General features: G+C 64.3%; 106 protein-coding genes, 3 tRNA genes and 1 other RNA gene (1 of these 110 running past the window's edge). 62 read left to right on the top strand and 48 right to left on the bottom strand.

Annotated features, from left to right (window positions below; translation table 11 throughout):
* From VB672_RS16055 to VB672_RS16035, 5 genes are all read right to left on the bottom strand, one after another.
* A protein-coding gene (locus VB672_RS16055; RefSeq protein WP_329785209.1) for a DUF1013 domain-containing protein crosses the window boundary here: on the bottom strand, positions 1-87 show its 5' portion. The gene continues 630 nt to the left of window position 1, outside the view; 87 of the gene's 717 nt are visible here — the first part of the coding sequence; the start codon lies at positions 85-87; the stop codon falls past the left edge of the window.
* A gap of 186 nt (positions 88-273) precedes the next feature.
* Entirely contained in the window at positions 274-882 is a 609-nt protein-coding gene (locus VB672_RS16050) for a hypothetical protein (protein ID WP_329785208.1), read from the bottom strand.
* Positions 879-2021 (bottom strand): SEL1-like repeat protein, encoded by a 1143-nt coding sequence (locus VB672_RS16045; protein WP_329785207.1) that lies wholly within the window; start codon positions 2019-2021, stop codon positions 879-881. The genes VB672_RS16050 and VB672_RS16045 overlap by 4 nt, the downstream gene beginning before the upstream one ends.
* Positions 2022-2191: 170 nt before the next feature.
* Positions 2192-3226, bottom strand: coding sequence for an AAA family ATPase (locus tag VB672_RS16040; RefSeq protein WP_329785206.1), 1035 nt, complete (start codon positions 3224-3226; stop codon positions 2192-2194).
* 219 nt (positions 3227-3445) lie between these two features.
* Entirely contained in the window at positions 3446-4453 is a 1008-nt protein-coding gene (locus VB672_RS16035) for an NAD(P)H-quinone oxidoreductase (protein WP_329785205.1), read from the bottom strand.
* A gap of 101 nt (positions 4454-4554) precedes the next feature.
* Here VB672_RS16035 and VB672_RS16030 point away from each other — a divergent pair, with 101 nt between their 5' ends.
* Together VB672_RS16030 and rcdA are read left to right on the top strand one after the other, a co-directional pair.
* On the top strand, positions 4555-4761 hold the full coding sequence (locus VB672_RS16030; protein WP_329785204.1) for a DUF1192 domain-containing protein: 207 nt from the start codon (positions 4555-4557) through the stop codon (positions 4759-4761).
* A 286-nt stretch (positions 4762-5047) separates the two neighbouring features.
* Entirely contained in the window at positions 5048-5578 is a 531-nt protein-coding gene (gene rcdA, locus VB672_RS16025; protein ID WP_329785203.1) for a protease adaptor protein RcdA, read from the top strand.
* Between the two features lie 71 nt (positions 5579-5649).
* Here the strand turns inward: rcdA and rpmE are convergent, their stop codons facing one another.
* A complete protein-coding gene (gene rpmE / locus VB672_RS16020) occupies positions 5650-5889 on the bottom strand; it encodes a 50S ribosomal protein L31 (RefSeq protein WP_009763414.1) in 240 nt (79 codons plus the stop codon).
* Positions 5890-6052: 163 nt separating this feature from the next.
* On the opposite strand from rpmE, the gene VB672_RS16015 reads away from it, so the two are divergent.
* From VB672_RS16015 to pip, 3 genes are all read left to right on the top strand, one after another.
* Positions 6053-7852 (top strand): ABC transporter transmembrane domain-containing protein, encoded by a 1800-nt coding sequence (locus tag VB672_RS16015; RefSeq protein ID WP_329785202.1) that lies wholly within the window; start codon positions 6053-6055, stop codon positions 7850-7852.
* A gap of 118 nt (positions 7853-7970) precedes the next feature.
* Positions 7971-8144, top strand: coding sequence for a DUF3606 domain-containing protein (locus VB672_RS16010; RefSeq protein WP_329785201.1), 174 nt, complete (start codon positions 7971-7973; stop codon positions 8142-8144).
* A 68-nt stretch (positions 8145-8212) separates the two neighbouring features.
* Positions 8213-9166, top strand: coding sequence for a prolyl aminopeptidase (pip, locus tag VB672_RS16005; protein WP_329785200.1), 954 nt, complete (start codon positions 8213-8215; stop codon positions 9164-9166).
* Between the two features lies 1 nt (position 9167).
* Here the strand turns inward: pip and VB672_RS16000 are convergent, their stop codons facing one another.
* From VB672_RS16000 to tkt, 9 genes are all read right to left on the bottom strand, one after another.
* Positions 9168-10196 (bottom strand): peptidoglycan -binding protein, encoded by a 1029-nt coding sequence (locus VB672_RS16000; RefSeq protein WP_329785199.1) that lies wholly within the window; start codon positions 10194-10196, stop codon positions 9168-9170.
* Positions 10196-11161: a flagellar motor protein MotA gene (locus tag VB672_RS15995; RefSeq protein WP_329785198.1), complete on the bottom strand. Its 966-nt coding sequence runs from the start codon at positions 11159-11161 to the stop codon at positions 10196-10198. Before VB672_RS15995 ends, VB672_RS16000 begins: the two co-directional genes overlap by 1 nt.
* Positions 11162-11394: 233 nt before the next feature.
* Positions 11395-12189, bottom strand: a complete 795-nt coding sequence (locus tag VB672_RS15990; protein ID WP_329785197.1) for an inositol monophosphatase family protein — start codon at positions 12187-12189, stop codon at positions 11395-11397.
* A 129-nt stretch (positions 12190-12318) separates the two neighbouring features.
* The gene (locus tag VB672_RS15985) at positions 12319-13218 is read right to left on the bottom strand and encodes a tetratricopeptide repeat protein (protein ID WP_329785196.1); all 900 of its coding nucleotides are present in this window, start codon (positions 13216-13218) and stop codon (positions 12319-12321) included.
* On the bottom strand, positions 13218-13868 hold the full coding sequence (locus VB672_RS15980) for a thiamine phosphate synthase (protein WP_329785195.1): 651 nt from the start codon (positions 13866-13868) through the stop codon (positions 13218-13220). Before VB672_RS15980 ends, VB672_RS15985 begins: the two co-directional genes overlap by 1 nt.
* A gap of 106 nt (positions 13869-13974) precedes the next feature.
* Positions 13975-15063 (bottom strand): class II fructose-bisphosphate aldolase, encoded by a 1089-nt coding sequence (gene fba / locus VB672_RS15975; RefSeq protein WP_329785194.1) that lies wholly within the window; start codon positions 15061-15063, stop codon positions 13975-13977.
* A gap of 115 nt (positions 15064-15178) precedes the next feature.
* Positions 15179-16369, bottom strand: a complete 1191-nt coding sequence (locus VB672_RS15970) for a phosphoglycerate kinase (protein WP_329785193.1) — start codon at positions 16367-16369, stop codon at positions 15179-15181.
* 13 nt (positions 16370-16382) lie between these two features.
* Entirely contained in the window at positions 16383-17390 is a 1008-nt protein-coding gene (gene gap / locus VB672_RS15965) for a type I glyceraldehyde-3-phosphate dehydrogenase (RefSeq protein WP_329785192.1), read from the bottom strand.
* 45 nt (positions 17391-17435) lie between these two features.
* Entirely contained in the window at positions 17436-19439 is a 2004-nt protein-coding gene (gene tkt / locus VB672_RS15960) for a transketolase (protein WP_329785191.1), read from the bottom strand.
* A gap of 358 nt (positions 19440-19797) precedes the next feature.
* On the opposite strand from tkt, the gene VB672_RS15955 reads away from it, so the two are divergent.
* From VB672_RS15955 to VB672_RS15945, 3 genes are read left to right on the top strand one after another with little or no spacing between them, the layout of a single operon-like run.
* Complete coding sequence (locus VB672_RS15955) at positions 19798-20091, top strand: DUF4164 domain-containing protein (protein ID WP_329785190.1); 294 nt, start codon at positions 19798-19800, stop codon at positions 20089-20091.
* 3 nt (positions 20092-20094) lie between these two features.
* Positions 20095-20463 (top strand): cell division protein ZapA, encoded by a 369-nt coding sequence (gene zapA, locus VB672_RS15950; protein WP_329785189.1) that lies wholly within the window; start codon positions 20095-20097, stop codon positions 20461-20463.
* A 13-nt stretch (positions 20464-20476) separates the two neighbouring features.
* Positions 20477-21250 carry a GNAT family N-acetyltransferase gene (locus tag VB672_RS15945; protein ID WP_329785188.1) on the top strand — a complete coding sequence of 258 codons (774 nt, stop codon included), beginning with the start codon at positions 20477-20479 and terminating at the stop codon, positions 21248-21250.
* Positions 21251-21261: 11 nt separating this feature from the next.
* Here VB672_RS15945 and VB672_RS15940 read toward each other — a convergent pair whose 3' ends face one another.
* A complete protein-coding gene (locus tag VB672_RS15940) occupies positions 21262-21546 on the bottom strand; it encodes a hypothetical protein (RefSeq protein WP_329785187.1) in 285 nt (94 codons plus the stop codon).
* 173 nt (positions 21547-21719) lie between these two features.
* On the opposite strand from VB672_RS15940, the gene ssrS reads away from it, so the two are divergent.
* From ssrS to tolB, 13 genes are all read left to right on the top strand, one after another.
* A non-coding RNA gene (gene ssrS / locus VB672_RS15935) (6S RNA) lies at positions 21720-21877 on the top strand.
* 4 nt (positions 21878-21881) lie between these two features.
* Positions 21882-22463, top strand: coding sequence for a 5-formyltetrahydrofolate cyclo-ligase (locus VB672_RS15930; protein WP_329785186.1), 582 nt, complete (start codon positions 21882-21884; stop codon positions 22461-22463).
* A 13-nt stretch (positions 22464-22476) separates the two neighbouring features.
* Complete coding sequence (locus VB672_RS15925; protein ID WP_329785185.1) at positions 22477-23298, top strand: TIGR00282 family metallophosphoesterase; 822 nt, start codon at positions 22477-22479, stop codon at positions 23296-23298.
* Between the two features lie 196 nt (positions 23299-23494).
* Complete coding sequence (locus VB672_RS15920) at positions 23495-24190, top strand: exopolysaccharide biosynthesis protein (RefSeq protein ID WP_329785184.1); 696 nt, start codon at positions 23495-23497, stop codon at positions 24188-24190.
* A 112-nt stretch (positions 24191-24302) separates the two neighbouring features.
* Positions 24303-25049, top strand: coding sequence for a YebC/PmpR family DNA-binding transcriptional regulator (locus VB672_RS15915; protein WP_329785183.1), 747 nt, complete (start codon positions 24303-24305; stop codon positions 25047-25049).
* Between the two features lie 109 nt (positions 25050-25158).
* Positions 25159-25662, top strand: a complete 504-nt coding sequence (gene ruvC / locus VB672_RS15910) for a crossover junction endodeoxyribonuclease RuvC (protein WP_329785182.1) — start codon at positions 25159-25161, stop codon at positions 25660-25662.
* Between the two features lie 239 nt (positions 25663-25901).
* On the top strand, positions 25902-26519 hold the full coding sequence (gene ruvA / locus VB672_RS15905; protein ID WP_329785181.1) for a Holliday junction branch migration protein RuvA: 618 nt from the start codon (positions 25902-25904) through the stop codon (positions 26517-26519).
* 94 nt (positions 26520-26613) lie between these two features.
* Complete coding sequence (gene ruvB, locus VB672_RS15900; RefSeq protein ID WP_329785180.1) at positions 26614-27660, top strand: Holliday junction branch migration DNA helicase RuvB; 1047 nt, start codon at positions 26614-26616, stop codon at positions 27658-27660.
* Complete coding sequence (ybgC, locus tag VB672_RS15895; RefSeq protein ID WP_329785179.1) at positions 27653-28099, top strand: tol-pal system-associated acyl-CoA thioesterase; 447 nt, start codon at positions 27653-27655, stop codon at positions 28097-28099. Before ruvB ends, ybgC begins: the two co-directional genes overlap by 8 nt.
* A 302-nt stretch (positions 28100-28401) precedes the next feature.
* The gene (gene tolQ / locus VB672_RS15890) at positions 28402-29142 is read left to right on the top strand and encodes a protein TolQ (protein ID WP_329785178.1); all 741 of its coding nucleotides are present in this window, start codon (positions 28402-28404) and stop codon (positions 29140-29142) included.
* A 12-nt stretch (positions 29143-29154) separates the two neighbouring features.
* Entirely contained in the window at positions 29155-29601 is a 447-nt protein-coding gene (locus VB672_RS15885) for an ExbD/TolR family protein (RefSeq protein ID WP_329785177.1), read from the top strand.
* A 34-nt stretch (positions 29602-29635) separates the two neighbouring features.
* A complete protein-coding gene (gene tolA / locus VB672_RS15880; protein WP_442932083.1) occupies positions 29636-30754 on the top strand; it encodes a cell envelope integrity protein TolA in 1119 nt (372 codons plus the stop codon).
* A gap of 26 nt (positions 30755-30780) precedes the next feature.
* A complete protein-coding gene (gene tolB, locus VB672_RS15875; protein ID WP_329785175.1) occupies positions 30781-32115 on the top strand; it encodes a Tol-Pal system beta propeller repeat protein TolB in 1335 nt (444 codons plus the stop codon).
* A 41-nt stretch (positions 32116-32156) separates the two neighbouring features.
* Here tolB and VB672_RS15870 read toward each other — a convergent pair whose 3' ends face one another.
* Together VB672_RS15870 and VB672_RS15865 are read right to left on the bottom strand one after the other, a co-directional pair.
* Positions 32157-32771, bottom strand: a complete 615-nt coding sequence (locus VB672_RS15870) for an HdeD family acid-resistance protein (RefSeq protein ID WP_329785174.1) — start codon at positions 32769-32771, stop codon at positions 32157-32159.
* Positions 32772-32979: 208 nt separating this feature from the next.
* Positions 32980-34491, bottom strand: a complete 1512-nt coding sequence (locus tag VB672_RS15865; RefSeq protein ID WP_329785173.1) for a phospholipase D-like domain-containing protein — start codon at positions 34489-34491, stop codon at positions 32980-32982.
* Positions 34492-34752: 261 nt separating this feature from the next.
* Here VB672_RS15865 and pal point away from each other — a divergent pair, with 261 nt between their 5' ends.
* The 5 genes from pal (at position 34753) to glmM (ending at position 41045) form a co-directional block, all read left to right on the top strand.
* The gene (pal, locus tag VB672_RS15860) at positions 34753-35253 is read left to right on the top strand and encodes a peptidoglycan-associated lipoprotein Pal (RefSeq protein ID WP_329785172.1); all 501 of its coding nucleotides are present in this window, start codon (positions 34753-34755) and stop codon (positions 35251-35253) included.
* 112 nt (positions 35254-35365) lie between these two features.
* Positions 35366-36352: a tol-pal system protein YbgF gene (gene ybgF, locus VB672_RS15855; RefSeq protein WP_329785171.1), complete on the top strand. Its 987-nt coding sequence runs from the start codon at positions 35366-35368 to the stop codon at positions 36350-36352.
* Between the two features lie 29 nt (positions 36353-36381).
* The gene (gene tilS, locus VB672_RS15850; protein WP_329785170.1) at positions 36382-37401 is read left to right on the top strand and encodes a tRNA lysidine(34) synthetase TilS; all 1020 of its coding nucleotides are present in this window, start codon (positions 36382-36384) and stop codon (positions 37399-37401) included.
* Between the two features lie 145 nt (positions 37402-37546).
* A complete protein-coding gene (gene ftsH, locus VB672_RS15845) occupies positions 37547-39466 on the top strand; it encodes an ATP-dependent zinc metalloprotease FtsH (RefSeq protein ID WP_329785169.1) in 1920 nt (639 codons plus the stop codon).
* 223 nt (positions 39467-39689) lie between these two features.
* On the top strand, positions 39690-41045 hold the full coding sequence (gene glmM / locus VB672_RS15840; protein ID WP_329785168.1) for a phosphoglucosamine mutase: 1356 nt from the start codon (positions 39690-39692) through the stop codon (positions 41043-41045).
* Positions 41046-41188: 143 nt separating this feature from the next.
* Here glmM and VB672_RS15835 read toward each other — a convergent pair whose 3' ends face one another.
* Positions 41189-44350, bottom strand: a complete 3162-nt coding sequence (locus VB672_RS15835; RefSeq protein WP_329785167.1) for an efflux RND transporter permease subunit — start codon at positions 44348-44350, stop codon at positions 41189-41191.
* A 153-nt stretch (positions 44351-44503) separates the two neighbouring features.
* On the bottom strand, positions 44504-45772 hold the full coding sequence (locus tag VB672_RS15830) for an efflux RND transporter periplasmic adaptor subunit (protein WP_329785166.1): 1269 nt from the start codon (positions 45770-45772) through the stop codon (positions 44504-44506).
* 247 nt (positions 45773-46019) lie between these two features.
* On the opposite strand from VB672_RS15830, the gene VB672_RS15825 reads away from it, so the two are divergent.
* From VB672_RS15825 to purU, 3 genes are all read left to right on the top strand, one after another.
* On the top strand, positions 46020-47192 hold the full coding sequence (locus VB672_RS15825; protein ID WP_329785165.1) for a phosphoserine transaminase: 1173 nt from the start codon (positions 46020-46022) through the stop codon (positions 47190-47192).
* Positions 47193-47372: 180 nt separating this feature from the next.
* Positions 47373-48965, top strand: a complete 1593-nt coding sequence (gene serA / locus VB672_RS15820) for a phosphoglycerate dehydrogenase (protein ID WP_329785164.1) — start codon at positions 47373-47375, stop codon at positions 48963-48965.
* Between the two features lie 74 nt (positions 48966-49039).
* A complete protein-coding gene (gene purU, locus VB672_RS15815; protein WP_329785163.1) occupies positions 49040-49912 on the top strand; it encodes a formyltetrahydrofolate deformylase in 873 nt (290 codons plus the stop codon).
* A gap of 225 nt (positions 49913-50137) precedes the next feature.
* Here purU and VB672_RS15810 read toward each other — a convergent pair whose 3' ends face one another.
* Positions 50138-51043 (bottom strand): DMT family transporter, encoded by a 906-nt coding sequence (locus VB672_RS15810; RefSeq protein ID WP_329785162.1) that lies wholly within the window; start codon positions 51041-51043, stop codon positions 50138-50140.
* Between the two features lie 75 nt (positions 51044-51118).
* Between VB672_RS15810 and VB672_RS15805 the strand changes: the two genes are divergently transcribed.
* The gene (locus VB672_RS15805) at positions 51119-51982 is read left to right on the top strand and encodes a type 1 glutamine amidotransferase (protein ID WP_329785161.1); all 864 of its coding nucleotides are present in this window, start codon (positions 51119-51121) and stop codon (positions 51980-51982) included.
* A gap of 112 nt (positions 51983-52094) precedes the next feature.
* Here the strand turns inward: VB672_RS15805 and rnk are convergent, their stop codons facing one another.
* The gene (gene rnk / locus VB672_RS15800) at positions 52095-52523 is read right to left on the bottom strand and encodes a nucleoside diphosphate kinase regulator (RefSeq protein ID WP_329785160.1); all 429 of its coding nucleotides are present in this window, start codon (positions 52521-52523) and stop codon (positions 52095-52097) included.
* 1194 nt (positions 52524-53717) lie between these two features.
* On the opposite strand from rnk, the gene VB672_RS15795 reads away from it, so the two are divergent.
* Positions 53718-55010: an adenylosuccinate synthase gene (locus VB672_RS15795; protein WP_329785159.1), complete on the top strand. Its 1293-nt coding sequence runs from the start codon at positions 53718-53720 to the stop codon at positions 55008-55010.
* Positions 55011-55044: 34 nt separating this feature from the next.
* Positions 55045-56229 (top strand): histidine kinase, encoded by a 1185-nt coding sequence (locus VB672_RS15790; RefSeq protein WP_329785158.1) that lies wholly within the window; start codon positions 55045-55047, stop codon positions 56227-56229.
* A 71-nt stretch (positions 56230-56300) separates the two neighbouring features.
* Here the strand turns inward: VB672_RS15790 and rpoH are convergent, their stop codons facing one another.
* Together rpoH and VB672_RS15780 are read right to left on the bottom strand one after the other, a co-directional pair.
* On the bottom strand, positions 56301-57191 hold the full coding sequence (gene rpoH / locus VB672_RS15785) for an RNA polymerase sigma factor RpoH (protein WP_329785157.1): 891 nt from the start codon (positions 57189-57191) through the stop codon (positions 56301-56303).
* Positions 57192-57377: 186 nt separating this feature from the next.
* On the bottom strand, positions 57378-58376 hold the full coding sequence (locus VB672_RS15780; protein ID WP_329785156.1) for an RluA family pseudouridine synthase: 999 nt from the start codon (positions 58374-58376) through the stop codon (positions 57378-57380).
* Positions 58377-58471: 95 nt separating this feature from the next.
* Here VB672_RS15780 and VB672_RS15775 point away from each other — a divergent pair.
* The 3 genes from VB672_RS15775 (at position 58472) to VB672_RS15765 (ending at position 61366) form a co-directional block, all read left to right on the top strand.
* Positions 58472-58547, top strand: a tRNA-Glu gene (locus VB672_RS15775).
* A 99-nt stretch (positions 58548-58646) separates the two neighbouring features.
* The gene (locus VB672_RS15770) at positions 58647-59888 is read left to right on the top strand and encodes a DUF6538 domain-containing protein (protein ID WP_329785155.1); all 1242 of its coding nucleotides are present in this window, start codon (positions 58647-58649) and stop codon (positions 59886-59888) included.
* Between the two features lie 677 nt (positions 59889-60565).
* On the top strand, positions 60566-61366 hold the full coding sequence (locus VB672_RS15765; protein ID WP_329785154.1) for an HNH endonuclease: 801 nt from the start codon (positions 60566-60568) through the stop codon (positions 61364-61366).
* Between the two features lie 926 nt (positions 61367-62292).
* On the opposite strand, the gene VB672_RS15760 is transcribed toward VB672_RS15765, so the two are convergent.
* Positions 62293-62958: a recombinase family protein gene (locus tag VB672_RS15760; RefSeq protein ID WP_329785153.1), complete on the bottom strand. Its 666-nt coding sequence runs from the start codon at positions 62956-62958 to the stop codon at positions 62293-62295.
* Positions 62959-63089: 131 nt separating this feature from the next.
* On the opposite strand from VB672_RS15760, the gene VB672_RS15755 reads away from it, so the two are divergent.
* The 5 genes from VB672_RS15755 (at position 63090) to VB672_RS15735 (ending at position 66856) form a co-directional block, all read left to right on the top strand.
* On the top strand, positions 63090-63341 hold the full coding sequence (locus VB672_RS15755) for a DUF6894 family protein (protein WP_329785152.1): 252 nt from the start codon (positions 63090-63092) through the stop codon (positions 63339-63341).
* Positions 63342-63780: 439 nt separating this feature from the next.
* Positions 63781-64077, top strand: a complete 297-nt coding sequence (locus VB672_RS15750; RefSeq protein ID WP_329785151.1) for an HNH endonuclease signature motif containing protein — start codon at positions 63781-63783, stop codon at positions 64075-64077.
* Positions 64078-64155: 78 nt separating this feature from the next.
* Positions 64156-64237, top strand: a tRNA-Glu gene (locus VB672_RS15745).
* 465 nt (positions 64238-64702) lie between these two features.
* Entirely contained in the window at positions 64703-65767 is a 1065-nt protein-coding gene (locus VB672_RS15740; RefSeq protein ID WP_329785150.1) for an AraC family transcriptional regulator, read from the top strand.
* Positions 65768-65803: 36 nt separating this feature from the next.
* On the top strand, positions 65804-66856 hold the full coding sequence (locus tag VB672_RS15735) for an AraC family transcriptional regulator (RefSeq protein ID WP_329785149.1): 1053 nt from the start codon (positions 65804-65806) through the stop codon (positions 66854-66856).
* A gap of 99 nt (positions 66857-66955) precedes the next feature.
* Here VB672_RS15735 and VB672_RS15730 read toward each other — a convergent pair whose 3' ends face one another.
* The gene (locus VB672_RS15730) at positions 66956-67366 is read right to left on the bottom strand and encodes a hypothetical protein (RefSeq protein WP_329785148.1); all 411 of its coding nucleotides are present in this window, start codon (positions 67364-67366) and stop codon (positions 66956-66958) included.
* A gap of 497 nt (positions 67367-67863) precedes the next feature.
* Between VB672_RS15730 and VB672_RS15725 the strand changes: the two genes are divergently transcribed.
* Positions 67864-68133 carry a hypothetical protein gene (locus VB672_RS15725; protein WP_329785147.1) on the top strand — a complete coding sequence of 90 codons (270 nt, stop codon included), beginning with the start codon at positions 67864-67866 and terminating at the stop codon, positions 68131-68133.
* A 75-nt stretch (positions 68134-68208) separates the two neighbouring features.
* Here VB672_RS15725 and VB672_RS15720 read toward each other — a convergent pair whose 3' ends face one another.
* The 3 genes from VB672_RS15720 to VB672_RS15710 form a co-directional block, all read right to left on the bottom strand.
* On the bottom strand, positions 68209-69546 hold the full coding sequence (locus VB672_RS15720; RefSeq protein ID WP_329785146.1) for a TRAP transporter large permease: 1338 nt from the start codon (positions 69544-69546) through the stop codon (positions 68209-68211).
* The gene (locus tag VB672_RS15715) at positions 69546-70130 is read right to left on the bottom strand and encodes a TRAP transporter small permease subunit (protein ID WP_329785145.1); all 585 of its coding nucleotides are present in this window, start codon (positions 70128-70130) and stop codon (positions 69546-69548) included. Before VB672_RS15715 ends, VB672_RS15720 begins: the two co-directional genes overlap by 1 nt.
* Before the next feature lie 113 nt (positions 70131-70243).
* Positions 70244-71380 (bottom strand): TRAP transporter substrate-binding protein, encoded by a 1137-nt coding sequence (locus VB672_RS15710; protein ID WP_329785144.1) that lies wholly within the window; start codon positions 71378-71380, stop codon positions 70244-70246.
* Between the two features lie 352 nt (positions 71381-71732).
* On the opposite strand from VB672_RS15710, the gene VB672_RS15705 reads away from it, so the two are divergent.
* Together VB672_RS15705 and VB672_RS15700 are read left to right on the top strand one after the other, a co-directional pair.
* Complete coding sequence (locus tag VB672_RS15705; protein ID WP_329785143.1) at positions 71733-72110, top strand: hypothetical protein; 378 nt, start codon at positions 71733-71735, stop codon at positions 72108-72110.
* 24 nt (positions 72111-72134) lie between these two features.
* The gene (locus tag VB672_RS15700; protein ID WP_329785142.1) at positions 72135-72677 is read left to right on the top strand and encodes a DUF2243 domain-containing protein; all 543 of its coding nucleotides are present in this window, start codon (positions 72135-72137) and stop codon (positions 72675-72677) included.
* Here VB672_RS15700 and VB672_RS15695 read toward each other — a convergent pair.
* The 3 genes from VB672_RS15695 to ggt all read right to left on the bottom strand — a co-directional run bounded on the left by VB672_RS15695 (position 72652) and on the right by ggt (position 76652).
* Positions 72652-73842 carry an O-succinylhomoserine sulfhydrylase gene (locus tag VB672_RS15695; protein ID WP_329785141.1) on the bottom strand — a complete coding sequence of 397 codons (1191 nt, stop codon included), beginning with the start codon at positions 73840-73842 and terminating at the stop codon, positions 72652-72654. The genes VB672_RS15700 and VB672_RS15695 overlap by 26 nt on opposite strands.
* An 85-nt stretch (positions 73843-73927) precedes the next feature.
* Positions 73928-74833: a dTDP-4-dehydrorhamnose reductase gene (gene rfbD, locus VB672_RS15690; protein WP_329785140.1), complete on the bottom strand. Its 906-nt coding sequence runs from the start codon at positions 74831-74833 to the stop codon at positions 73928-73930.
* Positions 74834-74897: 64 nt separating this feature from the next.
* A complete protein-coding gene (ggt, locus tag VB672_RS15685) occupies positions 74898-76652 on the bottom strand; it encodes a gamma-glutamyltransferase (protein ID WP_329785139.1) in 1755 nt (584 codons plus the stop codon).
* Positions 76653-76842: 190 nt separating this feature from the next.
* On the opposite strand from ggt, the gene VB672_RS15680 reads away from it, so the two are divergent.
* On the top strand, positions 76843-77073 hold the full coding sequence (locus VB672_RS15680; RefSeq protein ID WP_329785138.1) for a hypothetical protein: 231 nt from the start codon (positions 76843-76845) through the stop codon (positions 77071-77073).
* Positions 77074-77232: 159 nt separating this feature from the next.
* Positions 77233-78561 (top strand): MFS transporter, encoded by a 1329-nt coding sequence (locus tag VB672_RS15675; protein ID WP_329785137.1) that lies wholly within the window; start codon positions 77233-77235, stop codon positions 78559-78561.
* On the opposite strand, the gene VB672_RS15670 is transcribed toward VB672_RS15675, so the two are convergent.
* Complete coding sequence (locus VB672_RS15670) at positions 78513-79484, bottom strand: transglycosylase SLT domain-containing protein (protein ID WP_329785136.1); 972 nt, start codon at positions 79482-79484, stop codon at positions 78513-78515. The two genes, VB672_RS15675 and VB672_RS15670, sit on opposite strands and share 49 nt — an antisense overlap.
* Before the next feature lie 738 nt (positions 79485-80222).
* On the opposite strand from VB672_RS15670, the gene VB672_RS15665 reads away from it, so the two are divergent.
* Entirely contained in the window at positions 80223-81026 is an 804-nt protein-coding gene (locus VB672_RS15665) for an ABC transporter substrate-binding protein (protein WP_329785135.1), read from the top strand.
* Between the two features lie 11 nt (positions 81027-81037).
* Here VB672_RS15665 and cobU read toward each other — a convergent pair whose 3' ends face one another.
* Both cobU and VB672_RS15655 read right to left on the bottom strand, forming a co-directional pair.
* Positions 81038-81583: a bifunctional adenosylcobinamide kinase/adenosylcobinamide-phosphate guanylyltransferase gene (cobU, locus tag VB672_RS15660; protein ID WP_329785134.1), complete on the bottom strand. Its 546-nt coding sequence runs from the start codon at positions 81581-81583 to the stop codon at positions 81038-81040.
* 6 nt (positions 81584-81589) lie between these two features.
* Entirely contained in the window at positions 81590-82981 is a 1392-nt protein-coding gene (locus tag VB672_RS15655; RefSeq protein ID WP_329785133.1) for a sensor histidine kinase, read from the bottom strand.
* Between the two features lie 249 nt (positions 82982-83230).
* Between VB672_RS15655 and VB672_RS15650 the strand changes: the two genes are divergently transcribed.
* The 8 genes from VB672_RS15650 (at position 83231) to phoB (ending at position 91050) form a co-directional block, all read left to right on the top strand.
* On the top strand, positions 83231-84289 hold the full coding sequence (locus tag VB672_RS15650) for a lysylphosphatidylglycerol synthase domain-containing protein (RefSeq protein ID WP_329785132.1): 1059 nt from the start codon (positions 83231-83233) through the stop codon (positions 84287-84289).
* A gap of 58 nt (positions 84290-84347) precedes the next feature.
* Positions 84348-85640 (top strand): ATP-binding protein, encoded by a 1293-nt coding sequence (locus VB672_RS15645; RefSeq protein WP_329785131.1) that lies wholly within the window; start codon positions 84348-84350, stop codon positions 85638-85640.
* 174 nt (positions 85641-85814) lie between these two features.
* Positions 85815-86858 (top strand): phosphate ABC transporter substrate-binding protein PstS, encoded by a 1044-nt coding sequence (pstS, locus tag VB672_RS15640; protein ID WP_329785130.1) that lies wholly within the window; start codon positions 85815-85817, stop codon positions 86856-86858.
* 43 nt (positions 86859-86901) lie between these two features.
* Positions 86902-87867: a phosphate ABC transporter permease subunit PstC gene (pstC, locus tag VB672_RS15635; protein WP_442932081.1), complete on the top strand. Its 966-nt coding sequence runs from the start codon at positions 86902-86904 to the stop codon at positions 87865-87867.
* Positions 87868-87877: 10 nt separating this feature from the next.
* Complete coding sequence (gene pstA / locus VB672_RS15630; protein WP_329785128.1) at positions 87878-88774, top strand: phosphate ABC transporter permease PstA; 897 nt, start codon at positions 87878-87880, stop codon at positions 88772-88774.
* The gene (gene pstB, locus VB672_RS15625) at positions 88771-89589 is read left to right on the top strand and encodes a phosphate ABC transporter ATP-binding protein PstB (RefSeq protein WP_329785127.1); all 819 of its coding nucleotides are present in this window, start codon (positions 88771-88773) and stop codon (positions 89587-89589) included. The genes pstA and pstB overlap by 4 nt, the downstream gene beginning before the upstream one ends.
* A 28-nt stretch (positions 89590-89617) precedes the next feature.
* On the top strand, positions 89618-90331 hold the full coding sequence (gene phoU / locus VB672_RS15620; RefSeq protein WP_329785126.1) for a phosphate signaling complex protein PhoU: 714 nt from the start codon (positions 89618-89620) through the stop codon (positions 90329-90331).
* A 2-nt stretch (positions 90332-90333) separates the two neighbouring features.
* Positions 90334-91050 (top strand): phosphate regulon transcriptional regulator PhoB, encoded by a 717-nt coding sequence (gene phoB, locus VB672_RS15615; RefSeq protein ID WP_329785125.1) that lies wholly within the window; start codon positions 90334-90336, stop codon positions 91048-91050.
* 93 nt (positions 91051-91143) lie between these two features.
* Here phoB and VB672_RS15610 read toward each other — a convergent pair whose 3' ends face one another.
* Positions 91144-91680, bottom strand: coding sequence for a GcrA family cell cycle regulator (locus VB672_RS15610; RefSeq protein ID WP_329785124.1), 537 nt, complete (start codon positions 91678-91680; stop codon positions 91144-91146).
* Between the two features lie 383 nt (positions 91681-92063).
* Here VB672_RS15610 and VB672_RS15605 point away from each other — a divergent pair, with 383 nt between their 5' ends.
* From VB672_RS15605 to VB672_RS15595, 3 genes are read left to right on the top strand one after another with little or no spacing between them, the layout of a single operon-like run.
* Positions 92064-93272 (top strand): aspartate aminotransferase family protein, encoded by a 1209-nt coding sequence (locus VB672_RS15605; RefSeq protein WP_329785123.1) that lies wholly within the window; start codon positions 92064-92066, stop codon positions 93270-93272.
* Positions 93269-94195: an ornithine carbamoyltransferase gene (gene argF, locus VB672_RS15600; protein ID WP_329785122.1), complete on the top strand. Its 927-nt coding sequence runs from the start codon at positions 93269-93271 to the stop codon at positions 94193-94195. Before VB672_RS15605 ends, argF begins: the two co-directional genes overlap by 4 nt.
* A complete protein-coding gene (locus VB672_RS15595) occupies positions 94192-95181 on the top strand; it encodes an Hsp33 family molecular chaperone (RefSeq protein WP_329785121.1) in 990 nt (329 codons plus the stop codon). The genes argF and VB672_RS15595 overlap by 4 nt, the downstream gene beginning before the upstream one ends.
* A gap of 133 nt (positions 95182-95314) precedes the next feature.
* Here VB672_RS15595 and argE read toward each other — a convergent pair whose 3' ends face one another.
* Positions 95315-96487: an acetylornithine deacetylase gene (gene argE / locus VB672_RS15590; RefSeq protein WP_329785120.1), complete on the bottom strand. Its 1173-nt coding sequence runs from the start codon at positions 96485-96487 to the stop codon at positions 95315-95317.
* A gap of 8 nt (positions 96488-96495) precedes the next feature.
* Positions 96496-96888, bottom strand: coding sequence for a Co2+/Mg2+ efflux protein ApaG (gene apaG / locus VB672_RS15585; RefSeq protein ID WP_329785119.1), 393 nt, complete (start codon positions 96886-96888; stop codon positions 96496-96498).
* A gap of 209 nt (positions 96889-97097) precedes the next feature.
* On the opposite strand from apaG, the gene VB672_RS15580 reads away from it, so the two are divergent.
* Together VB672_RS15580 and VB672_RS15575 are read left to right on the top strand one after the other, a co-directional pair.
* Positions 97098-98189, top strand: coding sequence for a 2'-deoxycytidine 5'-triphosphate deaminase (locus VB672_RS15580; protein ID WP_329785118.1), 1092 nt, complete (start codon positions 97098-97100; stop codon positions 98187-98189).
* A gap of 66 nt (positions 98190-98255) precedes the next feature.
* Positions 98256-98330 (top strand) — tRNA-Gly (locus VB672_RS15575).
* 166 nt (positions 98331-98496) lie between these two features.
* On the opposite strand, the gene VB672_RS15570 is transcribed toward VB672_RS15575, so the two are convergent.
* Genes VB672_RS15570 through VB672_RS15560 form a run of 3 tightly spaced genes read right to left on the bottom strand, consistent with a single transcriptional unit; the run spans position 98497 to position 100339 of the window.
* On the bottom strand, positions 98497-99177 hold the full coding sequence (locus VB672_RS15570) for an MIP/aquaporin family protein (protein WP_329785117.1): 681 nt from the start codon (positions 99175-99177) through the stop codon (positions 98497-98499).
* Entirely contained in the window at positions 99174-99716 is a 543-nt protein-coding gene (locus VB672_RS15565) for an arsenate reductase ArsC (RefSeq protein WP_329785304.1), read from the bottom strand. Before VB672_RS15565 ends, VB672_RS15570 begins: the two co-directional genes overlap by 4 nt.
* An 8-nt stretch (positions 99717-99724) precedes the next feature.
* Positions 99725-100339 (bottom strand): DUF6428 family protein, encoded by a 615-nt coding sequence (locus VB672_RS15560; protein ID WP_329785116.1) that lies wholly within the window; start codon positions 100337-100339, stop codon positions 99725-99727.
* Positions 100340-100382: 43 nt separating this feature from the next.
* Here VB672_RS15560 and VB672_RS15555 point away from each other — a divergent pair, with 43 nt between their 5' ends.
* Complete coding sequence (locus VB672_RS15555) at positions 100383-100721, top strand: ArsR/SmtB family transcription factor (protein ID WP_329785115.1); 339 nt, start codon at positions 100383-100385, stop codon at positions 100719-100721.
* Between the two features lie 39 nt (positions 100722-100760).
* Here the strand turns inward: VB672_RS15555 and VB672_RS15550 are convergent, their stop codons facing one another.
* From VB672_RS15550 to aldA, 7 genes are all read right to left on the bottom strand, one after another.
* Entirely contained in the window at positions 100761-102449 is a 1689-nt protein-coding gene (locus VB672_RS15550) for a GMC family oxidoreductase (RefSeq protein ID WP_329785114.1), read from the bottom strand.
* A 37-nt stretch (positions 102450-102486) separates the two neighbouring features.
* Entirely contained in the window at positions 102487-103575 is a 1089-nt protein-coding gene (locus tag VB672_RS15545; RefSeq protein ID WP_329785113.1) for a mandelate racemase/muconate lactonizing enzyme family protein, read from the bottom strand.
* A gap of 42 nt (positions 103576-103617) precedes the next feature.
* Entirely contained in the window at positions 103618-104592 is a 975-nt protein-coding gene (locus VB672_RS15540) for an ABC transporter permease (protein ID WP_329785112.1), read from the bottom strand.
* Positions 104593-104600: 8 nt separating this feature from the next.
* Positions 104601-105602, bottom strand: a complete 1002-nt coding sequence (locus VB672_RS15535) for an ABC transporter permease (protein WP_329785111.1) — start codon at positions 105600-105602, stop codon at positions 104601-104603.
* A complete protein-coding gene (locus tag VB672_RS15530) occupies positions 105595-107124 on the bottom strand; it encodes a sugar ABC transporter ATP-binding protein (RefSeq protein WP_329785110.1) in 1530 nt (509 codons plus the stop codon). The genes VB672_RS15535 and VB672_RS15530 overlap by 8 nt, the downstream gene beginning before the upstream one ends.
* A 70-nt stretch (positions 107125-107194) precedes the next feature.
* On the bottom strand, positions 107195-108172 hold the full coding sequence (locus VB672_RS15525; RefSeq protein ID WP_329785109.1) for an ABC transporter substrate-binding protein: 978 nt from the start codon (positions 108170-108172) through the stop codon (positions 107195-107197).
* Between the two features lie 78 nt (positions 108173-108250).
* A complete protein-coding gene (gene aldA, locus VB672_RS15520; protein WP_329785108.1) occupies positions 108251-109723 on the bottom strand; it encodes an aldehyde dehydrogenase in 1473 nt (490 codons plus the stop codon).
* 345 nt (positions 109724-110068) lie between these two features.
* On the opposite strand from aldA, the gene VB672_RS15515 reads away from it, so the two are divergent.
* Positions 110069-110830 carry an FCD domain-containing protein gene (locus VB672_RS15515; protein ID WP_329785107.1) on the top strand — a complete coding sequence of 254 codons (762 nt, stop codon included), beginning with the start codon at positions 110069-110071 and terminating at the stop codon, positions 110828-110830.
* Between the two features lie 81 nt (positions 110831-110911).
* Positions 110912-111829 carry an arginase family protein gene (locus tag VB672_RS15510; protein ID WP_329785106.1) on the top strand — a complete coding sequence of 306 codons (918 nt, stop codon included), beginning with the start codon at positions 110912-110914 and terminating at the stop codon, positions 111827-111829.
* Positions 111830-112694: the final 865 nt, after the last annotated feature.

Genomic DNA, 112694 nt, shown 5'->3' with positions numbered 1-112694 from the left:
GAAATCGGCGATCTGGTCGAACGACAGCGATGTATTCTCGACGAGCCAAACGGCTGTCGCCTTTGGCATCAGCGGTCCCTGAGACATGGATGTGAACCTCCTTCAGGCCGGGCGCCGGATGTTTCGGCGCCGCACGGCAAAACTCTCTCGCGCTCCGAACCGGTCCGGACCGGAGCATCTCGTCTCACGATGTGAGGGAAACGAGATGATTATAGGGATCGTGCCGGGATGTTGCAAATTTTAAAGGCAGGGGCAGCCCACTCGAGGAAATTCTTAGAAGAGCGGCAGCACCCGGACCTCGCCCGTCCTGAGCGGCGGCAACGGAAGCGGACCGGTTGAGAGGTCCAGGCCGACCGTGATGCCCCCGCCGCCATCCTGTACCCCTGCGACCATCAGGGAGCCCCCCTTCGCATAAGGGAGCACAATGACCTGGGGTGCCGATTTCAGCTGAACGGTCGTCGAGAAACCCCCGCTGGACACGGAAATCACATCGTTGTCCTGTGCGACATTGTCCCATACGACGATCCGGCCAAGGTTGTGGCGGCCCGCCAGAGCATCAGCGACGAGCTTCCGGCCCTCGGTTTCAGGAACAGGAATGGCTTTGGCGGCTTCTTCCTGGGCTGCCGGCGTGGAAAGGTCGACAGGCAGAAGATGCAGGGTGAGCCCCGATAGGCCTGCCTCGAGCCGGGCGGCCGTTTCAGCAGGAATTTCCGGCTGGGATCCCCCGGACGACGGGTTCTGATTCATCAAGGGAAGACCATAGGCTCCGCCGAGAAGAGCGGCTGCCGCCAGGAGCGTGAGCCACAGGCCGGGACGTGCCGTTGCCGGCTGCGCTTCCGGGGCCGGCAACGGCTCGGGAACAGGCTCTGTCTCGTCCCTCATGGGCGGGAACCTGATCGGGCGGGAAGGGCCGCTGCGAGCAATCGCTGGGCCCGTTCCTTCTCGGAAGGCGCCATCGCGCTTTCCAGGGCTGTGAGCTTCATCCGTGCCGAACCGACGCCATGGTGATTGGCGAGGCCGTAGAAAACGTAGGCCTGAACCGGATCCCGCGGCAATCCTTTGCCTTCCTCATACAGCTGCCCGAGCAGTTCCTGCGCCGGGCCGTCGTTCTTCAACGCCGCCTGACGCAGAAGGGATGCGCCGCGAACCGGATCGGGAGTCGTGCCCTCCTCGCCGAAGGCCAGGAACTTGCCCATGATTCGAAGAGCTTCAGGATTGTTCTCATCGACCGCGCGCTGCAGCCACATGAGCGCTTCCTTGAGATCCTTCTGGACGCCGTTCCCGCCGCGATACATGCCGTGCAGATTGCGCATGGCCGTGACCTCGCCGAGGGCTGCGGCTTCGCGATAGAATTGGTTCGCCTTGGCGTCGTCTCTCGTAAGGCCGCCGCGGCCCGTCCTGTAGAACACGCCCATCCAGTTCAACGAACGCGGGTGGCCGCTTGCCGCGAGTTTCTCGAAGATCGCTCTCGCCTTCTCGTCGTTGCGAAAGCCCAGATCTCCTTGGGCGTAGGTCACGGCCAGAAAATACCCCGCCGTCTGAGAGCCTGCCTGATAGGCGGTTTCGCGGAGAGCAACGGCCCGCATCTTGTCGACTGGGACACCGATCCCCTGCGTGTATTGGCTGCTCAGATAGTACATGGCCTCGGGATGCCCCAGATCCGCAGCCTTCTGGTATTCGCCCGCTGAGGCTGCAGACCCTTTTCCATCCTTGCGGACGAGGGCCACGCCGCGCAGGAAAGGCACGTTGGGATCCTGCGGATCACGGGTCTCGAGTTGCGACAGCGCCGCATCGAACTGCCGAGCGACGATGAGGTCTGCGATCTTCTCCAGAGCCGGTCGATCTTCCGCAGGCGAGAGATGAAGAAACGCCTTCAGGGCGCGGTTCCCGTCATCGATGGGGTGCGGCTCCCGCTTGGGAGCGGGCGCGACATTTGCAACTGCCGGCCGGGAGGCGGGCGTCTGCGGGGCCGTTGCGGGGCCAGGGGAGGACGATGAGTTCGAAGGCCCGGAGTTTGGCATGAATGAGCGCCAGTCCGGAAGCGCGGGCGGACTCAGGAAGAGCAATGTGACGCCGCCGAAGAAGGCAAAATCCAGGAAGCCGCGGAACGAATTGTCCGTTCGGTACAACCTGAGGAATAAGGTGCGAAAGCCTTCTTTGCTCATGATCGCAATTGTCGCTCCTGCGAGTCTCAAGCCGAGGCTGATGCCGAGTCTTTGGTTTGGTCAGATGCCTCGGGCGGATCGTAGACCACCTTGACCCGGTCCTTGTCCTTGATCAGGCGGATGAAGCGGGCGCCGGCGCCGCGTGCATCCAGCAAGCCATCGGTGATCTGGTGCTCGACCGCGCGTGCCACGTCCCGGACGCCTCCGTCCACCCGGTCGCCGAGCGCTTCGACGGCATCCACCAGAACCGCGACATCGATACCGCCCTCGGCGATCTTCAGATCGTACTGCGCGGCCAGACGCTCGATTTCGAGGGCGACCACGCGGGCGAGATCGAGGCCGCGCAGCGGATTGAAGATGAACACGTCGTCGATGCGCGAGAGAACCTCGGGGGCGAACTGCGCATCCTGCATGGTCGATTTGACCTGTTGGGTGAGTTCGGCCCGGTCACCCTTGTGATTTTGCGCGATCTCGCTGATGCGGCGCCCGGCTGCGTTGGTGGTGAGGATGAAAATGGCCTGCGACGTGGGAATGCGGGCTCCATCGCTGGCTTCCGTGACGAAGCCGTCGTTCCAGGCCGCGAGAAAGCGCTTGTGAACTTCCGGATGCGCTTTCTCGAATTCATCGAGCAAGACGATGCCGTTTGGCATGTCGCGCAGGGCTGCCGTGAGAGCGCCGTAGCTTTGCGACCCCACATACCCTTTGGGCGAGCCGAAGAGGCCTGACGCCGAGAATGCCTGGCCATATTGGCTCATGTCGAAGAAGTGCAGGTGGTTCTTGTCTTCGAACAACTCCTCGGCCAAGACCTTGGCGAGGTGGGTCTTGCCTGTGCCCGGTGCTCCGGCGAAGCAGAAGACCGCAATGGGGCGGTTGCGCCCCTGTGCGGCGAAACGGCGGCGCAACTGAATGGCGATCTGATCGACCGTTTCGTCCTGGCCGACGACCCGGGCTTTCACACGACGCGCCAGGTCTTCCGCGTCGATCGTCGTGAGCTTCTTCGCGCGGGCTTCGAAGGCGCGCTCGAGCGCACCCTTATCGGAGAGACGGCTGAGAACATCCATGATGACCCTCGGAAGATACTGCCCACGATAGAGAAACTGCCCAAGCGCCAGAACGCACGCTCCGAGGACAACGACCTTTGCGAGCAAAGGAGCCGTCTGGTGAAGCGTGACGATGAAGAGAACCGTGCCCAAGCGAATGAACCATGGGGACCACACCGTCGTCTTCCCTCGCGCGTACAGCCCATCGGGCACAACCTTCGGATAAACCCGTGTCCAATGTTAGGTTTCCTGAACAACCAGCACAATCTTTCCTATGTGCTCGCCCCTGTCCATGCGGGCATGGGCCTTGACCACGTCTTCGAAGGCGAAGCGTGAGTCCATCACCGGCCGGCACCGGCCTTGCGCCAGGAGCGGCCAGACCTTGCCTTCGAGAGCATTGGCAATCTCGGCCTTTTCCGCCGGCGAGCGCGGGCGCAGGGTCGACCCCGTATGGGTGAGCCGCTTGACCATCAGGCGGCGGAAGTCGACCTCGGCTTTGGGGCCCTGGAGGAAGGCGATCTGCACGATCCGGCCGTCCTGGGCCGCGGCCTCGTAGTTGCGGGGGATGTAGTCGCCGCCGACCATGTCGAGGATCACGTCCGCGCCCCGGCCGCCGGTGGCCTCCTTGACGGCCGTCACGAAGTCCTGACTCCGGTAATTGACCGCCACGTCGGCGCCGAGCCGCAGGCAGGCGTCGCATTTCTCGGGCGATCCGGCCGTGGCGATCACCATGGCGCCGAAGGCCTTGGCGAGCTGGATCGCCGTCGTGCCGATGCCGGAGGTGCCGCCGTGCACGAGGAGCGTCTCGCTGGGTTGCAGGCGCCCCCGGTCGAACACGTTGGTCCAGACGGTGAAGTAGGTTTCCGGGATGGCGCCGGCCTCCTCGAAGGACAGGCCGGCCGGGATGGGAAGAGCGTTGCTCTCATGGACGACCGCATAATCCGCATAGCCTCCGCCCGGCACGAGCGCCATGACCGGGGTGCCGGCGGCAAACCGCGCGGCGTTCGGGCCGGTGGCCGCCACCTCGCCCGCGACCTCGAGCCCGAGAATGTCCGGCGCGCCGGGAGGAGGGGGGTAGCCGCCCTGCCGCTGGATCACGTCGGGGCGGTTCACCCCCGCCACTTTCACCCTGATCAGGATTTCGCCGTCCTTCGGTGTGGGAACGGGGCGCTGGACCACCCTGAGAACGTCCGGCCCGCCGCTTCCTTCGGCAATGACGGCGCGCATCATGTCCGGGATCTGCCCCATTTTTCCCTCCTTTGGTCGACAAGTTCCCGGGATATAGGCTCCGTTGGCAGGGAATACATGCCGGAATACCGTTGACGACAACCGTTGAAGAGGAGAATGCCATGGCCCTCGATCCCTTCGCCGATGAACCGCGCCCGATCATGAGCGGGCACGAGATCGGCCAGGATCTCTCGATGCTGTCCATCGACGAGCTCGATGAACGCGTCGAGATGCTGGAACGGGAGATCGCCCGCCTCAAGGAGGCGAGGGCCCGAAAGGAAAACTCCCGCGCGGCCGCGAGCGCCTTCTTCAAGCTGGGCCAGGGATGAGGCCTGTGTAACGGGGAAACGTCCTTAACGGCCTGTTAACCATTCTCGGGTAGCCATGAGGGCGTCCGGGCTTCTCCCTGGATGCCGAGTGGCTTTTAAGCCCACTCTGTTCGACGCTTCCCTGTTAGACTTGAAGAGCCGCCTCGAGCGGCTCGATTTTTATGGGTTGCGCCTTAACCTTAAGAAGAGGTTACCGAGGCAAGTCCTTACGGACCGTCCTATACTCATCTCAACAGGTCAAAACCTCCGGCGTCTCAGGCGGAGGACAGGTTTTTGGGAGATGTGCGTGAACGAACCCGACGTGATCCAGCTCGACGTCGATCCTGTCCGGTTCGGGCAGAGCTTTGTGGGTTCCGAGGCCTTCAAGGCCCTCTTCCAGGAGGGCATGGAGCTCATTGAGGAGACCGCCGCCTATCTGGATGGTCCGGGCCGTGAGGAATCCCGCGGCCTGCCGCGCCAGGAAAGCCTCGTCTATGCCAGCGAGAGCATGCGGCTCACCACCCGCCTGATGCAGATCGCTTCCTGGCTGCTGCTGCAGCGGGCCGTGGCGGAAGGGGAGATCTCCTCCGATCAGGCGCAGCTGGAGAAGAACCGCGTCCGGCTGAATTCTCATGACACCCCCACGACCGTCGTCGAATACGAGGCGCTGCCCGCCCGTCTTCGGGAACTGATGGGCCTCGCGACCCGGCTCCACGCCCGCATCCTCCATCTCGAGCGGCTCATCTCGGAGGCGGGATCGGCCCCACTGCCCTCGACGCCCAATCCGGTCGCCACCCAGCTCGGGATGCTGCAGCGGGCTTTCGGAGCGACGGAATAGGCAAAGAAAAAGCCCCGCCGAAGCGGGGCTTTTCGCATTCTGGTCTGAAGTTACCGACGCGAGGGGCCGGATTACTTCTTGGCGCCCAGGCCCAGGCCGCCGAACTTCGAGTTGAAGCGCGACACGCGGCCGCCGCGGTCGAGCAGCTGCTGGGTACCGCCGGTCCAGGCCGGGTGGGTGTTCGGGTCGATGTCGAGGTTGAGGGTGTCGCCCTCTTTGCCGTAGGTCGAGCGGGTCGTGTACTCGGTGCCGTTGGTCATGACCACTTTGATGAAGTGGTAGTCGGGATGATCGGTTTCTTTGCGCGCCATTGCCATAGTCCTTCTTGCGGCCAGCCAATCTGGTCAGCCCGCAATGTTGAGATCGAGCCTGAATTGATGAATGCGCGCCTATACCTCACTTAAGACCTTGAAACAAGCCGGGGCAAAGGTGCTAAACCGCCCGGTGTCGCAATTCCGCAAAACGTAAGATTCCATGGCCGACGATTTTCAAGGGCAGAACCGCCCCAAGGCTGCGCTCAGCGCCCTGAAGCCGCTGATCCCCTATGGCCTGGCTTACAAGGGACGGATCGCGGCGGCGCTGGCTGCCCTCGCCATGGCGTCGGCGGCCACGCTCGTGGTGCCGATCGCGGTGCGCCGGGTCATCGATTTCGGCTTCTCCGACCAGGGCCGGGCCTATATCAGCGCCTATTTCGCCCTCCTGATCGTGGTGGTGGGCGTGCTCGCCCTAGCGAGCGCCCTTCGCTACTACCTCGTGATCACGCTCGGCGAGCGCGTGGTGGCGGATCTGCGCTCCGCCGTGTTCCGGCACCTGACTTCCCTCGATCCGGCCTTCTTCGACCAAACCAAGAGCGGCGAAATCGTTTCCAGGCTCACGGCCGACACCACCCAGGTCAAGGCGGCCTTCGGGGTCAGCATCTCGATCGCCCTGCGCAATCTCTTCCTCTTCCTGGGCGCGACCGTTCTCATGATCATCACGAGCCCGAAGCTGTCGGCGCTCGTGCTTCTCGCCATTCCGGTCATCGTCCTGCCCCTGGTCTTCTCCGGCCGCGCCGTGCGCCGGCGCTCGCGGGCGGCGCAGGATCGGCTGGCGGATGCCTCGGCCTATGCGGCGGAGGCGGTCGGCGCGGTGCGGACCATGCAGGCTTTCGGCATGGAAAGCGTCACCGCCGCCCGCTTCGCCGCCGCTGCGGAAGAAGCCTTCGATGCGGCAAGGCTCTCCACCACCATGCGGGCCTTCCTGACGGGCGCTGGCATCTTCCTGGTCTCGGCGAGCGTTGTCGGGGTGCTCTGGTACGGCGCACAGGATGTGCTGGCCGGGCAGATGACCGGCGGACGCCTGTCGCAATTCGTGCTCTACGCGGTCTTTGCCGCCAGTTCCCTGGGCCAGCTCTCGGAGGTCTACGGCGAACTCGCCCAGGCCGCCGGCGCGGCGGAGCGCTTGGGCGAAATCCTTGCGGCCAAGCCGGCCGTGGAACGGCCCCGGAACCCGAAGCCCTTGCCGGAGCCGCCGCTCGGCACGGTGGTGTTCGAGGATGTGCATTTTGCCTATCCGACCCGCGCCGACCAGCGCGCGGTCCACGGCTTGAGCTTCGCGGTGAGATCCGGCGAGCGGGTCGCCATCGTCGGCCCGTCGGGGGCCGGCAAGAGCACGATCCTGCAACTGCTGCTGCGCTTCTACGATCCGCAGAGCGGGACGATCCGGGTCGACGGGGTTGCGATCCAGGAGGCCGACCCATTTGCTCTGCGCGCCCGCATGGCCCTCGTGCCGCAGGAGCCGACGATCTTTGCGGCGTCCGTCCTCGACAACATCCGCTACGGCCGCTCGGAGGCGACCGAAGAGGAGGTGCGTCGTGCTGCCGAACTCGCCTCCGCCGACGGCTTCATCCAGGCTCTGCCGGAGGGCTATGGGACGATGATCGGCGAGCGCGGCGTGACCCTGTCGGGCGGCCAGCGCCAGCGCCTGGCCATCGCTCGCGCCATCCTGAAAGACGCTCCGATCCTGCTCCTCGACGAGGCGACCTCGGCCCTGGACGCGGAGAGCGAGCGCAAGGTCCAGGCTGCCCTCGACCGGCTGATGGAAGGCCGCACGACCCTGGTCATCGCCCACCGGCTGGCTACCGTGCGCTCCGCCGACCGCATCCTGGTCATGGACCAGGGCGTGATCGTGGAGGAGGGCACCCACGAGACGCTCCTCGCCCATGGCGGCCTTTATGCCCGCCTGGCCCGGCTCCAGTTCACGAGCGCGCAGGAGCAGCACGAGGCGGCCGAGTAGGAAACTGCCTCAAAAAGATGCATGTCGGCGGGCTGACTTCCCCTGTGCGCCTCCCATCTGATCTCAGGGAGTCGCGTCGGATCGAAGACAGCTTTTGGGACTGGCCGGGAGCTCAGCCATGGGCGTCAGCAGGAGACACCCTCAGGACTCGACCCGCATCAACATCCTTGAGCCGTGGGATCTCCAGTACTGGTCCGACCGCTGGAACGTCCCACGCCGGCAGGTGGTGGATGCCATCCGTCGCGTCGGCGATCATGTACAGGACGTCGCGCAGGCTCTGGGGAAGAGGTGAATGGAAAGCCATGCCGCTTGCCGCTCAGCCGGCTGTGGCGTGACAACGCGGGCGTGATAAACAGGGCCATGCCCGACCTGTATCCACCCCTGGAGCCTTACGATTCCGGCATGCTCGACGTGGGAGACGGGCATCGCGTCTATTGGGAGACCTGCGGCAATCCGGTCGGAAAGCCTGCCCTCGTTCTCCATGGCGGTCCCGGTTCCGGCTGCAGCATGAATGCGCGGCGCACCTTCGATCCGAAGACCTACCGCATCGTGCTGTTCGATCAGCGCGGCAGCGGGCGGAGCGTGCCGCATGCCAGCGCACCGACCATCGATCTCTCCACCAACACGACGGCCCATCTCCTGGCCGATATCGAGCGCCTGCGGCGGCACCTCGGGATCGAGCGCTGGCTGGTGCTCGGCGGGTCCTGGGGTTCGACCCTGGCGCTGGCCTATGCCGAGCGGCACCCTGAACGGGTGACCGAGATGGTGCTGTTCAGCATCGCCACCACCACGGCATGGGAGATCGAGTGGATCACCCGCGGGGTCGGCGCCTTCTTTCCCGAAGCGTGGGGCCGGCTTCAGGCTGGCGTCCCGGAGGCGGACCGGGAGGGGAGCCTCGTCGAGGCCTATCACCGCCTCCTCATGCATCCGGATCCTGCCGTTCACGGGAAAGCGGCCAGGGACTGGTGCGACTGGGAAATGGCCATCGTGGCGGTCCATCCCGGCCACAAGCCCCATCCCCGTTACGAGGATCCGGTCTTCCGCCTAGGCTTTGCGCGGCTCGTCACCCATTACTGGCGCCATCGAGCCTGGCTCGAGGAGGGCGCCCTGGTGCGTGATGCGCAACGCCTCGCTGGCATCCCCGGCATCCTGATCCATGGGCGCCTCGACATCGGCGGTCCGCTCGTCACTCCCTGGACTCTTCAGCGGCATTGGCCGGGCAGCGAACTCATCGTCGTCGGCGAGGCCGGGCACGATGCGCGCGATCCGGGCATGACGGAAACCATTGTCGCCGCAACCGATCGCTTCGCGTGACCTAGCGCTCCGTCAGCTTCAGCTCGATGCGCCGGTTGCGGGCAAAGGCCTCTTCCGTCGTGCCGTTGTCGAGCGGCTGGAACTCGCCGAAGCCGGCGGCGACGAGATGCTGGGGCTGGACGCCGCGAGTCACGAGAGCCTGCACCACCGCGATGGCGCGGGCGGAGGAGAGCGCCCAGTTCGACGGGAATTGCGGCGTATTGATGGGGCGCTGGTCGGTGTGGCCGTCCACCCGAATCACCCAGGGAATATCGGGAGGAACCTGGCGTTCGAGCTCGGTCAGGGCGCTGGCGATGCGGTCGATCTCGCCGGAAGCCTCCGGTCGCAGGAAGGCCTGACCGGCCGGGAAGAGCACCTCGGACTGGAACACGAAGCGGTCGCCGACGATGCGCACGTCGGGGCGGTTGCCGAGGATCTGCCGCAGGCGCCCGAAGAAGTCCGACCGGTAGCGGGCCAGCTCCTGCACCCTTTGGGCGAGAGCCACGTTGAGGCGGCTGCCGAGATCGGCAATGCGCGCCTGACTTTCCTTGTCCCGGTTCTCGGATGCGGACAGGGCCTCCTCAAGGGCGGCGAGCTGACGGCGCATGGCGGCGATCTGCTGGTTGAGGATCTCGACCTGGCTGAGCGCCCGTCCGGTGGCCTGGCGCTCGGTTTCGAGCTGGACGCCCAGCTCCTGCGCCTGAACCTGCGCGGCGCCTCCGCTGTCGAGCAGGCTCTGCAGGCGCGCCCGCTCGGCCTCGTTGGCACGCAGCGTGGTCTGCAGGGAGGTGACCGTATCCTCGATGGTCCGCCGGCTCGAGCGCTCAAGGGAGAGAAGGTCGGTGAGCTCGGAAATCTGGCGGTTCAGGCGGTCGAGCACCGTATCGCGGCCCGACAGCTCTCGGGACAGGAAGAACTGGCCGACTGTGAAGACCGAGATCAGGAAGATGATGGCGAGCAGCAGCGTCGACAGGGCGTCCACGAAGCCCGGCCAGTAATTGATCTGGCTTCCGCGTCCCCGCCGTCGTCCTCCTGCGCTCGAGACCGGCATCAGGGCAGCCTTTCACGGGAAAGACGGTCGAGCACCTGCTTCAGCTCCTTCTCCCGGGCGGCCTGGGCCTCGACCCAGTCGCGGATCATCTGCTGCTCCGCCCGCATATGCTGCACGAGGCCCTGGACGCCTTCGGCCAGATTGGCCATGGCCTGGGTCGCCGCCCGACCGCCTGCGCCGTCGTTGACCGCGGCCGTGAGCCTGTTCAGCGCCACCGTCAGATCGTGGGAGGTCGCACCGGACCGCAGGGACGTGTCGGCGGGCGTGTCCAGGGTGGAGATGGCCAGCCAATCCTCCAGCTCCGTGTAGAAGCGGCTCTGGGCCTGGCCCGCCTGAAGGTCGAGGAAGCCGACGACCAGAGAGCCCGCCAGGCCGAACAGGGAAGCCGAGAAGGACAGGCCCATGCCCTGCAGGGGACCTGCGAGGGAGTTCTTCAGTTCGTCGAAGAGAACGGCGGTATCCTGGCCGGTGCGGAGCGAGGAGATGATGCGTCCCACCGAACCGACGGTATCGATCAGGCCCCAGAAGGTGCCGAGCAGGCCCAAGAAGACCAGCAGACCGGCGAGGTAGCGCACGATCTCACGGCTCTCGTCGAGGCGTGCGCCGATGGAATCGAGGACGGAGCGGGTCGCCGCGACGGAGAAGCCGGATTGGCCGGGCCGGTTGCCGAGAAGAGCCGACAGAGGCGCCAGCAGGACCGGCGGGGAGGGGGCGACCAGCCCTTCTTCGGTTTGCCGCAGGGTGTTGACCCAGCGCACCTCCGGAAAGAGCCGCCAGACCTGCCGGATCGCCAGCACGATGCCGATGAACATGACGCCCAGGATCAGCGCGTTGAGACCGGGATTGGCCTGGAAGGCCTCCCAGATCTGCCGATAGAGGATGAAGGCGACGAACCCCGCCAGAACCAGGAAGACCGCCATGCGGATCAGATAGATCCGCGGTGGGGTAAGGGGTTGGTCCGCCATCGTTATCCTGTGCATTCGTGCTTCGGGACTGCTCTAGAGCCTCGGACCCAAAAGTGGATTCCACTTTCGGGATCAATCCGATGCTCCTTCCCTTAAGCGGCGCATCGTTCCCTGCGGAAAACCGGGGCCACTTTTCCGCACGATGCGCTAATGTGACCGCGCCTGTCCGAAGGATCAAGCGCGACCATGGCGGTCTTCGACCGGCACGAACAGAAATATCACGGACGGGAAGGCTAGCCTTTGGCTTTTTTCAGGAGCTTGAGCAGGTCGCGGTGCATGGCCTCGTTCCCGCAGGCGATCGAGCCCTTGGCGATCGGATCGCTGCCGCCATCCGCGTCGGACACGAAGCCGCCCGCCTCCCGAACCATCAGGATGCCGGCCGCCATGTCCCAGGAATTGAGGCCGCGCTCCCAATAGGCATCGAAGCGTCCGCAGGCCACATAGGCGAGATCGAGGGAGGCGGCGCCCCAGCGGCGCATCCCGCCCACATAGCCCATCACGGCGGCGGTCTCGCGCAGGAAGAGGCCGTGATCGCCGCGGCCGATATGGGGCAGGCCGCAGGCCACCACCGCATCGGCGAGGTCGCCGCGGGCCGCCACACGGATGCGGCGGTTGTTGAGATAGGCGCCCTTGCCGCGCTCGGCGATGAAGAGTTCATCCTTGGCCGGGTCGTAGATGACGCCGGCAACGATCTGGCCGTCCCTCTCCAGGCCGACGGAGATCGCGAATTGCGGCAGGCCGTGCAGGAAGTTCGTGGTGCCGTCGAGGGGGTCGATATGCCAGCGATGGCTCGGATCCGTGCCCTGGACGATGCCTTCCTCCTCCATAACGAAGCCGTAGCCAGGACGCGCCTTCTCGAGCGCCTCGCGCAGGATCTTCTCCGCCTTGCGGTCGGCGGCCGAGACGAAGTCGCCCGGGCCCTTGCGGGAGACCTGCAGGTTCTCGACCTCGCCGAAATCGCGCTTGAGCGAGCGCGAAGCCTTCATCACGGCATCGGTCATGACGGTCATGAGGGGAGAGCGGATCATCGGGCAGGTCCTGGCAAAGAGCAAATTATCAAACAGAAGTGTGGTCGATGGACCACGGGGCGATTGGCGTCAAGCGGGGTCAACCGGGCTGAGACGCAATTGATCCAGTGCCTACGGCATTTCATGAGCTCAGCGCATGCCGAGGCGTTCGGCGGCCAGTTTCTCGGCGCGCTTGCGGTCCTCGGCGTTCATGTCCTTGAGCGCGTCGTCGAGCCAGGGATCGGCAAGGCCCTGGGCGGCGGCCAGAATGTGCCAGGCCGCGGCATCGACCTTGTTGGCGGGCACCCCGCGCCCGGCGACGAGGAGACGGGCCAAACGGTTCTGCGCGATGGCGTTGCCCTTGGCGGCGGCGCGGCGGAAATAGCGCGCCGCCTGGGATTCGCTGGCCGGGACCCCGTCCCCGTTGAAGAGCAGGATCGCGTATTCCACCTCGCCGACCGAGCTGCCGTTGCGGGCGGCGCGCTCAAACAGGCGCGCGGCCTCCCCGGGGTTGCGCCCTACGCCACGGCCCTTGAGGTAAAGCACGCCGAGGGCATGCTGCGCGTCGGGGATCTCCGCGGCGGCCGCCTTCTTCAACAGCTCGACGGCCTTCTGCAGGTCCGCATCGTTGCCGCTGGTGAGCAGGAGCAGGGCGAGATTGTGGGACGCCAGAGGACTGCCCTTGGCGGCGGCCTGTTCGAGCCAGGCGCGACCCTGTGCGGCGTTCTTGGCCATGCCGCGCCCGTCGAGGGCCATGAGGCCGAGGGAGGCGAGGGCATTGGCATCGCCGCGCTGGGCCGCGAGGCGGTACCATTCGGAGGCCTTCTTGGGGTCCATGGCGACGCCGAGGCCCTGGTTGTAAAGCTCGCCCAGGAGGGTCATGGCAGCGACATCGTTGCTGTTCTTCTCCAGCCGCAGGGTCGCCTCGCGGAAAGCTGTCTGATACAGGCCGCGCTGATAGGCGCCGTAGGCGAGATCAGGCTGCGCCGCATGGCTCAGCGTTGCGGAGGCCGCCAGAAGAGCGGCGCCGATGATCCAGGACAACCGCATCAGCGCGATGCCTCCTTCCGCTGCAAGATCTCCGCCGCTGCTTTCACGGCAGCTGCGGGACCGTCCGGATGGGTCCAGACCGCATCGCCCAGGGCGACGAACTCCGCATGCGTGGCCGCCAGGGCCTCGACCGTATCGAGGCTCGGGGCATAGGCCACGCAGGGCGTCTCGAAGATCTCGGCCCACCAGGACGCCCGCTCCACCACGCTGTCCAGAGACGGGAGCGAGCCGTCGGGACGCGGCTCGCCGAAGAGCAGGTAATCGGCCCCGGCCTCGCCCAAGGTCATGGCGTCATCCTTGGTGCGGATCGCCCCGACCCCGATGGCGCGTTCGGATTTCAGCCTGTCGCGCAGTTCGCGCAGGAGGACGGGATCGCCCGGAACGTGAATGCCGTCGGCGCCTCCCCGGGCCGCGATCGTGGCGAGATCCGCCTTGCCCTCGGCCGAGACGATCACGGCCGCTCCGTGCTCCTGCGCCGCAGGGGCAAGCGCCTTCACCTGGTTGATCAGGCCCCGCTCGTCGGCGGAAGCGAGCCGCAGCAGAACGGCCGCGACAGTGCCGATCGCGCAGGCCTCGGCGAGGCGCGGCGCGAAGCTGGCATCCTCCAGGACGGGGGTGATGAGGTAGAGGCGGGCAGCGGTATCGGCCATGGAGCTTTGAGGTCACCAAAAAGAACAGACGCGTTTCCATAACGAAAACGGGGCCGTCTTGCGAGGCCCCGCTTGTCGATCATGATTAAGGCGAAAAGCGGAAAGCTTACTCCGCCGCCTGGCGGCTCGTGCCGAAGGTCGGGTCGAGTTCGCCGGAGGCGTAGCGCTTGGCCATCTCGGCGAGCGTGAACACGCGCTTGATCTTGGAGGCCTGGCCGGCGGTGTTGAACTCCTGCAGGCGCTGCTTGCAGAGCTTCGTCATCGCCTCCATGGCGGGCTTCAAATACTTGCGCGGATCGAACTCGCCGGGGTTCTCGGTCAGGACCTTGCGGATCTGGCCGGTCATCGCCATGCGGTTGTCTGTGTCGATGTTGATCTTGCGCACGCCGTGCTTGATGCCGCGCTGGATCTCCTCGACCGGCACACCCCAGGTCGGCTTCATCTGGCCGCCGTACTGGTTGATGATGTCCTGCAGGTCCTGCGGCACCGAGGAGGAGCCGTGCATCACCAGGTGGGTGTTCGGGAGCTTCTTGTGGATCTCCTCGATCACGTGCATGGCGAGGATCGCGCCGTCGGGCTTGCGGGTGAACTTGTAGGCGCCGTGCGATGTGCCCATGGCGATGGCGAGCGCATCGACCTTGGTTTCGGCCACGAACTTCACGGCCTCGTCGGGATTCGTCAGCAGCTGGTCGTGGGAGAGCTTGCCCTCGGCGCCGTGGCCATCCTCGGCCTCGCCTTCACCGGTTTCGAGAGAACCCAGCACGCCGAGCTCGCCCTCCACCGAGATACCGCCGAGATGGGCCATCTCGACCACCTTCCTGGTGACGCCCACGTTATAGTCCCAGTCGCCCGGGGTCTTGCCGTCGGCCTTGAGCGAGCCGTCCATCATCACCGAGGTGAAGCCGGCCTGGATGGCGGTCATGCAGGTGGCGGGCTCGTTGCCGTGGTCGAGATGCACGCAGACCGGGATATGCGGATAGATCTCGGTCACCGCGTCCATCATGTGCTTGAGCATGACGTCGTTGGCGTAGGAGCGCGCGCCGCGGCTCGCCTGGATGATCACCGGCGCATCGACCTCATTGGCCGCCGCCATGATCGCCAGCGCCTGCTCCATGTTGTTGATGTTGAAGGCAGGCACGCCGTAGCCTTGCTCGGCTGCGTGATCCAGAAGCTGCCTCATGGTAATGCGGGCCATTTAGTCCTCCGTATTGGTTTTGGTTTTAAACAGCGTAGAAGCTGAACCTCAGCTTAAGCCATCTAGGCCACGTTTTCGCTTGGCAAAGTGGGTAAACACTCTGCCAAGCCTGGCCTCAGGCTCTCAGGGCTTCCACGCCGGGGAGCGACTTGCCCTCGAGCCATTCGAGGAAGGCGCCGCCTGCCGTCGACACATAGGTGAAGCTGTCGGCGACGCCAGCATGGTTGAGGGCCGCCACCGTATCGCCGCCGCCGGCGACCGAGACGAGCTTGCCTTCCTTGGTGCGCTGCGCGGCGTGGCGGGCAGCCGCCACCGTGCCCTGGTCGAAGGGCGCGATCTCGAAGGCGCCGAGCGGACCGTTCCAGACGAGCGTCGCCGCGTCGTTGATCGCCGCCGAGATGCGCTCGACCGACTGCGAGCCCACGTCCAGGATCATCTGGTCCTCGGGGATCGCGTCGATGCCGTAGGTGTGGTTCTGCGCGCCTGCCTTGAACTCGTAGGCGCAGACGCCGTCGACGGGCAGGATGATGGCGCAGTTGGATTCACGCGCCTTTTCGATGATGCGCATGGCGGTCGCCGCCAGATCCTTTTCGGCGAGCGACTTGCCGATGCCGAGCCCCGTCGCATGGACGAAGGTGTTGGCCATGCCGCCGCCGATGACGAGGGCATCCACCTTGGCCACCAGGTTTTCGAGCAGGTCGATCTTGGTCGACACCTTGGCGCCGCCGACAATGGCGACGACTGGGCGCTTGGGCGCTTCGAGGCCCTTGGTCAGGGCATCGAGCTCCGCCTGCATGGTGCGGCCGGCGTAACCCGGCAGAGCGCGGGCAAGCCCCTCGGTGGAGGCGTGAGCCCGGTGGGCGGCCGAAAAGGCGTCGTTCACGTAGAGGTCGCCGAGCTTCGCCAGCTCCTGGACGAAGGCCGGATCGTTCTTCTCCTCGCCCGCATGGAAGCGGGTGTTCTCGAGGAGCAGGACGTCGCCGTCCTTCAGGGCGCCGACGGCCTGGGCGGCGGCCTCGCCGATGCAGTCATCGGCGAAGGCCACGGGCTTGTTGAGATGCTGCGAGACCGCCTCCGCGACCGGCTTCAGGGATTCCTTGGGATCGCGTCCCTTCGGGCGTCCGAAATGGGCGAGAAGGATCACCTTTCCGCCCTTGTCGGCGATTTCCCGGATGGTGGGCAGGACGCGTTCGATGCGCGTCGCGTCGGTCACCCGGCCGCTCTCCATGGGGACGTTGAGGTCCACCCGGACGAGAACGCGTTTTCCCTTGACGTCGGCCTGGTCGAGCGTGCGGAAGGCGGTCATGAAGCAGCCTCCCTCAGATGAGCTTCGCCATGGCGATGGCGGTGTCCGCCATGCGGTTCGAGAAGCCCCATTCGTTGTCGTACCAGGACAGCACGCGCACGAAGTTGCCCTCCATCACCTTGGTCTGATCCAGGTGGAAAACGGAGGAGTGCGGATCGTGATTGAAGTCGGACGAGACGTTCGGCTGGTCGGTGTAGCCGAGGATGCCCTTCAGCGGACCATCGGCGGCAGCCTTGATCGCCGCGTTGATTTCTTCCTTCGTGGTGTTCTTCTTGGCCACGAACTTGAAGTCGACCACCGAAACGTTCGGGGTCGGCACGCGGATCGACGAGCCGTCGAGCTTGCCGTTGAGATCGGGCAGGACGAGGCCCACCGCCTTGGCGGCGCCGGTCGAGGTCGGGATCATGTTCAGGGCCGCCGCGCGGGCGCGGTAGAGGTCCTTGTGCATCTGATCCAGCGTCGGCTGGTCGTTGGTGTAGGAGTGGATCGTCGTCATGAAGCCCTTCTCGATGCCCACCGCCTCGTGAAGCACCTTCGCCACGGGGGCGAGGCAGTTCGTCGTGCAGGAGGCGTTCGAGATGACCACGTGGTCCTTCGTCAGCTTGTCGTGGTTGACGCCGTAGACGACCGTGAGATCGGCGCCGTCGGCCGGTGCCGAGACGATGACGCGCTTGGCGCCGGCGGTCAGATGGGCCGAGGCCTTCTCCTTCGAGGTGAAGATGCCGGTGCACTCCATGGCGATGTCGACGCCGAGCTCACGATGCGGCAGGGTCGCCGGATCCTTGATGGCCGTCACGCGGATCTTCTGGCCGTTGATGACGAGGAACTCGCCGTCGACGGAGACCTCGGCCGGGAAGCGGCCGTGGACGGAGTCGAAGCGAAGCAGGTGAGCGTTCGTCTCGACCGGCCCGAGATCGTTGATGGCAACCACCTCGATGTCCTTGCGGCCGCTCTCCACGATGCCGCGGAGAATGTTGCGTCCGATGCGACCGAACCCGTTGATCGCGACCTTCACCGTCATAGTCTTAGCTCCCTTGTGTAACGAGGCCTTAAGGTTGCCCCTGCCTCAGAGATTGTGTGTCCGGAGGATCTTTTCAGCCACGGCCTCGGCGGTGATGCCGAAGTGCTTGTAAAGGTCCTTGTAGGGCGCGCTGGCACCAAACCCATGCATGCCGACGAAAATTCCGTCAGGGCCGATGACCGAATCCCAGCCGAAGCGCACCGCCGCCTCGACCGCGACCTTGATCGGCGCATCGCCGACGACGCGGGCGCGGACTTTTTCGGGCTGGGCCAGGAACAGGTCGAGCGAGGGCACCGATACAACGCGAACGGCGAAGCTTTGTTCATCAAGAAGCTTCTGGGCCGCCAGCGCGATCTCGACCTCGGAACCCGAGGCGAAGATGGTCGCGCGGGCCTTGCCGTTCGCCGGCGAAAGCTCGTAGGCGCCCGTGGCCGAGAGGTTGGCGGTGCCGCCTTCCTTGCGGACCTGCGGCAGGTTCTGGCGGGTGAGGGCCAGGGTGCTCGGGCCGTCCGTGCGCTCGAGGGCGAGCTGCCATGCTTCCGCCGTCTCGACGGCGTCCGCCGGGCGGAAGACGCGCATCTTCGGCATGGAGCGCAGGGCCGCCAGATGTTCCACCGGCTGATGGGTCGGGCCGTCCTCGCCGAGCCCGATCGAGTCGTGGGTCATCACGTAGACCGCCGGGATGCCGGCGAGCGCCGCGATGCGCATGGCGGGACGGGCGTAATCGGTGAAGACCAGGAAGGTCGCACCGGCCGGCACGTAGCCGCCATGGAGGGCGATGCCGTTCATGGCCGCCGCCATGCCGTGCTCGCGGATGCCGTAATGGATGTAGCGGCCGGCGTAATTGCCCGGCGAGATGGCGGTGAGGTTCCGGGTCTTGGTGTTGTTGGACGGCGTCAGATCCGCCGAGCCCAGCACCAGCTCCGGCACCGCTTCGGTGATGACCTCCAGGGCGATCTCGCTCGCCTTGCGGGTGGCGACGTTCTGGGGTTCGGCGACGAGCCTGTCCTTCAGCTTGGCGACGGCGTCGGCCAAGCCCTCGGGACGCACGCCCTTCACGCGGCGCTCGAACTCGGCGCGCCTGTCGGCCGGCAGCGCCTTCAGGCGCTCGGTCCAGGCCTTGCGCTGGCGACGGCCCTTTTTGCCCGCCTTCGCCCAGGCGTCGCGGATGGTGTCCGGGATCTCGAAGGGGGCGTGGCTCCAGCGGAGCGCCACCTTGGCGCCGGCCAGCTCCTCGGCGCCGAGGGGCTCGCCATGGGCCTTGGAGGTGCCGGCCTTCTTCGGGGCGCCGTAGCCGATGGTGGTCTTGCACGCGATCAGGGTCGGCTTGTCCGACTTCTGGGCGCGGGCGATGGCGCGCTGGATCGCCTTCGGGTCGTGGCCGTCGACGCGCACCGCATTCCAGCCGCAGGCCTGGAAGCGCTTCACCTGATCGACGGAATCGGAGAGCGACAGGGGGCCGTCGATGGAGATGCCGTTGTCATCGAAGAGGACGATCATCCGGTTGAGCCTCAGGTGGCCGGCGAGCGCGATGGCCTCCTGGCTGATGCCCTCCATCAGGTCGCCGTCGGAGGCGAGCACGTAGGTGTGATGGTCGACCAGATCGTCGCCGTATTCGGCGTTGAGCATGCGCTCGGCGAGGGCGAAGCCGACCGCTGTGGCGATACCCTGGCCGAGGGGGCCGGTGGTGGTCTCGACGCCGGGCGTCATGAAGTTCTCTGGATGGCCCGGGGTCTTCGAGTCGAGTTTGCGGAAGTTCTTCAGCTCCTCGATCGTCATGCCCTTCACGCCCGTCAGGTGCAGGAGCGAATAGAGCAGCATCGAGCCGTGGCCGGCCGACAGGATGAAGCGGTCGCGGTCGGGCCAGGTCGGGTCGGCGGCATCGTATTTCAGGAACTTGGTGAACAGCACCGTGGCCATGTCGGCGGCGCCCATGGGCAGGCCCGGATGGCCGGATTTGGCTTGTTCGACGGCGTCCATGGCGAGGACGCGAACGGCGTTCGCCAGATCGGAATGGGTGACGCGATCGGCGGAGACGGTATCTTGCACGGCGAGATCCACAAGTCTTGAGGGCCCCGCAACGGGGCGGTCTGTCTGGAAAAGGCGTGGGCTCCTTAACACGCGGCTAAGGCGAGTCAAAGGCTGGAAGGACGTAATCCCCTTATGGAGCCGCCGGCCTCGACGCCCAATCCCTTAAGAGTGCATCCCTGATGCCAAAAACCGGGCCCACTATTCACCGACGTGGCCCTTCGGGGCCGCACGATGCCGGCGCATCGGGCCCAAAAGTGGGATCCACTTTCGGGATCTGACCGATGCTAATTTCCTGAAGAGCGCATCGGATGGGCCGGAAAACCGGGTCCACTTTTCCGCACGATGCGCTAGTGTCGTGCGCGATTCAGGAGGCATGATGGCGCCCACACTCGAGGAAGCGATGAAGCGGCTGGACATGGCCTTGGGGCTCCTCGAGGCATCCGTCTCCCGCCGTCTGGAGGCCGACAAGCGGCGCGGCGGCCTGGAAACCGAGCTCCAGCTCATGCAGGACGATCGGGCCCGCCTGGCCGTGGAGCTCGACGGCGCTCTCACCCGGCTTCACCGCTTCGAGGCGGCCACCGACGATGTCGGCCGGCGGGTCCGGCAAGCCATCGGCGCCGTCGAGACCGTCCTGGCCCAGGCCGGCCAGCTCGAGCCGGAGGAGGGGTAGACCATGCCCCAGGTGACGGTGACGATTGCCGGTAGAACCTACCGCATGGCCTGCGGCGAGGGCGAGGAAGGGCATCTCGAAGCCCTGGCGGCTTCCTACGATGCCCACATTGAGGAGATGCGGGCCGCCTTTGGCGAGATCGGCGATCTGCGCCTCCATGTGATGGCGGCCATCGCCCAGGCGGACGAGCTGCACGAGACCAAGAGGCGGGTCGCCGCCCTGGAAGCGGAGGTGGCGACGCTCAACAGCATCAATGCCTCCAGGGACGAGCGTCTCGAACGGATCGAGGCGAGGCTCGCCGAGGGCGTGCAGATGGCGGCCGAGCGGATCGAGGAGCTGGCCCGCAGCCTGAACGGGGCCGGGCAGGGCTGAGACACTGCAAGACATGAATCCTCCTCATGCCCGTCATCTCGCCCGCCGCGTCGAGGAAGCCTGCCTGAACGGCTGGCCCGCCCTGCGGGAAGTGGTCTTCGACGGCTGGCTGATCCGGCTCGCCGATGGGCATACCCGGCGCACGAACTCCGTGAACCTCCTCGCCGCAGGCGTGCAGCCCCTAGAGCGGAAGGTCCGCTACTGCGAGGAGATCTACACCGCCCAGGGACTTCCGACGATCTTCTGCATTCCGTCCACGGCCGATCCATCCCTCGGTCGCCTGCTCGACGAGCGGGGATACGATCCGCCCGAGGATGAAAGCTGCGTGCTGTTCATGGATTTTGCCGACACGTCGCCGCCAGCGGCAACGGGCGTCCTGCTGCAGGACGGCTTTCCCGGCGAGCTTTGGCTCGGAACCCTGGCTCAACTCCAGGGCCAGAGCGAACACGCGCAGCGGACGCACCGCAGGATCCTCGAAAGCCTGGCGATTCCTTCCGGGTTCGCGGCTGTCCCGGTCGATGGCGGGCGTTTCGGCGCCCTTGCCTATGGGGCCGTCCATGACGGGATCGTCTGTGTGAATTCCGTCGTCACCGATCCCGCCTTCAGGCGGCAGGGCCTGGCGCGAAAGGCCGTCTCGGCCGTTCTGTCCTGGGCGCAGGAGCGTTGCGGGGCGACGGGCGCATGCCTGTCGGTCGTGGCCACGAACGCTCCCGCACGGGCTCTCTACGCGCGCATGGGCTTCGCGCGCGAGATGTACTGCTACCACTACCGTCGTCGGCCGGCCTGACTGAGCGGCGTTCAGTTTCGCAGCGACTGGCGATGCTGGCGCTGCCGGAGCTGGGCCAGAAGCTCCACATAGGGCTCCCGCCTCTCGCGATGGGCCGCCACGACCTTCTTCCTGATGCTTCTCTTCAGTTCCTGATCGGTCGTGTGCTTCTCGATCTTTTCGAGTTGGACTTCATGCTCAAAGTCGATGTTGCCAAGCATATGCAGCACTTCGCGCATCATGGAATCGATACTGGGCGAGCCGGAGCCGCTGTCTCGCTGGATTTCCTTGTAATTGTTTCGCTTCAGATGGGCCATGCTTCCTCCTCCGCTGGATGGCTCATCCCCCACGAGGACCATTTGGCGAAGTTCCGGCAGCCATGGCCATTCCGTAATGTTACGGAGGGGCTGCCCTGTCGGGAGGCGAAAGATCTCGGGGCATCCTCACTTTTCCCCTTCCCCCGGGTCGTTCCGATCCCTACATAGGGAAGGCGGGGCTGCGGGGCGCGTTAGGAGTTCATATTCCCCGGGGCCTTATCGATCCTGAAGGGAGCTGTCCCTGACCCGGTCCGTGGACCGGGACATACGGCGCCCACCTACTTTGTAGGTTCCCGGGATCGCTTCTCCGACGGCTTTTCGTGGCTCCGCACCTTATGCAATCTCTCCCCCCTTCCGAATTGAAAGAGCGCGTCCGCAGCGAAATCTTCGCCCGCCGCGACGCTCTCGGCAAAGAATTCCGTCACGAGGCTGCCCGGCGCATCGCGGAACAAGCCCTCGGCCTTCCCGACCTGCGCGACATCACCCCCGTCGGAGCCTATTGGCCGATCCGCAGCGAGGTCGATCCGCGTCCGCTCATGGAGGCGCTGCTCGCCCGCGGGCAGGACGTCGCCCTCTCCCAGATCCTCCATCCCCATCTGAGCTGGCGCCTCTGGCAGCCCGGCGACGTGCTGGTCAAAGGCGGCTTCGGCGTGCGCGAACCCGGACCTGATGCGCCGGAGGTCTTCCCCAAGGCTCTCCTCGTGCCGCTCGTCGCCTTCGACCGCCGGGGAGGGCGCATCGGCTACGGCAAGGGGCATTTCGACCGGGCCATCGCGGCCCTGGAGGCGCAGCATCCGGTCTTGACCATCGGGCTCGCCTATGCGGTTCAGGAGATCGACGAGGTTCCGGTCGAATCCCATGACCGGCTCCTCGACGTTATCATCACCGAAGTCGAACTCGTTCGGACCACATCCTAGTCAAGGACCCACCATGCGTCTTCTCTTCCTCGGTGACATCGTCGGGCGGCCCGGCCGCAATGCGGTGATCGAGCGTCTGCCCGGGCTTCGTGACCGCTGGCGGCTCGACTGCGTGGTCATCAACGGCGAGAATTCCGCCGGCGGCTTCGGCATCACCGAGGCGATCTGCGACGAGATCCTGGCCGCCGGCGCCGATGCCATTACGCTTGGCAACCATTCCTGGGACCAGCGCGAGACCCTCGTGTTCATCGAACGCCAGCCGCGCCTCCTACGCCCCGTGAACTTCCCGCCCGGAACGCCGGGTCGCGGCGCCAACCTCATCGACACCCGCTCCGGCGCTCGGGTCCTCGTCGTCAACGTCATGGGCCGCCTCTACATGGATCCGCTCGACGATCCCTTCGCGGCGGTGGACCGGGAGCTCGAGACCTGTCCCTTGGGTCAGGTCGCCGATGCAATCATCGTCGACGTGCACGCGGAGGCGACGAGCGAGAAGGAGGCCATGGGCTATCATCTCGATGGCCGGGCAAGCCTCGTCGTCGGCACCCACACCCATGTGCCCACCGCCGATCACCGGGTGCTGCCCGGCGGGACGGCCTATATGTCGGATGCGGGCATGTGCGGCGATTACGATTCCGTGCTCGGCATGCAGAAAGAGGAAGCGATCCGCCGCTTTCTCCAGAAAACGCCCGGCACCCGCCTGGAACCGGGCCTGGGCGAGGGCACGCTCTCGGGCATCGCGGTCGAGACCGACGACCGCACTGGCCTCGCCCGGCGCGTGGCGGCGGTCCGGCTCGGGCCGAACCTGGAGGAGACCTGGCCCCGCTTCTGGGATTAGGCTCAGTTTTCCCTCTCCCCTTCAGCGGGAGAGGGTGCCCTGCGAAGCAGGGTGGGAGAGGGGGCGTCAGACATCGAGCACAGCCCCTCTCCCGGCTCACTTGCGTTCGCCACCCTCTCCCGCAGAGGGGAGAGGGGCTGTGCTCCCTTGGCGTGGAGCGTCGCCGTTCCCATCTCTCCTGCCACGGAGGTGAGCGGTGGACGCAGACGCGAAGACGACCAGGACTGGCAGGATCAACGTTTACCGCCAGGAGAGCGAGTTCCATCGCGCCCACGAGCACCAGAGCGCCTCCGCGGTCCTGCGCGCCGTGATCGACGAGGCCAAGGGCGAGACGATCTCCATCGGCGAGATCATCGAGGCCTTCGGCGAGCGCGCCTTCGGCTTCGTGCTGATCCTGTTCTCCCTGCCCAATTGCGTGCCGAACGTGCCCGGGATCGCCGGCATCGTCGGCACGCCCGTTCTCATCTTCGGCATCCAGATGATGCTGGGCCATACCCGTCCCTGGCTGCCCGGCTTCATCCTGCGGCAGACGGTCTCCGTGGCGAAGTTCAAGCGCCTCATCGACATTGCCGAGCCCCGACTCCAGAAGCTCGAGAGCTATTGCAAGCCGCGCCTGCTCCAGCTCTTCGGCCCCTTCGGAGACCGGGTGGTCGGGTTCTTCGCCTTCCTGGTCGCCCTGTCGGTCCTAATTCCGTTCCCGGGCACCAATTTCCCGCCCTCCATTGCGCTCGTCATCGCGTCCATCGCCATCATGGAGGAGGACGGTTATCTCCTGATCGTCGGGTATCTCATCGGCCTGGCGGGGCTTGCCTATACGGCCACGGTGCTCGGCGCCTCCTACCATCTCATCCTCGCGACCGTGCAGAACCTGCCGTCCTGGCTCGGCTTTTAAGGGCTTTGCCTGAAGCCCTTCGCCGCCTTATAAGCCTGCCATCGTCAACGATTACGGCCTGACGGGCGCTTGCAGGGCAAGCTGCCTTCGGCCAAACTTTCCGGAGGCCCCGATGGCCGGGCATTCACAGTTCAAGAATATCATGCACCGCAAGGGCAAGGTGGACGCGGTGCGGTCCAAGGTGTTTTCCAAGCTCGCCCGTGAAATTACGGTGGCGGCCAAGATGGGCCTGCCCGATCCCAACATGAACCCGCGCCTGCGGGCTGCGATCCTCGCCGCTCGCGCCGAGAACATGCCCAAGGACAACATCCAGCGCGCCATCAACAAGGCCTCCGGCGGAGACGCAGAGAACTACGACGAGATCCGCTACGAGGGCTACGGCCCCGGCGGAGCCGCCATCATCGTCGAGGCGATGACCGATAACCGCAACCGCACGGCCTCCGACATCCGCTCCTACTTCACCAAGAGCGGTGGCAACCTTGCCGAGACCGGCGCGGTCTCCTTCATGTTCGACCGGGTCGGCTACATCGAGTTCGGCCCTGAGGTGGCGGATGCCGACGCCGTGCTCGAGGCTGCCATCGATGCCGGCGCCGACGACGTGGTCTCCTCCGAGACCGGGCATGAGATCTATTGCGACCAGGGCTCACTCAACGAGGTGACCAAGGCGCTCGAGGATAGGTTCGGCGAGCCGAAGGCCTCCAAGCTCGTCTGGAAGCCGCAGACCCCGGTCGCGGTCGACGACGAGACCGGCGAGAAGCTGATGAAGCTTATGGAATCCCTTGAGGAGCACGACGACGTCCAAAGCGTCTATGGCAACTTCGAACTCTCGGAAGCCCTCATGCAGAAGATGGCCGGGTAATTTTTCGTTGTGCGTCGTGCCCGGGATGGTCCCGGGTGTCCACGTCTTCTTAACCGTTGATGGCGTGGATGGCCGGAATGAGTCCGGCCATGACGGTGGAGAACGTAAAGTGAGCGAACGCGTCCGAATCCTCGGCCTCGATCCCGGCCTGCGCAACACGGGCTGGGGCGTCATCACCGTCGAGGGGACGAAGCTGTCCTTCGTGGCCTGCGGGGTCGTGACTTCGGACGGGGACCTCGAACTGGCGCTCCGCCTCAAGCAACTCCACGACCGGCTGACGGATGTGATCCGGACCTGGGCGCCCGACGAGGTGTCCGTCGAGGAGACCTTTGTCAACAAGGACGCCCAGGCGACCCTCAAGCTCGGCCAGGCCCGCGCCATGTCCCTGCTGGTGCCGGCGCTCCATGGCCTGCCGGTTGCGGAATACGGCGCCAACCAGGTGAAGAAGACCGTGGTCGGCGTCGGCCACGCCGACAAGGATCAGGTCCAGGCCATGGTGAAGATCCTGCTGCCCAAGGCCGACTTCAAGAAGGCCGACGCCGCCGACGCGCTCGCCATCGCCATCGCTCACGCCCACCACCGCAAGGCCCGCGCTTTGGCGGCGAGCTACTAGGGTGTTACAAGGCAACAATTGTTGTCCCGGGGTGGTGTGAGCCGATCCGGGATCGGGTGCAGGATATGGCTCCTCTTCACCTCTCCTTGAGGGAGAGGTCGACGCGCGCCAGCGCGGCGGGTGAGGGGTTACAGGTCTATCCGGAAAGCGCGTACCCCCTCACCCGGACCTTGCGGTCCGACCTCTCCCCATGGGAGAGGTGAGGGAGCCTGAAGCGGCTATGAGGAGCAAGAACTGACGTGATCGGCAAACTCAAGGGCGTAGTGGATTCCTATGGGGAGGATTTCGTGATCCTCGACGTGCACGGGGTCGGCTACGTCGTCCATTGCTCCTCCCGCACCCTCCAGAACCTGCCGCCCACCGGCGAGGCGGCGGTGTTATCCATCGAAACCCATGTGCGAGAGGACATGATCCGCCTGTTCGGCTTCCGGTCGGATTCGGAGCGCGAGTGGTTCCGGCTGCTCCAGTCGGTCCAGGGCGTGGGCTCCAAGGTGGCGCTCGGCATCCTGTCGGTGCTCGATCCCGGCAGCCTCGCCACGGCGATCGCCACCGCCGACAAGGCCTCCGTGGCCCGCGGGCCAGGCGTCGGTCCCAAGCTCGCTCAGCGCATCGTGTCCGAACTCAAGGACAAGGCGCCGGCTTTCGCGGCCGTCGATCCGGCCCTCATCCGCCTCACCGGCGCGGTCGAGGACAAGAGCGCGCCGGCCCCTGTGGCGGATGCCATTTCGGCTCTGGTTAACCTCGGCTATCCCCAGGTCCAGGCCTCCGCGGCGGTGGCCGCCGCGATGAAGCAGGCCGGGGACGAGGCCGAGGCGAAGACGCTCATCCGGCTGGGGCTGCGGGAGCTGGCGCGGTAGGTGATTTGCGCATGCATGTTCCTGTTTTGATCTTGTCAAGAATGGCGTATGAGAGCCTCATCGCCTATATGAAGCCTTTGGAAGGTAAGCCTCTTTGACCGATTCCAGCCGCCTGCTCAGCCCTGAAAAGCGCCAGGACGATGTCGATGCGTCGATCCGGCCGCTCTCGCTCGACGATTTCACGGGCCAAAAGGCCGCGCGGGCCAACCTCCAGGTCTTCATCGATGCGGCCAAGGCGCGCGGAGACGCCCTCGACCACGTGCTCTTCGTCGGGCCTCCCGGTCTCGGCAAGACCACGCTGGCCCAGATCGTCGCCCGCGAGCTCGGCGTCAATTTCCGCTCGACCTCCGGCCCGGTGATCGCAAAGGCAGGCGACCTGGCAGCCCAGCTCACCAATTTGGAAGAGCGCGACGTGCTCTTCATCGACGAGATCCACCGCCTGAACCCGGCGGTCGAGGAAATCCTCTATCCCGCCATGGAGGATTACCAGCTCGACCTGATCATCGGCGAGGGCCCAGCGGCGCGTTCGGTGAAGATCGAGCTGCCGAAATTCACGCTGGTGGGCGCCACCACCCGGGCGGGCCTGCTCACCACCCCCTTGCGCGACCGCTTCGGCATCCCGATCCGGCTCGAATTCTACACCGTCGACGAGCTGGAGCTGATCGTCCGGCGCGGCGCCCGGGTGCTGGGGCTGGGCATGAGCGAGGAGGGGGCAAACGAGATCGCCCGCCGCTCCCGCGGCACGCCCCGCATCGCCGGGCGCCTCCTGCGCCGGGTGCGCGACTTCGCCATCGTGGAGGGCGTCCAGACCGTGTCCCGCGACCTCGCCGACCGGTCCCTGCGGCTCCTCGACGTGGACCCCATCGGCCTCGACCTGATGGATCGTAAATACCTGACCATGATCGCCAATTCCTTCGGCGGCGGTCCCGTCGGCATCGAGACCATCGCGGCGGCCCTGTCCGAGCCGCGCGACGCCATCGAGGACATCATCGAGCCCTACCTGATCCAGAAGGGCTTCGTGCAGCGCACTCCGCGCGGGCGCATCCTCACGCCCCATGCCTTCAAGCATCTCGGCATCCCGGAACCCTCCCGCGAGACTGCGGCGCAGTTCGGGCTGTTCAACGGGGATGGGGATGAGTGAGGCAAGCCTCGGTGCATCCCTCTCCGGCTTCATGCAGGACGGCGCGCATCACCTCCCCATCCGGGTCTATTACGAGGACACGGATTTTTCCGCTCGCGTCTACCACGCGAGCTACCTCCGCTTCATGGAGCGCGGCCGCACGGAGCTTTTGCGGGCAGTCGAGGTGGCGCAGTCGGATCTGCATGCGGATATGGACGGACTCGCCTTCGTGGTCCGCAGAATGACAATCGACTTTATGGGCGGGGCCGTCATGGACGACGTGCTCACCATCGTCACCCGCCCGAAGGAGATGCGTGGGGCGTCGATGACGCTTGCCCAGGAGGTCCGGCGCGGCGACGAAGTGCTGGTCACGGCAGACGTCATGGTCGCGGCCGTCAGGGGCGGGCGGGCCGTGCGGATCCCGGACGAGCTGCGGGCGGCCTTGACGGTAGGCCGCTAGGTCCAGACATGCCCTATGGGCAGGGCGCGCAGGAGCCCTGCCGCCAATGCATGCCAGCCGGGATTTTGCATCAATTTCAGAGTTTTCCGCCCTTTGGCGGTACCTCCTAAACCAGACCTTAACCTTACTCTGTGCCTAACAGGTAACGGTCTGAGGCGATCTCGCGTCTTGTTACCCTGTGCCCTTATTTTCGACAGATTCAGGGGCGAACGAACGGTAACACAAGAACAGATTTCCCTAGACCATTCTGCGGTGGGCCTTGAGCCTCCTCAAGGCTGCTCGAAGAGCGAGGACGAGAGATTATGAACCCGGCTGATGTGGCCCAGGCCGCTCCTGTGGCCCACGACCTGTCCTTCTTTGGCCTGTTCTGGCAGGCCCATTTCATCGTCAAGCTCGTGATGCTGGGCCTGCTCGCGGCCTCCGTCTGGTGCTGGGCGATCATCATCGACAAGACCCTTCTCTACGCCCGCTCGAAGCGCGCCATGGACCGGTTCGAGGACGTGTTCTGGTCCGGCCAGTCGCTCGAGGAGCTCTACCGCTCCCTCCAGAGCCGCCCGGCCACGGGGCTTGCCGCCGTGTTCGTCGCCGCCATGCGGGAGTGGAAGCGCTCGTTCGAGGGCTCGGGCCGCTCGTTCCAGAGCCTGCCCCAGCGGATCGACAAGGTGCTCGACGTGACCATCCAGCGCGAGGTCGAGCGGCTCAATGCCCGCCTGACGGTGCTCGCCTCCATCGGCTCGGCCGGCCCCTATATCGGCCTCTTCGGCACCGTGGTGGGCATCATGAATTCCTTCACGTCGATTGCCGCCTCCAAGAACACGAGCCTCGCGGTCGTGGCGCCCGGCATCGCCGAGGCGCTGTTCGCCACTGCCATCGGCCTGTTCGCGGCCATCCCGGCGGTGCTCGCCTACAACAAGCTGCAGTCGGAGGTCGGCAAGCTCCAGACGCGCCTCGAGGGCTTCGCCGACGAGTTCTCGGCCATCCTGTCGCGCCAGATCGACGAGCGCATCGGCCATGCGGGGCACCACCCCGCCAATGCGGCCTAAGGAGGATCCGGCATGGCCATGACGGCAGGAGCGGCAGGAGGCGGCGGACGGCGGCGCAGGCGCAGCCGCACCCCGGGCGCGATCAACGAGATCAACATGACGCCGTTCATCGACGTCATGCTGGTGCTGCTCATCATCTTCATGGTGGCGGCCCCCATGATGACCGCCGGCGTGCCCCTCGACCTGCCGCAGACCAAGGCTGCCCCATTGAATTCCGACGCGACGCCGGTGACGCTGTCCATCAAGGCGACCGGCCAGGTGTTCCTCGGCGAGACCGAACTGGTCGACGAGGCCATCGTCGGCAAGCTCGCGGAAGTGTCGAAGTCGGGATTCGACGAGCGTATCTTCGTGCGCGGCGACAAGAAGGTGGATTACGGGCGCGTCGCCCAGGTGATGTCGATCGTGACCACGGCGGGCTACAAGCGCGTCGCCCTCGTGACCGAAGTCGACCAGCGCTGAGCGGGATGAGAGCAGGGGGCAGACACACGTGGCGTTGAAGCTGAAATTCAGCACCTCCGAGCCGGGCCTGTGGGTCTCGGGCGTCGCGCACGCGTCGCTGCTGGCGGCCGCCCTGATCGGCCTGTCGGTCGGTGTCGAATTTCCCGAAGCCCAGGAAGGCATCCCGGTCGAGATCATCACCGACAACCAGCTCTCCCAGATCACCAAGGGCGAGACGAACGCCAAGGCCCCGCAGCCCAAGCCCCGCGCCGAGCGCGTGGCCGACAAGACCGAGCTGAAGGATCCCGGCGAGGACAAGCGCGACGCGCCGGCCCCGCCCAAGCGCCCGGCCGAGATGAAGGTCGCGGACAAGGAAGAGCCGGTCGCCGCCCAGCCTCCGCCGCCCGCGCCGCCGACCCGCTCGCAGGAAGAGAAAGCCGCCGAGGCCAAGGCCGAGGAAGAGAAGAAGCTGCAGGAAAAGGCGGACGCCGAGGCCATCGAGAAGGCCAAGGCCGCGGAGCAGGCGAAGATCGAGGCCGAGGCCAAGGCGAAGGCCGAAGCCAAGGCCAAGGCGGAAGCCGAGGCAGAGGCGAAGCGCGTGGCCGAAGCCAAAGCCAAGGCAAAGGCTGAAGCCGAAGCCAAGGCGAAAGTGGAGGCCGAGAAGAAGCTCGCGGAAGCCAAGGCCAAGGAAGAGGCCGAGGCCAAGGCGCGAAAGGAAGCCCAGCTCGCCAAGAATCTCGACATGGGCGACCTGAAGCAGTTCCTCGACAGCAAGGAAAAGAGCCAGTCCACTGGCGCGACCGGCGCGGAGGTCCAGAAGACCGCCTCGCTGGGCACCGCGACGGGATCGGCCGCGAAGCTCTCCCCCAGTCTGCGCGATGCGCTCATCGGCCTATTGGTCTCGCAGATCGAGCGCTGCTACAGCGCGCCGATCGCGGCTTCAGGCGGGCAGGTCACGGCTCCCATCCTCGATATTCGTTTGAACCAGGACGGATCGCTCAGCACCGAGCCCAGAATTCTCCAGGCGGGGAGCAGCTCGACCGATCGGGCGGTTGCCGACGCGGCCGTTCGCGCCATCCGCAAGTGCCGCCAGTTCGAGATCCCGGCGAAATTCGCCCCCTATTACGCGGACTGGAAGATCCTGAACGTCCAGTTCGATCCTCCTCTCTCTTAAAGCCATCAAGCTTGAGATAGCATCCCATGATCACTCGCTTCGTCTCCCGTCTTCTCGTTGCGCTGGCCGTCGTCGTGCCGATGGCGGCACTCGTGCCATCTGCCCAGGCGCAGCTGTCGTTCCGTGTTGGACCAGGCGGCCAGTTCCAGCCCATGCCCATCGCCGTTGCCGATTTCTCCGGCGAGGGCGATCTCGGGCAGCGCGTGTCCGGCATCATCACCAGCAACCTGCAGCGTTCCGGCTATTTCGCGCCGCTCGACAAGTCGCGCTTCCCCGAGCGGCCGTCCTTCGACGCCGCGCCGCGCTTCGATGCCTGGAAGATGGCCGGCGCCCAGGCGCTCGTGACGGGCCGCGTCTCGCGCGATCCGTCGGGCCGCCTGCGCGCGGAGTTCCGCCTGTGGGACATCGAGTCGGGCCAGCAGCTCACCGGCCAGCAATACGTGACCGACGCCAATTTCTGGCGCCGCGTCGGCCACATCATTTCGGACGCGGTCTACACGAAGGTGACGGGCTTCGGCGGCTTCTTCGACACGCGCATCGTGTTCGTCGATGAATCGGGCCCGAAGGAGAACCGCCGCAAGCGCCTCGCGATCATGGATCAGGACGGCGCGAACGTCCGCTACCTAACCCAAGGCGACACCTCCGTGGTGACGCCGCGCTATTCGCCGGCCACGCAGGACATCACCTATTCGGCCCAGGTGGAAGGCCAGCAGCCGCGCGTCCAGGTGATCAACCTGGAGACGGGCACGCGCCAGGTGCTGGGCAACTTCCCCGACATGGCCTCCTCGCCGCGCTTCGCGCCGGACGGGCAGCGGATCGTCATGAGCCTGCAGCAGGGCGGCAACGCCAACATCTTCATGATGGATCTGGGATCGCGCAACACGACGCGCCTGACTTCGACGGCCGCTATCGACACCTCGCCGTCCTTCTCGCCGGACGGCAGCCAGATCGTGTTCGAGAGCGACCGCGGCGGCAAGCAGCAGATCTATGCCATGAACGCGGACGGCTCGAACCAGCGCCGTATCTCGTTCGGCGACGGCTCCTATTCGCAGCCGGCCTGGTCGCCGCGCGGCGACTACATTGCCTTCACCAAGCAGCGCGCGGGCGGCTTCGCCATCGGCATCATGAAGCCGGACGGCTCGGGCGAGCGCATTCTCACGGAAGGCTTCCACAACGAAAGCCCCACCTGGGCGCCCAACGGCCAGTACATCCTGTTTTTCCGCGATCCCGGCGGACAGGCCGGCGGCAAGCTCTACATGGTCGACATCACGGGGCGCGTGGAGCAGCCCGTGCCGACCCCGTCCTTCGCGTCCGACCCCACCTGGTCGCCGCTGTTGAGCGAGAGCCGGCAGAGCAACTGATCGACAGGAAAAAGGGCGCCTCGGGCGCCCTTTTTCTTGAATCAAGCAGCCATCGGGGCTGAGCTGCCGGTCTCGTCCTTGCGCCCCTTGAGCTTGAAGGCGAGCACCAGAAGGGAGATACCGAAGACGAGCGCATAGGCGCCCAGCCACCAAGTCAGCACGACCGCACCGACGAGAGGGGCGATCAGAAGCGCGACGCCGAACAGCGCCGACACGATGCCGCTGAAGATCAGCCAGCCGCGGCCGTAGGTCGGGTTCAGCTTGAAGGCGGCGACGATCGTTAGGACGCCGGTGATCAGCGACCACACGGCCATCAGGGTGACGAAGAACAGAACCGTGAGCCCCGGCATCAGGAAGGCCACGATCCCGACCAGGATATTCAGGATGCCGCCGAGGATCAGAAGGCCCCAGCGCTGGTTGTTGGAGGCCGCTCTGATGCCCGAGACGATGCCGAATACGCCGTCGACGAGCATGTAGGCCGCAAAGACCCAGACCAGGGACAGGAGCGTGGCCCCGGGCGAGAAGAAGGCGATGAGCGCGAAGACGATCGCGAAGACGCCGCGCAGCGCCAGCGCCCACCAGTTCTGCGCCAGAAGCTGGCTCATGGCGTGGGTGCGATCAAGGGTGTCGAAAGAGCCGGTTGTGCCTGTAGCCATAGGAGTCCTCCTCGAGATGGGACGCACTGCGCATCGTGCGGTCCCAAGCGAGCCACGCCAGTGAAAAGTGGACCCGGTGTTCCGCGAAGAACGATGCGCCAGCATAAAGCATCGGACGGGCCCCAAAAGTGGAATCCACTTTGGGTCCGATGCTCTGGCTCGAGATCAACGCCAAGCTTGACCGTTGGTTTCCTTTTATTCTTGGGGCCTACTCTCCTGGCGATGCCTCGCCCTCCCTGATCTTGGTCAGCCTGCGCCTTAGGGCAAGCTTCCGGCGTCTGAGGCGCACCCGCCGCTTGAGCCGGAAGGCGCGGATGAGAAGCGCGATTCCGAACCAGGCCAAGGCGATGACGATCGGAGAGACGATCAGGACCGGAAAGAACGTGACCAGCGCGGCGAGGGCCAGGAGCGCGAAGCCGATGATGGCGACGCTGCTCGCCTCCGTGGCCGTCAGGGAGCGGGAGCCGACCGCCTTGCCGACCGTGCTCGACAGTGCCAGAGCGCCGGCCGCGAGCCTGCGCACGCCGCCTCTCTTGAAGCGATGGCCCCGGCGCGAGCGCATGTTCTTCGCCTGACGCCGCCGGGACTGCCAGCCGGGAACGATCTCGGTCGCGTTGGCGAGATCCTCCAGGTACATCGCCTCCATGGCCTCGGCGAAGCCCGTATCCTCCACCACCACGTCGAGTTCCCAATTGGTTGCCCAACTCGCGATGTTGAGGTTGGTGGAGCCGACGCGGGCCCAGCGTCCGTCCGCCACCGCCGTTTTGGCGTGGAGCATCGAGCCGTTCCACTCGTAGACCCTGATCCCGGCCTCGATGAGGGAGCGGTAGCCGGCCCGCACCACCGGCTGCAGCGCTGGCACGTCGCTCGATCCGGGAACCAGCAGGCGCACGTCCACTCCGTCGCGGGCCGCCTCGCCCAGGGCCTGCACATACGAGGTGGTGGCGACGAAATAGGCGTCGGTGAGCCAGAGGTTGCGCTGGGCGGTTGCGGCGATGAACTGATCGACCCGGTAGGTGCGGAACATGCCGGGTTCGCCGCTGATGACCCGGGCCGCCACGGAGCCCGCATGCGGGATCAGATCGGCATGGGGCAACTCGGCTTTCGGGATCGGCCTCATCCCGGCAAGCACCCAGCTCTCCGCGAAGGTGGCATCGAGATCCGCCACTAGAGGCCCTTCCACGGACAGGCCGGTATCGCGCCAGGGCTCGTGGCCGTTCTTGCCCACCCAGTTGTCGGAGATGCACAGCCCCGACACGAAGCCGATTCGCCCGTCGACGGTGATCAGCTTGCGGTGGTTGCGGCGAACCCAGAACGGATCCGTCAGCCGGGGCGGATTGAAGACCCGGGCTTCGACTCCCGCCTCGCGCAGGCGTCGCCAGTAAGGGGGCAGGGCGCGCATGGACGAGCCGAGCCAGTCGTAGAGCACCCGCACCTTCACGCCGGCCAGGGCCCGTTCCATGAAGGCGTCGGCGAATTCCTGGCCGGTCTTGTCGTCGGCCACGATGAAGTTCTCGAAATGGATGACCGACTGCGCCGATCGGATCGCCTCCAGCCAAGCCGGGTAATTTTCTCGCGAGTCCCGCAGCAGGGCGATCGCGTTGCCTTGACGCAGGTCACTGTCGGCAATGCGCGCGAAAGCCCGCTCCAGACGCAGATCGTCCAGGGCCTTGCGATAGGGGTGTCCGAGGCTTCCGGGCTGGGTCGTCACGATGTTCATAGCCTCTCAACGCTTGAATCCGACAATCGGCAGCAGCCGAGCTTCATGTGCCTCACCTTGCGGCATGACGTTGCGGTAGGAATATACGGCACACGATGAATGTGTTTACTGCCGATTAACCCTGATCCCAACTTCCACAACTTGGCCATAATTCACCTTAATCCGGCGTGTCTCCTCACGGTTGACGGAACCCTCCTTTAACCATCCTCCCGATATGAAAGACACAACGTTCGGCAAACGTATGTGTAAGGAGTATTGCCAATGATGACGCTGCGCGCCGTCAAGTTCGCCGCTGCTATCGTCCTCGCCCTCGGGGCGGCGGCGTGTTCGTCCAACAAAGATGGTATGGCCGATGGAGCCGGGGGCTTCGGAGCCGGCGGTGCCGCCACCCCTGGAAGTGCTCAGGATTTCGTCGTCAACGTGGGCGACCGCGTGTTCTTCGAGACCGACTCGACCGACCTCACTCCCACGGCCGTCGCGACCCTCGACAAGCAGGCCCAGTGGCTGCAGCGCTATCCGACCTACACCTTCATCCTGGAAGGCCATGCGGACGAGCGCGGCACGCGCGAGTACAACTACTCGCTCTCCGCCCGCCGCGCCCAGGTCGTGCGCGACTACCTGATCTCCCGCGGCATCCCGGGCAACCGCTTCCGCACCGTGTCCTACGGCAAGGAGCGTCCGGTGGCGGTCTGCAACGACATCTCCTGCTGGTCGCAGAACCGCCGCGCGGTCACTGTGCTCGGCGGCGGCGCCGGGGCATAAAGCCTCACCGGGTTCAACCCCTCGTGAATCGCAAAGCGCTGCCACATTCTCGCCGTGGCGGCGCTTTTGTGTTATCGGCCTCCTCGAACGAGGACCCTCACGGTATCCCAGCATGTATCGAAGCCTGTTTGTCTTTTTCGCCTTAGCCCTGGCTCTGGCTGTAACTTCGGTTTCCCCTGCCGCCGCGCAGGATGCCGCCGATGCGATCGTGCGCCTGAACCGGCTCGAGAGCCAGTTCCGGCAGATCTCCGGCCAGATGGAGCAGCTCCAGTACGAGAACCGGCAGCTCAAGGAGCAGCTGCGCAAGTTCCAGGAGGACGTGGAGTTCCGCTTCCAGGACAGCCGCGGCGGCTCCCGGCCCTCTGCGCCGACGGCCACGCCGTCGCGCCCGGCGCAGCCCCAGGCTCAGCCGGCCCCGGCCCAGCCGCAGCGCCGCAGCGACGTCTTCGACCCGTCCGAAGCGCCGGATGCTCCCGGCGCGCCCCGGCCCCTCGGCAGCACGACGCCCTCCGCGCCCCTGACGGCCGATGCGAGCCGTCCCATGCCGCTGCCAGGCGGGCAGCTCGCGGGAATCGGCGACCTGATAGAGCAGGGCGAGCAGGATGATCTCGATGGCGCTCCCATGGACGGTGGCGCACACGACCGTATGGCGCCCCTTCCGCAGGGCGCCCTTGCCGAGCGTCCGGGGCCGAGCGTCGCGGCGACGAGTGTGGGCAACCCGCGGTCGGATTTCGACGCTGCCTATGCCTCCTTTGCCCAGAAGCAGTACGATCAGGCCGAGATGGGCTTTCGCCGCTTCCTCCAGTCCAACCCCCGCGACAGGCTGGTGCCCGAAGCCACCTTCTGGCTCGGCGAGACCTATCTTCAGCGCAGCCGCTACCGCGAGGCCGCGGAGCAGTTCCTGAACGTCTCGGCCGAGCACCCGGATGCCGCCAAGGCGCCCGATGCTCTGCTGCGGCTCGGCATCTCGCTAAACGGCCTCGGCGCCAAGGATCGCGCCTGTGCCGTCTTCGCCGAGCTCGACCGCAAGTATCCTCAGGCCTCGGCTCCCGTCCGCCAGGCGTCCGAGCGCGAGCAGAAGCGCATCAAGTGCAGCTGAGCCGCTGACGAATTCCGAAGGGCCAAGCGATGGCCGCTTCTCCGCCTCCCGACGATGCGCTCTCGGTCGAAGGGCTGGACCGTCTTTTTGCCTCTCTGAACCATGCCTCGGGCATCGTCGCCGCCGTATCCGGCGGGCCGGACTCGACGGCTCTGATGCATCTGATCGCCCGCTGGTCCGCTGCCGGAGAGCGACCTCCCGTTCTCGTCGCCACCATCGACCACGGCCTGAGGCCGGAAGCCGCCGCGGAAGCCGCCTTCGTCGCGCAGGAGGCCGCTGCCCTGAACCTGCCGCACCGGATCCTCGCATGGACGGGCGACAAGCCTCGAACCGGCATCCAGGAGGCCGCGCGCGAGGCGCGTTACCGGCTCCTCGTCGCGCTGGCCCGCGAGGCCGGGGCTTCGCACCTGGCCACCGCCCATACCCGCGACGATCAGGCCGAGACCGTGATGATGCGCCTGGCTCGGGGCTCAGGCCTTTCGGGTCTTTCCGGCATGCGACGGGAGACCGACAGAGGAGGCATCCTGCACGTGCGGCCTCTGCTCGATTGGCCGAAATCGGCCCTTCTCGATCTCTGCCGGAGAGAGGGCTGGCGCTTCGTCGAGGATCCGTCCAACGCCAATGAACGCTATGCCCGCGTGCGTTGGCGCAGGCTCATGCCGCTCCTGGCGGCGGAAGGCCTCGATGCCGAGCGCCTGGCACGCTTCGCCGAGCGTGCCGCCCAGGCCGAAGAGGCTCTCGATCTCAAGGCCAGGGAGGCGCTGGAGCGGGCCGGGCCCCTTTCCGAGGGCGGCAATCTCACATTCCAGGCCGGCATCCTTGCAAGCGAGCCTTTCGAAATTGCCCTGCGCGTTCTGGAACAGGCCATTGCCGGAACGGGCCTCGAGAACCGCCGCCTTCACCGGCTCGAAGCCTGCACGGAGCGCCTGCGGGAGGCGGTCAGGGCAGGGGAGAGCTTGAGCCTCACCATCGCCGGAGCGCTCGTGCGGCTGGATCGCGCAGGGCGCGTCTCCATCGGGCCGGAACCGCCGCGGCGGCGGGGCCGTTAGCCAAATCTCTTAGCCAACGTTATCGGATCGCGCCCCATGGGTGCCGCATTCCCTTGGCAAGGCGGGACGGTGTGCCTACATTGAGTTTAACCGCTCGGGGAGATCTCCTCGCGCTTCATCTCCCTCTGGGGCAGAACCTGATCCGATGAATTCAAATTTCCGCAACTTCGCCTTGTGGGTCGTCATCTTCCTCCTGGTGCTGGCGCTCGTGACCCTTTTCCAGAGCCCGGGCCAAAGGGGCGGCGGCAGCGATATCGCTTACAGCCAGCTCCTCAGCGAGGCCGATGCCGGGCGCATCACCAGCGTCGTCATCTCCGGGCCGGAGATCAGCGGCACCTATACGGACGGCCGCACCTTCACGACCTATGCGCCGAGCGACCCGATGCTGGTCACGAAGCTGCAGCAGAAGGGCGTGCAGATCACAGCCCGCCCGCAGTCGGATTCGACCCCCTGGTTCATCGCGGTCCTCATGAACATCCTGCCCATCGCGCTGTTCATCGGCGCTTGGGTGTTTCTGTCGCGCCAGATGCAGAGCGGCGCCGGCCGGGCCATGGGCTTCGGCAAGTCCAAGGCGAAGCTCCTGACCGAGGCGCATGGCCGCGTCACCTTCGACGACGTGGCGGGAATCGACGAGGCCAAGGAAGACCTGCAGGAGGTCGTGGAGTTCCTGCGCGACCCGCAGAAGTTCCAGCGCCTGGGCGGCCGCATCCCGCGCGGCGTGCTGCTCGTCGGCCCTCCCGGCACCGGTAAGACCCTGACCGCCCGTGCGGTCGCCGGCGAGGCCAACGTGCCGTTCTTCACCATCTCGGGCTCCGACTTCGTCGAGATGTTCGTGGGCGTGGGCGCCTCCCGCGTGCGCGACATGTTCGAGCAGGCCAAGAAGAACGCCCCCTGCATCATCTTCATCGACGAGATCGACGCGGTCGGCCGTCACCGCGGCGCCGGCCTCGGCGGCGGCAACGACGAGCGCGAGCAGACCCTCAACCAGCTCCTGGTGGAGATGGACGGCTTCGAGGCCAACGAGGGCGTGATCATCATCGCGGCCACCAACCGTCCCGACGTGCTCGATCCGGCGCTGCTGCGTCCGGGCCGCTTCGACCGCCAGATCGTCGTCCCGAACCCGGACGTGGTCGGCCGCGAGAAGATCCTGCGCGTCCATGTCCGCAAGGTACCGCTGGCCCCCGACGTGGACCTGAAGATCATCGCCCGCGGCACCCCCGGCTTCTCGGGCGCCGACTTGATGAATCTCGTCAACGAGGCGGCTCTGCTGGCCGCCCGCCGCGGCAAGCGCATCGTGACCATGCGCGAGTTCGAGGACGCCAAGGACAAGGTGATGATGGGCGCCGAGCGCCGCACCCTCGTCATGACCGACGACGAAAAGCGCCTGACCGCCTATCACGAGGCCGGCCACGCCGTCGTGGCGCTGAACGTCCCGGCCACCGACCCGGTGCACAAGGCGACCATCATCCCGCGCGGCCGTGCGCTCGGCATGGTCATGCAGCTCCCTGAGCGGGACAAGCTGTCCATGAGCTACGAGCAGATGACCTCGCGTCTGGCCATCATGATGGGCGGCCGCATCGCCGAGGAGATGATCTTCGGCAAGGAGAAGGTCACCTCGGGCGCCCAGTCGGACATCGAGCAGGCGACGCGTCTGGCCCGCATGATGGTGACCCGCTGGGGCTTCTCGCCCGAGCTCGGCACTGTCGCTTACGGCGAGAACCAGGACGAGGTGTTCCTCGGCATGCAGATGGGCCGGCAGCAGAACGTCTCGGAGGCGACCGCCCAGAAGATCGACTCGGAGGTCCGCCGCCTGGTCGAGGACGGGCTCAACGACGCCCGCCGGATCCTGACCGAGAAGGCGCACGACCTTGAAGCCCTGGCCCGCGGCCTGCTCGAGTACGAGACCCTGACCGGTGAGGAGATCCGCAACCTCCTGGACGGCCAGCCTCCGGTTCGCGACACCGGCGAGTCCCTCACCCCCAGCCGCGGCTCCGCCGTTCCGACCACCCGGCCGGGCCGGCCGCGGGAGAGCGACGGGGGCATGGAGCCCCAGCCGCAGGCCTAAAAACGGCTGCAGATGTAAAATTCAGGACGCCCGCCCCCGGCGGGCGTTCTTTTTTGTTTACCTCCAAGATCTAATACTCCCTAAGCACCAGGTCTAAGACTTGTAACAATCGCTTATCACTTGTGATGCGCGCATTGGCCCGGGTCCCTTGACCGAATTCAGGGAGGTTGCTTTGAAAAAGCCAAAGCGCGGATCAGCGCTACGGAATGCGGAGACAAAGCACGTGCGTAAATACTTCGGGACCGACGGCATTCGGGGCCGCGCCAACGGCATCATCACGCCGGATCTGGCCCTCCGGGTCGGGCAGGCAGCCGGCCTCATGTTCCAGCAGCGGGGCGATTACCGTCATCGGGTCGTGATCGGCAAGGATACGCGGCTTTCCGGCTACATGATCGAATCCGCCCTCCAGGCAGGCTTCACCTCGGTGGGCATGGACGTGCTGCTGCTGGGGCCGATCCCGACCCCGGCCGTCGCCATGCTGACGCGCTCCATGCGCTGCGACCTGGGCGTCATGATCTCGGCTTCCCACAACCCTTACGAAGACAACGGCATCAAGCTGTTCGGCCCCGACGGGTTCAAGCTCAGCGACGACATGGAGTTTCAGATCGAGGCTCTGATCGATTCCGACCTGACGCGGCGTCTTTCCGGCTCTTCCACGCTTGGCCGCGCCAAGCGTATCGAGAGCGTCCAGGCCCGCTATATCGAGTTCGCCAAGCGCACCCTCCCGCGCCAGATCGACCTAGAAGGCATGCGGGTCGTGATCGATTGCGCCAACGGGGCCGGCTACAAGGTCGCCCCTGAGGCCCTGTGGGAGCTCGGCGCCGAGGTGGTGTCCATCGGCGTGGAGCCCAACGGCTTCAACATCAACCACGATGTCGGCTCCACCGCGCCGGACGCCCTGATCCACAAGGTGCGCGAGCTGCGCGCCGATGTGGGCATTGCCCTCGACGGCGATGCGGACCGGGTCCTGATCGTCGACGAGAAGGGTCACAAGGTCGATGGTGACCAGCTCATGGGCGTCGTCGCCCGGTCCTGGAAGGAGGACGGCCGCCTGGCGCAGCCCGGCCTCGTGGCGACGATCATGTCCAATCTCGGCCTGGAGCGCTACCTGAACGGCATGGGCCTCGGCCTCGTGCGCACCGCGGTCGGCGACCGCTACGTGCTCGAGCACATGCGCGCCCACGGCTACAATCTCGGCGGCGAGCAATCGGGCCACATCATCATGTCCGACTACACCACCACGGGCGACGGCCTCGTGGCGGCGCTTCAGCTCCTCGCCGTGGTGAAGAGCCTCGGCAAGCCGGTCTCCGAGGTCTGCCACTGCTTCGAGCCGCTGCCGCAGGTGCTCAAGAACGTGCGCTACAAGGCCGGCAAGCCCCTGCAGGAAGCCTCGGTCATCCAGGCCATCGAGGCCGGCCGCGAGACCCTCGGCCAAGCGGGCCGTCTCGTGATCCGCCCCTCCGGCACCGAGCCGGTCATCCGTGTGATGGGCGAGGGCGACAACGAGGACCTGGTCAACCGCGTGGTGGACGACGTGGTGGAGGCGGTGACCCAGGCGGCTTCGAAGGCCGCGGCGTAAGGCACGCCTTCTGTTTCAACCTCATAACAAAAGCCCCGGCGATCATTTCGGCGGGGCTTTTGTTTTAACGCCTCTCCCTCTCCCGCCCGGGAGAGGGGAACACGCGCTCAGCTAGTCCGTTGGCTCGCCGATCTGCACCCAGATCACTCCGCCGGGTGGGCCGGAGGAACCTCCTTCGTCCGACCCGGCAGATCCTCGCCGTGCGGGACCTGACCGGTCTGCGCGCGCAGCCTATCGAGCATCTCGCTCACGTAGGTGGCAGGCTTCGTGAAGCCGCCGAGGAGCAGATAGATCGAGGGCACTACCAGCATGGTCAGCATGGTCGAGACGGTGACGCCGCCCACGATCACCGAGCCGATGGCATTGCGCGCCTCGGCGCCCGCGCCGGTGGACCAGGCGAGCGGGATGGCGCCACCGATCATGGCGATCGAGGTCATCAGGATCGGGCGCAGGCGCAGCACCGAGGCCTCGACCACCGCATCCCGCACCGAATAGCCGCGCTCGCGCAACTGGTTCGAGAACTCGACGATCAGGATGCCGTTCTTGGTCATGAGGCCGATGAGCAGGATCATGCCGATCTGGCTGTAGATGTTGAGCGTCTGTCCGGTGACGAACAGGGCCAGCAAACCGCCGGTCACCGCGAGCGGCACGGTGAGCATGATGATGAACGGGTTGATCCAGCTCTCGAACTGCGCCGCCAGCACCAGGAACACCACCAGGAGCGCCATAGCGAAGGTCACGTAGATCGCGCCGGTCGAGTCCAGGAAGTCCTTGGACTGGCCCGTATAGCCGATGCGCACCTCCGCCGGCAGGTTGTCGCGCACGATCTGCTGCAGGATCTCAAGACCCTCGCCGATGGAGACGCCGGGCGCCAGCGAGGACTGGATCGTGATCGACCGCAGGCGGTCGAACCGGTTCAGGGCCTGCGGCGCCGCCGATTCCGTGAGCGTCACGAAGGAGGAGAGGGGAACCAGTTCGCTGTTGGCCGCGCGGATGAAGGTGTTGGTGAGATCGTTGGGCGTCGCACGGTCCTGAGCGCGGGCGCGCATGATCACCGGATATTCGTCGCCGCGGCTCACGAAGGTCGAGACTTCGGTCTCGCCGAACATCAATTCCAGCGTGCGGCCGATATCCTCCACCGAGACGCCGAGATCGGCGGCGCGCTGGCGGTCGATCTGGACGCGGATGTCCGGCTGGGACTCGCGGTAGTTCGAGTCCATGTTGACGAACTTGCCCGTCTCCTGGGCCTTCTGCATGACGATGTCGCGCCAGCCGCGGATCGTCTCGTAATCGGGGCCGCCGAGAACGAACTGGATCGGCTGGCCGAAGCCGCCGGCGCCGCCGAAGGCCGGCGGGTTGACCACCGAGACGCGTGCGCCGGGGAAGTTCGACACCTTCGGGGTGATCTGGCGCACGATGTCCTGCTGGCTCTCGGTGCGCTCCTCCCAGGGAACGAGGCGCACGATCACGATGCCTTCGTTGACCGGGGAGGGGCGGGCAAAGCCAGGAGCCACCTGGCTCAGCATGGAGGCCACGAGGCCCTGCTCCTGCAGGGGCATGAGGGCCTTCTCGACCTCCTTCACCCGGTCGCGGGTATAGTCGAGGCTCGCGCCCTCCGGCGCCTGGAGCCGGACGATGATGGCGCCGCGATCCTCCGTCGGGGCGAATTCCTTCGGCAGGGACTGGAACAGGCCATAGGCCGACAGCGACACCAGGAAGCCGATGAAGAGAATGACGACCGGCACCTGCAGGGCGCGCGAGAGCAGCCAGCGGTAGCCGCCGTTCATCTTCTCGAAGACCGGCTCGGTCATGCGCTGGATCCGGCCATGGGCGGGAACCATCAGCTTGGAGCACAGCATCGGGGTGAGCGTGCGTGCGACCACGCCCGAGAAGAAGATCGAGGCGGCAAGAGTGATGCCGAACTCGCGGAACAGCTTGCCGGTGTTGCCGGTCATGAAGGCGAGCGGCACGAACACGGCCATGAGCGTCGCCGTGGTGGCGATCACCGCGAACCCGATCTCGCGTGCGCCGTCGAAGGAGGCGAGCAGCGGCGGCTGGCCTTCCTCGATGCGCCGGTGCACGTTCTCGATCTCCACGATCGCGTCGTCCACCACGATGCCGATGGCGAGCACGATGGCGAGCAGCGTCAGCACGTTGATGGAGGCGCCGAAGAAGGCCATCACCATGAAGGCCGCGATGATCGAGACGGGGATCGCCACCATGGCCACGATGGTCGAGCGCCAGTCGCGCAGGAAGACCAGGATCACCAGGATCACGAGCGCGACACCTTCCACGAGGGTGTGCAGCACGCCTTCGATCGAAGCGCGGATGAACTGGCTCTCGTCATAGGCGATGTCCGCCGTGGTGCCGGGCGGCAGCGAACTCTTCAGCTCCTCCAGTTCCTTGCGCACGCCATCGACCACGGAGAGCGTGTTGGCGGTCGACTGGCGCACGATGCCCATGCCGATGGCGGTCTCGCCCGACTGATAGAACTCGAAGCGCGTATCCTCGGGACCGACTTCGACTTGGGCGACTTCGCCGAGCCTGACCAGATAGCCGTTCTTGTTGGTGACGATCACCTGCGAGAACTGCTCGGGCGTGGCGAGACGGGAATCGGTCTTGACGGTGAATTCGCGCTGGCTCGACTCGATCCGGCCGCCGGGCAGCTCCACGTTCTGGCGCTTGATGGCCGTCTCCAGGTCCTGCACCGTGAGGCCGCGGGCCGCGAGCGCCGGCCGGTCGACCCAGATGCGCATGGCGTAGCGCCGCTCGCCGCTCAGGTTGACGTTGGCGACACCCGGCACGGTGGAGAGGCGGTCGACGTAGACGCGCTTGAGAAAATCGCTGAGTTCCATCGCATCGAGGCTTGTGGACGTGACGCCGATCCACATGATGGCCGAGGCGTTCGCATCGACCTTGCGCACCACGGGCGTGTCGGCGCCGTCCGGCAGCCGTCCGGCGACGCGGGAGACGGCGTCGCGCACGTCGGAGGTCGCGGCTTCCGGATCGCGGGAGACTTCGAACTCGATCGAAACCGACGAGCGGTCGTTCTGGCTCTGTGACGTGATCTGGCGGATGCCCTCGATGCCCGCGACCGCACCCTCGATGATCTCCGTCACCCGGCTCTCGATCACCTCGTTCGAGGCGCCGCGATACACGGTGGAAACCGACACGACCGGACGGTCGGTCTGCGGATACTCGCGCACCGGCAGGTTCATGAGCGCGGCAAGGCCGCCGACGATCAGCAGGAGGCTCACCACGACGGCGAAGACGGGGCGGCGGATGAAGAGGTCTGAAACCTGCATGGCTCTATTCGGTCCCGTTAGGGTCAAGTCTTCTGATGAGGCACTCGGTGTCATCCCCGGCGAGCGGAGCGAGGGAAGGGGATCCACTCACACGCTCAGCGCCATGGATCCCCTTCCCGGTCCTGCGGACCGCCGGGGATGACACGAACTGTTTCACTTCCGCTCGGCCGCCTGCGCGCTGCCGATGGCCTGCGGAACGTTCAGCGAGGAGCGGGAGGGCTGCTCCCGGTTCGCCGCCGGGACGGGGGCAGCCGGCACCCCCGAACCCACCGGGCGGGCGACGACCTCGGCTCCCGGCCGCACGCGCTGGACGCCCAGCACGACGATGGTCTCGCCGGCTTTGAGCCCATCCACCACCTCGACCTTGCCGCCCTGGCGCTGGCCGATGGTGATGACGCGGCGCTCCACCTTGCTGTCCTTCACCGGATAGACGATGTGGCGCAGGCCCTCGCTGACGACGGCCTCCTCCGGCACCACCACGGCATCGTCCTTGGTCGAGACCTCCAGGGCCACCGACAGGAACATACCGGGCTTCAGGGCTTCGTCGGAATTCTCGAACTCGGCCGTCAGGCGCGCCGTGCGGGTCGTCTGGTCCACGCGCGGATCGATGGTCGACACGCTGCCCTTGAAGGTGCGGCCCTTGTAGGCCGCCGAGACCGCATTGACCGTCTGGCCCGGCTTCAGGCGGCCCAGGAGGTTCTCCGGAACGGCGAAGTCGAGGCGCACCTTGGACAGGTCGTCCAGGGAAGTGATGCGAGTGCCCGGGGCCACATAGGCGCCGAGGGAGACGGAGCGGGTGCCCACGCGGCCCGCGAAGGGCGCACGGATGGTCAGGTCCTCGAGCCGCGCCTCGGCCGCCTTGCGCTGCGCCCGGGCGGACGCGATGGAGCCTTCGAGCGACTTCATCTGGGCCGTGAGATCGTCCACCTGCGCACCGGTGCCGGCGCCGGTGCGGCTGAGCGCCTGGGCGCGTTCGAGCTTGATGGCGATCTCGTTCCGGAGCGCCTCGGCGCGGCTCGCCTCGGCGATAGCCTGCTCGATCTCGGCGCGCCGTTCGGCGGCGTCGAACTGGACCAGCATGTCCCCGGCCTTGACCTTCTGCCCTTCGCTGAAACCGATCTCGCCGACGATGCCTGCCACCTTGGCGGTGACGGTGATCGATTCATAGGCACGGACCGTGCCAACGGATTCCCGCATCTCGACGATGCGGCCGGTCTTGACCGTGTCGACCTCGACCGTCGCGGGACCGGTCGCCCCGCCGCGGGCGCGTGCCCCCTGGGCGGCCTGCTGTCCAGCCGGTTGACCCACATACGCGCCGATCACGGGCACATTGGCCAAATGGCCGCCCTTGTAGGCGTACCAGCCGCCGAAGCCTGCCGCCCCCAGCATGGCTATGACAGCGAGTTGACCGGACACACGCATGCTCGCTCCTTACTCAGTCTTTCGGCCTTTTCGGCTTTTTGGTCGAAAATGTCGGAAGTTGTCCTAGCACAATATATGCCGGGCGCTCTGGGTATAACGCAGTAAACACGATGTTTTGTATTACGATTTCGTAATCTACCCTTTCACCCCCGCAAGAGATGCCTTGACCGTGGTTCCGGCGTCCGGCATACCGGTCGACGGGACACCTCTCCCCACCGAGAGGCGCCCATCTGAAAGGATGGATCACATGACGAGCCTGCCCGCCGCGCGTCCGCGCGCGCCCTTCTTTTCATCCGGCCCCTGCGCAAAGCGCCCCGGATGGTCTCTCCAGAACCTTAAAGTCGACAGCCTCGGCCGCTCGCACCGCGCCAAGCTCGGCAAGGCGCGCCTGAAGCTCGCCATCGACCTCACCCGCGAGGTGCTCGACGTACCTGCCGATTACCGTATCGGCATCGTGCCCGCCTCCGACACCGGCGCCGTCGAGATGGTGCTGTGGTCGATGCTGGGCGCCAGGCCCGTCGACATGCTGGCCTGGGAAAGCTTCGGCGAGGGCTGGGTCACGGACGTGGTCAAGCAGCTCAAGCTCTCCGATTCCCGCGTGATCAGCGCGCCCTACGGCGAACTTCCCGACCTGAGCCAAGTCGACACCAAGACCCGCGACGTGGTCTTCACCTGGAACGGCACCACCTCCGGGGTGCGCGTGCCGAACGCCGACTGGATCGCGGCGGACCGTGAAGGTCTCACCATCTGCGACGCCACCTCGGCGGCCTTCGCGCAGAAGCTCGATTTCTCCAAGCTCGACGTGGTCACCTTCTCCTGGCAGAAGGTTCTGGGCGGCGAAGCGGCCCACGGCATGCTCATCCTCTCGCCCCGCGCGGTGGAGCGTTTGGAAACGTATAAGCCCGCATGGCCGCTCCCGAAGATCTTCCGTATGACCAAGGGCGGCAAGTTGATCGAGGGCATCTTCGAGGGCGAGACCATCAACACGCCGTCCATGCTGGCCGTCGAGGATTACATCGACGCGCTCGAATGGGCGAAGTCGATCGGCGGACTGAACGCCCTCGTGGCTAAGGCCGACGCCAACGCGAAGGTCATCCACGATTGGGTAGCGAAGACGCCGTGGATCGCGAACCTCGCCAAGGTGCCGGCAACCGCGTCGAACACCAGCGTGTGCCTCGTGATCGCCGATCCGGACGTGGTCGCCAAGGGACCCGAGGCCGTGGCGCAGGTCGCCAAGGGCATCACCTCGGCACTCGAGAAGGAGGGCGTCGCCCTCGACATCGGCGCCTATCGCGATGCGCCTCCCGGCCTTCGCATCTGGTGCGGCGCCACGGTCGAGCAGTCCGATCTGGAAGCCCTGACGCCCTGGCTCGATTGGGCCTTCGCGCAGGAAAAGGCGAAGCTCGCGCAAGCGGCTTGATGCTTCATAGCCCTCTCCCGCGAAGGGGAGAGGGTGGTCGGCTTTGCCGACCGGGAGAGAGGCTGTTGCCGACTTAGTTGCTGCCCCTCCCATCAACACAACAATTCTTCCCCTCTCCCGACCTCGCGATGCGAGGCCATCCTCTCCCGCAGAGGGGAGAGGGATTTTCAGAGGTGCACCATGCCCGCTCCCCGCGTTCTCATTTCCGACGCTCTCTCTCCCGCCGCCGTGCAGATCTTCAGGGATCGCGGCATCGACGTCGATTTCCAGCCCGATCTCGGCAAGGACAAGGAGAAGCTCGCCGCCATCATCGGCGAGTATGACGGCCTTGCCATCCGGTCCGCCACCAAGGTCACGGCGAAGATCCTCGAACAGGCCAAAAACCTGAAGGTGATCGGCCGCGCCGGCATCGGCGTCGACAATGTCGAGATTCCCGCCGCCACGGCGAAGGGCATCATCGTCATGAACACGCCCTTCGGCAATTCCATCACTACGGCTGAACATGCGATCGCCATGATGTTCGCGCTCGCGCGCCAGATCCCGCAGGCCGACGCCTCGACGCAAGGAGGCAAGTGGGAGAAGAACCGCTTCATGGGCGTCGAACTCACGGGCAAGGTGCTGGGCGTCATCGGCTGCGGCAATATCGGGTCCATCGTGGCCGACCGCGCCATCGGGTTGCGCATGAAGGTGATCGCGTACGATCCCTTCCTGTCGCCGGAGCGTGCCATCGAGCTCGGCGTGGAGAAGGTGGAGCTGGACGATCTCCTGCGCCGCGCCGACATCATCACCCTGCACGTGCCGATGACCGAGAAGACGAAGAACGTGCTCTCGGCCGAGAATATTGCCAAGACCAAGAAGGGCGTGCGCATCGTCAACTGCGCCCGCGGCGGACTCGTGGACGAGGTGGCGTTGCGCGCCGCGCTCGATTCTGGCCATGTGGCGGGAGCTGCGTTCGACGTGTTCGTCGAGGAGCCGGCAACAACCAACCCGCTCTTCGGCCATCCCAACGTGGTCTGCACGCCGCATCTCGGCGCGGCCACCACGGAAGCGCAGGAGAACGTGGCCCTGCAGGTGGCCGAGCAGATGTCGGATTACCTGCTCCAGGGCGCGATCCAGAACGCCGTGAACTTCCCATCGATCACCGCGGAGGAGGCCCCGCGCCTGAAGCCCTTCGTGGCGCTCGCCGACAAGCTCGGCTCCTTCCTCGGCCAGCTCACGGAAGCCTCGATCAAGGGCATTCGCATCGAGTATGAGGGCGCCGTGGCCGAGATGAACACCCGCGCGCTCACTTCGGCGGCCGTGACCGGCGTGCTGCGCCCGTTCCTGCAGGACATCAACATGGTGTCGGCGCCGGTCGTCGCGCGCGAGCGCGGCATCACAGTGGAGGAGGTCAAGCGCGAGAGCGCGGCCCGCGACTACGAGAGCTTCATCCGTATCATCGTGGATGCGGAGGACATGGCACGCCATGCGGGCGGCACCGTGTTCCAGGACGGCAAGCCGCGCGTGACTGAGATCCGCGACATCATGGTCGACGCCGAGTTCGCGCCGAACATGATCTACGTCCGCAACGACGACAAGCCCGGCTTCATCGGCCGCTTCGGCACCTTGCTCGGCGAGTCCGGCGTGAACGTCGCGACTTTCGCGCTCGGCCGCGACAGGCCCGGCGGCGATGCCATCTGCTTCGTGTCGGTGGACGAGCCGGTCTCCGACGAACTCCTGCGCAAGATCGAGGAGATCCCGCAGGTCAAGCGCGCCCGCGCGGTGCGGTTCTGACGGCATCTTCCGGCGAAGTGGGCACCGGTTCGCCGATAAGAAGATGCGATATGAAAGAGCATGAGGAACGCATCATGACTTCACCCTCGTCGCAGCGCTTCGTCCTGACGCTCGCCTGCGCGAACCGTCCCGGCATCGTGGCCGCCGTGGCGGGGCATCTGTCGGATGCAGGTCTCAACATTCTCGACGCCCAGCAATACGACGACACGCAGACCGATCGCTTCTTCATGCGTGTCGTCTTCGATCCCGTCTCGGGAAAGGGCGATATCGAGGCTCTGAAAAGCGGCTTCGCGCCGCTGGCCGAACGATTCGGCATGACATGGACCCTGCGCGACCCGGGCGAAAAGCGTCGGGTCATGCTGCTGGTCTCGAAGTTCGACCACTGTCTCGCGGATCTGCTCTACCGCTGGCGCATCGGCGAGCTCGATTTCGAGCCCGTCGGCGTCATCGCCAATCATCCGGCCGAAACCTACAGCCATGTGGATCTGGGCAAGGTCCCGTTCCACTGCCTCCCCGTCACGAAGGACACAAAGCTCGAGCAGGAATCCAAAGTCTGGGAGATCATCCGGGACTCGAAGGCCGATCTCGTGGTGCTCGCGCGCTACATGCAGGTGCTGTCGGACGGCCTCGCGGCGAAGCTCGCGGGCCGCTGCATCAACATCCACCACTCGTTCCTTCCCAGCTTCAAGGGCGCCAAGCCCTATCACCAGGCCCATGCCCGTGGCGTGAAGCTGATCGGCGCGACCGCGCATTACGTGACATCCGATCTCGATGAAGGTCCGATCATCGCACAGGACGTAGAGTCGATCACGCACCGCGACTCGGCCGAGGATCTCGTGCGCAAGGGCCGCGACATCGAACGCCGCGTGCTGGCCCGTGCCGTGCGCTACCACCTGGAGGATCGCATTCTCCTCAACGGCCGCAAGACGGTGGTGTTCGCGGATTAGCACCATCGTCATGCCCGCACTTGTTGCGGGTATCCACGTCTTTGCAACGGTTGAAGACGTGGATGGCCGGGACTGATCCCCGGATCATGTCCGGGGACGGCCATGACGAGGTGGGTGTCATCCCCGGCGGTCCGTTGGACCGGGAAGGGGATCCATGGCGTTGCGCCTGATCGTGGATTCCCTTCCCCTCCGGTGACACTCCGACCGGGAATGGCAAATAGCTCGCTACCGCCGCTGCTCCGCGAGCCAGATGCCGCCGAGCACCAGCGCCAGCCCGATCGCGTGATACAGGGCGAAGGGCTCGCCGAGCAGGACCACGGCCAGCAGGGCTCCGAAGACCGGCACGAGATTGACGAAGAGCCCCGCCCGCGCCGGGCCGATCAGCTCCACGCCACGGATGAAGAAGATCTGCGAGAGCAGCGAGGGCAGGAGCGCCACATAGAGCAGGATGAGCCAGCCCTTCGGGGTCGGAAACTGCGCCGTGCCCTGGATCATCTCCACGCCGACCAGGGGCACGGAGCTGGCGAAGGCCACGATCGCCATGGCGGCGAAGAACACGAGGCCCGGCATCTCCGGGCGGTAGCGCAGGCCCAGGGTGTAGACGGAATAGAACACGCAGGCGATCAGCATCCACACGTCGCCGATATTGATCGCCAGGGTCTTCAGGATCTCCCAGTCGGCCTTGACCGACACGGTGATCACGCCGGCGAGCGTGACGATCATGCCGATGATCTGCAGCGGGATCACGCGGGCGCGAAAGACGACGATCATGCCGATGAGGACGAAGACCGGGATCGAGCCCTGGAAGATGGTGAGGTTGACTGCGCTGGTGTGGTGGGCGGCGGCATAGAAGAGCGCATTGAAGGCGGTGAAGCCGAAGACCCCCATGATCAGCGTGAAGACCCAGCGCGCCCGGAACTTCGCCCACTCGGCCACGAGCCGGTGCCCGACGAGCGGCAGCAGGATCGCCACCACGACGATCCAGCGCAGGCAGGTGAGCACCATGGGAGAGACCTCGCCGATGGCGAGCCGGCCGGCGATGCCGTTGCCGGCCCACATGAGCGTGGTGAGGACCAGCAGCAAGTAAGCCTGTCCCCACAGCCCTTGCCGGAGCGAATGCAGAAATTTCATCGGGGCCAGACCTTATTGCGCTTGCCGCCGCATGCCGTTCGGCTAAACCGGCACGACAAGGAGCGGGTGACACGCATGGCCTTAAGGTTTCTGGTGGTTGAGGGCAATACGCGGGGCGCAAGGCAGGCCCACAGGCAAGCCTATGGACGAACCCTCTCGGAGTCCTATGCCGAGGTGATCCAGGGCATCGAAGGCGATGCCGTCTGCGACATCGCCTTTCCGACCGACGAGGGCGCCAACCTGCCGGATGCGGCCGGGCTCGAATCCTATGACGGCATCGTGCTCACCGGCTCGCATCTCAACATCTACGACCGCACGCCCGAGATCGTGAGGCAGATCGATCTGATGCGTGCGGTCTACGCGTCCCGCACCCCGTCCTTCGGCTCCTGCTGGGGGCTGCAGGTGGCGGCCGTCGCGGCGGATGGGGACGTGCAGCCCAATCCGCTCGGGCGCGAAGTGGGCATCGCCCGCAAGATCACGCGCACAGAGAGTGGCCAGGGTCATCCGATGCTCGAGGGACGTCCCGCGGCGTTTGACGCGCCGGCCATCCACCTCGACATGGTAACGGCCCTGCCGGGCGACTGCACGGTGCTGGCCGGCAATGCGGTCTCGCCGGTCCAGGCCGCCGAGATCCGCCAGGACGGCGGCGTGTTCTGGGGCGTGCAGTATCACCCGGAATTCTCCTTGGGCGAACTCGCCGCCATCCTGAGCCGCCGGACGGACATGCTCGTGCGGGAGGGGTTCTGCCGCACCACCGCGGACGCCATCGCCTATACCGAGGATCTGGCCGCCCTCGACAGGGACCCGTCCCGCTTCGACCTCGCCTGGCGGCACGGCGTCGACGCCGAGGTGCTCGACCCTCGGCGCCGCACCCGCGAAATCCGCAACTTCATCGAGCATCGGGTGAAGAGCGCAAAGAGCGCGCGCGGACGGGCGTGAGGCTTCTCGCTCGTCACCTCCGCACGCGCGCTTCGGCAGTGCCGACATCCTCTGCCGTCATGGGCGGGCCTGTCCCGGCCATGACGGGCTGGGTATCTTCGGGCGCGGCTGCTCAGACGGGCTCCCGTTCCGCCGCGGCGGCGTTTCTCACCTGAAGCACGGTGAGGCGCTTCGATTCACCCGTGCGGGTGGTCCAGCCGATCGATTGCCCCAGCGGGAGACCGATGAGAGCGGTCCCGATCGGCGTCAGCACCGAGATCTTTCCCTTCGAGATGTCGGCTTCGTGCGGATAGACCAGGGTGACCGTCTGCACACGGCCTGTGGTGTCATCGCGAAAGTCGACTTCGGAGCTCATGTGGACAATGTCCTCGCGGCGCTTGCCCTCGGGCAGGATATGAGCGCGATCGAGTTCCTCGGCGAGTTCCCGTGCCACGTCCGGCATCGTGTGCAGGGCCGCCGCGGCAAGGGTTGAGAGCTTTTCGTGATCGGCCGCGGTCAGAGTGATCCGTGGCTTCGCCGTGCCGCTTGTTCTCTTGGTCATTCGAAATCTCCTGTTCTTGAAGATGCCGCAGCGCGCGACGCTGCAGCAGGCACCGGGATCGTCATCGGATTCCGGTCGGTCGTGGGGTGGATTGTGGCGCGGGCGTCGGCGTCCCGGACCGTGTGGTCGTTCCGCCAATCGAAGCATCCCGAGGCGGAGGAGCGCGGTTGAGTTCGTCTGACCGTGGACAGGTCCGTTTTCGCGGCACGGAATGTCCGCATGACGAAGCGGTACCCGTGCCGGCTCAGCCGGCATCCGGCCTCACACCATGTCCCGTGGTTTAGATCGTGTGGGGCGCCCCGAGCTCGGAGCGCAGACGCGCGTTGAGCTCGGGGCTACTGGCCCGCGATGAGGTTGCCTGCCCGATGCAGGCCGCGACGATATCGTAGAAGGCTCAACATGATGGGCCGAGGCTCCTACACCGCATCGTGTTTGTCAAATGACGGCTGCGCCGCCGTTCCCGTCTGCCTTCCCGCCACTCCAGCCATATCCTGTGGAGGTGAGAGGGAAAGAGAACCGGCGACACCGTCCCGGCCTGATACCCTCCATAGTCATGGTAGGGCCGGTCTCGGCCATCTCGATGCTGTGGAGCACGGCGCCTCTCGGATTGGGATCACCGGCACAAGGCCGGTGATGATGGGACGGGTAGCAGGAGCGGTGAGCAGGCGTGAGACCGTGATGTTTGAGACCGTAATGTTCTCACTTTGTTCTTGACACAGGGTTGCATCTGAGCTATACCCTTGTGCAGATCGGTTCCTGCGAGGGGCGCGCTCGCGAGGCGTCGCAGTGACGGGAGCCGGCACGGTCCCGCGGCAGGCCTCGCACGCCTGGGAGCGCAGGAGGCCGACCTTGGGTGTCGTCCCAGCTGGTCCGCCTGAAAAGAACCGTGCGCGAGGTGCCGTCCGGCTCTTCCATCTCCCACCATCATCATCGAGCCGGGCCGCCTCTCGCGCCACCCTCGATCTCCTGAAAGGCTCGCAGCGCAAGCTGCGGGCCCCAAGGTGCTAGCCTACTGCCAGTTTCGATCCCGATACACTTGCGCAAAATCATATTCCCGCCCTTCAAGGCTCATATGATCATGGGATCGAGGCTCATTCCGCCTTGACCTGAGGCGCGCGATCCACCATGAGGGTTTGCAAGGTTTTTACCCAACCCTGGCCTTGCGCCGGGGTTTTTTTATGTGAGGCTTGAACGATGGCGAACGTGGTTGTCGTGGGCGCCCAGTGGGGCGACGAAGGCAAGGGGAAGATCGTCGATTGGTTGTCCGAACAGGCGGACGTGGTCGTGCGGTTCCAAGGCGGTCACAATGCCGGCCATACTCTCGTCATCGGCGACAAGGTCTACAAGCTCTCGCTGCTGCCCTCCGGCGTCGTGCGCCCGAACAAGCTCTCCGTCATCGGCAACGGCGTCGTGCTCGATCCGCATGCCCTCGCCGGCGAGGTGGAGCGCCTCGCCGAGCAGGGCGTCTCGATCACCCGCGAAAACCTGCGCGTGGCCGAGAACGCCACGCTGATCCTGTCCATCCACCGCGAGCTCGATGCGCTGCGCGAGAGCGGCAGCGCCGGCACGAAGATCGGCACCACCAAGCGGGGCATCGGCCCGGCCTACGAGGACAAGGCCGGCCGCCGCGCCATCCGCCTCATGGACCTCGCCGATCTCTCTGCTCTGCCTGAGAAGATCGACCGGCTGCTCACGCATCACAATGCGCTTCGCCGCGGCTTCGGCCTCGACGAGTTCGAGCCGAAGGCGATCTACGAGGAACTGGCTTCCGTCGCCCCGAAGGTGCTGCCCTACATGGATGCCGTGTGGCGCCTGCTCGACGATGAGCGCCGGGCCGGCAAGCGCATCCTGTTCGAGGGCGCTCAAGGAGCGCTGCTCGACGTGGATCACGGCACATATCCGTTCGTCACCTCGTCCAACACGGTGGCCGGTCAGGCGGCGACCGGCTCCGGCCTCGGTCCGGGCAGCGTCGGCTATGTGCTCGGCATCGCCAAGGCCTACACGACCCGCGTGGGCGAGGGGCCGTTCCCGACCGAACTCTTCGACGAGACCGGCGAGCTGATCGGCCAGAAGGGCAAGGAGTTCGGCGTGGTGACCGGGCGCAAGCGCCGCTGCGGCTGGTTCGACGCCACCCTCGTGCGCCAGACGGTGCGCACCTCCGGCATCGACGGCATCGCGCTGACCAAGCTCGACATCCTCGACGGGTTCGAGACGATCAAGATCGGCGTCGGCTACAGGCTCGATGGCGAGACCATCGATTACTTCCCGGCAAGCCAGGGCGCCCAGGCACGGGTCGAGCCGATCTACGAGGAGATCGAAGGTTGGAGCGGTTCGACCGCGGGAGCGCGCTCCTGGGCTGACCTGCCGGCACAGGCGATCAAGTATGTCCGCCGCGTCGAGGAATTGATCGGAGCGCCCGTTGCCGTGCTCTCCACCTCGCCGGAGCGTGACGACACAATCCTCATGAAGAACCCCTTTGAGGGTTGACGACGGAGCCGCGGCGGGTCATTCCCAAAGAGAAATGGCAGATTATTACCCTCTCATCGCACGAGCCGTCGAAGGCTTGCCCGAGCAGACGCCCGACAAGCGGCACGCCGTCTACGAGCGTGCCCGCACGGCTCTGATCGCTCAGCTGCGTTCGCTCAACCCGCCCCTGACGGAAGCGGAGATTCAGCAGGAGGGCCGCTCCCTCGACGAGGCCATCGAGCGGGTCGAGGCGGACTATGCCGTACCATCCGCCGGGGTCGATGCCGTCTCGCCCACGCCCGCCGGCGATCAGCCTGTGTCCGAGGGATCTCGGAGCACGGGTTCGGTCCATGGCCTGCGTGCTCCTGCTCCTCACGCCGCCGCGGAGGAAGAGGCCGAGGATGCCTATGCGGAGCCGGCGGTGGCGCGGCCCAAGATCGACAGCCGTCCTCATCCGGCCATGCAGGGCAAGGGGCGGATCCGGACGATCATCTTCGGCTCGGTGCTCGCGCTCGTGATCGCCGCGATCGCGGCCTTCGCCTTCCTGTGGCGCGACAAGCCCGAGGATCTCGCTCCCGAACCTCCCGTCGCCCAGGCGCCGCAGCCGGCTCCGGCCGATTCCAAGATCAACGAGCGGGTCGGCGGACAGGCTCCTCCCACGACGGCTCCTGCTCCTGCGGCCCCCCGTCAGGAGACAGGTGTGGTGCAGCGCGCGGTCTTCTATGAGGAGGATCCGGCCAATCCGCAGACCCCCAAGGCGCAGGTCGGACGCGTGACGTGGCGTCTCGAGGACGTGAATCCCGGTCAGGGGCAACCGCTCGAGAAAGCGGTCAGCGCCCTGATCGAGGTGCCCGATGCCGGGTTGACGATGCGCATGGTGCTCAGGCGCAATCTCGACGCGACGCTGCCCGCTTCGCACACGGTCGAACTCACCTTCACCACTCGCGAGGGCGATACGAACCGCGTCATCCGGGACGTCGGGTTGTTGCAGTTCAAGGACGAGGAAGCGGCCCGCGGAACCCCGGTTGCCGGGCTTCCGGTGCCGGTGCGCGAGAACCTGTTCCTGATCGGCCTCTCCAACCTGCAGGTCGATGTGGCACGCAACACCCAGCTGTTCGTGCGCCGCAACTGGATCGACCTGCCGGTGCGGATGGTGTCCGGGCAGCGCGCGATCCTGAGCTTCGAGAAGGGCGGCTCCGGCACCCAGATCCTGAACGACGCCTTCAATCAGTGGCAGTAAGGCAGGGCAAACCTGACAACAAAAAGCCGCGCCCGTAGCGCGGCTTTTTTATGAATTCATCGGTGGCCGATTTAAGCCTCGGCCGCCGAGGTTTCGATCTGGGTCAGGTTCTTCTTGACCGCTTCCTGCACCTTCTCGAAGGCCCGCACCTCGATCTGGCGGACCCGTTCGCGGGACACGCCGAACTCGGTTGAGAGCTCCTCGAGGGTGATCGGATCGTCCGACAGGCGGCGCGCCTCGAAGATGCGGCGCTCGCGCGGATTGAGCACGGAGAGCGCAGAGCGCAGGGCCGCCAGCCGGTTCTGGCCTTCTTCCTCCTCGACGAGCACCTGCTCCTGGCTCTGGCCGCTGTCGACGAGCCAATCCTGCCACTCGCCGCCGCCTTCGCCTTCATCACGCAGGGGTGCATTGAGGGACGCGTCGCCGCCGAGGCGGCGGTTCATGTCCACCACGTCCTGCTCGGTGACGCCGAGCTGGGTCGCGATCTGCTTGACCTGATCGGGGCGAAGGTCGCCTTCCTCGAAGGCGGAGATGCGGCCCTTGGCCTTGCGAAGGTTGAAGAACAGCTTCTTCTGGTTCGCGGTGGTGCCCATCTTCACGAGGGACCAGGACCGCAGGATGTATTCTTGAATTGCCGCCTTGATCCACCACATGGCATATGTGGCGAGGCGGAAGCCCTTGTCGGGCTCGAAGCGTTTGACGGCCTGCATCAGGCCGACATTGCCTTCGGACACCACTTCGCCGATCGGCAGGCCATAGCCGCGATAGCCCATGGCGATCTTGGCGACCAGGCGCAGGTGGGACGTCACGAGCTTATGGGCCGCTTCGCGATCTCCATGCTCGCGCCAGCGTTTGGCGAGCATGTACTCCTCATGCGGCTCAAGCATGGGGAAGCGACGGATCTCGTCGAGATAGCGCGAAAGGCCCCCTTCATTGGCAAGCACCGGAAGCGCTGTAGCCATATCTTCTCCTCCTTTGGCTCCCTCACCACGAGGCAAGCCTCGGGCGGCCCCCCTCCATGGCCGGCCGCCCTGCCCCTATATAAGCGGTTCGACCGTGTCCGAATAGAGGCGTCAGGCTTCAAGACGTGGTGAACGCTCCAGAGTCGCAAGGGTGCCAGCGTGACCTCTTTTTGCGACCGATTGACGCTAAATCTCAGCCCGCAAAGCCTCAAGAAGCCCAGTCATATCCCGGGGGAGGGGGCTCTCGAAACGCAGGAATTCTCCGCTCCGCGGATGTTCGAACCCGAGGATGGCAGCATGCAGGGCCTGCCGGTTCAGAGCCTTCAGCGCCTCCTTGGAAGGTTCCGCGAGGCGGTTCGCCTTGGTCTTGAAGCCGGAGCCGTAGGTCGCGTCGCCCAGGAGCGGATGGCCGAGATGGGCCATGTGGACCCGGATCTGATGCGTGCGCCCGGTCTCCAACTCGCACCGGACCAGGCTGGCCAGAGGCTGGGCGGGGGGCAGGCCTTCCAGGACCTCGTAATGGGTGATGGCATAGCGGCCGCGATCCTCGCCCACCACGACGATCTTCTCGCGGTTGTGCGTGCTGCGGGCGAGCGCCGCCTCCACGGTCCCTCGCCGCCGCTCTGGCGCACCCCAGAGGATCGCCAGATAGGCACGCTCCAGCGGCCCCGTCCGGCCGTGGTCGGCGAATTGCGCCGCGAGAGCCTGATGGGCAAGGTCGTTCTTGGCCACCACCAGCAGGCCCGACGTGTCCTTGTCGAGACGGTGGACGATGCCCGGCCGCTTCACGCCGCCGATCCCCGAAAGGCTTTCGCCGCAATGGGCGATGAGGGCGTTCACCAGGGTGCCGGAATCGTGTCCGGCCGCCGGGTGGACGACGAGCCCTGGCGGCTTGTCGATGACGATCACGTCGTCGTCCTCATAGACGACGGTGAGATCGATCGCTTCGCCGGCGGGTTCCGCCGGGACGGGCGGCGGAACGACGAGGGTGATCCGGACGCCGCCCGCAACCTTCCGGTTCGGATCGAGCACCGGAACGTCATCGACGGCAACCTGGCCCTCGCGAATAAGCGCCTGCAGGCGACTTCGCGACAGATCAGCTTGCAGGCGTGCCAAGACCCGATCCAGCCGGTCCGCCGCCGTGCCGTCTTCCAAAAGCCATTCCTGTCGCGTTGCGTCGTTCACCGCATCCTCATTTAACCTGGGCCATTCGCTTTTTTCAGCAAAAGGACTTGAAGGGATTCAGAAGGGTGGTTATACGAGCGGCCTCCACCTTGCTAGCTCCCTTCGTCTAGCGGTCTAGGACGTCGCCCTCTCACGGCGAAAACAGGGGTTCGAGTCCCCTAGGGAGCGCCAAGGTTTCAGGCAAATCAAGGCTTTTGTTGCCTACAGGTCTTGCCTACAGGTCGCCTCGATGGTTCGATAGCAAAGCCTATCCATGCCTATGCATGAGCCATGCCGACCAAACGCCCAACCCCCAAATCAGATACCCTCTATCTCCAACGGATCGGGTCCAGATGGTATGCCCGCGTCCCGGTTCCCAACAAGCTGAGGCCCAAGCTCGGCCCTTACCTCCGTAAGTCCCTTGAGACCTCCGACATCAGAGAGGCCAGGGAGAGGCGATGGGAGGTTGTCTCATGGGCCAAGGCGAGGATTGCCCGCGAGGTAGGGGAGGGGGAGCGCAGAAAGCCGCTCGACCACTCAGCCGGCTACGAGACCTTCAGAGCCAAGCTAAGAGACGAGATAGGGCCTGCCTATGTGGTCAATGCCTTCGACGGGGAGGAGATGCTAAATCCTGATCTTGAGAGGCTTGTCGACCAGTTGGAGGAGACAGAGGCTCCGAGGGAGCTATTCAAGGCGGTCGGGGACCATGTGCAGGGTATTCCCACTATCTCCGAAGTTTTGGAAGACTATCTCGGTAAGAACCCCAAAGGCTCTCGAACGACAGAGGCAAACTATCGGACGGCTGTTAAGCTCTGGATTGCTTCTCATGGGGACAGGCCCCTCAGAGGGATCACCCGCAAGGTCGCCTTAAGCTGGCTCAACGAGGTTGCAGAGGGCAAATCTCGGGACACTATCAAGCGTTACGTTACGGTCCTCTCTAATCTGTGGCGATGGTCACATAGAGAGTTGGACGAGAGGCCAGCAAACCCGTTCCATGAGTTGCAGCAGGACGCCGACGTTAAGGGCAAATCATCGGAAAGCTATGGGTTCTTCAATGATGCGGAGTTGGTTCGTGCCTTTCATGCCATCGAGAATGATGAGGAGCTAAGGGCCGTCTTTCTCATCTCGATCTATACAGGCTTCCGCCTTGACGAGTGCATTAGGGCAGAGCGGAAAGACCTCCACGGCATCGAGTGTTATGTCCTTATGAAGGGGAAGACCGGGAACGCTGCCCGCGTTGTTCCTGTCCATCCAAGACTGAGGGACATCCACGTTCCTCCCGGTGCTAAAGCTGATGTCCTGTCTGTGCGCTTTGGACGAGCCATGAGGAAGATCAAGATGCCTAAAGGCAAGACTTTCCACTCCCTCCGGAAAGCCTTCACCACGGCTCTAGAACGGGCCGATTGCCCAGAAGCCATCGCTGCCAGGCTACTCGGCCATTCCCCTCTAGGATTGACGTACAAGATCTATTCTCAGGGGCGTGAGGCCAAGCAACTTCTGCATTGGGTGGAAATGGTGAAGCATCCAGTATGAGAAGCCGTCGTTGGCGACCTTCGGGCGCTGTCAGATAGGTAGCGAAGCCGTCCTATTTTGCTGTCTACGACCCAGAAGTGAAGAGACCAAGCCCGAGTAGTAGGGGGAGATAGGTGCCTTCTTACGTCTGAGCTATTGCCCCATTAGGGAGGCGCCTGATCGGCCTGTAGGTCCCGACACTCCCCCTCTCCTGGTACAGACCAAAGGTGGGCGGACGATGCTTCTTGATCCGTAATCCTTTCTTATCCTCCTCCGTCACTGTGAGCCTTGCAGCTTGCCCGATGGTCGAGCGAAGAGAGGTGATGGTGGCTCCGTCGTGCTTCATCGCGAGGGGAATGTCCGGCGAGTGGCCAGCATCCAGTAGGGCGCGAGCTGCGGTGAAGAACGGTGTGAGGGATTGGCAAACGGGAACCCCGTTGAGCCGAGCCTCATAAACCTGTCCCTTACAGGTGAGTTTGTGCCGATGGATAGTGAGTTCGATAGTCATTGCTGCTTTGTTCGTTGCAGGATGAAAAAATGGCCCCGTAATGGTGTGCTTACGGGGCCGTTGAGAGGTGCAGTGATGGTTCGTCTAAGGTCAGGAGATGGGTTAGGACTTCCTACCGATTTGAGGCGTCCTACGAGTTCGTGATCCGGAAGCTCCATGCAAGAATACGCCAGGAACAGGGGGGAAACCGATGGAAAGCAAAGAACGAAACCCGGACTGGACAAGGGACGAGTTGATCCTCGCTCTTGATCTTTACATCCGGTTTAAGGGCAACCCTCCCGGAAAGACGAGCCAGGAAGACCTTATGCTCTCGCAACTCCTCAACAGGTTGGGGAGCGAGTTCGGTAAGCCGGGATCGAAATACCGGAACGCAAACGGCGTTTACATGAAGTGCATGAACTTCCGCCGCTTCGATCCGGCCTACAAGAACTCGGGAAAGGTCGGATTACAGCGGGGAAACAAACTTGAGGAAGAGGTTTGGCGCACCTTCGCAGACAAGCCTGAACTGTTGCGAGAAGTGGCCTCGGCCATCTCGGACCATGTGCTGAATGATGACAGCAACCTTGCTCCAGTCGATGATGATGAGGAGACCGTCGAAGCGGATGAGGGGCGGTTACTCACGCGGGTGCATCGACATCGCGAGCGGAGCAAGAAAATCGTCAATAAGAAGAAAGACGCGATCCTGAAGAAGACCGGAAGGTTGGCTTGTGAGGCTTGTGACTTCGACTTCCAGGCAGCCTATGGAGCGAGAGGCAGCGGTTTTATCGAAGCACACCATACCAAGCCAGTCCACACGCTCCGGCCCGGAGATAAGACCAAACTTGAGGACTTAGCTCTGCTTTGTGCGAACTGTCACCGGATGGTCCATGTGCGTCAGCCTTGGCTTACCGTCGAGACGCTGCGGGCTACTATTAAAGCTGCTTCGGAACCGGCTGCCAAGGACACTTCAAAAGGCGACCTAGCTCCATCTCCTCAGAGCGCGTTCACATAGCCTGAAGAAGTCATTGCTCATCTCCGCCTATGCTGGTGAGGTTGCGTGTCTTGACAGCTTTCACGATGAGATTGTCCCGTCGGATGTTTAGCGGGTCTCCGTCGCGGTGCCTGACGTGGAAGGCAGGGCCTTCGACATCCATGATGAGACGTGCCACCCTTGGGGTGTTGTGCTTCCAGTCCGACACCTTCACTGTTCGGACATTCCAGCACCAGTTTGGACTGAAGCCTCGGGCGATGAGACGGTCGTAATCCTCGGGAAACACCTTAGCAACTTTGTCGCTGTTTGCGAGAGGAACGAGAAGGACCGCCTTACCGTCCCGATCAGTTGACCTGATAGGAGTGCGGAGGGGTTTGATGGTCATTGCTCTATGAGTGTTTATTGAACGGATGCAGAAAGACAGAGGACTGAAGGATTGAAGCGAAGTGCCTGCCTCTCATGGCGGAAGAGACAGCCCCTGAGGGGAAGGCTGACAATAGGTGGATGCGATGCACTTCAGATCCCCCTGAAGGTGCATGTAAACCTTTGAAGTAGGGAGACTTACGATAACCCTTCTTCTCTTCCTTCAATGAAGACTTCAGAGAGGAGATTAATGAGAGGAAGAAGAGGAGGTGATCCACTCAGGGAAACATGCGAAGGGACACTTCAGTAACCTTTAGTTCCCCCCTGTAGTCCCCCATGACATCATCAACCCTTCACTGCCCCTGTCCTCAGTGATGGTCTCCGTCTACCGGCTTGGGTTAGCCGTCTTTCCTCTAAGGGTGAGTGGGAATGTCCGTGCAGTGCCGCTGCACTTTTCTGTTTCTCCTGATGGAGGTCAGTAATGAGGTGCAGCACCACTGCACCGACGAAAAGTGCAGTCACTGCACCTGTGCCTTTACCTGGGGGTGCAACCCAATGTCGGTGCAGCATGACTGCACTTGTGGTCAACCGATCTGATCCAACCTCCCGAGAAGCCGAGCGACGCTCGTCGGGTGCCACAGGCCACCTCTTGGAGTTTCCAACCCTGCGCTATTCAGAGCCTCAGCGATGTCCCTGAGGCTGGCGTTTGCTTCCTTCAACGGGAGGACGATCCCCTCTAACTTCTTAGCTCTGGCATTGGCGTTGGCCTTCAAGACCTCATTACGTTTCATGGTCTTATCCCGAAGTCCCCCGAGCTTCTGCCCCCGAGCCTTAGCCTCCCTCAATGCAGCTTTGGTCCGCTTTGAGATGAAGTCCCGCTCCTGTTCCGCGAGGGCCGCATAGATGTGCAGTTGGAACTTGTCGGCATAGGGCATCGACGCGACACGGAAGGACAGCTTGGGATCGTCCATGAGGGACGCGATGAAAGAGACCTTGCGGGACAGTCTGTCGAGCTTAGAGACGAGGAGGGTGGCTCCAACCTTCTTGGCAAGGTCGATAGCCTTCCGAAGCTCGGGCCTGTCCCCGTTTGCGCCACTCTCAATCTCGATGAACTGCCCGATCACCTCCCAAGGCTCCGGGGAGTAGGTGTCGAGATAGAGGGCAATGTCTCTGGTCTGTGCCTCAAGGCCGAGACCGCTCTTTCCCTGGTCCTCTGTCGAAACACGCCGATAGGTCACGTAACGATGCATGGTCTTCTCCTCGTCAACGCGATGGGAGAAGAGTAATGCAGTCCGTATCAAAAGTCAACGTACGTTGTGTATGTAACGAGCGGGTAAGGGAGGGCATAGGAACAAGCGGGAGCTATGCCTAGTTGGACGTTATGCCCCGCTACTACTGTCACATCCAGCAAGGTGAGAAGCTCATCCAAGACCCCAACGGAGTTGAGCTTCCCAGTCTTGATGCCGCTCGAATGGAGGCCTTCGACGGCATCCGCGACATTCTTGCGGCAGGTATCAGGCGCGGAGACGATGACGCGTTAGACGATGTCCTCATCATCACAGACGAAACCGGTCGGGAGCTAATGACGATCCCGTTCACCGAGGCATTGCCACCGCGCCTCCGTCGGCCATGACCACCCCAGCCGGGTCGCTCAAGGACGCCCATTGTGGTGCGTCAGGTAGGGTATGGTCTGGAGCCTAGCCGTAGGTGTCTAGGGTCGCTGCTATCGTCGCTGCTGAGGCATGGCGGAGGGGGGGTATGGGGGAGCATGGGCTCGGCGCTCCAAAGATACAGGCTTTCAGATTTTTCCACCAGAACATGCGGGCAAACGACAAAAACCCCGTTGAGATGCCTCAACAGGGGTAGACTTGGCTGTACATTCAGCCTAATGTTCACCGTTTGGTCTCGGAAGGCGAGGCGGCGCTGGGTCTGATCCACCCTACGACGTTGAACCTTCCGATCCGCCGACCCTGGGGGCTAGGCGGGGTGACACTGGTTCGTCAGAGTTCACATTATGTGAACTGTCCCAGCGTTTCGGTCAAGCCAGCTCCCGCTAAAAATAGGAGCCGTAAATGGCTTTAGGTATCTTGGGGCAATGGAGCCTCGACGACTTGAGAAAGACCCGCGTGTGGGAAAAGGCGTATCCTATCTATGGGTATGACCCCTCCGAGTGGCGGCGGGACGCCTTCGGTAACGTGATCCGCAAGCAGGACCACGGAGACCGTAACTCCCCATTCGGCTGGGAGATTGACCACATCCATCCGAAGGCTCTGGGTGGGTTGGATGACCTGAGCAACCTTCGCCCCTTGCATTGCCGCAAGAACGCCTCTCTGGGCGGTCGCTTGGCTTCCCTGCTGGGTAGCGTCTAAGGCCCCATAGACTAAAGGATGGGGTCTCCATGGACCCCATCTCTTGCCTACAAGACTTGCCTACAGTCGATAGGAAAAAGCGTTAAATACCAACGGTAGACCCGGGTTGCTTCGCCCTCTCACGGCGAAAACAGGGGTTCGAGTCCCCTAGGGAGCGCCATCAATCATGGCAGGTGTTGAGTATTAAGGGCTCTAGACCCGTGTTCGTCTCAAGCGAGGTTCGATGGACTTGAGCTGGGACAATGGTTGTTCCCGCTTCCGCCTGATTTAGCTTCTTCACGGCGATGCTTGTAGAACGTCTTCGATTACATAGATCGGTAAGTACCTCTAAACGTAGGTATCGGTTGTAGAAGCCACCCTTAGTTTTATAGCATTCTATGTTATCGCAGTAGCAATGGCGCGGAATGATGGAATCTAGGGGTGCCACCATAGGTTGTCGCGCATCGAGTTGCTCGGTTGAGCAAGTGAAAACTTGCTCCAACATAGAACTACTACTCTGCATCAGTTATGGTTTCAGCCACAGTCAAATTGTTCCAGCGGAAGATATTCGCCGCGGCGTCTTAACACCAGAGATGCCTTGCGGCTTCAACCAAGCTTCTGACTGCTCATACCGGAGGGTGAGTCTATGAGCATAGATTTGCCTGATGACGTGCCGCAGGGATTACAGCGCGAGGGTCTGACCGTGCGATCGCCGGCTCCTGAAAACAGCCAGATCATTGATCAGGTTTGGCACTCCAACAAGCTCGACGAGCTGGAGAATGCCCTGAACTCGCAGATCTCTCCGCAGAGATTCTTACATTTCTCGTCTGGTGAGGACGCTGACGGCAAACTTGCGTATCAAGGCCAAGGCCACTTCGGCATATTCCAGCTGCGGATCGGGCGAGAGATCAATGTCCTCCTGGAGGCCGAGGAGGCAAACAACCGGATGGCGTTCGTCAGGAGTGTATCGGGAACGGGAGAGCTCCTCCTAAACAGGAAAGTGTTCTCCCATTCTGCGGATCGGGCGGTCATTTTTCCATCTGGTCTAGAGAGAATAGTGAGATTCGCTCAGGACACGGAAATCAAGGTCTTCATGGCGAGTCGCGTGAGGATGGCGGAATGCTGCGCCAAGCTCTTGGGGCACGACCTTCCGGGCTTCGTCGACTTCGACATTCAGGTTGATCTCGAGGGGGCCTCCGCACGCAGCTGGATGCGGCTTCTCAGCTATGCCGAGGCTGAACTGGCCGACCCTTACGCTTTCATCCGGCAGTCGCCCGTGGCCTGGCAACAGTTCGAGGAGCATCTGCTCACCGGCTTTCTCCTGTCCCACCGACACGCGTACTCGCAAGCCCTGCTGGCCCCGCAGGCAGCGGCCGTCCCGTTCTACGTCAAGCGGGCGGAGGCTTACATCGAAGCGCATTTCGCCGAACCTTTGTCCCTGGCCGAGATCGCCGCGCAGGCGGGCGTGAGCGCACGCAGTCTGCAAAGCGGGTTCCAGAGCTTCCGCAACATAACGCCGATGGGATTTGTGCGTTCGGTGCGGCTGCGGCGGGCGCATGAAGCGCTACTGGCAGCCGATCCGGCCATCACGACGGTCACGCAGATCGTCCTGGCCTGCGGCTGGATGCACTTGGGCGAGTTTGCAACAGCCTACCGGCGGGTCTTCGGCAGGACGCCGCGGCAGACACTGCACAAGAACTCGCGCTTGTAAGCCTCGCATGTCGGAGAGTCATCCATGAGCCAACGCATGCCAAATGCTATGCCGCAGGACTTGTATGACCAGGGTCATGCGCCGCAATCCCCAGCCACGCCGACTCACCAGATTATCGATCAAGTCTACCATTCCCAAAGGCTCGACGAACTTGAGCATGTTCTGAATGTACAAGTCGCTCCGCAGAGGTTCGTGAATGCCCCGGAAGGCGAGCAAGCTGATGGTATGCTCGCCTTCCGGGGCCAACTCGATTGCGGGGTCCTGCGCGTACGCGTCGGGCGTAACATCGACATCGTTGTCGAGTCAGAGGAGGCCGATGATCGGATGGCGTTCGTCATGACCGCATCGGGAGCGGGAGAATTCCTCCTGAACAGGAAAGCGTTTTCCTACTCAACGGACCAGGCCATCGTCATGACCTCGGGCTCCGAACGGGTGTTAAGGTTTGCACAGGAAACCGAGGCGAGGGTTCTTTTGGCGAGCCGCGTGAGGATGGCGGAATGCTGCGCCAAGCTTTTGGGGCGCGACGTTCCGGGCTTCGTCGACTTCGACGTTCAGGCCGACGTTAATACAGCCTCAGGGCACCATTGGATGCGGCTTCTCAGCTATGCCGAGGCTGAACTGGCCGACCCTTACGCTTTCATCCGGCAGTCGCCCGTGGCCTGGCAACAGTTCGAGGAGCATCTGCTCACCGGCTTTCTCCTGTCCCACCGACACGCGTACTCGCAAGCCCTGCTGGTCCCGCAGGCGGCGGCCGAGCCGCTCTATGTCAAGCGGGCGGAGGCTTACATCGAAGCGCATTTCGCCGAACCTTTGTCCCTGGCCGAGATCGCCGCGCAGGCGGGCGTGAGCGCGCACAGCCTGCAAAGCGGGTTCCAGAGCTTCCGCAACACCACACCGATGGGATTTCTGCGCTCGGTGCGATTGCGGCGGGCGCATGAGGCGCTGCTGGCGGCCGATCCGGCCATCACGACGGTGACACAGATCGCCCTGACCTGCGGCTGGATGCACTTGGGCGAGTTTGCAACAGCCTACCGGCGGGTCTTCGGCAGGACGCCGCGGCAGACACTGCACAAGAATTCACGGTTGTAAGACATACCCGCCTACGGGTATGTCCCTGGGCCGACACATGCCTGCTGCGCCAGATCAGGAAGATGACGGGGTGGCGCCCGCCGCCCCGACGGTGTGCTCTCACTCGGCGGGAGTCAGGCGTGCCGTCGGTGACGGGGCGATGTCCCGGGCCGGCCTGAAGACGAAGTAGGCGAACAGCAGCATCGCGGCCAGCACGATCAGCGAGGCGATCGCGGCAACCGGGTCGAAAGCCGCGTAGCCGAGATGAAGGGCGGCCACGGCGACGGTCAGAACAACGGTGCCGACCGACCAGACGATGACCTGGGTCAGGGCCAAGCGGCTCGTGTCGAGAGCTGGACGGCGCTCGTAGTAAATGCCGAAGAGAAACAGGGATACCCATCCGAGCAGGTTGAGATGCGCATGGGCGGGCATGATCGAATGGTCTTGCGATGCCGCCATTCCGATGCCCATCGCCATGCCTGCGATGACGAACAAAACAGCAAGCTTAAAGCTCAGTGACGAAGCGGTCATAGAAGTCCTCCGGAAAGTATTCCCTGGTTGCTCGTTTTCGTTTTACTACAACCGCGAGCACAATGTCCGATGTGTGAAAAATCACAACGGATATTCGATGTAAATTCGGGATAAAAACTTAATATCATTGCGTATAATGACCGTTGTCTTGCACGTATCCCTTCGTCTTTCCAAAGGAGGAGGAAACAATAAGAAAACGGCCCGCGGAGCGGGCCGTCAAAGAAACGTGCGAGGGGGTCAGCTGCGCTGCGTCACCCGCTCGGCACGGGATCCCGATGTTTTCTGCTTCCGGCCCTTCGCTTTCTTCCAGGACGGTCTCATACGGGATTTGCGGGCCATGGGCACACTCCTTCAGGCTTCATGCGATTGACTGCTTCCGACTCTTGGGATCAGTTCTCTCCAGACCCTCGCGCTGCTCGTTTCTGTTCGCGCGGCGCTCGCTGGCAGAACCTTCATCCCGAGGCCGATGACCTGAGGTTTCCGAGGCAGGATGCACGATGCTGGTGTTCACGCTCCGCTCGGCCAAGCCTTGGGCACGGTCGTCAGGCTTGCCGGCCATAGACTCACCCTTTGCCTTGGACATCGCTGCGGTGCGAGCCGGCTCCCATGCCCTGCTGATCCTGGAGAGCATGTTCGCAACGCTCCACATGGCTTGCCGCACGCTGCTGCATTTCCTGAGCATTATGGCAAGGGTTCTCGATCTCCTGATGGCAGAACTGGCACTTCATGGCGGTCTCCTTTGCAGCATGGACAGGAGACCAACGTAGAGGCCAAGTGAGGGTTCCGCCCGTCAATCGACCGCTTCATGGCGAAGCTTTGGAGAAACAGGCGGCTTCCTCATCTCAGCCATAGAGATAGCGCGGCAACCAGAGGCCGATCCCCGGGAAGATGTAGAACATCGCCATGGCGACAATCACGAGGAACAGGAACGGCATGACGCCTGCGAAGATGTCGTTGATGCTCACATGCGGCGGCGCGATGCCCTTCAGATAGAAGGGCGCCATGGCGACCGGCGGCGACAGGAACGACGTCTGGATGTTGAGCGCGATCAGAATGCCGAAGAAGATCGGATCGATGCCGAAATTGTCGAGGAGCGGGAGGAAGATCGGCACGAAGATCACGACGATTTCCGTCCACTCCAGCGGCCAGCCGAGCACGAAGATGATGACCTGGGTCAGGATCAGGAACCAGAAGGGCGAGAGGTTCAGGTGCGTGACGAAGGCCTCGATCGGCTGATGGCCGCCGAGGAAGGCGAAGATGGACGAGAAGATGAAGGATCCGACGAAAAGCCAGCACACCATGGCCGATGTGCGCGCGGTCAGGATCACCGATTCCCTCAGCTTGCCGAAGGAGAGCGAGCGATAGGCTCCTGCGAGCAGAAGGCTGCCGAGCGCGCCGACGGCGGCAGCCTCGGTCGGCGTTGCGATGCCGAAGAAGATCGCGCCGAGCACCGAGAGGATGAGCAGTGCCAATGGGAAGAACGAGGTCGCGAGCGACCAGAAGACTTTCACCAGAGGAATTTTGCGCTGCTCTGCAGGAAGCTTGGGCGCCAAGCTCGGATTGAGGGCGCAGCGGATGAGCACGTAGAGCATGTAGAGCCCGGCCAGCATGAGGCCCGGGAAGAGGGCGCCGGCATAGAGCTTCGGCACGGACACGCCGGCCGTGGCGCCGTAGAGGATCAGCATGACGCTGGGCGGAATGAGGATGCCGAGGCAGCCGCCCGCGCAGACCACGCCGGCGGACAGCCGCACGTCGTATCCAGCACGCAGCATGGCCGGGAAGGCGAGAAGGCCCATCAGGGTCACGACCGCGCCGACGATGCCCGTCGCGGTGGCGAACAGAGCGCAGGTCATCAGCGTGGCGATGGCCAGCGAACCGGGGAGCCCACCGACGGCGATCTGGATCGAATGGAACAGGCGATCGAGAATATTGGCCCGCTCGATGATATAGCCCATGAAGACGAAGAGCGGGATCGCCACGAGGGTATCGTTCGTCATCACCGAATAGGCGCGCTGCACCACGAGAGCAAAGACGATGTCGCCCATGGCGAAGTAGCCGAAGCCGAAGCCCAGGGCCATCAGCGTGAACGCGATGGGAAATCCGAACATGATGAAGACCACGAACAGGCCGAGCATCAGCACGCCCAGTTCGGGATTTCCGAGCCCCCATGATGCCAGCATCAGACAGTCCCCTTCGTAAGGCCTTGTTGTTCGGCTTGTTCGAGAATGAGCTTTTCGGTTTCTTCCACGTCATGAAGCCGTGGCGGCCATTCGCCCTGGCGCAGGCAGACGATGCAGCGGATCACCTCCGCTACGCCCTGGAACGCCATCAGCACGCCTACGATGGGAATGAGCGCCTTGAACGGATAGATCGGCGGACCGTTAGGCGAGTTCATGGAATGCTCGTTCATGAGCCAAGACATCTGGGAGAATGGGATGCCAGCATAGATGAGAGCGAGAATGCCGGGGAAGAAGAACAGGAAATAGAGCACGAGGTCCAATCCCGCCTGCCGCCGAGGGGGCCAATTGCGGTAGAGGAAGTCGCCTCTCACATGGCTGTTGCGTGCGAGCGTGTAAGGGCCTGCCACCATGAAGAGCAGGCCATAGAACATGTAGCTTGCGTCGAACGCCCACTCGGTCGGGGCCCGCAGCACATAGCGCGAGAACACCTCGTAGCAGACGGCGAAGGTCAGAGCGACGATCGACCAGGCCACCGTTTTTCCGATGAAGGTATTGATGCGGTCGATGAAATAGACGAAGCGCATGGATCGAAGCCCTTTCAGGAGTCTTCGGAACGTGTCGCGAGGGCGGCATTCACTGTGCCGCCCTCGTTTTTGAGAAGAACCGTTCAGGCAGGAACAGGCGTTCCTGCCATTCTTCAGGTCGTCTTGAAGAAGTGGTCGTAGGCCATGTCGCGCGACGGCTCGTTCAGGCGCTCGTAGGCATAGGTGCGCTGGACCCAGGCCTTCTGGCTGTCGATCACCTTCTTGAAGAAAGGATCCTTCGAGAATTCGTCGATGACCTTGTTCCAGGCATCGAGCTGCGCCTTCAGCACAGAGTCGGGCGTCCTCACCACCTTGACGCCGCGGGCGCGGATGGCTTCGAGGTCTTTCGAGTAGCGGTCGAGAGCCTTCCAGGACATGTCCGCCGATTCCGACTCGGCCGCATACTTGATGATGGCTTTCAGCTCGGCCGGAAGCGCATCGTACTTCGTCTTGTTGAAGATGAGTTCGAAGGTTTCGCCTGATTGGTGATAGCTCTGAAGCATCAGGTTCTTCGAGACGTCGGGGAAGCCGAGCACCAGATCCGAGGACGGATTGTTGAACTCGGCACCGTCGATGACGCCGCGCTCCAGAGCCGGCACAATTTCGCCGCCCGCGAGGATCGTGACGGCAGCGCCGAGCTGGCGGTTGAGATCGGCCGCAAGACCGACGGTACGATACTTTAATCCCTTGAAGGCATCGGCCGATGTCACTTCGCTCTTGAACCAGCCGAGCGGCTGCGCCGGCATTGGACCGGAGAGGAAACCGACGAGGTTGAGCTTCAGGATCTGGTTCTGCAGCTCGTTGTAGAGGTCGTAGCCGCCGCCATAGTTCATCCAGCCAAGGAACGAATTGGCGTTCCAGCCGAAAGAGGGGCCGGTCCCGAAGAGCGCGAAGGCCTTGTTCTTGCCGTACCAGTAGGCGGCGACGCCGTGGCCGCCATCGAGGATGCCGGCATGCACCGCATCCTGCAGCTGGAAGGCGGGAACGACAGCCCCGGAGGCGAGAACGTCGATCTTCAGACGCCCCCCGGACATGTCGTTCACACGCTTGGCGAAGTCGTTGCAGAATTCATGGAAGATGTCCCGGTTCGGCCAAGTTGATTGGAACTTCCATGTGGCGGTCTGGGCTCTGGAGACCTGGGGAGCCGCGACCGTTGCTGCTGCTCCCAAGCCGGCGACCTGCAGGAACCGGCGGCGAGATTGCTTGGATGCACTCGAAGTCTTTGACGCAGATAATTTGTCTTTCTTCACAGCTTCCTCCCGGGCCCCTCATTATTGTGAAGGATCGCGTTTTCTTGCGATCGAACGCGTATTCCTCAAGTGATGGTGCGTCATTTTGGCAGCACGTGCAAGTGGGCACAGATGAAGCTTCGGGAGTGCTGGATCCATGGAAAGACTTTTACTTTCCAATAGCATACGGATGCTACGACGATAGTCGTAGGCGCTCGACCGATGGGGTCGTATTCCAGTGAGGGCATGACGTTCCAGGCCAGGAACCAAGTGCCCAGTCGCCTGTTCATCCATTGCCGTGACGTGCAATTGCAAAGGCGCTTCGAAGGGATATTCAGATGGAACCTTCGAGCGTCTCCGAATGGAGATTCACATGAAAAGCGCTTTCATTCTGGCCGCCGGTCTCACATTGCTCGCAACCGGTGCCTGGAGCCAGGAAACATCGCGGAATCGTGATGATTACGACCGCGGAGGTTGGCATGAGAGCCGCGACAGATGGGATCGCGACAGGGATCGCCGCGGTTCGATCATGCGGGACGACGATGACGATGATCGGGATGAACGGTCAGAGCGCGGAGCCCGCTTCTTCCTGCGCAGCGGCGATACGCAGCTTCGCGTCGTCTGCGGAAATCGGGAGTCGACCCAGTCCTGCGTCGATGCGGCCTTGCGCATGTTCGATCGGATGCAGGCTCAGCAGGGAACAACCACCAGAGCGCCGACAACTCCGGCTCCCTCTCAGCCGCCGCAATAGCCGGGCTGGACGTTTGGAGGTCTCATGGATCGAGAAGTCTCGCGAGATGATGGAGGATTTCCAGTATCAGCCGGAATCTTCTTCGGTCTTGGTCTCGGAGGGTTCTTCGACGGGATCGTCCTGCATCAGCTGCTTCAGTGGCATCATCTGGTCACGGCTGCCGGCTATCCGCCCGACAGCCTTGAAAACCTGAAGATCAACACGTTCTGGGACGGGCTCTTTCATGCGCTCACCTACGTGTTCGTGGCGATCGGCCTGGGCCTTCTCTGGCGGGCCGCCCGACGCACCCATATTCGCTGGTCGAGCAAGCTGCTCCTCGGCACTCTCCTGATCGGCTTCGGCCTGTTCAACCTGGTCGAGGGCCTCGTCAACCATCAGCTTCTGGGTCTCCATCACGTCAACGAAACCGTGCCACGGGAGCAGTGGATCTACTGGGACCTGGGCTTTCTGATTTGGGGCGCCGCCATGCTGGTCGCCGGCTGGCTTCTCCTCCGCTCGGGCCGGCGCGAAACTGCCTCCTCGCGTCAGGAGCAGGCCGAACTCATGCGCACGCAAGGGCGTCGGTGAGATCTGCCAGCAGATCCTCCCGGTGCTCGAGCCCGACAGAGAGGCGCACCAGCCCATCGCGGATCCCCATCTGCGCCCGCTGCTCCGGAGTGAAGCGCTGGTGAGTGGTCGTTGCCGGATGGGTGACGAGGCTTTTCGCGTCGCCCAGATTGTTCGAGATCCGGATCAGCTTCAGCGCATTCAGGAAACGAAAGGCGGCCTCCTTGCCGCCCTTCACCTCGAGGGCGATCATGGTCGACCCACCGCTCATCTGGCGCCGGATCAACGCGGCCTGGGGATGGTCGGCCCGCCCGGGATAGGTCAGCCGCTCGAGCTTCGGATGGTCGTGGAGAGCGTCGGCAAGATAGCCTGCCGTGGCAGTCTGCTTCTCGACGCGAAGCGGGAGCGTCTCCAGTCCTTTCAGGAGCACCCAGGCATTGAAGGGCGAGATCGACGGCCCCGTCATGCGCAGGAACTGCTGCACTTTCGTCTCGATGAACTCGGTGGATGCCAGGATGACGCCGCCCAGACATCGCCCCTGCCCGTCGATGTGCTTGGTCGCGGAATAGACGACGCAATCGGCGCCGAGCGCGAGGGGCTTCTGGAAGAGGGGAGTGGCGAAGACGTTGTCCACGGTCAGCGTGGCGCCAGCCTCATGGGCGATCGCCGCAACGGCCGCGATATCGATGATCTCAAGGCTCGGATTGGTCGGGGTCTCGAGCAGGAAGGCCTTCGTTTCAGGCCGTATCGCCTTGCGCCACTGGTTGAGATCCGCGCCATCGACAAGGGTGCAGCCGACGCCGAAGCGGGGCAGGAGGTCCTCCACGACCCAACGGCAGGAGCCGAAGAGGGCACGGGCCGCCACCACATGGTCTCCGGCCTGAACCTGCCCGACCATGGCGGCCGTCACGGCGGCCATGCCGCTCGCCGTCGCACGGGCCGCCTCGGCTCCTTCGAGGGAGGCGATGCGTTGCTCGAAGGCGTCGATGGTGGGGTTGGAATAGCGGCTGTAGCTGTAGCCGGGCTCCTCGTTCAGGAAGCGTCTTTCGGCGCTTTCCGCGCTCTCATAGACGAAACCTTGGGTCAGGAAGAGCGCTTCCGACGTCTCGCCGAAGGGCGTGCGTTCATGACCCTCATGAACGAGGCGGGTTTCCAGGCGATAATCGGGGTGCTGCGGCGAGGACATGGGCCGATCCTACGATTGTTCTTTATAAAGAACAATCGTCTTTTGTCGCGGAAAGTTTCACAATTTCCTTCTCCGATGCCACCCCTCAGCGCGCGACTTCCCTGCGGGCTTCCTCGATCAGACGCTTCACGCACGGCTCAAGTGAGGCGCGCCAGGGCGGGAGAGCCACCCCGTGGACCTCCTTCAGCTTGCTGCAGTCCAGCCTGGAATTGGCAGGCCGTTTGGCTGGCGTCGGATAATCCGACGTTGCAATCGACCGGACCTTCGCCGAGGGACCGCCGAACCGGGACGACAGGGCGAAGATCTCCGTGGCGAATTCCGCCCAACTGGCAAAGCCCGTTCCCGTCATATGAAATAGACCGCGCAGATTCTGCTCCTCGGGCCGCTCAAGCAGGTTGCGGCTGACCGCAAAGATCCCATCGGCGATATCGAGGGCGTTCGTCGGCGATCCGTACTGATCCCCCACCACCCCGAGCTCCTCGCGATCGGCGGCGAGGCGCAGCATGGTCTTCACGAAGTTCTTGCCGAAGGGGCTGTAAACCCAGGCGGTGCGCAGGATGACGTGGTTTTCCGCCTCCGCCGCCACGGCTTCCTCTCCCAGACGCTTCGAGGCACCGTAGGCTCCCAAGGGAGAGACCGGATCGTCTTCGCGATAGGGGCGGTCGGCCGTGCCGTCGAAGACATAGTCGGTAGACAGGTGGATGACCGGCACGTTCATCGCCGTGGCCGCGCCCGCGACGACGCCCGCCCCGATGCCGTTGATGGCCTCCGCCAGTTCCGGATCGGATTCCGCCTGGTCCACGGCCGTATAGGCGGCGGCGTTCACGATGATGTCGCCGCCGGTTTCGATCAAGGCGTCCTCGATGCCCGAGGGATCGGCCAGGTCGAGCTTGGGGCGGCCGACGAGCACGGCTTGCGCACCATGAGCCCGTGCACGCTCCGCCAGAGCCCGCGCGACCTGTCCTTCCTTGCCGACGACGATGATACGCATGGACGCTCGCAATCCTCCGTGGTGATGCAAGCGGCCCTATCGGAATAGGGCCGCCCAGGCAAGATCAGTTCCCGATGGCAACGCCCTCGCGGCGGCTGTCGGCGCCGCCCACCAGTCCGGCCTGTGTCGCGACGATAACATGGATGCCGGAATTCTGGTCGATCAGCTTGACCTCGTGGCCCTTCGCTTCGAGCGCGGCCTTCCATCCTTCGGCCTCGGTGCCGGCCTCCAGTTCGGTCGGGCCGTTGCGGCTTCCCATATTGGGAAGATCGGCGGCCACCTGAGGGTCGAGCTTCCAGTCCAGAATGCCGACGAGGGTCTTGGCCACGTAGTTGATGATCAGGCTGCCGCCCGGCGAGCCCACGACCGCATAGAGCTTGCCGCTGCCGTCGAGCACGATGGTCGGCGCCATGGAGGAGCGGGGACGCTTGCCCGCCTCGACGCGATTGGCGATGGGCTTGTCGTCCTCCATCGTGGCGAAGGAGAAGTCGGTCAGCTCGTTGTTGAGCAGGAAGCCGCTCTTCGTCATCAGCCTTGCGCCGAAGCCATCCTCGATCGTGGTCGTCATCGACACCGCATTGCCGTTGCTGTCCACGATGGAAATGTGGCTCGTGCCAAACTCGATACCCTCCGATGCGCCCCACAGGAAGGTCTTCTGGAACGGAGGATCGCCGGGCTTCGCCTTGCCCATGGACTTGTTCGGATCGATCAGCGCCGCACGGCTCTTGAGGTAGCCGGGATCGGTGAGACCCTTGACCGGCACGTTCACGAAGGCGGGATCCGCCAGGAAGAGCGCCCGGTCCGCATAGGCGAGGCGACCCGCCTCCGCGATCCAATGGACTGCATCCGGTCCGGGCTTCATCGAGGCTATGTCCTGCGTTTCGAGGATGCCCAGGATCTGCTGCACCGCGACCTGGCCCGAGCTCGGCGGACCCATGCCGCAGATCCGGTAGGTCCTGTAGGTCCCGCACAGAGCGTCACGCTCCTGGACCTTGTAGCCCTTCAGATCGTCCAGGGTCATGTCGCCCGGGTTCGTGGCGTGGCCGGTCACGGTCGCCACGATGTCCTGTGCGATCTCGCCCGTGTAGAAGGCATCCGCGCCTCTGTCGGCGATGGTGCGAAGGGTCTTGGCGAAGGCCGGATTCTTGAGAACGGTACCCACGGCTTTCGGCTTCCCGTCTGCCTCGTAGAAATAGGCGCGAGCCACTGGATCGCTCTGGAGATACTTTTCTTGGCTGAGAAGGCCGTTGAGGCGCGGTGAGATCGCAAAGCCCTGCTCGGCCAGACGCGCCGCCGGTTCGATCACCTGCGGCCAGGAGAGCTTGCCCCAGTTCCTATGCGATGTTTCCAAGAGGCGCAGCGTGCCCGGAACGCCGACGGAACGACCGCCGACCACGGCATCGTAGAATTTCATCGGCTTGCCGTCGGGTCCAAGGAAGCGTTCGGGCTTGGCTGCGGCAGGAGCCGTCTCGCGCCCGTCGAGCGTCGTCATGGTCTTTCCGTCCCAGAAAACCATGAAAGCACCGCCGCCGATGCCGGAACTCTGTGGCTCGACGAGATTAAGAACGAGTTGAACGGCAATCGCTGCATCGACCGCGCTGCCGCCTGCTGCCAAGATTTCGCGGCCCGCTTGCGCGGCCAAAGGATTGGCGGCTGCGACCATGTCCTTCGTTGCCGTTCCGGCCGACTTGAACGTTCGCCCCGTGGGGGCTTCGGGCGAAGGAGCGAGAGCCTGGGCAAAAACCGGTGCAGACAGGGGAAGGCTGGCAAGAAGGCTGAGGCTGAAGAGCCCTCGCCGAAGTGCAGTTCGAGTGATCATGCTGACAAGCTCCCTCTTCTGTCGTTGAGCCCAGCGGGCGGGAACGAGCCTAACAAAGGATCATCCCTTTGCGCCACTTCCATCGATTCAAGGGAAAGAAGAAATTCTGCATTTGCTGCGCTGCAATATCACACTCCCGTCACTCTTTTGGGGCAGGTTGCGATTCGTGGCGCGAGCAAAGGAGCAGGACATGTACTCATATAATCTGTTCCGGAGCACGAAACCGGACGGACTGGTCTGTGCCGTTCCGGAAGAGCGCTCCGTTCCTTCATTCGTCATCGAGCCGAATTGGCAGTTCGGCGGGCGGCTCGAGAGCCAGGAGGCTCCCCTCGGCTTCGACCGGAAGGCTGCCGTGGAAGGCGTGCGCTTCAACGGTTTCTATCTTTTCGCAAGCTTTCAGAAGGACCGTCCGGGTCGGTGATGTTCCACGGCCTGTGCTGGCATGTCCGGCGCAGCGACTGGGCATGCCGGAGCGACTAAAGAAAGTCGATAAGGTTTGGATCAACGCTTGATCTTGGACGGCGCCTGCTTTCTATCTTGGTGATCTTCGCGGCTGCCGCTCTGCATCACCGATTCGAATGTGAACTCCTCCCTCGCTCTCATCTGGACCATCACGGCCGCGACCACCTTGCTGCAGGCCGGCAATGGCCTGCTTCAGGCGCTCATGCCCCTACGCATGCAGGCCGAGGGGATCTCCGTCGCCTCCATCGGCGTGGTGGCAGCGGCCTATGGCCTTGGCTTCTCGACAGGCTGTTTCCTGGCCCCGAGCTTCATTCGTCACGTGGGCTATATCCGAGCGTTCGCCAGCCTTGCGGCCATGGTGTCCGTCCTGGTGCTCATCATGTCCCAGGCCCATTCAACCTTGGCTTGGATCATCCTGCGTGGACTGACAGGCGTGACGCTGGCCTGCATCTTCACCGTCACGGATGGCTGGATCAGCGCCCGCGCCACGTCCAGTCATCGTGGGCGGATCCTGTCGATCTACATGATCTGCACCAAGGTCGCCCTGATGCTGTCCCCACTTGGGATCGGCTTTGGGAATATCCGCACGGACGGATTGTTCATGGCGGTGAGCGCATTGATCACGCTCTCGCTCTTGCCGATTGCCGCAACGACAACGAAGGAGCCGTCCGCGCCTCAAGGCGTGAGGATCGAAGTTCGGGAGCTGTTCGCGACAGCTCCATCTGCGGTGGTCGGCGCCTTCGTGGTGGGCTTGGTGAACGGTCCGGTCATCGCCATCACGCCTGTCTTCGGCGTGAGCATCGGCTTGAGCCAGGATCAGGCGGCTGCGCTTCTGTTCGCCTTGCAGGCCGGCAGTCTCGCGATGCAATGGCCGTTAGGATGGCTCTCCGACCGGACGGATCGCCGCTATGTGATCGCTGGGCTTGCCGCAGGAACGAGCCTCGTCTCGCTCCTGATCCTATGGGCCAGTGGGCAGGGCGCCAATCTGCTGATCCTGTGGTCCTTCGCCGCCTGGGGCGGCCTCGCCTTGTGCATCTACTCCGTCTGCGTGGCCCATGCCTGCGATATCGTCGATCCGGGGCAGATCGTCTCGACCGTCGGAACCCTGCTGTTTTCCTGGGCTGCCGGCGTGACGGTCGGGCCTCTGTTCGGCGCGGTGGCGATGGAGGTCATGGGGCCGAAAGGATTGTTCATCTACTCGGCCGTCGCGTCCCTGGGACTCGTCGTCTTCATCGTGATGCGAATCCTCCAGGTGCAGCGCTCTCCCGCCCGCGGAGGCTTTGCGGACATTGCGCCCACCAGCTCAGCCTCGGCCGGATTGACGCCTCGCGCAGAGATCAACGCTGTCGAAGGTCAGGCTCCCGCGGCGAGCGAGTCCTGCGCGGCGGAAGCGGCCGATCAGAAGCCGGAGACATCGGCCGTGGCACGGACCGATACCGCCTCGTAGCGATTGAGGCGCTTATCGATCATGTCGTCGATCTTGTCGTAGACCTCGGCCACGCTCAGCTGGCGGGTCTTCTTTCCATCCTTCGTGAAGAACAGAGACTTGTTCGATTTCGCGGCCGCCGGAAAGGCGTCGGGTGCGCTTTTCTTGGGCGTGTCGTCCACCAGGGCAATGAACCTGCTTGCGCTGTCGACGCCGAAGAAGTGAGAGAGGTAGAACTCCGAGCGGCTGAGCTTGCGCCCGAGCTTCGTCTCGATCTTGGTCTTGTCGCGCTTCATCATCTCGGCGGCCATGAGGGCCGAGATGTAGGGATTGCGACGAAGGCCGAGGATGTGCTGGCGCATCGCTGCGTCCGCGACATCGATCCTGGGCCCCGAGCCGACGATCGCCTCGGCTTCGGCATTCAAACCGTGCAGGGCGCCAAACGATCTGACGGCCTCCAGCCACGTACTGGAAATGAACTGGAACAGGCCGAGGGCGGAAGAGGTCGATGCCTTGTTGCCTGGAAGGAAGCTCGATTCCTTGTCCGCCAGAGCCATCATGTACACGGGATCTGCGCCCGTCGCCTTGGAGGCTCGCAGGATCGTGTCGACGATCCAGACGGGTACGCGCATGTCCTCGAACTCCATGAACTCCGTGAGTTCGCGGGACACGGGTTCCTCGTCCCTGCCGCTGCCCGAGGCCGGTGCATCGGACAAACGGATGGACAGGATAATCTGCTTCTGCAATTCGGCCGGTGTCGCCTCCACGGGGACGACCGGAACGATGGCTTTGAGCGGGTCGGCCGGAGCCGTTTCTTGGGCCGACATGACGAAGGGCGTCGCAGGCTCGGCGCCCGGCACCCGGATGGCATTCTTGCCGGCATCAAGGGCTGCCGGCAATGTCGCCCAAGCTTCGGTCGCCGAAGCGGTGCGGGTGTGGACCACCGTGCCAACAGCGATCGTCAGGCAGGCACTGAGACCGAAGCACTTGGTCAGGTCGAGCAGGGTTCTCCCGCCCTGGAGGCGTGAGCGTCGGCGAGCTTCAAGTCGGGATCGGGACCCGCTGTTTCGATTTTCAAGGCAAAGAGCCGTCTGCTGGCATGCGTCCTGAGACGCTGTCAGAGCGAGTTGCATTTGGGTACGCCCCCACAGATGCGCCGCTTCTCAGCTGCGGCGGTTGCACGGTTATTCTTCGTTCAACGGAGGCAAGTATGTGATAGGTCGATATGTCCAGAATAGGTCAGCTTGGCGTTAAAATTTCGAATTGGTTCCAAGGTGCGACCATTTGTTCTCGTTCATGCACACATGTTCTTCTTCAAAGAAGCCTTGTTTCTCAACAAAAGTCTTAACGTGCGACGAATATAACTGACGACGAGATGACGCAGGGGAAATAATACGATTTGATAAGTCGGAACTAGCTTATACTTCTTGCATTGCGCAACGTAATACTGGGTTCCACGGCTTTGATGCTGCTTGCCAATCTGAGTTGGAGAGCCGACCATCGAACTGATCGGTCATTCGGAACGGTCGACATTCCCTTGCGACGCTCAGCCTGAAGAGTGGGCCAACGAGTGTTGTGAGCTCGACGCTCCGTGGTAAGAGCTTGCGGACCGCAGACTGAAGGCACTCCTGATGCTCCACCGATACGTCAGCTGCCATGTCGGGTTGGTTCTGCTGTCGTGCTTGACGGCATTCATCCTCGCAGCGGCGCAGGCTCAGGCGAAGCCGCAACGGGTCGCTTCCCTCAATCTCTGTACGGATCAGCTGCTTCTCACACTGGCGGATCGCAGTCAGATCGCCGCCTTGAGCCGTCTCGCGCGGGATCCGTCCGTTGCCTTCTTGGCCGACCAGGCTGCTGGAATTCCCCAGAACGATGGTGGCGTGGAGACAATTCTCTTCAGCCGCCCAGACCTCGTCCTCACCGGCACCTACGGCCAGCAGGAGCAGATCGCTCTCCTGCGGCGGCAGGGCCTGGACGTGCTGCCGCTCGGGCCCTGGGCGAGCCTGGAGGATGGACGCGAGCAGATCCGCACTCTGGCCCGCAGGCTGGGGCATCCGGAGCGCGGCGAGGCCCTGATCGCCCACATCGATGCCGCCCTGGAGCGGGCGCGTGGGATCATCCCGCAGGGACGCAGCATCCTGGTCTATGAACGGGGTGGCTGGGTCATGGCACCTCGTTCGCCCCTCGGTGAGATCCTGGTTCACATGGGCTTCAGGCTGCATCAGGAAACCTTGGGACTTCCCCGAGGTGGTGTCGCGCGCCTTGAAGCCATCGTCACGACGCCGCCGGATTTCATGCTCGTCGATGCGGCTTCAGGCCGGGCGGTCGATAACGGCACGGCGCTTTTCGCCCACCCTGCGCTTGCCGAGGCCGTGCCCCTCACCCGGCGCCTTGCGCTTCCCGGACGGCTTGCGATCTGCGGAGGGCCGTCGACGCCGATCGCCATCGAGGTCCTGGCCGTCGAAGCCCGGAGCAAAGGGCGCTGATCGAGGCGAGCCTATTCCAGATCCAGCTGCAGGGAAGGGGACGGCTTGAGGAGGATCGGGCAGCCTGCCGCGACGAAGACCACCGCATCGCAGGCCCCTGCGATCCTCTGATTGAGACGGCCCTGCTCGTCACGGAACATGCGCCCGAGAGGGGTCGATGGCACGATGCCGTGGCCGACCTCGTTCGAGACCAGGATGAGCGGGCCTTGCGCTTGCCGAACGGCCTGGATCAGCCGATCCCCCTCCGAGGTCGGATCGCGCTCGGCCAGAACGATGTTCGAGAGCCAGAGCGTCAGGCAATCGACCAGCACGGCTTTCCGGGGGGCGGTGTGCGCCTGAACGGCTTGGGGGAGTTCCAGCGGTGCATCCACCGTGTGCCAGGACCCGTCGCGCTCGGCGCGATGTCGAGCGATGCGCTCGCGCATTTCATCGTCGAAGGCCTGGGCCGTGGCGATGTAGGTTCTCTCGGACGATGCCCTCTCGGCGAGTTGCTGGGCGGTGCGGCTCTTTCCGGAGCGTGCTCCGCCCAGGACCAGGACGCGGCGATAGACGGTCATGATCGCTCAGGCGCTCAGGCGGTTGAGCGGCAGGATCATATGAACGCGCAGGCCCTCCGCGCGCCATTCTCGATCAAGCGTGCCACCAAGTTGCCCGGTGATGCTTCGCTGTGAAAGCTGGGTGCCGAACCCTTCGAAGGTTGGTGGACCTTGAATGGGCGGTCCGCCGCTTTCGGTCCAGAGGAAATCGACGTTCTCCTCCTGCACCGTCCAGCCGATGGCGAGTTCCCCTTCCGCGCACGATAGGCAGCCATATTTGGCGGCATTGGTCGCGAGCTCGTGCAGGACGAGGGCAAGGCTCGTCGTCGTGTTCGACCCGACGAGAACGCTCGGTCCCTCGATCATGATCTTATTTTGGCCTGCCTGCCGATAGGGCTCGAGGACCGCCTCGATCAGCCGGGCAAGCTCCACATCAGGGCCTGCGCCCATTTCGCCCGCCGACGCAGGCTGCACCAGTTCATGGGCCCGCGAGAGGGCGCTCAGGCGCCCACGCAGCGCATTGGCCATATCCTTGGGATCCTTGGCCGTGCGGGCGGTCATGGACACCATGCCGTTGGCAATGGCGAACAGGTTCTTCACGCGATGGTTGAGTTCGCGCGTCAGAAGCTTTTGACCCTCTTCCAAAGCATGGCGTTCGGTGATGTCACTGACGACACCGGAGAGGCTGACGGCGCGGCGGGTGCCGCCATCGTTCGTGTAAAGCGCCTGTCCGTGGGAGCGGAACCAGCGGAGTTTCCCGTCCGGCAGGATGGCGCGATACTGGCTGTCGTACTTGCCATCGGATGCGGGAGCGGCCGCGGCTGCAATCCGAGACTTGACCCTCTCCGCGTCCTCCGGATGGATCATCGCCCAGGCTTCTTCGAGGGTAAGACTGTACAATCCGTTGTGAGGAAGATGATAGAGGGCGCAGGTGCCCTCGTCCCAGGTGATCAGGTTCTTTTCCAGATCAATCTGCCACGTTCCCAGGTTGGCGGCCTCGAGGGCAAGCCGGTACTGGCTTTCGAGCGTGCGCAGGGCTTCTTCCGCCTTTTTTTGCGCGTGGATGTTCGTGCTCGTGCCGAACCAGCGGGTAATATTGCCCGTCAGATCTTGGATCGGAATGGCACGGCTGAGGAACCACTCGTAATCGCCAGAGACGGTCCTGACCCGGTACTCCCATTCATAAGCCTGCCCGGTTGTGACGGATCGGTGCCAGTGCTCCCGAACCTGGGGAAGATCGTCGGGATGGATCGCGATTTCCCAACCGTTTCCGAGGAACTGCTCCCCGGAAAGCCCCGTAAACTCCCGCCAACGGCGGTTCACATAATCGACGGATCCATCGGAGCGGGACGACCAGACGAGTTGAGGCAGAGACTCCGCCAGAACAGCAAATTGCGCTTCTGTTTCCTTGAAATCCACTCAAAACTCCCGAGGCCGCTCCGCGACCAAGTCTCCGATAGCAAGGGAAGCATTGTTGTAGGCCTTTTTCGAGGCTGACAACCCACATCAGGTTCCAAGGGTGATTTCTGGGCGAAAGAGTAGCATCAGCCTTGTGAAAGCATTAAAAGGCCGTCGGAGTCTGGTGGTTCCGGTTGCCAACGCATAGATGCAGGACAGCCTTCTGACCCGACGCGACCTCTCCCACGCTGAGGCTGATTGACCGATTTCATGAATGATATGAGCTCCCGTCCGGTGTCTCCGCCGGAGATGTCCTCTGCCGAAGCTCTTCATCCGAAGGAGCGCCGTTCCCGCCGGTTCGCCTGGATCGGGATGGCGGCGAGCATCCTCCTGTTCGGCGCCTCGCTGGTGGTTCTCTGGCACATCGTGTCAGAAATCGATGTCAATGAATTGAAATCCGCCTTCACGGCGGCCAGCCTGCGCCAGATCGGGCTTGCGGTTCTCTTCACCGCCATCAGCTACAGCCTGCTGACCTGCTATGATGCCATCGCCCTGCGGCAGCTCAAGCTGCAGATCCGCTACCGGACGACCGCGCTCGCCTCCTTCACGAGCTATGCCGTGAGCTTCACGCTGGGGTTCCCCCTGCTGACGGCCGGCACGGTCCGCTACTGGATCTATTCTCCCAAGGGCGTGAGCCCGGGGCGGGTGGCGAGCCTCACGGTGATTGCCGGGGTGACCTTCTGGCTCGGCATGGCTCTGGTCCTGGCCTGGAGCCTGATCAGCAAGGCCGATGAGCTGGCAAGCCTCGTCTATACCCATATCTGGATGAACCAGCTGGTCGGTCTGGGCGCCGCCGTCTTCGTGGTCGGCTACATGATCTGGGTTTCGATCAAGCGCCGCGCCGTGAAGATCCAGGGCTGGAAGCTGGAGCTGCCGGGCTTTCGCCTGTCGCTGGCCCAGATCCTCATCGGCGCGGGCGACGTCTGTGCCGGGGCCGGCGTTCTCTTCGTGCTCCTGCCCGGGGGACACAATCTCAGCTTCGAGACCTTCCTGGCCGTCTATATCTTCGCCGTCATGCTCGGGGTGGCGAGCCATGCGCCGGGCGGGCTCGGCGTCTTCGAGGCCACCATACTCCTCGCGCTGTCGAACTATCCTCGCGAGCCGGTCCTGGGCGCGCTGCTCCTCTACCGCCTCTGCTATTATCTCGTTCCCTTCGTGATCGCCCTGGCGATCCTCGGCGCCTACGAGATCCGCAACCGCATCCGGTCGGCTCGCCTTGCCTTCAAGCCGGACGAGGGCGACGTCGAGGCCGAGCTTGGCGGCGGATGACACCTGGGCTTGCCTCGCCTAAAGAGGGAAGGCAGTGCCTCCGAGACATTTCCCTCCCATGACCGATCCCGACGATCTCACGCCGGACCCACGCCAGCCGAGCGCCACCCCGATCCGGGACGCCGCCCTGCGCGGCGCCGTCGTGACCTGTTTCGTGCTGGTCACGGTCACGCTGGTGCGGGGCTATGGGGATGGATGGCTTCTGTTTTGGGCCGCTCTGGCCATTCTCGCCGGTTTCCTCGTGGCCGTCCCCAAGCGCCCTCTCGGCACGGGGATCCGGTCGCAGGCGAAGGTCTCTCCGCGTTCGAGCGTCGCCGAGGCGGTTCTGGCGCAGATTCCCGACCCTGTCATCCTGGTGAACCAACGGGCGCTGGTGATCGAAGCCAACAGGGCCGCCTACGATCTCCTGGCCGGCTTGAGGCCGGGCCATCCCCTCTCCTTTGCCCTGCGCACCCCGGACGTGCTCGACGGCATCCAGGAGGTGCTGGACACCGGCGAGCCCCTGAAGGTGGAATATTCCGAGAGGATCCCGACCGAGCGGACCTTCGAGGTCAATATCGGCCCCCTGCAGGCCGATGTCCCGGATGCCGAGGTCCAGGCGAGCGTCGTGCTGTTCTTCCGCGACCTCACCTCGGCGCGGCGGCTGGAGGCCATGCGGGCCGATTTCGTCGCCAATGCGAGCCATGAGCTGCGCACGCCCCTGGCCTCGCTCCTGGGCTTCATCGAAACCCTGCAGGGTCCTGCCCGCGACGATGCCAAGGCCAGGGAACGCTTCCTGGACATCATGAAGGGGCAGGCGCAGCGCATGAAGCGCCTGATCGACGATCTCCTGTCCCTGTCGCGGATCGAGATGCGCGCGCACCTCTCGCCCACCCAGACCGTCGATCTCGCCTCCATCGCGTCCCAGATGGTGGACACCATCTCGCCGCTGGCCAAGGAAAGAGGGGTCGTGGTCAAAGCGACCTTGCCGGACCGTCCGGTCCTTGTGCTCGGCGACCGGGACGAGCTTCTGCGCATCGCCGAGAACCTGATCGAAAACGCCGTGAAGTACGGCGAGAGCGGCGGCAAGGTTGATGTCGAGGTCGCCCGTGTGGAGGGACCGGTGCCGCAGGTTGCCTTCTCGGTTCAGGATTACGGCCCCGGCATCGCTCCGGAGCACCTGCCGCGCCTGACCGAGCGGTTCTATCGGGTCGATGTCGCGCAGAGCCGTGACAAGGGTGGAACGGGCCTTGGCCTCGCCATCGTCAAGCACATCGTCAATCGCCACCGAGGGCAGCTCGGCATCGCCAGCGAGCCGGGGCAGGGCGCCCGTTTCACGGTGACGTTTCCCGAGGCAGGTGCAGGCCGTTAACTGCGAATTCCCGAGGGAGATATTTCAGTCTCCTCAAGGGGATCCTTTGGGGGTGTCATCTAATTGTCATCCAACTGTCGTAGAGGAGACATCCGTCGGGCCTAGCTGTCCCATCGCGTGACGCGGCCTATGGCTTACGAGCGGCCTGTCGCGCTTATGAACAGGAGACTTACCGTGAAGATCATGTCCTACGCCATTGCGGCCGGCCTTGCCGTCGCGAGCCTCACGACCACGGCTTCTGCTGCTGACATCACCGGCGCAGGCGCTACCTTCCCCTTCCCGGTCTATTCCAAGTGGGCTGAGGCCTACAAGAAGGAGACCGGCAACGGCATGAACTACCAGTCGATCGGCTCCGGCGGCGGCATCAAGCAGATCCAGGCCAAGACCGTCGATTTCGGTGCCACCGATGCCCCGATGAAGGGCGAAGATCTCGAGAAGAACGGCCTCCTGCAGTTCCCGACCGTGATGGGCGCTGTCGTTCCCGTCGTGAACATCCAGGGCGTGCAGCCCGGCCAGATCAAGCTGACGGGCCCGGTTCTGGCGGACATCTTCCAGGGCAAGATCCTCAAGTGGAACGATGCCAAGATCGCCCAGCTGAACGCCGGCGTGAACCTCCCCAATGCCAACATTACCCCGGTCTACCGCTCCGACTCCTCGGGCACGACCAGCGTGTTCACCACCTACCTGTCGCAGGTTTCCGAGGGCTGGAAGTCCGAGCTCGGCGCCGGCACCACGGTCAACTGGCCGGTCGGTCAGGGCGGCAAGGGCAACGAGGGCGTTGCTGCCACGGTGAAGCAGGTTCCGAACTCGATCGGCTACGTCGAGTACGCCTACGCCAAGCAGAACAGCATCCCGCACACCCTGCTCCAGAACAAGGCCGGCAAGTATCCGGCTCCTGAGATCAAGTCGTTCCAGGCCGCTGCTGCCAGCGCGAACTGGTCGTCGGCTCCCGGTTTCGGCATCTCGCTGACCAACCAGGGCGGCGACGACGCTTGGCCGATCACGAACCCCACCTTCATCCTGGTCTACAAGACCGCGGAGAAGCCCGAGCAGACCGCCGAGGTGCTGAAGTTCTTCGACTGGTCGTTCAAGAACGGCGACAAGCTCGCGTCCGACCTCGACTACGTCCCGCTGCCGGATAACGTTGTCGAGCAGATCCGCTCGACCTGGTCGAAGGACATCAAGACCAGCGCCGGCCAGCCCGTCTACAAGATGTAAGCTGGTTCCTGACCAAAAACACGGAGTAAGGCGGATGGCTGTCATGTCTGACGAGATCGTCGTGTCGAGCAACATACAGACCGTCCGCCGCCGTACTTCGCCTGCCTTCGATCGGGGCTTTCGCTTTGCCAGTTACGGCTCCGCCCTGGTCGTTCTCGCCGTGCTCGCCGGGATCATCGGCACGATGATATACGGCGGCTGGCCCGCCTTCCAGGAATTCGGCTTCGGCTTCATCACGTCCAGCGTCTGGAACGTGGGAGCGGACCAATATGGTGCCTGGGTTGCCATCACCGGCACCCTGACCTCTGCCTTGATCGCCCTCGTGATCGGCGTCCCGGTCTCCATCGGCATCGCGATCTTCCTGACGCAGCTCTGCCCGCCATGGCTCCGACGCCCGGTCTCGACGACGATCGAGCTGCTGGCTGCGGTGCCCAGCATCATCTACGGCATGTGGGGCCTCTTCGTCTTCGCCCCGCTCTTCGCCAACTACGTCCAGATCCCGCTGACGACCCTCGTGGAGGGCATGCCGATCCTCGGGACCGTCCTCTATGCCCGCGTGCCGTCCGGCGTCGGCATGCTGACGGCGGGAATCATCCTGGCGATCATGATCATCCCGTTCATCGCGTCGATTACCCGCGACATGCTCGATCAGATCCCCAGCATCCTGCGCGAGAGCGCCTACGGCATCGGCTGCACCACATGGGAAGTGGTGCGCTACGTTCTGCTGCCCCAGGCAGGCGTCAGCATCATCGGCGCCATCATGCTCGGCCTCGGCCGCGCCCTCGGCGAGACCATGGCGGTGACCTTCGTCATCGGCAATGCGAACCGCCTGTCCCTGTCGCTCTTCGACCCGAGCTCGACCATCGCGTCCCGCATCGCCAACGAGTTCAATGAAGCATCCGGCATGCAGATGAACGCTCTGCTTGCGCTCGGCTGCATCCTGTTCGTGGTCACATTCATTGTCCTTGCCCTGGCGCGTCTTCTGATCGCCCGCGTGCAGACCCGCTGAGAGGTGAAGGATGGATACCGCCGTCTATAACGAGGCGACGACCGAAGCTCCCCTGGCGTGGGGGCGGGTGCGCCGCAGCCGCTATCTCGCAGACCGGACGCTCAAGATCGTCTGCACCCTGTTCACCATCCTGGGGGCTTTCGTTCTCGGATGGATCCTGCTGATGCTTCTCGTCGAGGGCATCGGCGGATTGTCTCCGGCCGTGTTCACGGAAACCACGCCCGGCCCGGGAACGGAAGGCGGCGGCATCGCGAATGCCATCGTCGGCAGTCTCGTCCTCACAGTGCTCGGCATTGTGGTCGCAACGCCCATCGGCGTGCTGGCAGGCACCTATCTGGCTGAGTACGGCAAGGGCTCGACGCTCGCCACGGTCATCCGCTTCGTGAACGACATCCTGCTTGCCGCACCCAGCATTCTGATCGGCCTGTTCGTCTACATCCTGATGGTGCAGCCGATGGGCGGCTATTCGGGCTGGGCCGGCGGTGTGGCCTTGGCGATCATCGCCATTCCGGTGATCGTCCGCTCGACGGAGGACATGCTGCGCCTTGTGCCGGGCTCGCTGCGCGAGGCTGGGGCAGCCCTCGGCGCGCCCATGTCCAAGGTGATCGTGAAGATCAGCTGGAAGGCGGCCCGCGCCGGCATGGTGACGGGCGTGATCCTCGCAACCGCGCGCATCGCGGGCGAAACCGCGCCGCTGCTCTTCACGGCCCTCAACAATACCTTCTGGTTCAGCCCGACCCTGATGGGCGGCGTCTCGAACCTGCCCGTCACGATCTACCAGTTCGCGCTGGCGCCTTATCCGAACTGGCGCGAGCTCGCCTGGGCGGGCGCCCTCATCATCACAATGTCGATCCTGGCGCTGTCCATCGTGGCTCGCCTGGTCCTGAAGAAGGATAATGTCCGATGAGCACGATTGCCTTTGATACGAGCGGCGCCATCGGAAATGCGGCCGCTGCCGATACCGGCGCGCCGGTGCGCATCGCCGTCAAGAACCTCAACTTCTATTACGGCGATTTCCGCAGCCTGAAGGACATCTCGATCAATTTCTACGACCGGCAGGTCACGGCCCTCATCGGCCCCTCCGGCTGCGGGAAGTCGACGCTGCTGCGCACCTTCAACCGCATCTACAGCCTGTATCCGGAACAGCGCGCCGACGGCCAGATCCTGCTCGACGGACAGAACGTGCTCTCGCCCAACATCGACGTGAACGAGCTTCGCGCCCGCGTCGGCATGGTGTTCCAGAAGCCGACGCCGTTTCCGATGTCGATCTACGACAATATCGCCTTCGGCATCCGCCTCTACGAGAAGTTGCCGAAGTCTGAACTCGACGGGCGCGTGGAGGAGGCCCTGCGCAAGGCGGCCCTCTGGGACGAGGCGAAGGACAAGCTGCGCCAGTCCGGCATGGGGCTGTCGGGCGGTCAGCAGCAGCGCCTGTGCATCGCGCGCACCATCGCACAGAAGCCGGAGGTGATCCTGCTCGACGAGCCGACCTCGGCGCTCGATCCGATCTCCACCGGCAAGATCGAGGAGCTGATCGAGCAGCTCCGCTCCGAATTCACCATCGTGATCGTCACGCACAACATGCAGCAGGCGGCGCGCATCTCGCAATTCACGGCCTTCATGTATCTTGGCGAGCTGGTGGAGTTCGGACCCACGACCAAGATGTTCATGAACCCGACCAAGAAGCAGACGCAGGATTACATCACGGGCCGCTTCGGCTGATCGAAGCCCTTCAAGGGAGACGTATCCAATGGCGGAGCATATCGTCAGCTCCTACGACAACGACCTTCAGGGTCTTCGGCAGCGCATCTCCGAGATGGGCGGCATCGCCGAGAAGATGTTGGTCGAGTCCATCACGGCACTCGTTCGCCACGATCAAACTCTGGCGCAGACCGTCGTGGCGTCCGACAAGCGCCTCGACATCCTCCAGCGCGAGGTTGAGGAGAGCGCGATCCTCACCATCGCCCGGCGCCAGCCCCTGGCCGTCGATCTGCGCGAGACGATCTCGGCGATCCGCGTCTCGGGCGACGTGGAACGCATCGGCGATCTCGCCAAGAACATCGGAAAGCGGGCGCTCGCCATCGGTGAGGATTTCCAGCCGCAGAAGATCGTCGTCGGCTTGCAGCACATGGGCGACCTCGTCCTCGGGCAGCTCAAGGATGTTCTGGACGCCTATGCACAGCAGGACACCGCGAAGGCGCTCGATGTCTGGAAGCGCGACGGCACGATCGACGCCCTTTACACCTCCCTGTTCCGCGAACTCCTCACCTACATGATGGAGGATCCGCGCAACATCTCGTTCTGCACGCATCTCCTGTTCTGCGCCAAGAACATCGAGCGGATCGGCGACCACACCACCAACATCGCCGAGACGGTCCACTACCTCGTCACGGGTGAGACCCTGGCCATCGACCGGCCCAAGAACGACCGATCCATCGACGCGACGGTCGCGACCGGAGCCTGACCATGGGACCGCGCGTTCTGATCGTCGAGGATGAGGAGCCCTTGATGCTGCTCCTGCGCTATAACCTCGAAGCCGAAGGCTACGAGGTGGATAGCGTGTCGCGCGGCGACGAGGCGGAGATCCGCCTGCGGGAGCAGGTGCCCGACATCGTGCTGCTCGACTGGATGCTTCCCGGTCTGTCCGGCATCGAGCTTTGCCGGCGCATCCGCGCCCGGACGGAGACCGAGCGCCTGCCGGTGATCATGCTCACGGCGCGCGGGGAGGAGGGCGACCGCATCCGCGGCCTCTCCACAGGTGCCGACGACTACATCGTCAAGCCGTTCTCGGTGCCGGAACTGCTGGCGCGGGTGCGGGCGCTCCTGCGCCGGGCGAAGCCCGCGCATATCGCCACCCTGCTCAGGGCGGGGGACATCGAACTCGATCGAGAAACCCACCGCGTGCGCCGTTCCGGCCAGGAGCTTCACCTAGGGCCGACGGAATTCCGCCTGCTCGAATTCCTGATGCAGAGTCCCGGCCGGGTCTTCTCCCGCGAGCATCTGCTCAATGCTGTCTGGGGCCACGACGTCTATATCGACGAGCGCACCGTGGACGTGCATGTGGGCCGCCTGCGCAAGGCGATCGGCCTGCCGCGCCGGCCCGATCCGATCCGCACCGTGCGCGGCGCCGGCTATTCCTTCGACGAGACCTTCGCCCGCGAGGAGCAGGCCGCGAGCGCCTGAGCACCTGACAATCCGGCTCACCAGTCTCTGAGAACAAAAACAAAAAGGCCGCGCTGACGATCTCAGCGCGGCCTTTTTGCTGGAAACGCGTCGTTAAGCGCGGGCGAGCTTGCGCTCGCGCTTGCGGTCGGCCACCGGCTGGTAGGCGATGCGGGCGTGATGGTTGCAATAGGGCAGGCCCGTGATCGAGCGGGCGCCGCAGAAGCGGAACTCGGGCTTGGTCGGGTCGCCCATGGGCCAGCGGCACATGGACTCGCGCAGATCCATGATCGTCACCCGCTCGGACATGGGGATGGCGATCTCGTCCTCGGCGAACACCGCGGGCTCTTCGGCCACGGCCTGCAGCGGGATCTGGGCCAGGACCACGTTGTTGTTGTGCGGCTGGGGCGGAATCGGAGCCGGCGCGCTCGGGGCGCGGGTCGCCTTGCGCGGGCGGGCCGCCGCCGAGCCGGCAGGCTTGGCATCCTTGGCACGGCCGGAGAGGCCGAGGCGGTGAACCTTGCCGATCACCGCGTTGCGGGTCACGTTGCCAAGCTCGGCGGCGATCTGGCTCGCGCTCAAACCATCGGTCCAGAGCTTCTTGAGAAGCTCAACCCGCTCGTCCGTCCAAGTTCCGCCCGCATCCATCATTTTTAAACCTGCCTCCACCGTGACCGGCTTCAAGCTCAGAATCCCAGATGCCTCGCGGACAGGCTTTTTGTGTCCGACCGCGTTGCGAGGGTCGCTCCTGAGGGTGAATGCCGTGGCACGAATGCTGTACTCGACTACCCCGAACGTACAGGATGGGTGGACTCGGGCGCAAGAGTCCCCGTGGAGGCCCTGTCGTTTTCCCCAAGGAACTCGCCAAGGGCCTAAAAACGGCAAAAAATCCTTGTGATGGATGACTTCATTTCTCTTGAATTGACAGGGTCTCGCACCTCGTTAGAATCCCCTTCCGTGCCGCCCCTGTTGGGGCGGCGCTTTCTTTTTCGGGCCCGGGTGCGACCTTGGGCCTCTCTAGGCGGAGACAACCCGTGACATCGCCATTGCTGCCGACTTTTGCCCGCGCCGAGCTTTCCTTCGAGAAGGGAGAGGGCCCCTGGCTCTACGGCCGAGATGGCGAGCGATATCTGGATTTCGGCGCCGGCATTGCGGTGAATGCCCTGGGCCACGCCCACCCGCATCTGGTCCAGGCCCTGACCGAGCAGGCCTCCAAGATCTGGCACAGCTCGAACTTGTTCCAGATCCCCGAGGGGGAGCGCCTCGCCCAGCGGCTCGTCGACAACACCTTCGCGGATTTCGTGTTCTTCGCCAATTCGGGCGCCGAGGCGAACGAGGCCGCGATCAAGATGGCGCGCCGCTATCACTACGTGAACGGCAACCCCGAGCGCTTCCACATCGTCACCTTCGAGGGTGCCTTCCACGGGCGCACGCTCGGCACCATCGCGGCCGGCGGACAGGCCAAGTACCTGGAAGGCTTCGGCCCCAAAGTGCAGGGCTTCGACCAGGTGCCCACCGAGGACCTGGAGGCCCTGAAGGCCGTCATCGGACCGCACACCGCGGCGCTCATGATCGAGCCGATCCAGGGCGAGGGCGGCGTGCGATCCGTGTCGACTTCCTTCCTGCGCGAGCTGCGCGCCCTGTGCGACAGCCAAGGCCTGCTCCTGATCTTCGACGAGATCCAGACCGGCGTCGGACGGACGGGCAAGCTCTTCGCCTATGAATGGAGCGGGGTGACCCCCGACATCATGACGGTGGCCAAGGGCATCGGCGGCGGCTTCCCACTGGGCGCGTGCCTGGCCACGGCGGAGGCCGGCAAGGGCCTGACGCTCGGCACCCACGGCACCACCTTCGGCGGCAATCCTCTCGCCATGGCGGTGGGCAACGCCGTGCTCGACGTCATCCTCGAGCCCGGCTTCCTCGAGGGCGTCGAGCGCAAGGGCCTGCTGCTCAAGCAGCGCCTCGCCGAGCTCAAGGACCGCCATCCCGGCGTCATCGCCGAGGTGAGGGGGCAGGGCCTCCTCATGGGCCTGCGCACCGTCGTGCCCAACACGGATTTCGTCAGCGCCGCCCGGGCCCAGAAACTCATCGTGATCGGGGCCGGCGACAACGTGGTGCGTCTCCTGCCGCCGCTGATCATCACCGAGGCCGATCTCGGAGAGGCCATCAACCGTCTGGATGCCGCCTGCGCGGCCATCGAAGCTGAACAGAAGACCGCCGTTCAGCTGGGAGCAGTTCAATGAAGACCCGCCATTTCCTCGATCTCAGCGACTTTTCCGGCGCAGAGATCCGGCACCTCCTGACGACCGGCCTGGACATCAAGTCCAAGCGCCGCCGCGGCGAGAAGGCCAAGGACCGGCCGCTCGAGGGCAAGGTCCTGGCGATGGTGTTCGACAAGCCCTCCACCCGCACCCGCGTCTCCTTCGACGTCGGCATGCGCGAGCTTGGCGGCGAGACCCTGATGCTCACCGGCAAGGAGATGCAGCTCGGCCGTGGCGAGAGCATCGCCGACACGGCCCGTGTCCTGTCGCGCTACGTGGATGCGATCATGATCCGCACCCTCGACCATGCCATGGTGACGGAGCTTGCCCAGTACGCCTCGATCCCGGTGATCAACGGCCTGACCAAGATGACGCATCCGTGCCAGATCATGGCCGACATCATGACCTTCGAGGAGCATCGCGGCTCCATCGAAGGCCGGACGATCGCATGGACAGGCGACTCCAACAACGTGCTCGCCTCGTGGATCCACGCGGCGGCGCGTCTCGATTTCACGCTGAGGATTGCCTCTCCGCCGGAACTTGCTCCGCGTCCCGAGCTTTTGTCCTGGGCGAAACAGGAAGGGGCTCGGATCAGCGTGACCACCGATGCCTTCGAGGCAGCCGAAGGCGCCCATGCGGTCGTGACCGATTGCTGGGTGTCCATGGGCGACGACGACGAATTCCGCCGTCAGAACTTGCTGAAGCCCTATCAGGTCAACGGCAGGCTCATGAGCGTGGCCGACAAGGACGCGATCTTCATGCACTGCCTTCCCGCCCATCGCGGCGAGGAGGTGACCGACGAGGTCATGGACGGTCCGCAATCGGTGGTCTTCGACGAGGCCGAAAACCGGCTTCACGCCCAGAAGGGCATCCTGGCGTGGTGCCTCGGAGCAGCAAGCGCATGAGTTCAGCTTCGCTTGAAGGAAACGATGACGTCGTCCTCCCCTTTGCCGTCGAGCCTCTCGACGTGCGCGGGCGCGTGGTGCGTCTCGGGGCCTCCATCGACACCATTCTGGCCCGTCACGGCTACCCCGACATGGTGGCCCGCGTCATCGGCGAGGCGGCCGCCTTGACGGTCATGCTCGGCGCGTCCCTGAAGCTCGAGGGCCGCTTCCAGCTGCAGACCAAGACCGACGGCATCATCGACATGGTGGTGGTCGACTTCAATGCACCGGATCGCCTGCGCGCCACGGCCCGCTTCGACAAGGACAGGCTGGCGGCTCTCGGGTCGAACTCCCCGGGAACGGGCGCATTGCTGGGCTCAGGCTATCTCGCCATGACCATCGACCAAGGGTCCGAGCGCAGCCGCTATCAGGGCGTTGTTGCGCTCGAGGGCCAAGGCTTCGAGGAGGCGGCGGATCAGTATTTCCGCCAGTCCGAGCAGATCCCGACGCAGGTGCGCCTGGCCGTGGCCGAGCAGTTCGAGAACGGCCGCCATACCTATCGCGCCGGCGGCCTCATGATCCAGTTCCTGCCCTCCTCGTCGGAGCGTCTCCGGCAGGCCGACCTGCATCCGGGCGACATCCCTGAAGGACACCCGTCGAGCGACCTGGCAGCCCCCACGGAGGATGATGCCTGGCTCGAAGCAAAGTCCCTGGTCGGCACGATCGAGGATCACGAACTGATCGACCCGACGGTCTCCAGCGAGACGCTTCTCTACCGCCTGTTCCATGAGCGGGGCGTGCGCGTCTTCGAAGGCCAGCACGTGCATGAGGAATGCACCTGCTCGCACGAGCGGATCATGGGCATGATGCGTCGCTTCTCGGCCGAGGATCGCCGCGACATGGTCGGTGACAACGGTCGCATCGGCATCACCTGCGAGTTCTGCTCGCGCTTCTACGATCTCGATCCGGCGGACGTGGAAGCCGAAATCGCCAAGTCGGACGCGTAGCGCCGCGTCCGGCGCAATCGTCCCATTTCACCTTCGTCATGGCCGGGCTTGTCCCGGCCATCCACATTGTTGAGCATAGCGCTGACAAGACGTGGACACCTGCACCGGGCGCCGCCATGGCGTGGGTCAGCGCTCACGAACTCGCGCACGTCGCCGCAAGTCTGCGCATGAACGCCATGCCGGCTTCGAGCTGGTCCAACGTGATGTACTCGTCAGGTTGATGCGCCTGATTGATCGAGCCGGGGCCGCAGACGACAGTCGGAATGCCGGCGGCCTGATAATGGCCCGCCTCGGTACCGAAGGGTACGGTCTGCGTGTGGTTCTTGCCCGCAAGGCGCAGAGCCAGGATCTCCGCGGTCGAGCCCGGATCCGGCGCGAGGCCCGGCACGTCGGCGTGCAGGACGGTCTCGATGCGCCCGAACTCGCCGAAGCGGTTGAGGCGCTTCAGGGCGACCTCATCAGCGAACCGGTCGAGCCGACTGGGGATCTCCTGCGGATCGAGGCTCGGCAGGCCGCGGAACTCCCAATGGAACATGCAGGTCTTCGAGAGGATGTTGCGCGCCGTGCCGCCCGAGATGGTGCCCACATGAACGGTGGTGTAGGGCGGATCGAAGCGCCCGCTCGCGTCGCCGCGCTCCATCATGTCGTCGCCGATGCGGTTGAGTTCCGCAATCAGTTCGGCGGCCGTCATGACGGCGCTGGCGCCGAGATAAGGCTTCGACGAATGCGCCTCGAAACCGTGCACGGTCGTGGAGAAGGTGACGACGCTCTTATGCGCGTCCACCACCTCCAGCATCGTCGGCTCGCCGACAATGGCGGCTTTCGGCATGGGCAGATCGTGCCCGAGACGGCGGATCGTGTCGACGACGCCGAGACAGGTCGTCTCCTCGTCGTAGGAGAGCATGATGTGGATCGGCGTCGTGAGATTGGCGGCCTGGAATTCGGGCACCATCGCAAGCGCCAGCGCATCGAAAGCCTTCATGTCCACCGCGCCGCGCCCATAGGCGCGCCCGTTCTCGACGCGGAGCGTGAAAGGATCTGACGTCCAGGCCTGGCCGGTCACCGGCACCACGTCGGTGTGGCCAGACAGCACGATCCCGCCCCGATCCTGTGGGCCGATCGTGGCGTAGAGCGCCGCCTTGTCGCCGGTCTCGTTGGGTACGCGCAGATAGGGCACGTTCCAGCTCTGCAGGTAGCTCTCGACGAATTCGATCAGGGGCAGGTTCGATTTCGTGCTCACGGTGTCGAACGACACCAGCTTCGCCAACATGTCGAGCGGCGTCAGCCGTTGACCGGTAGAAGACATCAGGAACCTCAGTGCAGCACGCGCTTGGTGCGGGGAATGTCGAGCGAGAAGGCGGGAATTTCGGCCTCGAAGGTTTCGCCAGTGGCGGTTTCCATCAGGTAGGTGCCCTGCATGGTGCCGCTCGGCGTCGGCAAGGGGCAGCCGCTCGTATAGCTGAAGCTTTCGCCCGGTCCCAGCACCGGCTCTTCTCCGACCACGCCTGCGCCGCGCACCTCCTGGACGTGGCCGTGCTCGTCGGTGATCGTCCAATGGCGGGCGCGGAGCTGAACCCTCTCCAGGCTCGTGTTGATGATCTCGACCGTATAAGCGAAGAAATAGCGGCCCTGCTCGGGGGAGGATTCTTCCGGCATGTAGCGGGGTGTCACCGTCACGGAGATGCCGCGGGTCACGGCTTTGTACATGAGAGTGCCTCACGCCGACAGAAGAGTTCCATGAGGCCCGTGGTACGGCGGCCTTCGCGCCTCGTCAATCGACCGGGCGGGGAATCAAACCTGCCTTTGCTCGCGGGGATATCCCCAAGGCACCGAAAGCGATTGAGAATTCCGCGGCAACCCTTACAGATATTGCCAGGCTCAATATTCAGAGAGGGCGGGGCCCTCGGAAGACGGACATGGTTGCGTTGAAGGACGGGATCCAATCGGCTGATGCCATCATGCGCCTTGCCGAGGCAGGGACCATCAAACCGGAGACGCCCTTCGCCTCCGACCAGGTCCAGCCGGCGAGCCTCGATCTGCGCCTGGGGCGCCGGGCCTATCGGGTCCGCGCCAGCTTCCTGCCGGGCCGCAACCACACGGTCCGGGACCGGCTCGACCAGTTGAGCTTCCACGAGATCGACCTCGGCAAGGGTGCGATCCTGGAAACGGGGAGCGTCTACATCGCCGAGCTGCAGGAGGAGCTGGCGCTGCCGGACGACCTGTCGGCCGCCGCGAACCCGAAGAGCTCCACCGGCCGCATCGACGTGTTCACCCGCGTGATCACCGACCGCAGCCAGGAATTCGACACCATCGGGGCAGGCTATCGCGGCCGCCTCTATGCCGAGATCTCCCCGCGCACCTTTCCGGTGCTGGTCAGGACCGGTACGCGCCTGTCGCAGCTGCGCCTGCGCAAGGGCAATGTGCGCCTGAGCGATGCCGAACTCCAGGCCGTGCACGCGCGGGAGCGGGTCGTCACCTCCGCCGAGCCGTCCATCCAGGACGGCGTCGCCGTGAGCGTGGACCTCGCGGGCTTCGGCTCCGACAACCTCATCGGCTACCGGGCCAAGCGCCACACGGGCCTCGTCGACGTGGACAAGCCCGGCTCCTGCCGCGTCGCGGATTTCTGGGAGCCGCTCTATGCCGATGCCAACCGCACGCTGATCCTGGATCCCGGCCAGTTCTATATCCTCGCCTCCAAGGAGGCGGTGCACGTGCCGCCGGATTATGCCGCCGAGATGGTGCCCTTCGATCCCCTGGTGGGCGAGTTCCGGGTCCATTACGCCGGCTTCTTCGATCCCGGTTTCGGCCACGCCGAGGCAGGCGGCGAGGGGGCCCGTGCGGTGCTCGAGGTCCGCTCCCGCGACGTTCCCTTCATCCTTGAGGACGGGCAGATCGTGGGACGCCTTGTCTATGAGCGCATGGCGGAGCGTCCCAAGGTGCTCTACGGCGCCGGTGCCGGGTCGAACTACCAGGCGCAAGGGCTGAAGCTCTCCAAGCATTTCCGCTGACCATGCGCGGGAAAGGAGCCGACCCTCTTGCCGGATCGCCGGAAGGGCGGATATGAATAGGGAAGCGCGGGCGTAGTTCAGAGGTAGAACGTCAGCTTCCCAAGCTGAATGTCGTGGGTTCGATTCCCATCGCCCGCTCCAATAAAGCCCTGCAAACGCAGGGCTTTATTGCTTTTGAGAGCTTATTGGAGCCGGAGAATAACGGGACCAGAAGCGGCTTGTTGGGTGTTTCGGTGCGCCTTGGACCACCGGAATTGGTGACGTTCGTGCTCAGCTCCAGATATCCGAGCGAGAGCAGCGCCCGACGTTAAGCGCTGCGCTTCCCTGGGCGAAGGCCGAGCAGCCAGGACATCAGCACCATAGCGACAAGCCCGCCTAGACATTGAGCCAGGATGAATGCGGGTACGTCGGCAGGGGCAATACCTGCAAACGTGGCCGTGAGCGCCCGCGCGATGGTCACAGCGGGATTGGCGAATGAGGTCGAGGACGTGAACCAGTAAGCGGCTGTGATGTAGAGCCCAACCGCATAGGGGATAGCCTCGATCCGAAATCTCACCACGGCGAGGATGGTCATCAGCAATCCGAAGGTCGCCACGAACTCCGCCAGCCACTGAGCCGCGCCTGTGCGGACCGTGGCAGATGTCTGGACGAGGGCCAGGTCGAACATGCCATGCGCTGTGAGCGTTCCAAGGCAGCCGCCTACGACTTGAGCCATGACGTAGGGAGCCAGATCTCGCCATGGCAGCCCGCCCATCGTGCTTTCGACCAGGGAGACCGCAGGATTGAAGTGCGCTCCCGAGACAGGTGCCAGCGCCAGGATCAAAACAACCAGGATCGCTCCCGTTGGCAGAGTGTTGCCCAGGAGGGTGAGAGCCGTGTTCCCGTCGGCCAACCTATCGGCCATGATCCCCGAGCCCACGACGGTTGCGACGAGGAAACCCGCGCCGAGGGCTTCCGCGGTCATCCGCTTCGTGAGGGAGACCGTCATTTAGGCTGCCGGGCCTTTTCCGTCGGCATACCGGTGCTCGCGCCTTCCAGATGGCCGATCTCGCGCAGGCGAGCGCCGATCGAGAATTGATCCAGGCTCGCCAACGGCAGGCTGACAAACGTGTTGATCCGGTTCTTGAGGAACCGGAACGCCTGTTCGAAGGCCCGCTCCCTATCCGTGTCGGAGCCCTGGACTGCCGCAGGGTCTTCGATCCCCCAGTGCGCGACGGAAGGATGCCCCGGCCAGATCGGACAAGCCTCCCCAGCCGCGCTGTCACAGACGGTGATGACGAAGTCCATCACGGGCGCATTCGGCTGGGCATATTCATCCCAGTTCTTCGAGCGGTAGCCGTCCGTGGGATAGTCGTGAGCCTTGAGCACCTTCAGGGCGAGCGGATTCACCGCGCCCTTTGGTTGGCTTCCCGCCGAAAACGCATTGAAGCGCCCAGCGCCATCCTTGCGCAGGATGCCTTCGGCCAGGATCGATCGGGCGGTGTTGCCGGTGCAGAGAAAGAGAACATTGTAGGTTCGTTCGGTCATTGCAGCCTCTAACAGCACTTGGCAGTTGAGGGGAACTTCCCAGTCGAACAGCATCCAGACACTGCGTCCCGGATGGCTTTCTCAGCGAGTGCATCATCTTCCGTCAGACGCACCGGCTTCTCAATCCCGTTGTCTTCGAACCAGCGATCCCGCGGCTTGCACGATGCGTGGCGCGGGGCGAGCGAGACCAGAACCCGTTCCGGTTCGACGGCAATGGCATCGACGGCATAAAGGCCGATTACACCCAGATCGTCGCCGCACTCGAAGGTGAGGCGCGAGGCGGGATCAAGGCCAACATCGCGGGCCACTTTGTCCATGATGGCGAGGAACTTGCCGACTGTCATCATCCGGCTCTGTAGCTCGCCAGGAACGTCCCAGACCTGGATGAAGGTCTCGGTCCAAGCCTCCGGATTGGCCCCGCAGTCCAGACCAGAGAAGCGGCCGGCCTTGAGTTCCGTGACGTGGTAGCCCGCCCTGGTTTCGCGTCCGGCATAGGCAATGACGAGCGGGAGAGCCCCATAGGGGCGAAGGCTGTCGAGAAAAGCGCCCGTCGGAGGATCCGAGATCGTCAGAGCCGCCGGCTGGGCCTTCGCAGGGATTAGGGTGCTGGCAAGAGCGGTCATGATGCGTTATCCTCCACTTCAACATTTCAAGGATTATTGAAATATGGACGAACGTCAAGCCATCCATGCGTTCGGATCTCTGGCCCAGGAAACGCGGCTCCGGGTGCTGCGTCTTCTCGTGCAGGCTGGACCCGACGGGATCGCCGCGGGGGCCATCGCCGAGAAGCTTGGTGTGACGCCCTCGAACATCTCGTTCCATCTGTCGCACCTGGAACGTGCTGGCCTGCTCCAGGCCCGCCGAGAGGCTCGGTCGATCATCTACAGTGCGGGGTATTCAGCCTTGCGCGATCTCGTTCGCTTTCTCATGGAGGATTGCTGTGCAGGTGATCCGCGTGTGGTTGTGGAGGAGTGTAGCCCCTCGGTAGACACCTGCCGCCCCTGATCGGAACCTCCTTGCACATGATCCGCCTGAAAAGCAGCTTCAGCTCAATGTGGCGACGCTCATGTCGCCCTGCTCGGAGAGGCGCGGGCCGAACTGGGCGGTGCTGACCGTGGGGCGGCCGGTGATGAGTTCGGCGCAGCGGCTGCCCATCATCATGGCGGGGGCATTCGTGTTGCCCGCATTGATGTTGGGCATGGCCGAGAGGTCGCAGACGCGCAGGTTCTCGACGCCGCGGACACGAAGCTGGGAATCGAGGACGGCCATCGGGTCGCTGGCCGTTCCCATCCGGCATGTGCCGCTCGGGTGATAGTTCGTTTTCACGAAGCGGCGGCAATGCTTCATGATCGCCTCGTCGCTGAGGTCGTTCGGATCGGGGATTGAGATCCGCTCGATCCGCTCCTTGAGCGGGCTGGTCTGGAAGGCGCGGATGAAGAAGCGCTGACCGTCGATCATCGTCCGGGCATCGTCAGGATGGCTCAGCAGATTGGGCGAGACGAGGGGCATGTCGTCCGGATCAGCCGAACGCAGGCGGACATAGCCGCGGGATTTCGGCTTCACCACCACGGTGGTGATCGTCAGGCCATAGGTGTCGTCGACGAGACCGAGCGTGTCGCGGTCGAGATAGATGATCGGCACACAGAAGGCCTGGATCGTGGGATCCCCGTTCGGGTCGGCCGGATTGACGAAGGCGCCGGCCTCAACGCCGGCCGAGAGGATCGGGCCCGACCCGAAGAGGCGGAAATGAATGCCGTTGAGAAGCATCCGCCAGCCGACGCCCTGCTTGTAATAGCCATAGGGTCCGTTCGCCTTCGCGATCAGCGGCACCTCCGGGTGATCGATGAGATTCTCTCCGATGCCGGGCAGGTCCGCGATGCAGTCGATCCCGTGCTCCCTCAACTGATCGCCCGGGCCGATGCCGGACAGCATCAGGAGCTGCGGCGTGACGAGGGCCCCGGAGGCGACGATGACCTCGCCGTCCGCATAGACCGTGCGATCCGCGCCCTTGGCATCCCGGTAGGTGACGCCCACCGCGCGGCCATTTTCGATCGCGATCTTGCGCACCCGCGACTGGAGACGGATGACGAGGTTCGGGTTGTCCGCGAGCGGCGCCAGGAAGGCATAAGCCGCGCTGCTGCGCCGGCCGCGCCGGTTCATGAACTGATAGAACCCGACGCCCCGCTGCGCCGGTCCGTTGAAGTCCGGGTTGAACGGCTCGCCCAAGGCCTGGATGGCCTGAACGAACCAGCGCGACATGTCGTTGATGTGGCCTGGGTCGGAGACGAGAAGCGGTCCGTCTGCGCCATGCAGATCGTTGTAGAGCCTGTTGTTGCCTTCCATGGTGCGGAAATGGGGCAGAACGTCGGCCCAGCTCCAGCCGGGATAATCGTTCTCCCCATGCAGCAGGTCGTGCCACTCGTCATAATCGGACGGCCGGCCGCGCATGTAGACCTGCGCGTTGACCGACGAGCCGCCACCGAGGACGTTGGCCTGCGGAATGTCGTGGACCCGGCCGTCGAGATGCTCCTGCGGGACCGTGTGGTGATACCGCATGTATTTGCTGCCGTTGATCATCTTGAAGATGCCCGGCGGCATGTCCAGGAGCGGATGGCGATGGGAATAGCCACCTTCGAGCAGCAGCACGCGTCTGCCTTCGTTCACCAGCCGCGCGGCGGCCACGGAGCCCGACGAGCCGCCGCCGACGATGATGTAGTCAAAACGCTCTTTCATGGCTTCACCTGCTTGCCTGCCGGTCGATCGGGTGATTTCAGGCTTCGATTGTCTCGAGTCCCTTCCAGTCGAAGGCGATGCCGTGGCCGGGTCGATCTGGCGCCAGGGCAAATCCTTCCTGAATCGTGAGCGGCTCGGCGATATAGCGTTCGAGGCCGAAGCCATGGGCTTCGAGGTAGGAACGGTTGGGACAGGCCGCGAGGAGGTGCACGGTCACGTCATGCGCACCATGGCTCGTTACCGGCAGATTGAAGGCCTCCGCCAAGTGGGCGATCTTCATGAACGGGGTGACGCCGCCGCAATTGGTGACGTCGGGCTCCGGATAGGTCACGCCGCCGCCGGCCACGTAGAGCTTGAACTCCCAGAGCGTGCGCAGGTTCTCGCCCGCCGCGATCGGCAGCCCGCCCTCGCGCACGATGCGGGCATGCCCCGCCGGGTCGTCGGGAATGGTCGGCTCCTCGAGCCAGGTAAGGTCGAAGGGCTGAAGGGCCCGCGCGGCGCGAATGGCGCCGTCGACGCTCCACTTCATGTTGGCGTCGGCCATCAGCGGGAAGCCCGTGCCCAAGTGCTCGCGCATCGCCTTGACGCGTTCCACGTCCTCGAACAGATTGGCGCGGCCCACCTTCATCTTGATGGCGCGGAAACCCTTGCCGAGATTGTCGTCCGTCTGCCGCAGGAGCTTGTCGAGGGGCAGTTCGAGATCGATGCCGCCCGCATAGCAGGGCACCTTGGGGTCGTAGCCGCCCAGCGCCTTCCAGAGCGGAAGATTGGCGCGCTTCGCCTTGAGGTCCCACAGGGCCATGTCGAAAGCCGACAGCGCCAGGACCGTCGGGCCGCCGCGGCCGCCGTAATGGAGCGCCCACCAGGCCTTGTGCCAGAGGCGCTCGATCTCGTCGGCCTCCTCGCCGTCCATGATCTCGGGCAGTTCGCGGGCGAGGATCGTGTCGATGGCGGCACCGTTGCGCCCGACCGTAAAGGTGTAGCCGACGCCCTCCGCCCCGTCGGCATCGCGGATGCGCACGGTGTTGAGTTCGAAGGCGCGCATCTCGCCATGCATGGAATCGGTCAGAACGGTCGGCAGCGGGATGCGGTAGAAGCCGGGTTCGATGGAAGTGATCCGGGGCATGGTCGTCCTTCGTTCGCTGAGGTGTCGAAAGGAATGCGGCGCTCAGGCGGCCTCTTCGGTGCGCATGCTCAGACGCGCCTGGATGGCGACGACGAGCAACAGGAACGCACCGCGGATGACCGACTGCCAATAGGCCGAGAGGCTGATCCAGCCGAGGCCGTTCTCGAAGTTCAGGATGTTGAAGATCAGCCCCAGCAGGAGCACACCCGCGAGCGTCGACCCGACGGAGCCGACGCCGCCCGTCAGCAACGTGCCGCCCACAACCACGGCCGCGATGGCGAAGAGCTCCCAGCCGACGCCCTCGATGGGCTGGCCTGCGCCGAATTGCGCCGCGAGGATCACCCCTGCGAGGCCCGCAAGGCCGCCGCTCGCGAGATACACGAGCGCCTTCACCCGATTCGCAGGCAGTCCCATGAGACGGGCCGCATCCTCGTTTCCGCCGATGGCGAGGACGGTGCGCCCGAAGGACGTGAGATTGAGGATGAGCGAGCCGAGGAGATAGGCGACGAGCGCGATCCAGGCCGGAACGGGAAAGCCGAGGAAATCGCCCTGGCCGAGTTCGGTGAAGCCCGATTCATAGGACACCGAGACCGATTGGTTCTCCGCCAGGAGCAGCGCGCATCCGCTCGCCGCCAGCATGGTCGCGAGGGTCGTGATGAAAGGCAGAATGTTGAGCCGCGTGATGATGAAGGCGTTGCACGCGCCGACCGCAAGCCCCGCGGCCAGTCCGCCGAGCAACCCGGGCAGCACGCCGTAGGGAGAGAGCAGGGCGGCCACGACGCTGCCGAGAGCCGCCGTGGATCCCACCGAGAGGTCGATGCCGCCAGTGATGATGACGAAGCACATCCCGAGCGCAACCAGCGCGAACATGCTGTTGTAGCGCAGGACCGACAGCACGTTGAAGGCGCCGAGGAAGTTCTCGTAGCGGAGCCAGCCGAAGACGATGAGGGCGAGAAGGGCGAGAAGCACGCCGTAGCGGCCGATGCCTTGGAATATCTTGAGTGAGGTGGTGTTCATCGGCGACCTCAGCGATAGCTCTGCCGCTGCAGCCAGACGGCCAGAACGATGATGGCGGCCTTCGCCACCAGGGCTGCCGCATCCGGAACGCCGTTGGCGAGAAGCGTGTAGCGCACGAGCTGGATGATGAGCGCACCGACCAGGGTCCCGAGCACGGTGGCCCGCCCGCCGGTGAGCAGCGTTCCGCCGACGGCCACGGCCGCGATGGCATCGAGCTCCATGCCGAGGCCGACGAGATTGGCATCGGCGGCGGAGTTGCGGGCGATCACGATGAGCCCTGCGATGCCGGACAAGAGCCCGCTGATGAGGTAGACCCGTTGCTTCACGGACGCGACGGGAATGCCGGCAAGCCGGGCTGCGCGTTCGTTGCCGCCGATCGCCAGGATCTGCCGGCCGAATACGGTGCGTCTGAGCATCCAGGCCGCAGCCGCCACGAGGATGATCATCAGGATGGCCTGAAAGGGGATGCCGAACACGCGCCCGAGGCCGATGAACTGGAAGCTCGGCAGGTTGAACACCTGCAGATTGCCGTTGGTGAAGACCTGGGCGATGCCGCGCCCGGCGATGAAGAGCACGAGGGTCGCGATGATCGGCTGGATGCGCAGGCGCGTCACCAGCCACCCGTTGAACCAGCCGAGAGCTCCCGTCACCAGAACCGGGACGATGAAGGCGAGCGCGATGCCGACGGCCGGGTGGGGGAGGGGAAAGAGCTTGCCGTGAAAGATCAGCGGCGCCAAGGCTCCGGCAATCGCCATGAGGGCGCCGACGGAGAGATCGATCCCGCCGGTGGCGATGACGAGGGTCATGCCGACGCCGACGATCACGATGGCGCAGACCTGGGTGAGATTGACGTTGAGCGTCTGCCAGGTCGCAAAGTTGGGAGTGATCGCGAGGTTGACCAGGATCAGGAGCGCCAGAGCGACCCAGGCCCCATGGCGCGTCAGCAGGGTCTTGAGGTCGAGCCGGGGAGCTCTTTGCGCCGGCGGAAGCGTTGTGGCGGTTTCAGCCATGCGCGATCTCCCGGGCACTCTCATCCCCATGAGCCATGGCGGCCATGACGCTCTGTTCGTTCACGGCATCGCCTCTCAGCTCCGCGGCCGTGTGGCCGTCGCGGAGAACGAAGATGCGGCTTGCCGCCTCCACCACCTCTTCCAATTCCGAGGAGATCATCAGGACGCCGAGACCCTGGCCGGCCAGTTCCCGGATCAGGCTGAGGATCTCGGCCTTGGCCCCCACATCGATGCCGCGGGTCGGCTCGTCGAGGATGAGGAGCTTGGGGTTCATGCAGAGCCAGCGCGCCAGCAGCACCTTCTGCTGGTTGCCGCCCGAGAGTTCGCGGATTCGCTGTTCCGGCCCGGAGCAGCGAATCCCCAAGCGCTTGATGAATCGGTCGACGATCTCGCGGCTGCGGCTCTCGTCGACGATGCCTCGTCGCGCCAGATGCGGCATGAGCGCCAGCGTGAGGTTCTCGCGCACCGACATGTCGGGGATGATGCCGTCGAGCTTGCGGTCCTCCGAGCAGAAGCCCATGCCGGCCTGGATCGCGTCCGAAGGGGCGGCGATGGCGTTCTCATGTCCGGCGAAATTGATCGTGCCGCACTCAGGCTTGTCGGCTCCGAAAACGGTCCGGACGGACTCCGTCCGGCCCGCACCGAGCAGTCCGGCGAGGCCGACGATTTCACCGGAGTGGACTTCGAAGCTGACGTCGCGAACCTTGCGCCCGGCCGCGAGATGCTCGACCTTCAGCACCGGCTTGCGACCATCGCCTTCGGATGGATGCGCATCGTGCGGTTCCTGCAAAACCTGTGTGAGTTCGCGCCCCAGCATGGACGTGACGAGATCGAGCCGCGACAGTTGGGTCATCGGGGCGACCTGTACGGTGCGGCCGTCGCGCATGATGGTGACCCGGTCGCAGACGGCGTAGAGCTCGTCGAGCTTGTGGCTCACGAAGATCACCGAGACGCCGGCGGCCTTGAGCTGGCGGATGACGTCGAACAGAACCCCGACCTCGCGTTCGTCGAGGGAGGATGTGGGCTCGTCCATGATGACGAGCTTGGCCTCGAACCCGATCGCGCGCGCGATGGCGACCATCTGCTGCACGGCAGTCGGGTACACCATGAGCGGGCGATGCACGTCGATATCGATGTTGAAGCGCGCCAGGAGGGCACGCGCTTCCGCGTGCATGGCGGGCCAGTCGAGAAGGCCGAAGCGCCGCTTCTCACGGCCGAGGCAGATGTTCTCGGTCACGGACCGATAGGGCACCAGGTTGATCTCCTGGTAGATCGTGCTGATGCCGGCACGTTGCGCCTCCTGCGGGGAGGAAAACGCCACGGGCTTCCCGTCGAACAGGATCTCGCCGGCATCCTTCCTGTAGTAGCCGGTCAGGATCTTGATCATGGTCGATTTGCCGGCGCCGTTCTGACCGATCAGCGCATGAACCTCGCCTCTCTCGACCACGAGTTCGGCTGCGCGCAGCGCTGGAATGCCGGCGAAGCGTTTGTCGATGCCCTGCATGGTGAGAAGCGGCGCCATGAAAGCTCCGGTGATGTGTTCTGCCCGACAAGAAAGGCGCTGCCCGCGCATGCAGGCAGCGCCATGACGTTCAGTATGCGTCGGCGATGAGCTGGGCCGCGTTCGACTTGTCGAAGAAGCGATCGGTGTTCACCACCCAGGGCTGGATCTGCTCGCCCTTGGCATAGCGAGCCAAGGTCTCGAAGGCCTTCGGCCCGAACTTCGGATTGCACTCGACGGTCGCGAGCATCTTGCCGTCGATGATGGCCTGCAGCGCATCGCGTGTGCCGTCGACGGAGACGACGATCACGTCCTTGCCGGGCTTTTTGCCGGCGGCCTCGAGAGCCGCGATGGCGCCGATCGCCATCTCGTCGTTGTGCGCATAGATGGCCGTCGCATCGGGATGGGCCTGCAGCAGCGTCTCTGCCACTTGGCGACCCTTGTCGCGGGCGAAGTCGCCCGACTGGGATGCCACGATCTTCATGCCCGAATGGGCCTTGATGTAGTCCTCGAAGCCCTTGCGCCGGTCATTGGCCGGCGAAGAGCCCGTGGTCCCCTCAAGCTGGATGATCTTGGCATTGCCGTTCATCGCCTTGGTCAGGGCCTCGGCCGCGCGCTTGCCTTCATCCACGAAGTCCGAGCCGATGAAGGTGACGTAATCCTTGCCGGCCTTGGCGAGGCTCTGGTCCACGTTGCGGTCGAGCAGGACGACAGGAATCCCTGCTTTCTTAGCTGCCATCACGGCAGGGATGAGGGGTTTTTCCTCTCGCGGGGCCAGGAAGATCAGGTCGACGCCCTGGGCGATCATCGAGTTGACGTCGGCGACCTGCTTGGCGGCGGAACCGGCGGCGTCGGTGTAAACGAGCTGATGCCCGAGCTTGGCGGCCTCGGCCTTCATGCTCTCCGTCTGCGCGATGCGCCACGGATTGTTCGACTCCGTCTGCGCGAAGCCGACCTTGTACTTCTCCTTCTGCTTCAGCTTGGGCAACTCTTGCGCCGACACGCCGCCGAGTCCCAGGCCGAGGGCGGCCACACCTGTCGCGAGGGCCAGGAAAGTTCTTCTGAGCATTCTCTTCCTCCATGAAGTTATTCGCCCCTTAGACGGGGTTCTTTGTGTATTGCCGCAGCCGTTCAGGGCTGCAGATCGTTACCAGCGGACATAGGTGGTCTGCTTCCGCAGGTATCCGTCGAAACCGTACTTGCCGTCCTCGCCGCCGAGGCCCGAATGCTTCCAGCCCGTGTGGAAGCCCTGGACGAGTTCCCCGCAGGGGCGATTGACGTAGAGCTCGCCGAACGAGAGCTCCCGGGAGAGGCGCATGACCCGGCGCAGATCGTTCGTGTACACATAGGCCGACAGGCCGTAGCTGGTGTCGTTGGCGAAGGTGAGAGCCTGCTCGAAGCTGTCGACCGTCATCACGGGCGCCACCGGGCCGAAGATCTCCCGCTGCATCACCGAGGCTCGGTTGCTGTCGACCCGCAGGACGGTCGGCTCGAACCAGTGTCCTCGCGCGAACGCGCCCTCGGTCAGCCGGTGCCCGCCGGCGAGCACCTCGGCGCCTGCCGCCATCGCCTCGTTGACGATCTCCTCGACCTTGTCGACCTCGGGCCGGTTCACCTTCGGCCCCATGTCGGGATTGGTCATGGGATCGGCGAGCCTGAGCGCCTTCACGCGCGAGACGAACTTGTCGAGGAAGGGCTCGGCGATGGCCTTGTGCAGATACATGCGCTCGTTGCAGGTGCAGATCTGCCCGCAATTCGTGAAGCGCGAGACGATCGCGGCGTCCACGGCCGCGTCGACGTCGGCGTCCTCCAGGACGATGAAGGGCGCCTTGCCGCCCAGTTCCAGGCGGACGACTTTCAGATCCTGCGCGCCGGCCGCGTAAATCTCCCGTCCGGCGCGCACGCTTCCCGTCATGGTGATGAGATCGCTCAACGGCGAGCGCACGAGGGCGTCGCCGATGGTACGCCCGTCGCCGGTCACCACGTTGAGCACGCCTTTCGGCAGCCCGACCTCATGGGCGAGCCTGGCGATCTCGATGGCGGACAGGGGTGTTGATTCATGGCCCTTCACGACCATGGTGTTGCCTGCGACAAGGGCAGGGCCGATCTTGCGCGCTGCGAGTGCTGCCGGATAGTTCCAGGCCGTGAGGCCGACGACGACTCCGAAGGGAACACGTCGGATCCAGACTTCTTCATTCTGGAAATCCGAAGGCATGATATCGCCTTCGATGCGACGCGCACTTTCGGCCGCAAAGGTGAGAAACGTCACGACGGCGTCGATCTCGCCCTCGGCCTGGTTCAGGGGCTTCCCCTGTTCGAGCACCACGATGCGGGCAAGATGCGCCTTCTCGCGGCGGACAGCAGCCGCGAGATCGGAGACATAGCCTGCGCGCACGATCGGCGGGAGAGCGGCCCAGGCCGGTTGGGCGCGCTTGGCAGCCTCTAGGGCGGCCGTCGCATCGTTCACCGAACCGACGGGCACGGTGGCGAAAACCGACTCGTTGGCCGGGTTCTCCACATCGAGGCGTCCGGGTGCCTGACCGTCGGTCCAGGTCCCGTCGATATACATCTGATAATGGGTCACGGTTTCCGCGTGATGGGTCGGAGCGGAAGCGGTCATCGGGACCTCCCGATCAAAGAGGACCCCTGAAGGGAAGAGGCGGAGCCTGACCCTGTCATGCCTGCAACTGGCGTCACTCGTGTTTCCTCCGAGCTTGCTCAAGCTGAGCAACATCAAACCAAATGTCCGTTATCCGATCTCTTTGGTATGACCGAAATAAGGATGGAGCAGCGGAATGTTGGCTGTCAAGGGAATAGCATTGCGCGTATTCGCTTCGGGTGCTCCTCCGCGATCGGAAGCGCTGCGCTGCGGGCTGGCATTTGGTCCGACCATATGTTAGCCGATATGTGGAGAAATTCTCCGCGTGTGGTGGACTGACGGCGCGAGCGATCGGGCGGGGGAGGCATGGGTCACGGAATAGAACTGTTGGGCAAGGACCCGGTCGGGCGCCGGTCGGATGCCGTCGCGGAAGAACTCGTGCGGATGATCCAGTCCGGCGATCTCCAGGAGGGCGATCGCCTGCCTGCCGAGCGGGACCTGATGCAGCGCTATGGCGTGAGCCGGTCGGCGGTCAGGGAAGCCATTGTCGCGCTCGCCAATCGCGGGCTCGTCCTGACCCGCCTGGGCCATCGTCCCATCGTGCGCAAGCCCGATTACGAGATCGCGATCGACAAGGTCGGCAACCTCGTCGGGCATCTCATGGTGGACCGAAAGGGCGTCTGGAATCTGTTCGACTCCCGCATCTTCCTCGAGGCGGCGCTGGCGCGCTGGGCCGCCAGCCATGCCCGGCGCGACGACATTGAAGAGCTTCGTGCCGCGCTGGAAGCCAACCGTCAGGCCATCGGCAATCCAACGCAGTTCGACGAAACCGATGCCGCCTTTCATGCGGTCCTCTACCGAATCCCGGGCAACCCCATCTATCCGGCCGTCCACAAGGCCTATGTGGAGTGGCTCATTCAACACTGGCGTTCCATGAAGCGGGGTGCCGATATCGACCACATGAATTATGCAGGACATGAAGCCATCTTCGACGCCGTCGCAGCACGCGATCCGGATGGTGCCGAGGAGGCGCTGCGGCGCCACCTCGTTGCGGCCTGGGAGTTCGTGCGGTCCACATTCGCCGACGGGAACCGGGCGCGGGGGCAACGTCCCATTGGCGATGCTTGATCGCCCCATCATTCAGACCCGATATCGAGGGGCGACATGTGAGAGCTTGACGCAACTCAGATCGTCGGCCGGAAATGCGCGATGCTTCGCAACATTCTCCTCATCCGGGCGCCGTCCAATCTCGGTCTGCGTCCTCTTGCTCCCGGCCATGAGCCGGGGACCTGGCGGGCTCCCGAGGTCCTGACGCAGGCGGGTCTTGTCGAGGTCCTTTCGCTGTCTCACATCATCGACCTCGACCGTCCAGCCTATGCGCCTCTCCCGGATGCCGGGTCGGGACTCCTTAACGGCGCTGCCGTCAAGGCATTCAACGTGAAGCTTGCCGACGTCATAGAGGCTCTGAACAATGATCCTTCAGCCCTTCCGGTGATCGTCGGCGGCGATTGCTCGATCCTGCTCGGAGCCCTGGCGGGCCGTCGCCGATGCGGGCCGCTGTCCTTGGTGCATATCGATGGGCATAGCGACTTCCGCCATCCCGGCAACGACGATGCCGCTGCGGTTCCAGGCGCCGTGGCCGGAATGGATCTCGCCCTGGCCACCGGACGCGGTGAGCGTCTCCTGACCGAGTGGCCGCTGGTGGTGGCCCCGCTGGTCCCGGACGAACAGGTCGTGCAGATCGGCGAGCGCGAGAGCCGCGATGCCGATTTTCCTTGGCCGGACATCAACGACACCGCCATCACCCGTATCGACGTGTTCACCGTACACGATCTCGGCCTGGCGGAGGTGATCGCACGGACCCTTGCGGCGCTTGGAAAGCAGCCGGACTGGCCATTCTGGGTCCATCTTGACGTCGAAGTTCTCGATCAGAGCGTGATGCCTGCGGTCGACAGTCCGGGCTCTCCGGGCATCGACGAAGGGGATCTCGTTCGTCTCCTGCGCGCGCTCGTGAATCAGAGGCTCTGCTCCGGCATAACGGTCACGATCTACGATCCAGATCTCGATCCGCATCGCGAACATGCGGCTCGGCTCGTTGCCCTGTTGCGGTGCGTGTTCATGCCTTAGGAGCGCATCGGATCATCGGGTGCTCGACACGCCCCATCATCCATGCCGGTGGCTCTTTGTTCTGTGAGGGGAGGCGGCCCTTACGAGGCGTTTCTGCCGCTCGACAGCCGGGCGGAGCGCGATCAATGACCCGCTCACGCCTCCATGCTGAATGTCGCGGGTTCGACTCCTGCTGCCCGCGCCGGTTCTGTCGGCGCATATCGTCCTTGAAGACCGTTTCTTCGAGGAAAGCGGAGTAGCGAACGCTACCGATCTTCCTATCGTTCTTCCGGGTGTTGACAAACGATCTCGGAATCGACATATCCGCAGCCCCGCCGGAACTTGGTTCGGGCGAGCTTCACTCCCATACGACACCGACGCGGCCGAGATCCTCGGATCTGGCATCTCGTTAGGGTCTCGATCGCGATCTTTCTTGATCCCGATCAACGGCACGAGCCATGGAAGCCAATATATGGCATGTCTCCAGGGCTCCTCTGACGACAAAGCGGAAGCATTCGGATTGACTAGATTGATCCGGATGATGCCAGCGCAGAGGCGAATACGCTTCTGCGAACGCTGAAGCTTGCCTGAATACTTGAGGGGTGGCCGGAGACGCCGCTTTCGAGAAAATTTCTTCGAAAAAGGTGTTGACCTAGGTGAGGGGTTCGAGTAGAACAACTTCATCGGCGGCGCGGTTTTGACGACTGGCGCCGGGGAGCTTCGGGGTCTGGCGTTCTGCAAGGGACGGCTGGGCGGTTCGGGGTTCTTTGTCCGTCTCCGGGTGGGGATGCGATTTTGTTCTTTGACATTGTTGAGAGGGAAGAGAAGCGTAGGCGGCGGTGTCCTTGCGGGCGATTGGCAACAATCGCTGTGAGAATATCGACCT

It is taken from the genome of Microvirga sp. CF3016 (assembly GCF_036314085.1).
Classification (GTDB): Bacteria; Pseudomonadota; Alphaproteobacteria; order Rhizobiales; family Beijerinckiaceae; genus Microvirga.
The sequence above is the reverse complement of the archived record's forward strand: the minus strand, read 5'-3'. Positions and strand labels throughout refer to the sequence as shown.

What these genes read in the sequence shown, in the direction of transcription:
- VB672_RS16050 (WP_329785208.1), bottom strand. Translation starts at nt 882, where the DNA reads ATGAGGGACGAGACAGAGCCTGTTCCCGAGCCGTTGCCGGCCCCGGAA.
- VB672_RS16045 (WP_329785207.1), bottom strand. Translation starts at nt 2,021, where the DNA reads ATGCCAAACTCCGGGCCTTCGAACTCATCGTCCTCCCCTGGCCCCGCA.
- VB672_RS16040 (WP_329785206.1), bottom strand. Translation starts at nt 3,226, where the DNA reads ATGGATGTTCTCAGCCGTCTCTCCGATAAGGGTGCGCTCGAGCGCGCC.
- VB672_RS16035 (WP_329785205.1), bottom strand. Translation starts at nt 4,453, where the DNA reads ATGGGGCAGATCCCGGACATGATGCGCGCCGTCATTGCCGAAGGAAGC.
- VB672_RS16030 (WP_329785204.1), top strand. Translation starts at nt 4,555, where the DNA reads ATGGCCCTCGATCCCTTCGCCGATGAACCGCGCCCGATCATGAGCGGG.
- rpmE (WP_009763414.1), bottom strand. Translation starts at nt 5,889, where the DNA reads ATGGCGCGCAAAGAAACCGATCATCCCGACTACCACTTCATCAAAGTG.
- VB672_RS16015 (WP_329785202.1), top strand. Translation starts at nt 6,053, where the DNA reads ATGGCCGACGATTTTCAAGGGCAGAACCGCCCCAAGGCTGCGCTCAGC.
- VB672_RS16010 (WP_329785201.1), top strand. Translation starts at nt 7,971, where the DNA reads ATGGGCGTCAGCAGGAGACACCCTCAGGACTCGACCCGCATCAACATC.
- pip (WP_329785200.1), top strand. Translation starts at nt 8,213, where the DNA reads ATGCCCGACCTGTATCCACCCCTGGAGCCTTACGATTCCGGCATGCTC.
- VB672_RS16000 (WP_329785199.1), bottom strand. Translation starts at nt 10,196, where the DNA reads ATGCCGGTCTCGAGCGCAGGAGGACGACGGCGGGGACGCGGAAGCCAG.
- VB672_RS15995 (WP_329785198.1), bottom strand. Translation starts at nt 11,161, where the DNA reads ATGGCGGACCAACCCCTTACCCCACCGCGGATCTATCTGATCCGCATG.
- VB672_RS15990 (WP_329785197.1), bottom strand. Translation starts at nt 12,189, where the DNA reads ATGATCCGCTCTCCCCTCATGACCGTCATGACCGATGCCGTGATGAAG.
- VB672_RS15985 (WP_329785196.1), bottom strand. Translation starts at nt 13,218, where the DNA reads ATGCGGTTGTCCTGGATCATCGGCGCCGCTCTTCTGGCGGCCTCCGCA.
- VB672_RS15980 (WP_329785195.1), bottom strand. Translation starts at nt 13,868, where the DNA reads ATGGCCGATACCGCTGCCCGCCTCTACCTCATCACCCCCGTCCTGGAG.
- fba (WP_329785194.1), bottom strand. Translation starts at nt 15,063, where the DNA reads ATGGCCCGCATTACCATGAGGCAGCTTCTGGATCACGCAGCCGAGCAA.
- VB672_RS15970 (WP_329785193.1), bottom strand. Translation starts at nt 16,369, where the DNA reads ATGACCGCCTTCCGCACGCTCGACCAGGCCGACGTCAAGGGAAAACGC.
- gap (WP_329785192.1), bottom strand. Translation starts at nt 17,390, where the DNA reads ATGACGGTGAAGGTCGCGATCAACGGGTTCGGTCGCATCGGACGCAAC.
- VB672_RS15955 (WP_329785190.1), top strand. Translation starts at nt 19,798, where the DNA reads ATGGCGCCCACACTCGAGGAAGCGATGAAGCGGCTGGACATGGCCTTG.
- zapA (WP_329785189.1), top strand. Translation starts at nt 20,095, where the DNA reads ATGCCCCAGGTGACGGTGACGATTGCCGGTAGAACCTACCGCATGGCC.
- VB672_RS15945 (WP_329785188.1), top strand. Translation starts at nt 20,477, where the DNA reads ATGAATCCTCCTCATGCCCGTCATCTCGCCCGCCGCGTCGAGGAAGCC.
- VB672_RS15940 (WP_329785187.1), bottom strand. Translation starts at nt 21,546, where the DNA reads ATGGCCCATCTGAAGCGAAACAATTACAAGGAAATCCAGCGAGACAGC.
- VB672_RS15930 (WP_329785186.1), top strand. Translation starts at nt 21,882, where the DNA reads ATGCAATCTCTCCCCCCTTCCGAATTGAAAGAGCGCGTCCGCAGCGAA.
- VB672_RS15925 (WP_329785185.1), top strand. Translation starts at nt 22,477, where the DNA reads ATGCGTCTTCTCTTCCTCGGTGACATCGTCGGGCGGCCCGGCCGCAAT.
- VB672_RS15915 (WP_329785183.1), top strand. Translation starts at nt 24,303, where the DNA reads ATGGCCGGGCATTCACAGTTCAAGAATATCATGCACCGCAAGGGCAAG.
- ybgC (WP_329785179.1), top strand. Translation starts at nt 27,653, where the DNA reads ATGAGTGAGGCAAGCCTCGGTGCATCCCTCTCCGGCTTCATGCAGGAC.
- tolQ (WP_329785178.1), top strand. Translation starts at nt 28,402, where the DNA reads ATGAACCCGGCTGATGTGGCCCAGGCCGCTCCTGTGGCCCACGACCTG.
- VB672_RS15885 (WP_329785177.1), top strand. Translation starts at nt 29,155, where the DNA reads ATGGCCATGACGGCAGGAGCGGCAGGAGGCGGCGGACGGCGGCGCAGG.
- tolB (WP_329785175.1), top strand. Translation starts at nt 30,781, where the DNA reads ATGATCACTCGCTTCGTCTCCCGTCTTCTCGTTGCGCTGGCCGTCGTC.
- VB672_RS15870 (WP_329785174.1), bottom strand. Translation starts at nt 32,771, where the DNA reads ATGGCTACAGGCACAACCGGCTCTTTCGACACCCTTGATCGCACCCAC.
- VB672_RS15865 (WP_329785173.1), bottom strand. Translation starts at nt 34,491, where the DNA reads ATGAACATCGTGACGACCCAGCCCGGAAGCCTCGGACACCCCTATCGC.
- pal (WP_329785172.1), top strand. Translation starts at nt 34,753, where the DNA reads ATGATGACGCTGCGCGCCGTCAAGTTCGCCGCTGCTATCGTCCTCGCC.
- ybgF (WP_329785171.1), top strand. Translation starts at nt 35,366, where the DNA reads ATGTATCGAAGCCTGTTTGTCTTTTTCGCCTTAGCCCTGGCTCTGGCT.
- tilS (WP_329785170.1), top strand. Translation starts at nt 36,382, where the DNA reads ATGGCCGCTTCTCCGCCTCCCGACGATGCGCTCTCGGTCGAAGGGCTG.
- ftsH (WP_329785169.1), top strand. Translation starts at nt 37,547, where the DNA reads ATGAATTCAAATTTCCGCAACTTCGCCTTGTGGGTCGTCATCTTCCTC.
- VB672_RS15835 (WP_329785167.1), bottom strand. Translation starts at nt 44,350, where the DNA reads ATGCAGGTTTCAGACCTCTTCATCCGCCGCCCCGTCTTCGCCGTCGTG.
- VB672_RS15830 (WP_329785166.1), bottom strand. Translation starts at nt 45,772, where the DNA reads ATGCGTGTGTCCGGTCAACTCGCTGTCATAGCCATGCTGGGGGCGGCA.
- VB672_RS15825 (WP_329785165.1), top strand. Translation starts at nt 46,020, where the DNA reads ATGACGAGCCTGCCCGCCGCGCGTCCGCGCGCGCCCTTCTTTTCATCC.
- serA (WP_329785164.1), top strand. Translation starts at nt 47,373, where the DNA reads ATGCCCGCTCCCCGCGTTCTCATTTCCGACGCTCTCTCTCCCGCCGCC.
- purU (WP_329785163.1), top strand. Translation starts at nt 49,040, where the DNA reads ATGACTTCACCCTCGTCGCAGCGCTTCGTCCTGACGCTCGCCTGCGCG.
- VB672_RS15810 (WP_329785162.1), bottom strand. Translation starts at nt 51,043, where the DNA reads ATGAAATTTCTGCATTCGCTCCGGCAAGGGCTGTGGGGACAGGCTTAC.
- VB672_RS15805 (WP_329785161.1), top strand. Translation starts at nt 51,119, where the DNA reads ATGGCCTTAAGGTTTCTGGTGGTTGAGGGCAATACGCGGGGCGCAAGG.
- rnk (WP_329785160.1), bottom strand. Translation starts at nt 52,523, where the DNA reads ATGACCAAGAGAACAAGCGGCACGGCGAAGCCACGGATCACTCTGACC.
- VB672_RS15795 (WP_329785159.1), top strand. Translation starts at nt 53,718, where the DNA reads ATGGCGAACGTGGTTGTCGTGGGCGCCCAGTGGGGCGACGAAGGCAAG.
- VB672_RS15790 (WP_329785158.1), top strand. Translation starts at nt 55,045, where the DNA reads ATGGCAGATTATTACCCTCTCATCGCACGAGCCGTCGAAGGCTTGCCC.
- rpoH (WP_329785157.1), bottom strand. Translation starts at nt 57,191, where the DNA reads ATGGCTACAGCGCTTCCGGTGCTTGCCAATGAAGGGGGCCTTTCGCGC.
- VB672_RS15770 (WP_329785155.1), top strand. Translation starts at nt 58,647, where the DNA reads ATGCCGACCAAACGCCCAACCCCCAAATCAGATACCCTCTATCTCCAA.
- VB672_RS15765 (WP_329785154.1), top strand. Translation starts at nt 60,566, where the DNA reads ATGGAAAGCAAAGAACGAAACCCGGACTGGACAAGGGACGAGTTGATC.
- VB672_RS15760 (WP_329785153.1), bottom strand. Translation starts at nt 62,958, where the DNA reads ATGCATCGTTACGTGACCTATCGGCGTGTTTCGACAGAGGACCAGGGA.
- VB672_RS15755 (WP_329785152.1), top strand. Translation starts at nt 63,090, where the DNA reads ATGCCCCGCTACTACTGTCACATCCAGCAAGGTGAGAAGCTCATCCAA.
- VB672_RS15750 (WP_329785151.1), top strand. Translation starts at nt 63,781, where the DNA reads ATGGCTTTAGGTATCTTGGGGCAATGGAGCCTCGACGACTTGAGAAAG.
- VB672_RS15740 (WP_329785150.1), top strand. Translation starts at nt 64,703, where the DNA reads ATGAGCATAGATTTGCCTGATGACGTGCCGCAGGGATTACAGCGCGAG.
- VB672_RS15735 (WP_329785149.1), top strand. Translation starts at nt 65,804, where the DNA reads ATGCCAAATGCTATGCCGCAGGACTTGTATGACCAGGGTCATGCGCCG.
- VB672_RS15730 (WP_329785148.1), bottom strand. Translation starts at nt 67,366, where the DNA reads ATGACCGCTTCGTCACTGAGCTTTAAGCTTGCTGTTTTGTTCGTCATC.
- VB672_RS15725 (WP_329785147.1), top strand. Translation starts at nt 67,864, where the DNA reads ATGCTGGTGTTCACGCTCCGCTCGGCCAAGCCTTGGGCACGGTCGTCA.
- VB672_RS15720 (WP_329785146.1), bottom strand. Translation starts at nt 69,546, where the DNA reads ATGCTGGCATCATGGGGGCTCGGAAATCCCGAACTGGGCGTGCTGATG.
- VB672_RS15715 (WP_329785145.1), bottom strand. Translation starts at nt 70,130, where the DNA reads ATGCGCTTCGTCTATTTCATCGACCGCATCAATACCTTCATCGGAAAA.
- VB672_RS15705 (WP_329785143.1), top strand. Translation starts at nt 71,733, where the DNA reads ATGAAAAGCGCTTTCATTCTGGCCGCCGGTCTCACATTGCTCGCAACC.
- VB672_RS15700 (WP_329785142.1), top strand. Translation starts at nt 72,135, where the DNA reads ATGGATCGAGAAGTCTCGCGAGATGATGGAGGATTTCCAGTATCAGCC.
- VB672_RS15695 (WP_329785141.1), bottom strand. Translation starts at nt 73,842, where the DNA reads ATGTCCTCGCCGCAGCACCCCGATTATCGCCTGGAAACCCGCCTCGTT.
- rfbD (WP_329785140.1), bottom strand. Translation starts at nt 74,833, where the DNA reads ATGCGTATCATCGTCGTCGGCAAGGAAGGACAGGTCGCGCGGGCTCTG.
- ggt (WP_329785139.1), bottom strand. Translation starts at nt 76,652, where the DNA reads ATGATCACTCGAACTGCACTTCGGCGAGGGCTCTTCAGCCTCAGCCTT.
- VB672_RS15680 (WP_329785138.1), top strand. Translation starts at nt 76,843, where the DNA reads ATGTACTCATATAATCTGTTCCGGAGCACGAAACCGGACGGACTGGTC.
- cobU (WP_329785134.1), bottom strand. Translation starts at nt 81,583, where the DNA reads ATGACCGTCTATCGCCGCGTCCTGGTCCTGGGCGGAGCACGCTCCGGA.
- VB672_RS15650 (WP_329785132.1), top strand. Translation starts at nt 83,231, where the DNA reads ATGAATGATATGAGCTCCCGTCCGGTGTCTCCGCCGGAGATGTCCTCT.
- VB672_RS15645 (WP_329785131.1), top strand. Translation starts at nt 84,348, where the DNA reads ATGACCGATCCCGACGATCTCACGCCGGACCCACGCCAGCCGAGCGCC.
- pstC (WP_442932081.1), top strand. Translation starts at nt 86,902, where the DNA reads ATGTCTGACGAGATCGTCGTGTCGAGCAACATACAGACCGTCCGCCGC.
- pstA (WP_329785128.1), top strand. Translation starts at nt 87,878, where the DNA reads ATGGATACCGCCGTCTATAACGAGGCGACGACCGAAGCTCCCCTGGCG.
- pstB (WP_329785127.1), top strand. Translation starts at nt 88,771, where the DNA reads ATGAGCACGATTGCCTTTGATACGAGCGGCGCCATCGGAAATGCGGCC.
- phoU (WP_329785126.1), top strand. Translation starts at nt 89,618, where the DNA reads ATGGCGGAGCATATCGTCAGCTCCTACGACAACGACCTTCAGGGTCTT.
- phoB (WP_329785125.1), top strand. Translation starts at nt 90,334, where the DNA reads ATGGGACCGCGCGTTCTGATCGTCGAGGATGAGGAGCCCTTGATGCTG.
- VB672_RS15610 (WP_329785124.1), bottom strand. Translation starts at nt 91,680, where the DNA reads ATGATGGATGCGGGCGGAACTTGGACGGACGAGCGGGTTGAGCTTCTC.
- argF (WP_329785122.1), top strand. Translation starts at nt 93,269, where the DNA reads ATGAAGACCCGCCATTTCCTCGATCTCAGCGACTTTTCCGGCGCAGAG.
- VB672_RS15595 (WP_329785121.1), top strand. Translation starts at nt 94,192, where the DNA reads ATGAGTTCAGCTTCGCTTGAAGGAAACGATGACGTCGTCCTCCCCTTT.
- argE (WP_329785120.1), bottom strand. Translation starts at nt 96,487, where the DNA reads ATGTCTTCTACCGGTCAACGGCTGACGCCGCTCGACATGTTGGCGAAG.
- apaG (WP_329785119.1), bottom strand. Translation starts at nt 96,888, where the DNA reads ATGTACAAAGCCGTGACCCGCGGCATCTCCGTGACGGTGACACCCCGC.
- VB672_RS15580 (WP_329785118.1), top strand. Translation starts at nt 97,098, where the DNA reads ATGGTTGCGTTGAAGGACGGGATCCAATCGGCTGATGCCATCATGCGC.
- VB672_RS15570 (WP_329785117.1), bottom strand. Translation starts at nt 99,177, where the DNA reads ATGACGGTCTCCCTCACGAAGCGGATGACCGCGGAAGCCCTCGGCGCG.
- VB672_RS15565 (WP_329785304.1), bottom strand. Translation starts at nt 99,716, where the DNA reads ATGACCGAACGAACCTACAATGTTCTCTTTCTCTGCACCGGCAACACC.
- VB672_RS15560 (WP_329785116.1), bottom strand. Translation starts at nt 100,339, where the DNA reads ATGACCGCTCTTGCCAGCACCCTAATCCCTGCGAAGGCCCAGCCGGCG.
- VB672_RS15555 (WP_329785115.1), top strand. Translation starts at nt 100,383, where the DNA reads ATGGACGAACGTCAAGCCATCCATGCGTTCGGATCTCTGGCCCAGGAA.
- VB672_RS15550 (WP_329785114.1), bottom strand. Translation starts at nt 102,449, where the DNA reads ATGAAAGAGCGTTTTGACTACATCATCGTCGGCGGCGGCTCGTCGGGC.
- VB672_RS15545 (WP_329785113.1), bottom strand. Translation starts at nt 103,575, where the DNA reads ATGCCCCGGATCACTTCCATCGAACCCGGCTTCTACCGCATCCCGCTG.
- VB672_RS15540 (WP_329785112.1), bottom strand. Translation starts at nt 104,592, where the DNA reads ATGAACACCACCTCACTCAAGATATTCCAAGGCATCGGCCGCTACGGC.
- VB672_RS15535 (WP_329785111.1), bottom strand. Translation starts at nt 105,602, where the DNA reads ATGGCTGAAACCGCCACAACGCTTCCGCCGGCGCAAAGAGCTCCCCGG.
- VB672_RS15530 (WP_329785110.1), bottom strand. Translation starts at nt 107,124, where the DNA reads ATGGCGCCGCTTCTCACCATGCAGGGCATCGACAAACGCTTCGCCGGC.
- VB672_RS15525 (WP_329785109.1), bottom strand. Translation starts at nt 108,172, where the DNA reads ATGCTCAGAAGAACTTTCCTGGCCCTCGCGACAGGTGTGGCCGCCCTC.
- aldA (WP_329785108.1), bottom strand. Translation starts at nt 109,723, where the DNA reads ATGACCGCTTCCGCTCCGACCCATCACGCGGAAACCGTGACCCATTAT.
- VB672_RS15515 (WP_329785107.1), top strand. Translation starts at nt 110,069, where the DNA reads ATGGGTCACGGAATAGAACTGTTGGGCAAGGACCCGGTCGGGCGCCGG.
- VB672_RS15510 (WP_329785106.1), top strand. Translation starts at nt 110,912, where the DNA reads ATGCTTCGCAACATTCTCCTCATCCGGGCGCCGTCCAATCTCGGTCTG.